97 protein-coding genes, 3 pseudogenes and 1 riboswitch are annotated in these 115,306 nt (G+C 71.0%); of the genes and pseudogenes, 31 read left to right on the top strand and 69 right to left on the bottom strand.

Annotation, left to right across the window (positions count from 1 at the left end; translation table 11 throughout):
- Positions 1-83: pseudogene (locus tag AB0L75_RS32735) on the top strand (IS5/IS1182 family transposase); the annotation flags it as partial.
- Positions 84-366: 283 nt separating this feature from the next.
- On the opposite strand, the gene AB0L75_RS32730 reads toward AB0L75_RS32735, so the two are convergent.
- The 4 genes from AB0L75_RS32730 to AB0L75_RS32715 all read right to left on the bottom strand — a co-directional run bounded on the left by AB0L75_RS32730 (position 367) and on the right by AB0L75_RS32715 (position 4,723).
- Entirely contained in the window at positions 367-759 is a 393-nt protein-coding gene (locus AB0L75_RS32730; protein WP_365188322.1) for a type II toxin-antitoxin system death-on-curing family toxin, read from the bottom strand.
- Positions 756-950 carry a ribbon-helix-helix protein, CopG family gene (locus AB0L75_RS32725; protein WP_037672007.1) on the bottom strand — a complete coding sequence of 65 codons (195 nt, stop codon included), beginning with the start codon at positions 948-950 and terminating at the stop codon, positions 756-758. The genes AB0L75_RS32730 and AB0L75_RS32725 overlap by 4 nt, the downstream gene beginning before the upstream one ends.
- A 295-nt stretch (positions 951-1,245) precedes the next feature.
- Positions 1,246-2,574 (bottom strand): TRAM domain-containing protein, encoded by a 1,329-nt coding sequence (locus AB0L75_RS32720; RefSeq protein ID WP_365188319.1) that lies wholly within the window; start codon positions 2,572-2,574, stop codon positions 1,246-1,248.
- A 97-nt stretch (positions 2,575-2,671) separates the two neighbouring features.
- Complete coding sequence (locus AB0L75_RS32715) at positions 2,672-4,723, bottom strand: APC family permease (protein WP_365188316.1); 2,052 nt, start codon at positions 4,721-4,723, stop codon at positions 2,672-2,674.
- A gap of 161 nt (positions 4,724-4,884) precedes the next feature.
- Here AB0L75_RS32715 and AB0L75_RS32710 point away from each other — a divergent pair, with 161 nt between their 5' ends.
- The 3 genes from AB0L75_RS32710 to AB0L75_RS32700 all read left to right on the top strand — a co-directional run bounded on the left by AB0L75_RS32710 (position 4,885) and on the right by AB0L75_RS32700 (position 6,568).
- Positions 4,885-5,013, top strand: a complete 129-nt coding sequence (locus tag AB0L75_RS32710; RefSeq protein ID WP_365188330.1) for a hypothetical protein — start codon at positions 4,885-4,887, stop codon at positions 5,011-5,013.
- Positions 5,014-5,225: 212 nt separating this feature from the next.
- Positions 5,226-5,897: a TrkA family potassium uptake protein gene (locus AB0L75_RS32705; RefSeq protein ID WP_053655270.1), complete on the top strand. Its 672-nt coding sequence runs from the start codon at positions 5,226-5,228 to the stop codon at positions 5,895-5,897.
- Positions 5,897-6,568 carry a TrkA family potassium uptake protein gene (locus AB0L75_RS32700; protein WP_365188313.1) on the top strand — a complete coding sequence of 224 codons (672 nt, stop codon included), beginning with the start codon at positions 5,897-5,899 and terminating at the stop codon, positions 6,566-6,568. The genes AB0L75_RS32705 and AB0L75_RS32700 overlap by 1 nt, the downstream gene beginning before the upstream one ends.
- A 170-nt stretch (positions 6,569-6,738) precedes the next feature.
- Here the strand turns inward: AB0L75_RS32700 and AB0L75_RS32695 are convergent, their stop codons facing one another.
- The 8 genes and pseudogenes from AB0L75_RS32695 to AB0L75_RS32660 form a co-directional block, all read right to left on the bottom strand.
- Entirely contained in the window at positions 6,739-7,491 is a 753-nt protein-coding gene (locus AB0L75_RS32695; RefSeq protein WP_365188310.1) for a DUF3159 domain-containing protein, read from the bottom strand.
- 3 nt (positions 7,492-7,494) lie between these two features.
- Positions 7,495-7,893: an OB-fold nucleic acid binding domain-containing protein gene (locus tag AB0L75_RS32690; RefSeq protein WP_365188308.1), complete on the bottom strand. Its 399-nt coding sequence runs from the start codon at positions 7,891-7,893 to the stop codon at positions 7,495-7,497.
- Between the two features lie 94 nt (positions 7,894-7,987).
- Positions 7,988-8,674, bottom strand: coding sequence for a response regulator (locus tag AB0L75_RS32685; RefSeq protein WP_365188306.1), 687 nt, complete (start codon positions 8,672-8,674; stop codon positions 7,988-7,990).
- Entirely contained in the window at positions 8,671-11,376 is a 2,706-nt protein-coding gene (locus AB0L75_RS32680) for an ATP-binding protein (protein ID WP_365188303.1), read from the bottom strand. Before AB0L75_RS32680 ends, AB0L75_RS32685 begins: the two co-directional genes overlap by 4 nt.
- 256 nt (positions 11,377-11,632) lie before the next feature.
- Positions 11,633-11,962, bottom strand: a pseudogene (locus AB0L75_RS32675) (hypothetical protein); the annotation flags it as partial.
- Between the two features lie 129 nt (positions 11,963-12,091).
- Positions 12,092-12,856: a DUF3710 domain-containing protein gene (locus tag AB0L75_RS32670; RefSeq protein WP_365188301.1), complete on the bottom strand. Its 765-nt coding sequence runs from the start codon at positions 12,854-12,856 to the stop codon at positions 12,092-12,094.
- Position 12,857: 1 nt separating this feature from the next.
- Positions 12,858-13,409 (bottom strand): dUTP diphosphatase, encoded by a 552-nt coding sequence (gene dut, locus AB0L75_RS32665; protein WP_365188299.1) that lies wholly within the window; start codon positions 13,407-13,409, stop codon positions 12,858-12,860.
- Positions 13,406-13,990 carry a PaaI family thioesterase gene (locus AB0L75_RS32660; protein WP_365188296.1) on the bottom strand — a complete coding sequence of 195 codons (585 nt, stop codon included), beginning with the start codon at positions 13,988-13,990 and terminating at the stop codon, positions 13,406-13,408. Before AB0L75_RS32660 ends, dut begins: the two co-directional genes overlap by 4 nt.
- A gap of 170 nt (positions 13,991-14,160) precedes the next feature.
- Here AB0L75_RS32660 and AB0L75_RS32655 point away from each other — a divergent pair, with 170 nt between their 5' ends.
- Positions 14,161-14,625 carry a DUF3093 domain-containing protein gene (locus AB0L75_RS32655; RefSeq protein WP_365188294.1) on the top strand — a complete coding sequence of 155 codons (465 nt, stop codon included), beginning with the start codon at positions 14,161-14,163 and terminating at the stop codon, positions 14,623-14,625.
- A 36-nt stretch (positions 14,626-14,661) separates the two neighbouring features.
- Here AB0L75_RS32655 and AB0L75_RS32650 read toward each other — a convergent pair whose 3' ends face one another.
- The 4 genes from AB0L75_RS32650 to AB0L75_RS32635 form a co-directional block, all read right to left on the bottom strand.
- Positions 14,662-15,576, bottom strand: a complete 915-nt coding sequence (locus AB0L75_RS32650; protein ID WP_365188292.1) for a hypothetical protein — start codon at positions 15,574-15,576, stop codon at positions 14,662-14,664.
- A gap of 13 nt (positions 15,577-15,589) precedes the next feature.
- The gene (locus AB0L75_RS32645; protein ID WP_003997302.1) at positions 15,590-15,886 is read right to left on the bottom strand and encodes a DUF4193 domain-containing protein; all 297 of its coding nucleotides are present in this window, start codon (positions 15,884-15,886) and stop codon (positions 15,590-15,592) included.
- Between the two features lie 414 nt (positions 15,887-16,300).
- Positions 16,301-17,590 carry a HAMP domain-containing sensor histidine kinase gene (locus AB0L75_RS32640; protein ID WP_365188289.1) on the bottom strand — a complete coding sequence of 430 codons (1,290 nt, stop codon included), beginning with the start codon at positions 17,588-17,590 and terminating at the stop codon, positions 16,301-16,303.
- 6 nt (positions 17,591-17,596) lie between these two features.
- Positions 17,597-18,250, bottom strand: a complete 654-nt coding sequence (locus AB0L75_RS32635) for a response regulator transcription factor (RefSeq protein ID WP_351208943.1) — start codon at positions 18,248-18,250, stop codon at positions 17,597-17,599.
- A 414-nt stretch (positions 18,251-18,664) separates the two neighbouring features.
- On the opposite strand from AB0L75_RS32635, the gene AB0L75_RS32630 reads away from it, so the two are divergent.
- Positions 18,665-18,838 (top strand): hypothetical protein, encoded by a 174-nt coding sequence (locus tag AB0L75_RS32630; protein ID WP_023546087.1) that lies wholly within the window; start codon positions 18,665-18,667, stop codon positions 18,836-18,838.
- A gap of 87 nt (positions 18,839-18,925) precedes the next feature.
- Here AB0L75_RS32630 and AB0L75_RS32625 read toward each other — a convergent pair whose 3' ends face one another.
- Positions 18,926-19,741, bottom strand: a complete 816-nt coding sequence (locus tag AB0L75_RS32625) for an inositol monophosphatase family protein (protein ID WP_365188285.1) — start codon at positions 19,739-19,741, stop codon at positions 18,926-18,928.
- An 8-nt stretch (positions 19,742-19,749) separates the two neighbouring features.
- Complete coding sequence (locus AB0L75_RS32620) at positions 19,750-20,877, bottom strand: ferrochelatase (RefSeq protein WP_365188282.1); 1,128 nt, start codon at positions 20,875-20,877, stop codon at positions 19,750-19,752.
- A 172-nt stretch (positions 20,878-21,049) separates the two neighbouring features.
- On the opposite strand from AB0L75_RS32620, the gene AB0L75_RS32615 reads away from it, so the two are divergent.
- Positions 21,050-22,288 (top strand): MFS transporter, encoded by a 1,239-nt coding sequence (locus AB0L75_RS32615; protein WP_365188280.1) that lies wholly within the window; start codon positions 21,050-21,052, stop codon positions 22,286-22,288.
- On the top strand, positions 22,248-23,567 hold the full coding sequence (locus tag AB0L75_RS32610) for a D-arabinono-1,4-lactone oxidase (protein WP_365188277.1): 1,320 nt from the start codon (positions 22,248-22,250) through the stop codon (positions 23,565-23,567). Before AB0L75_RS32615 ends, AB0L75_RS32610 begins: the two co-directional genes overlap by 41 nt.
- On the opposite strand, the gene AB0L75_RS32605 is transcribed toward AB0L75_RS32610, so the two are convergent.
- Positions 23,491-24,231, bottom strand: a complete 741-nt coding sequence (locus AB0L75_RS32605) for a hypothetical protein (protein ID WP_365188275.1) — start codon at positions 24,229-24,231, stop codon at positions 23,491-23,493. The genes AB0L75_RS32610 and AB0L75_RS32605 overlap by 77 nt on opposite strands.
- A gap of 481 nt (positions 24,232-24,712) precedes the next feature.
- Between AB0L75_RS32605 and sepH the strand changes: the two genes are divergently transcribed.
- On the top strand, positions 24,713-25,753 hold the full coding sequence (gene sepH, locus AB0L75_RS32600; RefSeq protein ID WP_365188273.1) for a septation protein SepH: 1,041 nt from the start codon (positions 24,713-24,715) through the stop codon (positions 25,751-25,753).
- Between the two features lie 88 nt (positions 25,754-25,841).
- Here sepH and AB0L75_RS32595 read toward each other — a convergent pair whose 3' ends face one another.
- A complete protein-coding gene (locus AB0L75_RS32595; protein WP_365188270.1) occupies positions 25,842-26,690 on the bottom strand; it encodes a sulfurtransferase in 849 nt (282 codons plus the stop codon).
- 321 nt (positions 26,691-27,011) lie between these two features.
- Here AB0L75_RS32595 and AB0L75_RS32590 point away from each other — a divergent pair, with 321 nt between their 5' ends.
- Positions 27,012-27,803 carry a VOC family protein gene (locus AB0L75_RS32590; protein ID WP_365188268.1) on the top strand — a complete coding sequence of 264 codons (792 nt, stop codon included), beginning with the start codon at positions 27,012-27,014 and terminating at the stop codon, positions 27,801-27,803.
- A gap of 23 nt (positions 27,804-27,826) precedes the next feature.
- Here the strand turns inward: AB0L75_RS32590 and AB0L75_RS32585 are convergent, their stop codons facing one another.
- From AB0L75_RS32585 to AB0L75_RS32565, 5 genes are read right to left on the bottom strand one after another with little or no spacing between them, the layout of a single operon-like run.
- Positions 27,827-28,477 carry a thymidine kinase gene (locus AB0L75_RS32585; RefSeq protein WP_365188266.1) on the bottom strand — a complete coding sequence of 217 codons (651 nt, stop codon included), beginning with the start codon at positions 28,475-28,477 and terminating at the stop codon, positions 27,827-27,829.
- 43 nt (positions 28,478-28,520) lie between these two features.
- Positions 28,521-29,711, bottom strand: coding sequence for a nucleotide pyrophosphatase/phosphodiesterase family protein (locus AB0L75_RS32580; RefSeq protein ID WP_365188264.1), 1,191 nt, complete (start codon positions 29,709-29,711; stop codon positions 28,521-28,523).
- On the bottom strand, positions 29,711-30,298 hold the full coding sequence (locus AB0L75_RS32575; protein ID WP_365188262.1) for a DUF5998 family protein: 588 nt from the start codon (positions 30,296-30,298) through the stop codon (positions 29,711-29,713). The genes AB0L75_RS32580 and AB0L75_RS32575 overlap by 1 nt, the downstream gene beginning before the upstream one ends.
- 10 nt (positions 30,299-30,308) lie before the next feature.
- Positions 30,309-30,560: a hypothetical protein gene (locus tag AB0L75_RS32570; protein WP_365188260.1), complete on the bottom strand. Its 252-nt coding sequence runs from the start codon at positions 30,558-30,560 to the stop codon at positions 30,309-30,311.
- A gap of 19 nt (positions 30,561-30,579) precedes the next feature.
- On the bottom strand, positions 30,580-33,483 hold the full coding sequence (locus tag AB0L75_RS32565; protein ID WP_365188257.1) for a GNAT family N-acetyltransferase: 2,904 nt from the start codon (positions 33,481-33,483) through the stop codon (positions 30,580-30,582).
- 178 nt (positions 33,484-33,661) lie between these two features.
- Between AB0L75_RS32565 and AB0L75_RS32560 the strand changes: the two genes are divergently transcribed.
- Positions 33,662-33,943, top strand: a complete 282-nt coding sequence (locus tag AB0L75_RS32560) for an HPr family phosphocarrier protein (RefSeq protein ID WP_365188255.1) — start codon at positions 33,662-33,664, stop codon at positions 33,941-33,943.
- 148 nt (positions 33,944-34,091) lie between these two features.
- Here AB0L75_RS32560 and AB0L75_RS32555 read toward each other — a convergent pair whose 3' ends face one another.
- From AB0L75_RS32555 to AB0L75_RS32540, 4 genes are all read right to left on the bottom strand, one after another.
- The gene (locus AB0L75_RS32555; protein ID WP_365188253.1) at positions 34,092-34,778 is read right to left on the bottom strand and encodes a GntR family transcriptional regulator; all 687 of its coding nucleotides are present in this window, start codon (positions 34,776-34,778) and stop codon (positions 34,092-34,094) included.
- Positions 34,779-35,013: 235 nt separating this feature from the next.
- On the bottom strand, positions 35,014-35,769 hold the full coding sequence (locus tag AB0L75_RS32550) for a M23 family metallopeptidase (protein ID WP_365188250.1): 756 nt from the start codon (positions 35,767-35,769) through the stop codon (positions 35,014-35,016).
- Between the two features lie 12 nt (positions 35,770-35,781).
- Positions 35,782-35,946, bottom strand: a riboswitch (cyclic di-AMP (ydaO/yuaA leader).
- Positions 35,947-36,172: 226 nt separating this feature from the next.
- The gene (locus AB0L75_RS32545) at positions 36,173-37,561 is read right to left on the bottom strand and encodes a pitrilysin family protein (protein ID WP_365188248.1); all 1,389 of its coding nucleotides are present in this window, start codon (positions 37,559-37,561) and stop codon (positions 36,173-36,175) included.
- On the bottom strand, positions 37,558-38,961 hold the full coding sequence (locus AB0L75_RS32540) for a pitrilysin family protein (protein ID WP_365188245.1): 1,404 nt from the start codon (positions 38,959-38,961) through the stop codon (positions 37,558-37,560). Before AB0L75_RS32540 ends, AB0L75_RS32545 begins: the two co-directional genes overlap by 4 nt.
- 256 nt (positions 38,962-39,217) lie before the next feature.
- On the opposite strand from AB0L75_RS32540, the gene AB0L75_RS32535 reads away from it, so the two are divergent.
- Positions 39,218-41,677 (top strand): DNA topoisomerase IV subunit A, encoded by a 2,460-nt coding sequence (locus AB0L75_RS32535; RefSeq protein ID WP_365188244.1) that lies wholly within the window; start codon positions 39,218-39,220, stop codon positions 41,675-41,677.
- A gap of 20 nt (positions 41,678-41,697) precedes the next feature.
- Here AB0L75_RS32535 and AB0L75_RS32530 read toward each other — a convergent pair whose 3' ends face one another.
- Together AB0L75_RS32530 and AB0L75_RS32525 are read right to left on the bottom strand one after the other, a co-directional pair.
- Positions 41,698-42,792, bottom strand: a complete 1,095-nt coding sequence (locus AB0L75_RS32530; RefSeq protein ID WP_365188241.1) for a GTP-binding protein — start codon at positions 42,790-42,792, stop codon at positions 41,698-41,700.
- A 123-nt stretch (positions 42,793-42,915) separates the two neighbouring features.
- Positions 42,916-44,082 carry a citrate synthase gene (locus AB0L75_RS32525; protein WP_365188238.1) on the bottom strand — a complete coding sequence of 389 codons (1,167 nt, stop codon included), beginning with the start codon at positions 44,080-44,082 and terminating at the stop codon, positions 42,916-42,918.
- A 113-nt stretch (positions 44,083-44,195) separates the two neighbouring features.
- On the opposite strand from AB0L75_RS32525, the gene AB0L75_RS32520 reads away from it, so the two are divergent.
- From AB0L75_RS32520 to AB0L75_RS32505, 4 genes are all read left to right on the top strand, one after another.
- Complete coding sequence (locus AB0L75_RS32520; protein ID WP_365188236.1) at positions 44,196-45,452, top strand: citrate synthase; 1,257 nt, start codon at positions 44,196-44,198, stop codon at positions 45,450-45,452.
- 155 nt (positions 45,453-45,607) lie between these two features.
- Positions 45,608-46,549, top strand: a complete 942-nt coding sequence (locus AB0L75_RS32515; RefSeq protein ID WP_365188234.1) for a sucrase ferredoxin — start codon at positions 45,608-45,610, stop codon at positions 46,547-46,549.
- Between the two features lie 104 nt (positions 46,550-46,653).
- Positions 46,654-48,333: a sensor histidine kinase gene (locus tag AB0L75_RS32510; RefSeq protein WP_365188231.1), complete on the top strand. Its 1,680-nt coding sequence runs from the start codon at positions 46,654-46,656 to the stop codon at positions 48,331-48,333.
- Complete coding sequence (locus AB0L75_RS32505) at positions 48,330-49,010, top strand: response regulator (protein ID WP_365188228.1); 681 nt, start codon at positions 48,330-48,332, stop codon at positions 49,008-49,010. Before AB0L75_RS32510 ends, AB0L75_RS32505 begins: the two co-directional genes overlap by 4 nt.
- A gap of 13 nt (positions 49,011-49,023) precedes the next feature.
- Here the strand turns inward: AB0L75_RS32505 and AB0L75_RS32500 are convergent, their stop codons facing one another.
- The 3 genes from AB0L75_RS32500 to AB0L75_RS32490 form a co-directional block, all read right to left on the bottom strand.
- The gene (locus AB0L75_RS32500) at positions 49,024-50,076 is read right to left on the bottom strand and encodes an ABC transporter substrate-binding protein (RefSeq protein ID WP_365188226.1); all 1,053 of its coding nucleotides are present in this window, start codon (positions 50,074-50,076) and stop codon (positions 49,024-49,026) included.
- Positions 50,077-50,143: 67 nt separating this feature from the next.
- Entirely contained in the window at positions 50,144-51,022 is an 879-nt protein-coding gene (locus AB0L75_RS32495; protein ID WP_365188225.1) for an ABC transporter permease, read from the bottom strand.
- Positions 51,012-51,827 (bottom strand): ABC transporter ATP-binding protein, encoded by an 816-nt coding sequence (locus AB0L75_RS32490; RefSeq protein WP_365188223.1) that lies wholly within the window; start codon positions 51,825-51,827, stop codon positions 51,012-51,014. Before AB0L75_RS32490 ends, AB0L75_RS32495 begins: the two co-directional genes overlap by 11 nt.
- 158 nt (positions 51,828-51,985) lie before the next feature.
- On the opposite strand from AB0L75_RS32490, the gene AB0L75_RS32485 reads away from it, so the two are divergent.
- The gene (locus AB0L75_RS32485; RefSeq protein WP_365188221.1) at positions 51,986-52,678 is read left to right on the top strand and encodes a response regulator; all 693 of its coding nucleotides are present in this window, start codon (positions 51,986-51,988) and stop codon (positions 52,676-52,678) included.
- 15 nt (positions 52,679-52,693) lie between these two features.
- Here AB0L75_RS32485 and AB0L75_RS32480 read toward each other — a convergent pair whose 3' ends face one another.
- The 6 genes from AB0L75_RS32480 to AB0L75_RS32455 form a co-directional block, all read right to left on the bottom strand.
- Positions 52,694-54,286: a cation acetate symporter gene (locus AB0L75_RS32480; RefSeq protein WP_365188218.1), complete on the bottom strand. Its 1,593-nt coding sequence runs from the start codon at positions 54,284-54,286 to the stop codon at positions 52,694-52,696.
- Positions 54,283-54,831, bottom strand: coding sequence for a DUF485 domain-containing protein (locus tag AB0L75_RS32475; RefSeq protein ID WP_365188215.1), 549 nt, complete (start codon positions 54,829-54,831; stop codon positions 54,283-54,285). The genes AB0L75_RS32480 and AB0L75_RS32475 overlap by 4 nt, the downstream gene beginning before the upstream one ends.
- 69 nt (positions 54,832-54,900) lie before the next feature.
- Positions 54,901-55,590, bottom strand: coding sequence for a response regulator transcription factor (locus AB0L75_RS32470; RefSeq protein WP_365188212.1), 690 nt, complete (start codon positions 55,588-55,590; stop codon positions 54,901-54,903).
- Positions 55,587-56,738 (bottom strand): histidine kinase, encoded by a 1,152-nt coding sequence (locus AB0L75_RS32465; protein WP_365188209.1) that lies wholly within the window; start codon positions 56,736-56,738, stop codon positions 55,587-55,589. Before AB0L75_RS32465 ends, AB0L75_RS32470 begins: the two co-directional genes overlap by 4 nt.
- Complete coding sequence (locus AB0L75_RS32460; RefSeq protein WP_365188207.1) at positions 56,735-57,256, bottom strand: DUF1453 domain-containing protein; 522 nt, start codon at positions 57,254-57,256, stop codon at positions 56,735-56,737. The genes AB0L75_RS32465 and AB0L75_RS32460 overlap by 4 nt, the downstream gene beginning before the upstream one ends.
- A 407-nt stretch (positions 57,257-57,663) precedes the next feature.
- Positions 57,664-59,787 (bottom strand): DNA topoisomerase IV subunit B, encoded by a 2,124-nt coding sequence (locus tag AB0L75_RS32455; protein WP_365188204.1) that lies wholly within the window; start codon positions 59,785-59,787, stop codon positions 57,664-57,666.
- Positions 59,788-60,227: 440 nt separating this feature from the next.
- On the opposite strand from AB0L75_RS32455, the gene AB0L75_RS32450 reads away from it, so the two are divergent.
- A complete protein-coding gene (locus AB0L75_RS32450; protein WP_067004125.1) occupies positions 60,228-60,458 on the top strand; it encodes a hypothetical protein in 231 nt (76 codons plus the stop codon).
- Between the two features lie 101 nt (positions 60,459-60,559).
- On the opposite strand, the gene AB0L75_RS32445 is transcribed toward AB0L75_RS32450, so the two are convergent.
- The 8 genes from AB0L75_RS32445 to AB0L75_RS32410 form a co-directional block, all read right to left on the bottom strand.
- On the bottom strand, positions 60,560-61,420 hold the full coding sequence (locus AB0L75_RS32445; RefSeq protein ID WP_365188201.1) for a serine protease: 861 nt from the start codon (positions 61,418-61,420) through the stop codon (positions 60,560-60,562).
- A 122-nt stretch (positions 61,421-61,542) separates the two neighbouring features.
- Positions 61,543-63,087, bottom strand: coding sequence for an RNA polymerase sigma factor (locus AB0L75_RS32440; protein WP_365188198.1), 1,545 nt, complete (start codon positions 63,085-63,087; stop codon positions 61,543-61,545).
- A gap of 466 nt (positions 63,088-63,553) precedes the next feature.
- Entirely contained in the window at positions 63,554-64,441 is an 888-nt protein-coding gene (locus tag AB0L75_RS32435; RefSeq protein ID WP_365188196.1) for a FadR/GntR family transcriptional regulator, read from the bottom strand.
- Positions 64,442-64,604: 163 nt separating this feature from the next.
- Complete coding sequence (locus AB0L75_RS32430) at positions 64,605-67,421, bottom strand: ATP-binding cassette domain-containing protein (protein ID WP_365188194.1); 2,817 nt, start codon at positions 67,419-67,421, stop codon at positions 64,605-64,607.
- Between the two features lie 172 nt (positions 67,422-67,593).
- Positions 67,594-68,352, bottom strand: coding sequence for an NUDIX hydrolase (locus AB0L75_RS32425; RefSeq protein ID WP_365188191.1), 759 nt, complete (start codon positions 68,350-68,352; stop codon positions 67,594-67,596).
- Positions 68,353-68,482: 130 nt separating this feature from the next.
- Complete coding sequence (locus AB0L75_RS32420; protein WP_365188325.1) at positions 68,483-70,429, bottom strand: glycogen debranching N-terminal domain-containing protein; 1,947 nt, start codon at positions 70,427-70,429, stop codon at positions 68,483-68,485.
- Positions 70,430-71,133: 704 nt separating this feature from the next.
- The gene (locus AB0L75_RS32415) at positions 71,134-72,795 is read right to left on the bottom strand and encodes a DUF4192 family protein (RefSeq protein WP_365188189.1); all 1,662 of its coding nucleotides are present in this window, start codon (positions 72,793-72,795) and stop codon (positions 71,134-71,136) included.
- A gap of 233 nt (positions 72,796-73,028) precedes the next feature.
- The gene (locus tag AB0L75_RS32410; protein WP_365188186.1) at positions 73,029-75,188 is read right to left on the bottom strand and encodes a RecQ family ATP-dependent DNA helicase; all 2,160 of its coding nucleotides are present in this window, start codon (positions 75,186-75,188) and stop codon (positions 73,029-73,031) included.
- Positions 75,189-75,946: 758 nt separating this feature from the next.
- Between AB0L75_RS32410 and AB0L75_RS32405 the strand changes: the two genes are divergently transcribed.
- Positions 75,947-76,567 carry a hypothetical protein gene (locus tag AB0L75_RS32405; protein ID WP_365188185.1) on the top strand — a complete coding sequence of 207 codons (621 nt, stop codon included), beginning with the start codon at positions 75,947-75,949 and terminating at the stop codon, positions 76,565-76,567.
- A gap of 541 nt (positions 76,568-77,108) precedes the next feature.
- On the opposite strand, the gene AB0L75_RS32400 is transcribed toward AB0L75_RS32405, so the two are convergent.
- From AB0L75_RS32400 to AB0L75_RS32380, 5 genes are all read right to left on the bottom strand, one after another.
- Positions 77,109-77,738 (bottom strand): hypothetical protein, encoded by a 630-nt coding sequence (locus tag AB0L75_RS32400; protein WP_365188183.1) that lies wholly within the window; start codon positions 77,736-77,738, stop codon positions 77,109-77,111.
- Positions 77,739-77,806: 68 nt separating this feature from the next.
- Positions 77,807-78,508, bottom strand: coding sequence for a ribonuclease HII (locus AB0L75_RS32395; RefSeq protein ID WP_365188181.1), 702 nt, complete (start codon positions 78,506-78,508; stop codon positions 77,807-77,809).
- Between the two features lie 81 nt (positions 78,509-78,589).
- Complete coding sequence (locus AB0L75_RS32390; RefSeq protein ID WP_365188178.1) at positions 78,590-79,213, bottom strand: TetR/AcrR family transcriptional regulator; 624 nt, start codon at positions 79,211-79,213, stop codon at positions 78,590-78,592.
- Positions 79,214-79,416: 203 nt separating this feature from the next.
- The gene (locus tag AB0L75_RS32385) at positions 79,417-79,875 is read right to left on the bottom strand and encodes a hypothetical protein (RefSeq protein WP_365188176.1); all 459 of its coding nucleotides are present in this window, start codon (positions 79,873-79,875) and stop codon (positions 79,417-79,419) included.
- Positions 79,872-80,051: a hypothetical protein gene (locus AB0L75_RS32380; RefSeq protein ID WP_365188173.1), complete on the bottom strand. Its 180-nt coding sequence runs from the start codon at positions 80,049-80,051 to the stop codon at positions 79,872-79,874. The genes AB0L75_RS32385 and AB0L75_RS32380 overlap by 4 nt, the downstream gene beginning before the upstream one ends.
- 509 nt (positions 80,052-80,560) lie before the next feature.
- Between AB0L75_RS32380 and AB0L75_RS32375 the strand changes: the two genes are divergently transcribed.
- A complete protein-coding gene (locus AB0L75_RS32375) occupies positions 80,561-82,033 on the top strand; it encodes an MFS transporter (protein WP_365188170.1) in 1,473 nt (490 codons plus the stop codon).
- A gap of 1,038 nt (positions 82,034-83,071) precedes the next feature.
- Positions 83,072-83,740, top strand: coding sequence for a hypothetical protein (locus tag AB0L75_RS32370; protein WP_365188168.1), 669 nt, complete (start codon positions 83,072-83,074; stop codon positions 83,738-83,740).
- A 47-nt stretch (positions 83,741-83,787) separates the two neighbouring features.
- Here AB0L75_RS32370 and AB0L75_RS32365 read toward each other — a convergent pair whose 3' ends face one another.
- A complete protein-coding gene (locus tag AB0L75_RS32365; protein WP_365188166.1) occupies positions 83,788-84,411 on the bottom strand; it encodes a hypothetical protein in 624 nt (207 codons plus the stop codon).
- 405 nt (positions 84,412-84,816) lie between these two features.
- On the opposite strand from AB0L75_RS32365, the gene AB0L75_RS32360 reads away from it, so the two are divergent.
- A complete protein-coding gene (locus AB0L75_RS32360; RefSeq protein ID WP_365188163.1) occupies positions 84,817-85,509 on the top strand; it encodes a twin-arginine translocation signal domain-containing protein in 693 nt (230 codons plus the stop codon).
- Between the two features lie 88 nt (positions 85,510-85,597).
- Here the strand turns inward: AB0L75_RS32360 and AB0L75_RS32355 are convergent, their stop codons facing one another.
- From AB0L75_RS32355 to AB0L75_RS32345, 3 genes are all read right to left on the bottom strand, one after another.
- Positions 85,598-86,914, bottom strand: coding sequence for an AarF/UbiB family protein (locus AB0L75_RS32355; RefSeq protein WP_365188161.1), 1,317 nt, complete (start codon positions 86,912-86,914; stop codon positions 85,598-85,600).
- Positions 86,915-86,992: 78 nt separating this feature from the next.
- The gene (gene tatC / locus AB0L75_RS32350) at positions 86,993-87,883 is read right to left on the bottom strand and encodes a twin-arginine translocase subunit TatC (protein WP_365188159.1); all 891 of its coding nucleotides are present in this window, start codon (positions 87,881-87,883) and stop codon (positions 86,993-86,995) included.
- A gap of 33 nt (positions 87,884-87,916) precedes the next feature.
- Positions 87,917-88,462, bottom strand: coding sequence for a hypothetical protein (locus AB0L75_RS32345; RefSeq protein WP_365188156.1), 546 nt, complete (start codon positions 88,460-88,462; stop codon positions 87,917-87,919).
- A 442-nt stretch (positions 88,463-88,904) separates the two neighbouring features.
- Between AB0L75_RS32345 and AB0L75_RS32340 the strand changes: the two genes are divergently transcribed.
- The 3 genes from AB0L75_RS32340 (at position 88,905) to AB0L75_RS32330 (ending at position 91,337) form a co-directional block, all read left to right on the top strand.
- Complete coding sequence (locus AB0L75_RS32340) at positions 88,905-89,984, top strand: cobalamin-independent methionine synthase II family protein (protein ID WP_365188154.1); 1,080 nt, start codon at positions 88,905-88,907, stop codon at positions 89,982-89,984.
- A 389-nt stretch (positions 89,985-90,373) separates the two neighbouring features.
- Positions 90,374-90,646, top strand: coding sequence for a hypothetical protein (locus tag AB0L75_RS32335; RefSeq protein WP_365188148.1), 273 nt, complete (start codon positions 90,374-90,376; stop codon positions 90,644-90,646).
- Positions 90,647-90,785: 139 nt separating this feature from the next.
- Positions 90,786-91,337 carry a peroxidase-related enzyme gene (locus AB0L75_RS32330; RefSeq protein ID WP_365188145.1) on the top strand — a complete coding sequence of 184 codons (552 nt, stop codon included), beginning with the start codon at positions 90,786-90,788 and terminating at the stop codon, positions 91,335-91,337.
- Positions 91,338-91,344: 7 nt separating this feature from the next.
- On the opposite strand, the gene AB0L75_RS32325 is transcribed toward AB0L75_RS32330, so the two are convergent.
- Genes AB0L75_RS32325 through AB0L75_RS32295 form a run of 7 tightly spaced genes read right to left on the bottom strand, consistent with a single transcriptional unit; the run spans position 91,345 to position 103,417 of the window.
- Positions 91,345-92,238, bottom strand: coding sequence for an alpha/beta fold hydrolase (locus tag AB0L75_RS32325; RefSeq protein ID WP_365188142.1), 894 nt, complete (start codon positions 92,236-92,238; stop codon positions 91,345-91,347).
- A 34-nt stretch (positions 92,239-92,272) separates the two neighbouring features.
- Positions 92,273-92,971, bottom strand: a complete 699-nt coding sequence (locus tag AB0L75_RS32320; protein ID WP_365188139.1) for an NAD(P)-binding domain-containing protein — start codon at positions 92,969-92,971, stop codon at positions 92,273-92,275.
- Positions 92,964-93,425, bottom strand: coding sequence for an acyl-CoA thioesterase (locus tag AB0L75_RS32315; protein ID WP_365188138.1), 462 nt, complete (start codon positions 93,423-93,425; stop codon positions 92,964-92,966). Before AB0L75_RS32315 ends, AB0L75_RS32320 begins: the two co-directional genes overlap by 8 nt.
- The gene (locus AB0L75_RS32310; RefSeq protein ID WP_365188136.1) at positions 93,343-99,378 is read right to left on the bottom strand and encodes an SDR family NAD(P)-dependent oxidoreductase; all 6,036 of its coding nucleotides are present in this window, start codon (positions 99,376-99,378) and stop codon (positions 93,343-93,345) included. The genes AB0L75_RS32315 and AB0L75_RS32310 overlap by 83 nt, the downstream gene beginning before the upstream one ends.
- 21 nt (positions 99,379-99,399) lie before the next feature.
- On the bottom strand, positions 99,400-100,401 hold the full coding sequence (locus AB0L75_RS32305; protein ID WP_365188133.1) for an enediyne biosynthesis protein UnbU: 1,002 nt from the start codon (positions 100,399-100,401) through the stop codon (positions 99,400-99,402).
- Positions 100,398-102,332, bottom strand: coding sequence for a CRTAC1 family protein (locus AB0L75_RS32300; RefSeq protein WP_365188131.1), 1,935 nt, complete (start codon positions 102,330-102,332; stop codon positions 100,398-100,400). Before AB0L75_RS32300 ends, AB0L75_RS32305 begins: the two co-directional genes overlap by 4 nt.
- On the bottom strand, positions 102,329-103,417 hold the full coding sequence (locus AB0L75_RS32295; protein WP_365188129.1) for a DUF1702 family protein: 1,089 nt from the start codon (positions 103,415-103,417) through the stop codon (positions 102,329-102,331). Before AB0L75_RS32295 ends, AB0L75_RS32300 begins: the two co-directional genes overlap by 4 nt.
- 224 nt (positions 103,418-103,641) lie before the next feature.
- On the opposite strand from AB0L75_RS32295, the gene tatA reads away from it, so the two are divergent.
- The 3 genes and pseudogenes from tatA to AB0L75_RS32280 form a co-directional block, all read left to right on the top strand.
- On the top strand, positions 103,642-103,914 hold the full coding sequence (tatA, locus tag AB0L75_RS32290) for a Sec-independent protein translocase subunit TatA (RefSeq protein WP_365188127.1): 273 nt from the start codon (positions 103,642-103,644) through the stop codon (positions 103,912-103,914).
- Between the two features lie 159 nt (positions 103,915-104,073).
- Positions 104,074-105,705, top strand: a complete 1,632-nt coding sequence (locus AB0L75_RS32285; RefSeq protein ID WP_365188125.1) for an MFS transporter — start codon at positions 104,074-104,076, stop codon at positions 105,703-105,705.
- 357 nt (positions 105,706-106,062) lie between these two features.
- A pseudogene (locus tag AB0L75_RS32280) lies at positions 106,063-106,688 on the top strand (MFS transporter); the annotation flags it as partial.
- Positions 106,689-107,023: 335 nt separating this feature from the next.
- Here AB0L75_RS32280 and AB0L75_RS32275 read toward each other — a convergent pair.
- The 3 genes from AB0L75_RS32275 to AB0L75_RS32265 all read right to left on the bottom strand — a co-directional run bounded on the left by AB0L75_RS32275 (position 107,024) and on the right by AB0L75_RS32265 (position 109,361).
- On the bottom strand, positions 107,024-107,929 hold the full coding sequence (locus AB0L75_RS32275) for an ADP-ribosylglycohydrolase family protein (RefSeq protein WP_365188122.1): 906 nt from the start codon (positions 107,927-107,929) through the stop codon (positions 107,024-107,026).
- 12 nt (positions 107,930-107,941) lie between these two features.
- Complete coding sequence (locus AB0L75_RS32270; RefSeq protein WP_365188120.1) at positions 107,942-108,601, bottom strand: histidine phosphatase family protein; 660 nt, start codon at positions 108,599-108,601, stop codon at positions 107,942-107,944.
- A 154-nt stretch (positions 108,602-108,755) separates the two neighbouring features.
- Positions 108,756-109,361, bottom strand: a complete 606-nt coding sequence (locus AB0L75_RS32265) for a YdbC family protein (protein ID WP_365188117.1) — start codon at positions 109,359-109,361, stop codon at positions 108,756-108,758.
- Positions 109,362-109,515: 154 nt separating this feature from the next.
- On the opposite strand from AB0L75_RS32265, the gene AB0L75_RS32260 reads away from it, so the two are divergent.
- Complete coding sequence (locus AB0L75_RS32260) at positions 109,516-110,043, top strand: TerD family protein (RefSeq protein WP_365188115.1); 528 nt, start codon at positions 109,516-109,518, stop codon at positions 110,041-110,043.
- A gap of 80 nt (positions 110,044-110,123) precedes the next feature.
- Here the strand turns inward: AB0L75_RS32260 and AB0L75_RS32255 are convergent, their stop codons facing one another.
- Positions 110,124-113,018 (bottom strand): vitamin B12-dependent ribonucleotide reductase, encoded by a 2,895-nt coding sequence (locus tag AB0L75_RS32255; RefSeq protein ID WP_365188112.1) that lies wholly within the window; start codon positions 113,016-113,018, stop codon positions 110,124-110,126.
- A gap of 164 nt (positions 113,019-113,182) precedes the next feature.
- Positions 113,183-113,734 (bottom strand): transcriptional regulator NrdR, encoded by a 552-nt coding sequence (gene nrdR / locus AB0L75_RS32250; RefSeq protein ID WP_365188109.1) that lies wholly within the window; start codon positions 113,732-113,734, stop codon positions 113,183-113,185.
- Between the two features lie 565 nt (positions 113,735-114,299).
- Here nrdR and lexA point away from each other — a divergent pair.
- Both lexA and AB0L75_RS32240 read left to right on the top strand, forming a co-directional pair.
- A complete protein-coding gene (gene lexA, locus AB0L75_RS32245) occupies positions 114,300-115,079 on the top strand; it encodes a transcriptional repressor LexA (RefSeq protein WP_365188107.1) in 780 nt (259 codons plus the stop codon).
- A 36-nt stretch (positions 115,080-115,115) separates the two neighbouring features.
- On the top strand, positions 115,116-115,306 hold a 191-nt coding region (locus AB0L75_RS32240; RefSeq protein ID WP_365188327.1), incomplete at its 3' end, for a hypothetical protein.

The following is a 115,306-nucleotide window of genomic DNA, read 5'->3' as shown; positions in this document are numbered from 1 at the left end:
GCATCTTCCGCCGATCCCGGTGCAGCCCGAATCGAATGACGTCAATCGCCGCTGCCGTCCTCACGCTGGAGCGGCAACGCTGAAAGAGCTCAGTGTTCGCACGGCACCCAGGGCCCGTTCTTCCTGTCAGGGGATCTCAGGCCGGGAGCTAGCCGAGTCGGCAGGGCGCGGTGGGTGTCGGTCAGCTCACCCTCGGGACGCCATTTCCGCGCCGAGCGGACTGCTGCTCCGTCTCGCGAAGGCATACGCATCAATCCGCTGAACGAACAGATCCCAAGAAAACGGGATCCGTCTGCCCGGCGAAATGCATGGAGCCAGCACCGCTTACGGAAACCCATTCCGTCCCCCACCGCACGACGTCGAACGTCAGGAAATGGGGAACCAGGTCGAGAGGCGCTTGGCGATGAACGGTACATCGATGTTGTCCTGCGCGACTTCCTCGACGAACGGGCCGGCAACGGAGACGGGTGGCGGGGCGGTACTGGCGCTGACGCCGTTGAACCGCAGGAAGACACGCATGGCGAGCCAAGCGGTGCGCTTGTTGCCGTCGATCAGCGCGTGATTGCGGGCGACGGAGTGCAGCAGTGCCGCAGCCTTCTCGTGCAGCGTGGGATACAACTCGGCCCCGAACACGTTCGTCCGGGCACGCTCGATCGCCGACACCAGCAGGCCCATGTCACGCACGCTGTGCTCGGTACCGTTGACCGCGCGGGCGATGGCCAGGATCTCGTCGATCTGGATATAGCGCACTACGGTCACTTCAGGTAGTCCAGAATCTCCGCATCGCTATCCATGAGTTCAGCCAAGACGTCATCGACCTTCAGCTCGGCCCGGTTCTGGGCGTCACGGATGGCCTCAATGGCAAGTTCCTGCTTGCTGCGGCCCTCCCGACGAGCCCGCTCGGTGAGCTTCGCGTCAAGGTCGTCGGGGAGGCGGAGTGTCATCGCCATGCAGAGATGATACCAGGCCGGTATCAAAGGGCGCGGTCGGGTCGCTCTCGGCTCCAGGAGCGTGAGGCCAGGATGGTCGTTCGCACCGCCGCCGCGGAGGCGCAGCAGAGGCTTCCACTTCGAGCGTCATACGAGCGTCAAGAATCTCCGAAAGAGCCTCTGAAGGCGTCGCCGATGGCAGCACCTCGCTCACGAATTTGCAGGTCAGAAGGCTCCCAAAGATCGGTCCGTCCGCTCGAACCGCTATACGGAGGGGAACAGGTCGAACCATCTACCCGGGCCGCAAAACCGCAGGTCAGGAACCCTTGACAGCGGGCTCAAGAATCGCCACGCACTCCACATGATGAGTCATCGGAAACAGATCGAACGCCCGAAGCATCCGCACCCGATACCCGCCCTCACGGAAATACGCCAGGTCCCGGGCCAGGGCGGCGGGGTCGCAGGCTACGTAGGCGATGCGGCGGGCGCCGAGGGAGGTGAGGTGGGCGACTGTGTTGCGGCCCGCGCCGGCCCTCGGCGGGTCGAGGACGATCAGGTCGACGTCCGTGATGCCCGTGCGCGGCAGGACCGACTCGACCTTGCCCTGTTCGATGCGGACCCGGGGGAAGTCGGCGAGGTTGTGCCGCGCGTCCTCCACCGCCCGCTTGCCGGACTCGATGCCGAGGACCGCGCCCTTCTCGCCGAGGCGGTCGGCCAGCGCCCCCGCGAACAGGCCCACTCCGCAGTAGAGGTCCAGGGCCATCTCGCCCTTGCGCGGGAGGAGGCCTTGCATGACCGCCGTCACCAGGGTGTCCGCCGCCTTCGGGTGGACCTGCCAGAAGCCGCCGCCCGCGACCCGGTGGGTACGGCCGTCGGCGCGCTCGCGGACGAAGGGGCGGCCATGGACGCGGTGGACGCCGCCGGACTTCTCGTCGACGCGGAGGACGGAGACCGGCTTGTCCAGTTCGACCAGGGGGAGGCGGCCGCCGGGGCGCGGGGTCAGGATCACCTGGCGGTCCTGCGAGCCCGTCGCCGCGATCGCCTCGACCGACTCCATGCCGGTCCAGTCCCGCCGCTCGATCCCCAGCTCGCTGACGCCCTCCGCCGCGATCATGCAGTGGTCGATGCGTTCCACCTCGTGCGAGCGGTGGCGGCGCAGGCCCGCGTGGCCCTCGGCGTCCACGGCGTACTGGACGCGCGTGCGCCACTGCGGGACCTGGCCGGCGGGCAGCTTGTCGCCCTCGGCCGGCATGACCGTGCCGTCCCAGCCGGCCTCCTCGGGCGTGAGGCCCGCGAGCCGCTTGAGCTGCTCGGCGATCACCTCGCCCTTGAGACGGCGCTGGGCGCCCGGCTTGGCGTGCTGCCAGTCGCAGCCGCCGCAGCGGCCGGGGCCGGCGAAGGGGCAGGGGGCCTCGACGCGGTCCTTGGAGGGGTCGAGGATCTCGACGGCGTCCGCGCGCAGGAAGCGGGCGCCCTGCTCGCCCTCGGTGACCCGGGCGACCACCCGCTCGCCCGGCAGCGCGTGCCGGACGAACAGGACCTGGCCCTCGGTCGTACGGGCAATGCAATGGCCGCCGGGGGCGACGGGGCCGATCTCGACCTCGTACTCCTCGCCCACCAGAGACTTCGTCGGTTCTGCCTGCATGGCGGGGTGACTCCAGATCCAGGAAGGGAAACGGCCGCAAACCGGTGGGCCGGACAACAGCCCACCAGTCTACGGCCTCGCCGCCCCGACTCGGTCGTCAGTCCTTGGTCGCCGACGGCTGTTTGGGCCGTTCCGCGGCCGGGCCGCGCCGGACGGCACCCGGTGCGTTCCACTCCTGCCGCTTGCGGGCGCGCAGCTTGGCCGCCTCCGAGGAGGCCAGCTGGTAGGGCACGGAGGTGACCATCACGCCGGGCGTGAACAGCAGGCGGCCCTTCAGGCGCAGGGCGCTCTGGTTGTGCAGCAGGTGCTCGTACCAGTGCCCGACCACGTACTCGGGGATGATCACCGAGACCGCGTCGCGCGGGGACTCCTTGCGCAGGCCCTTGACGTACTCGATCACCGGGCGGGTGACCTCGCGGTACGGCGAGTCCAGGACCTTCAGCGGTACGTCGATACCGCGCCGCTCCCACTCCTCACGCAGCGCCTTGGTCTCCGTCGCGTCGACGTTGACCGTGAGAGCCTCCAGGCCGTCCGAGCGCATCAGCTTGGCGTAGGCGAGGGCACGCAGGGCGGGGCGGTGGATCTTCGAGATCAGCACCACCGAGTGCACCCGCGACGGGCGGACCAGGTCGTCGTCCGGTTCCTCGGGGGCCGCGAGTTCCTCGGCGACGCCGTCGTAGTGCTTACGGATCGCGGTCATGGTCGCGTAGAAGAGACACATGCCGAGCAGCGCCACCCAGGCGCCGTGCGTGAACTTGGTGACCAGGACGACGACCAGCACCAGGCCGGTGAAGAAGGCGCCGAACGCGTTGATCGCGCGGGAGCGGATCATGTGGCTGCGCTTGGCCGGGTCCTTCTCGACCGCCAGGTGGCGGTTCCAGTGCCGGACCATGCCGGTCTGGCTGAGCGTGAAGGACACGAACACGCCGACGATGTACAGCTGGATGAGGCGGGTCGAGTCGGCGCCGTAGATGACCGTCAGCAGGGTCGCGGCGCCCGCGAGCAGCACGATGCCGTTGGAGAAGGCGAGGCGGTCACCGCGGGTGTGCAGCTGGCGCGGCAGGTAGCGGTCCTGGGCGAGGATCGAGCCGAGCAGCGGGAAGCCGTTGTACGCCGTGTTCGCCGCCAGGAACAGGACCAGGGCCGTGGCCGCGGCCAGGACGACGAACAGGAAGCTGCCCTTGCCGAAGACCGCCTCGGCGACCTGGGAGATCACCGGGTTCTGGACATAGCCGGAGCCGAGCGGGTGGCCGTTGTGGAGCAGGTCGGTGGCCGGGTTCTCGGCCATGCGGACCTTGGTCGTCATGGCGAGGACGATGATGCCGCAGAACATGGTGACGGCGAGCCCGCCCATCAGCGCGAGCGTGGTCGCCGCGTTCTTCGACTTGGGCTTGCGGAAGGCCGGGACGCCGTTGGAGATGGCCTCGACGCCGGTGAGCGCGGCGCAGCCGGAGGAGAAGGCGCGCAGCAGGAGGAAGACGAGGGCGAAGCCCGCCAGACCCTGGTGCTCGGCCTTGATCTCATAGGACGCCGTCGGTGCGTGCATGGTGTCGCCGAGGACCATGCCCCGGAACGCGCCCCACGCGATCATGATGAAGACGCCGCCGACGAACACGTACGTCGGGATCGCGAAGAGCTTGCCGGACTCCTTCACGCCGCGCAGGTTCATCAGCGTCAGCAGCACGATCACGGCGACCGCGCACAGCACCTTGTGCTCGACCACGAACGGTATCGCCGAGCCGAGGTTCTCGATGCCGGAGGCGATGGAGACGGCGACGGTGAGGACGTAGTCGACGAGCAGGGCGCTGGCCACGGTCAGGCCCGCCCTGGGGCCCAGGTTGGTGGTGGCGACCTCGTAGTCTCCGCCGCCGCTCGGGTACGCGTGGACGTTCTGGCGGTAGGAGGCGACCACGGTGAACATCAGCACGACGACCGCTACGGCGATCCAGGGGCTGAAGTGGTACGCCGACACGCCCGCGATGGACAGGACCAGCAGGACCTCACCCGGTGCGTAGGCGACGGAGGACAGCGGGTCGGAGGCGAAGACGGGGAGTGCGATGCGCTTCGGCAGGAGCGTTTCGCCCAGCCGGTCACTGCGCAGTGCGCGCCCGATCAGGATCCGTTTGGGCACGTCGGTCAGTTTGGACACGACAGAGGATCGTAAAGGCTCGAACAGGAACTGGCCCACCCGGTGTCTGAGATCTGCCTCACGAGTGAAATCACGGGCGCACTGAACTGCGGTTTCCGTGGTCCGCGCGCTCCCCGTGCCTAGATGGCAGATCCCGCCTGTCATCGCACTTCGGAGGTGCCATGCCCGCGACCGCGGAGCTGATCGGGGCCATGCTCGCCCTTCTCGCCCTCGGAATCCTGACCCTGTGCAGCGTGCGCAGTATCACGCGGCGGCGCCCGCCGCCCGTGATCGTCGACACTGACCGCTGACGCTGCCGCGCGTGATCACCTGCCGATCGCCGGCATTGCTCACGGGTGATCGCATACGGATCGCCGACGCTGGTCACGCGCATGATCGCGGACCGTGATCACGGCCAACCGGCGCACGGGGGTGCCCACCCCCCGGCGCCCGTGTGTAGCTTTGGGCGTCGGTCTGAGACCCTGATGCTGAGCTGTAACTTTTGGACACCGGAAGGACGGTCGTGCACATCGTCATCATGGGCTGCGGAAGAGTGGGTTCCGCTCTTGCCCAGACCCTGGAGCAACAGGGGCACACGGTCGCCGTGATCGACCAGGACCCCACCGCCTTCCGCCGGCTGGGCCCGGGATTCGGCGGTCGCCGGGTCACCGGTGTCGGCTTCGACCAGGACACCCTGCGCGAGGCAGGCATCGAGGAGGCCGGCGCCTTCGCCGCCGTCTCCAGCGGTGACAACTCCAACATCATCTCCGCCCGGGTGGCCCGCGAGATGTTCGGCGTGGAGAACGTGGCCGCCCGCATCTACGACCCGCGCCGCGCCGAGGTCTACCAGCGCCTGGGCATCCCCACCGTGGCGACGGTGCGCTGGACCGCCGACCAGATGCTGCGCCGGCTGCTGCCGTCGGGCGCCGAGCCCCTGTGGCGCGACCCCACCGGCGGAGTCCAGCTCGCCGAGGTGCACACCTCCGCGAAGTGGGTCGGCCACAAGATCAGCAAGCTGCAGGAGGAGACGGGGGTCCGCGTGGCCTTCCTGACCCGCCTGGGCGAGGCGATCCTGCCGACCTCCCAGACAGTGCTGCAGGAGGGCGACCTCGTGCATGTGATGATGCGGCCGGACGACGTGGACAAGGTCGAAGCGGCGTTCGCCCAGGGCCCGGAAGAGGAGGGCGGTCACTGATGAGGGTCGCCATTGCCGGAGCCGGCGCAGTCGGCCGCTCGATCGCGGGCGAGCTGCTGGAGAACGGCCACGAGGTCCTGCTCATCGACAAGGCCCCGACCGCCATCTCGGTGGAGCGGGTGCCCCAGGCGGAGTGGCTGCTGGCCGACGCCTGCGAGATCACGTCCCTGGACGAGGCGGCGCTGCAGCGCTGCAACGTCGCCATCGCCGCGACCGGCGACGACAAGGTGAACCTCGTCGTCTCGCTGCTCGCCAAGACGGAGTACGGCGTCCCGCGCGTCGTCGCCCGCGTCAACAACCCGAAGAACGAGTGGCTGTTCAACGAGGCCTGGGGCGTGGACGTGGCCGTCTCCACCCCGCGTCTGATGTCCGCCCTGGTCGAGGAGGCGGTGAGCGTCGGCGACCTGGTCCGGCTGCTGCGCTTCAGCCACGGCGACGCCAACCTCGTCGAGCTGACCCTGCCCGAGGAGTCGGCCCTGGCCGGCACCCAGGTCGGCGACGTGGAGTGGCCCGAGGACACCTCCCTGGTCACGATCATCCGCGGGACCCGTGTGCTGACCCCGTCCAAGGAGGACTCCCTGGAGGCGGGCGACGAACTCCTCTTCGTGGCGGCGCAGGCCCGGGAGGAGCAGCTGGAGGAGTTGCTGTCGGTGCGGCGCGAAGAAGGCTGACCGCACGGGAAAAGGGCGCCCTTGATGCTGAGGGCGCCCTTTCGCTTTCCGGCCTGCCGAGTCGTTCGCTTTCCGGCCTACCGAATCGTTCGCTTTCGGCCTACCGAGTCGGGTGACGGGCGGGCAAGGTCCCGGGGGTCCGGGTCCGGGTGCGGAGCCCCCGGGGACGGTCAGTCCTGCCGACGGTGCCGACCAGCCGCCTCCGCGGCCGCCGCCTTCCTCTCCTCGGCCGCCTTCTCCTCCGCCTCCATCTCCGCGAACACGTCGATCGGCGCGGGCGCCTTCGCGAGGAAGACCCAGGTGAGCCAGACCGCCAGCAGGAACGGCGGGATCTTCAGGGCGACCAGGACCCAGCCGAGCTTGGCGGTGTCGGACCACCAGTAGAGCGGGAAGAGGATCGCGCACTTGGCGAGCAGGATCAGGCCCCAGGCCCAACTCGCCTTCGCGTAGGCCTTCTTGCGGCCGGGGTTGCGGGTGCGCCAGGAGAGGTTCTCCTTGAAGACCGGGCCGAGGATGAGACCGATCAGGGGCACACCGGCGAGGGTCGTGACGATGTACGCCAGCGCCAGGCCCAGCGTGTAGAGCATGCCCGGGAGGTAGAAGTCCTTGGCGTTGCCGGTGAACATCGCGAAGACGACACCGAAGGCCACGCCGAAGACGCCGCTGAAGGCGTGCTTGACGGTGTCCTTCATGAGGAGCCGGACCACGACCAGCACCAGGGAGACGGCCAGCGCGGCGATCGCCGACACGTGCAGGTCCTTGTCGACCGTGAAGATCGCGACGAAGAGCAGGCCCGGCACGACCGTCTCGACCATGCCGCGGACACCGCCGAACGCCTCGAACAGGGCTGCCTCGGTCACCGCCCGGGCGTCGTCCGGCTGTGCCTGAGCGGCGTCTTGGGTCGGCTTGTCGAGGGACGTCACCGGCTACTCCCGTCCGAGGGGTCGCAGTTCGTATTTCGGGTTGAACAGCACCCGGCGGCCCCGGCTCATCGAGATCCGGCCCGATGCGATCAGCTTGCGCCCCGGTTCTATGCCCACGATGGAACGCCTGCCGAGCCACACCACGTCCAGCGCCGCGGAGCCGTCGAACAGCTCGGCCTCCAGGGCCGGGACTCCGGCGCGGGGACGCAAGGTGACCGTGCGCAAGGTACCAGTTACGGTCACGATCTGCCGGTCGTGGCAGTCACCGATCTTCGTGCAGCCCGCCGTCTCGGCGTCCTCGCGCAGCTCCTCGGACTCCAGGTCGTCCTGCGACGAGGAGAGCCGGTCGAGCATGCGCCGGAACCGGCCGGCCGGCTTTTCGGAACGAGGAACACCACTCATACCTGAAGCGTACCGGGGCCCGCCGACACCGCCGTGGCCCAGCTCACCGCGGAGTCCGGACCACCGCGGAGTCCGGACCACCGCGGAGTCCGGCTCACTTCTCGAACCGGTAACCCATCCCCGGCTCCGTGATGAAGTGCTTCGGGTGCGCCGGGTCCGTCTCCAGCTTGCGGCGCAGCTGGGCCATGTACACGCGCAGGTAGTTGGTCTCGGTGCCGTACGACGGCCCCCACACCTCCTGTAGCAGCTGCTTCTGGCTGACCAGCCGGCCGGTGTTGCGGACCAGCACCTCCAGCAGATGCCACTCGGTCGGGGTGAGCCGGACGTCCTTGCCGGCGCGGTTGACCTTCTTCGCGGCCAGGTCGACGGTGAAGCCCTCCGTCTCCACGGTCGTCAGGTCGTCCTCGCCGGGCCCGACCGGCTCGGCCCGGCGCACGGCGGCCCGCAGCCGGGCCAGCAGCTCGTCCATGCCGAAGGGCTTGGTGACGTAGTCGTCGGCGCCCGCGTCGAGCGCCTCCACCTTCTCGTCGGAGGAGTGCCGGGCGGACAGCACCAGGATGGGCACGCGGGTCCAGCCCCGCAGGCCCTTGATCACCTCGACGCCGTCCATGTCGGGCAGACCCAGGTCGAGCACGACCACGTCGGGGTGGCGGGAGGCGGCGAGTTCGAGGGCGGTCCTGCCGTCGGGGGCCGCGTCGACCTCGTACTTGCGCGCCTTGAGGTTGATCACGAGGGCGCGCACGATCTGCGGCTCGTCGTCGACCACGAGCACCCGGGTCATAGGGTCTGCCTTTCTGGTTCTGCGAGGTCCTCCCCGACGGAAGACTCTGCGGTGTCCTCCGCGACGGAAGGCTCTGCGATCTCCTCCCCGGCGGGAGGCGCTACGGCGTTCTCCGCTGCCGGAGGCGCTACGGTCTTCTCCGCTGCCGGAGGCGTTACTGCAGGAGGCTCTGCGGTCTTCTCCGCGGCCGCGAGCGGCTCGGGGCGCGATCCTGCCGCGCGGAGGCTGAGGACCATGGTGAGTCCGCCGCCCGGCGTGTCCTCGGCGTTGAGGGTGCCGCCCACGGCCTCCGCGAAGCCCCGGGCGACGGCGAGACCGAGCCCGACCCCGGCACCGCGCGGAGCGTCCCCGTACCGCTGGAAGGGCGCGAAGATCCGGTCCTTGGCCTCGTCCGGCACCCCCGGCCCACGGTCGACCACACGCACCTCGACCCGGTCGGCGATGGCGCTGGCGGAGACCAGCACGGGCCGCCCGCGCGGGCTGTACTTGACGGCGTTCTCCACCAGGTTGGCCACGGACCGCTCCAGCAGCCCCGGGTCGACCTGGACCATCGGCAGCGTCTCGGGCACCTCCAGCTCGACGCTGTCCTCGGGTACGCCGCCCAGGGCCATCGGGACGACCTCGTCCACGTCGATCTCGCGGATCAGCGGGGTGACCGTACCGGTCTGCAGGCGGGACATGTCGAGGAGGTTGCCCACGAGGTGATCGAGCCGGTCGGCGCCCTCCTCGATGCCCTCCAGCAGCTCCGCCTGGTCCTCCTCGGACCAGGCCACGTCGTCGGAGCGCAGCGAGGAGACGGCGGCCTTGATGCCGGCCAGGGGGGTGCGCAGATCGTGGCTGACGGCGGCCAGCAGGGCGGTGCGGATGCGGTTGCCCTCGGCGAGCGCACGGGCCTGGTCGGCCTCCTCCTGCAGGCGCCGGCGGTCCAGGGCCACGGCGGCCTGCGCGGCGAAGGCGGCGAGCACCCGGCGGTCCTCGGCGGGCAGTACCCGGCCGGTGAGCGCGAGCGCCATGTGGTCGCCGACGGGCATGTCGACGTCGGCGTCCTCGGGCCGCTCCAGCGGGCGCCCGAATCCGGCGCGCCCGGCGCAGGTCCACGGCTCGACGTCGCTCGCGCGCTCCAGCAGCGCGGCCGACTCCATCGCGAAGGTCTCCCGGACCCGCTCCAGCAGCTCCTCCAGGCTGGTCTCGCCGCGCAGCACGTTCCCGGCGAGGAAGGACAGTATCTCGGACTCGGCGCGCAGCCGGGCGGCCTGATGGGTGCGCCGGGCCGCGAGGTCCACCACCGAGGCCACGGACACGGCCACCCCGACGAAGATCGCGATGGCGACCATGTTCTTCGGGTCGGCGATGGTCAGCCGGTGCAGGGGCGGGGTGTAGAAGTAGTTCAGCAGCAGCGAGCCGAAGGCCGCCGAGGCCAGCGCGGGCAGCAGGCCGCCGAGCAGCGCGGCTGCGACGGTGACGGACAGGAACAGCAGCATGTCATTGGCGAGGCCGAGGTCGATGCTGTTCAGCAGCACCGCGAGGATCATGGGGCCCACCAGGCCGACCGCCCAGCCCCAGAGGATCCTGGCCCGCCCGAGCCGTGCACCGCGCGCCACCGGCAGTCCGCGGCCCTTGGCGACCTCGTCGTGGGTGACGATGTGGACGTCGAGGTCGGAGCCGGAGTCGCGGGCGACCGTGGCGCCGACACCGGGCCCGAAGACGTACTGCCAGGCCTTGCGGCGCGAGGAGCCGAGCACGATCTGGGTGGCGTTCACGCCCCGCGCGAAGTCCAGCAGGGCGGCCGGTATGTCGTCGCCGACCACCTGGTGGAAGGTGCCGCCGAGGTCTTCCACGAGGGTCCGCTGAAGGGCCAGTTCCTTGGGCGAGGCCGAGGTCAGGCCGTCGCTGCGGGCTATGTAGACGGCGAGCACCTCGCCGCCGGCGCCCTTCTCGGCCAGGCGGGAGGCACGCCGGATCAGGGTGCGGCCCTCGGGGCCGCCGGTGAGCCCGACCACGATCCGCTCGCGCGAGCCCCAGATCCGGGAGACCCGGTGCTCGCTGCGGTAGGCGTTCAGGTACTCGTCGACGCGGTCGGCCACCCAGAGCAGGGCCAGCTCGCGCAGTGCCGTGAGGTTTCCCGGGCGGAAGTAGTTGGACAGGGCCGCGTCGACCTTGTCCGGCTTGTAGATGTTGCCGTGCGCCATCCGGCGCCGCAGCGCCTGGGGTGACATGTCGACCAGCTCGATCTGGTCGGCACGCCGTACCACCTCGTCCGGGACGGTCTCGCGCTGCCGTACCCCGGTGATCGACTCCACGACGTCGCCGAGTGATTCCAGGTGCTGGATGTTGACGGTGGAGATCACGTCGATGCCGGCGGCGAGGAGTTCCTCGACGTCCTGCCAGCGCTTGGCGTTGCGCGAGCCGGGGACGTTGGTATGGGCGAGTTCGTCCACCAGGGCGACGGCCGGGGCACGCCGCAGGACGGCGTCCACGTCCATCTCGCCGAAGGTGGTGTCCCGGTACTCCAGCCGCCTGCGCGGCACCTGCTCCAGGCCGTGCAGCATCACCTCGGTGCGCGGCCGTTCATAGTGCTCGACGAAGGCCACGACACAGTCGGTGCCCCGCTCCACGCGGCGATGCGCCTCGGAGAGCATGGCGTAGGTCTTGCCCACGCCGGGGGCCGCACCGAGGTAGATCCGAAGCTTGCCGCGTGCCATGGCTCCATTGTCTTCCGGTCCTGCTTGCGTACGCAGCGTCGACCTTACGGCCAACAAACACGGCAAACGGGACAGGGGGACGGTCGGCGGGCAACTTTGACGCAACTCTGATGAGACGGCCGACGGTGGGCGGCACCGTGCCGGACCTGCCCGTTCAGTGCTGGACGCGTTCTCCGTCGCGGGGTTCCGCGGTTGGCGAGGGCGCGGGCGACGGCGACCCTCCCCCAGTGCCTCAAGGGCCTGGCGGTACCCCCAGCCGCCGACCGCCGGACAGCTCGCCGGGCCGCAGCGCCGCATGGCCGGGCCAGCCCGAGAAGGGACAGGAGCAGCTCGACGCGTTCCTCGCGGTCTCGCGGTCTCGCGGTCTCGCGGTCTCGCGGTCTCGCGGTCTCGCGGTCTCGCGGTCTCGCGGGGAGGCTCGGCGCAGCCGCAGTGGTACGCCGACGTTCTCGGCCGCCGTGAGGACGGGAATGAGCCCGAAGGACTGGAAGCCGAACCCGATCCGGTCCCGGCGCAGCCCCAGCAGCTCGCGCTCGCCCAGCTCCCCCAGCAACCGCCCGTCCACCTCGACCCGCCCCCGGTCAGGCATACCAAGGGGAGCGACCAACCACCCGCGGACCCGCATACGGCGACGGCAGGCTCGCTCAACGGCCCGACACCGAAAAAACGGGCCGCGCCCCTCAAAGGCACGGCCCGTGTATCGCTGCTGAAGCCGTCAGCGGACCTCGGTGATCTCCGGGCCGCGCTGGAGCTGACCCATGCCGCCGGAGAAGCGCGAGCCCTCCTCCTGCTGGACGCCCTCGGGGACCATCTGAGCGTCGTTGGGCAGCTTGAGGACGATCGGGTCGCGGGGCGCCATCGGGCCCTCGCCGCGCACCACAACCGTGTCGCGGAAGATCTGCTCCAGCAGACCGGCGGCCTGCGGCTGCACGGCGCCCTGGCCGGAGATCACACCGCGCAGGAACCAGCGCGGGCCGTCCACGCCGACGAACCGCACGACCTGGAAGCCGCCCGTGCCGTCCGGCAGCTGCACCGGAACCTGGGCGCGCAGCTCCCAGCCGAGCGAGCCCTCGACCTCGTCGACGATGCCACCCTGCTGGGTGATGCCGGACGCGATCTCCTCGCGGACCTCGCCCCAGATGCCCTCGCGCTTGGGCGCGGCGAACGCCTGGAGCTGGATGGCGCTGTCACGCAGCACGACGGTCGCGGCGACGATCGCGTCACCGGCCACCTCGACCCGCAGTTCCATGCCGTCCACGCCGGGGACGAACAGCCCGCCGAGGTCCACGCGCCCCTCGGCCGCGTCACGCACCTCATCGCTGTCCCACGGCCCATCGGGCCGGGGCTCGGGCTCCAGCCGTACGCGCTCGCGCTCGGCCTCTTCTCCCTCGTCCGCCTCGGTGTCGACGCTGTCGACGACCTGCTCGGCCTCGCCGGCCGCGTCCTCGGCGGCACCCTTCTTGTTGCGACGTCCGAACACGTCACTGTCCTTCCCGGTCGGATACAACCGAAGCGTATCGATTCCCACCCGTCGGACCGCCATCGGCGGCCCGACCGCTTGTGCCGCTCTCGTCGCCCACCGCGGCATGGCCACCGGTGGACCCGAAGCCCCCTTCGGCCCGCGCGGAGCCGGGAAGTTCCGCGACCTCCTGGAAGCGGACCCTCTCGACCTGCTGGACGACCAGTTGGGCAATCCGGTCGAAGCGCTCGAACCGCACGCTCTCGCGCGGGTCGAGATTCACCACGATCACCTTGATCTCCCCACGGTACCCGGCATCAACCGTCCCTGGGGCATTCACCAGGGCGACACCGCAGCGGGCGGCGAGGCCGGAGCGTGGATGCACGAAGGCCGCGTACCCCTCGGGCAGGGCGATCGACACCCCCGTGGGCAGGACGGCCCGCTCACCGGGCTTCAGCTCGCACGCCTCGGTGGTGCGCAGATCGGCTCCGGCGTCCCCGGGGTGCTCGTACGCCGGAAGCGGTACGTCCGGATCGACGCGCCGGAGCAGCACGTTCAGGGGGTCACGCGTCACGGGTTCACCTCGAAGGCGCGGGCGCGGCGGAGCTGGTCCGGGTCGCTCATGGCGGCCTGGATCTCCTCCTCGCGGCCGTGGTCGATGAAGTGGTCGACCTTGACCTCGATGAAGAGGGCGTCGGCGCGCACGGCGACGGGTCCGCCGGGGCCGCCGATGCGCCCGGTGGCGGTGGAGTAGATCTTCCGCCCGGCCACCGCGGTGACCTCGGCCTCCAGGTGCAGGGTGGTGCCCACCGGGACGGGCCGCACGAAGTCGGTCTCCAGCCGGCCGGTGACGGCGATGGTGCGCAGCAGCCAGTTCAGCGAGCCGAGCGTCTCGTCGAGGGCCGTGGCCAGCACTCCGCCGTGTGCGAGGCCCGGGGCGCCCTGGTGGGCGGCCTGGACGGTGAACTCGGCGGTCAGCGAGACACCTTCACCGGCCCGGGCCTCCAGGTGCAGCCCGTGCGACTGCCCGGGGCCACATCCGAAACAGTGTTCGTAGTGGGCGCCAAGAAGTTCCCCGGGCGCGGGCGCCTCGGGGTGCCGTACGGGTTTCACCGCGTCGGCGGGGGGCTGAAGACGTGCGGAACTACCACTCACAGCCGCAGACCTTACCCGCCCGCCCGTCACCCACCACCGCCCTACTCGACAGCACTCCATACGCCGAACCCCTTGACCGCCCGTCACCCACCACCGCCCTGCCCGGCGGCGCTTCGCGCTGGCTCCCCCTGATAGCGGCCGTCCACGGATCCCGTGCCAAGCTTGGCCTCATGCAGCTCGCCGCCACCCCTTACGAAGAACGCCTCACCGCCCCCCGCTCGTGGTGGCTGATCAGCTTCCTCGTGGGCGTCTCGTGCGCCCTGATCCTGCTCCCCTTCGGCACCCTGCCGCTGCTCGGCGGCCTGGTCGGCGGTACGGCCGCGGCGGCGGTGGTGGCCAGCGCGTACGGCTCGCTGCGCATCCGTGTCGTGGGTGACTCGCTGATCGCGGGCGAGGCGAAGATCCCGGTGTCGGCGCTGGGCGAGGCGGAGGTGCTGGACGCGGAGGAGGCCCGCGCCTGGCGGACGTACAAGGCCGACACCCGCGCCTTCCTGCTGCTGCGCGCCTACATCCCCACGGCGCTGAAGGTGGAGGTCACGGACCCGGAGGACCCGACGCCGTACCTGTATCTGTCGACGCGGGAGCCGGAGAGGCTGGCGGCGGCGATCGAGACGGCCCGCAAGGCGAACGCCTAGGTCTCTACGGCCTCTGCGGCGTCTCTGGGCGGACGCCTAGGCCTCTTCGGGGAAGTCGCGGACCTTGAGCGGCTCGGCCGGCATCTCCAGCGGCGGAAGCTCCTCCAGCTCGTCCCAGGGGACCTGGATCTTGCGCAGGTCGGTCCGGATGCGGGCGGCGAGCTTCTTGGTGTCCCGGCGGTTCATGACCGCACCGACCGCCGCGCCCACCATGAACGGCATGAGATTGGGCAGGTCACGCACCACGCGCTTCATGATCTGCTGACGCAGTTCGCGCTTCATGTGGCCACCGAGGGCCGTGTCGTACGTCGACGGCTTCAGCACGTCGACGCCGCGCTCCCCCGCCCAGGAGGACAGATACGCGGTGCTGCGGGCCTTCAGGTTCCCCCGCGGTCGGACGCCGTAGACCTCGTGGAGTTCGGCGACGAGCTTCAGCTCGATAGCGGCGACCCCGGTGATCTCCGCGGCCAGCTCGGTCGGCATGGCCGGCGGCACCGGCAGCATCGCCGCCGCACCGATCCCGGCTCCGACCGTAGAGGTCCCTGCCGCGGCGCCCGCCACGAGCTTGTCGGCGAGCTGTTCGGGCCCGAGGCCCGGGAAGTGCCTGCGCAGAGTCGCGAGGTCGCGTACCGGGACACGCGGGGCGATGTCGATGATGCGGTCCGCGAGGTAGGACAGGCCCGCGCGGGCGCGGCTGCCACCCCTGCGGACCCCTTCCCGGGCCATGTCCCGGGCTCTGTCACGCATCACCGCGGCCCGTCGCCGAGCGACGGGCGCGGGCTGCTGCACCGGCTCCGGGTGGTCGGCCCGGTCGGTCGCCGGTCCGAGCGGGGCCACCACTCCGGGTGAGCCCCGCTCGTCGTCACGCGCGCTGTACAGGCCGTCGGACGGCCCTTGGCCCGCTTCCCCGAGGGAGAAGCGGTGCTTCCGGGGAGGGGTCGAGCCAGTCATGGCCGACCCGACCTCAGTCGCAGTCGCGGCAGATCGGCTGGCCGTTCTTCTCACGGGCCAGCTGGCTGCGGTGATGCACCAGGAAGCAGCTCATGCAGGTGAACTCGTCCTGCTGCTTCGGCAGCACTCGGACGGCCAGCTCCTCGTTCGAGAGATCGGCGCCGGGCAGTTCGAGGCCTTCGGCGGCCTCGAACTCGTCGACGTCCACCGACGAGGTGGACTTGTCGTTCCGCCGGGCCTTCAGCTCTTCGAGACTGTCCGAGTCGACGTCGTCGTCGGTCTTGCGTGGAGTGTCGTAATCGGTTGCCATATTCGCTCTCCCCCTCTGGGTGTCTGCGGTGTCTCCAGCGCACGTAACGCGTGAGAGGCCGGACTTGTGCCCGACCTGAGGCGGAGATTTTGCCTCACATCAAGGTCTGTTACTCAATCGACACCCAACCCGACCCCTCAAGAGTGATCGACTTGGATGGCGGAGAGGACCGTACACGGTTCGAATGCCGCACCTCAAAGGCGCCTCACCGTGTACTTCCCGTGATCAAGAGCCCTGAAAACCAGGACTTTCCACGCTTTGTGCCCTGTTTCATGATCACGGAGAGTACATGGCTGAAAATCCGTCCATGTGATCGATCACACAACAGGAAGCCCATTCGGCGGCTGAAAAATTCCGCGCGAAGCGAACATACTCCGCGTGTGTCGGTCCCGATCACCGTGACCTGGTCACTGATCACAGCGGCAGGGTGACCCGGATCACCAGACCGCCTCCCTCATGGGGCCGCGCCGCGATGTGGCCGCCGTGCGCGCGGGCCACGGACCGGACGATGGACAGGCCGAGACCCACACCCTTGTCGCTGCCCGTGCGCTCCGTGCGGAGCCGCCTGAAGGGCTCGAAGAGGTTGTCGATCTCGTAGGCCGGCACCAGTGGCCCGGTGTTCGTGACGGTCAGCACCGCCTGCCCGTGCTCGACGTCGGTGGTCACCTCGACCCAGCCGCCCTCCCGTCGCCCGCCGCCGCCCTTCTGGAAAAGCGCTTCGCGCTGCACGTCCTCATGGACCACGTTGTACCGCACCGCGTTCTGCACCAGGTTCAGCGCGATCCGTTCCAGCAGCACGCCGTTGCCCTGCACCACGGCGGGCTTGCGCTCGCCGCGGATCTTCACGCCCTTGGCCTCGGCCTCGGCATGCACCTGGTCGATGGCCTGGGTGGCGACCTCGGCCAGGTCGACCGGCTTGCGCTCGACGATCTGGTTGTCGCTGCGGGCGAGCAGCAGCAGGCCCTCGACCAGCTGCTCGCTGCGTTCGTTGGTGGCCAGCAGCGTCTTGCCCAGCTGCTGCAGCTCCACCGGCGCGTTCGGGTCGGAGAGGTGCACTTCCAGCAGCGTGCGGTTGATCGCGAGCGGGGTGCGCAGTTCGTGGGAGGCGTTGCCGACGAAGCGCTGCTGGGCGGTGAAGGCCCGCTGCAGCCGCTCCAGCATGTCGTCGAAGGTGTCCGCCAGCTCCTTCAGCTCGTCGTCCGGGCCGTCCAGCTCGATCCGGCGGGACAGGTCCGAGCCGGCCACCGCGCGGGCGGTGCGGGTGATCCGGCCGAGCGGGGACAGCACCCGGCCGGCCATCGCGTAGCCGAACGCGAAGGCGATCACGGCGAGGCCCAGCAGGGCCAGCAGCGAGCGGCTGAGCAGGTCGTCCAGGGCGTGCTGGCGCTGCTGGTTGACGCATTCGTTCATCGCGCTGTTCAGCTCGGACGCCGACGGCTGGGACGGGAAGTTGCAGCTGCTGCTGCCCACCGAGCCGGAGAGGATCTTGAAGGGCAGCTCGCTGCCCACGTTCAGCGCGTGTGCGGCCAGCAGGTAGATGATCGACAGCAGCAGGATGCCGGCGATCAGGAACATGCCGCCGTACAGCAGCGTGAGCCGTATGCGGATGGTCGGGCGCAGCCACGGGAAGGGGGGCTGTGGCCTCCTGGGGTCCCAGGTGGGCTTCGGTGGCGCCGCCTGGGGCGGCGCGGGTGTCGCGGCCATGGCGGATCAGATCCGGTAGCCGGAGCCGGGGACGGTGACGATCACCGGCGGCTCGCCGAGCTTGCGCCGCAGGGTCATCACGGTGACACGCACCACGTTGGTGAACGGGTCGGTGTTCTCGTCCCAGGCCTTCTCCAGCAGCTGCTCGGCCGAGACCACGGCACCCTCGCTGCGCATGAGCACCTCCAGCACCGCGAACTCCTTGGGCGCGAGCTGGATCTCCCTGCCCTCGCGGAAGACCTCGCGGCGGTTGGGGTCGAGCTTGATCCCGGCGCGCTCCAGGACCGGCGGCAGGGGCACGCTCGTACGGCGGCCGAGGGCGCGCACTCGCGCGATCAGCTCGCTGAACGCGAAGGGCTTGGGCAGATAGTCGTCAGCGCCGATCTCCAGGCCCTCGACGCGGTCGCTGACGTCGCCGGAGGCCGTGAGCATGAGCACGCGCGTGGGCATGCCCAGCTCGACGATCTTGCGGCAGACGTCGTCGCCGTGCACGAGCGGGAGGTCGCGGTCGAGGACGACCACGTCGTAGTCGTTGACGCCGATGCGCTCCAGGGCGGCCGCACCGTCGTACACGACGTCGACGGCCATGGCCTCCCGGCGCAGTCCGGTGGCCACCGCATCGGCGAGCAGCTGCTCGTCCTCGACGACGAGTACGCGCACGTCGCTTGTCCTTCCTCATGTCCACCCGCGTAGCGCGCCGTGAGCACGTGCGGGCAGGGGTGTTCGTGGAGTGTGACCTCCATCCTGCCCTTTTCGGCCGTAAGTCGGCTGTAAGGCGGGTTGCGGGCCGCACGGATCAGCGTTCCGGAGGGGAATACGAGATTTTCTCCTCCGGTTGAGGTTTCCGGGCAGGGGAGCGGGGGGAGGACGGCTTTACACCCCGCGATCACGCTCTGCATGTGCCGCAGCACCATGCGGTACGTTGCTCTCCGCTTCGGCAGAGTGGGCGCGGGTGTCCGGCACCGTCGCCGCCCGGCAGGGCAGCGCTGGGCACCTGCGAGAGACGTGATCGCCCCTTCCCAAACGGCACACCCCCGTGCCACCGACCCACGACCCAGGACGAGGGGGCGCAGCATGGACGCTTTCACCGCAGGACTTCTGCAGCGCATAAGGGCGACCGAGTCCGACCTGTCGCGGGCTCGTGACGAGGGTGACGACTTCCTCGTCGAAGTGGAGCAGGCCGAACTCGACGACCTGCGACGCCTCGCCGCCGAACACGGTGTGGAGGTCGGCGCGTCACGCGTCTGATCGGCCCGGCAGCGCAAGAAGGGACCCCGGCGAATCCAGCGCCGGGGTCCCTTTGCGTGGTGGTGCCGAGCCCGCCTCGGCCCCCGCTCAGTCGTGCCAGGCTCCGAAGTCCTCCAGCAGCCGCTGGAGGGGCTCGAAGACCCCCGGCGACCCCGCGACGGTCAGTTCCCGCGACGGCCGCTCCCCGGGCCGCCCGCCGACCAGCGCGCCCGCCTCCCGGGCGATCAGGTCACCGGCGGCGAAGTCCCACGCGTTGAGCCCCCGCTCGTAGTACCCGTCGAGCCGGCCGCAGGCCACGTCGCACAGGTCGACCGCCGCCGACCCGCTGCGCCGGATGTCCCGCAGCAGCGGGATCAGCCGGCCGGCCACCTCGGCCTGGTGGGCGCGGACCTCTGTGACGTAGTTGAAGCCGGTGGAGACCAGCGCCTGGTCCAGCGGGGGCGCGGGACGGCAGGCGAGCGCCCGCTCGCCCTCCCATGCGCCCGTCACCCACGCACCGGCACCGCGCACGGCCTGATAGGTCTCGCCTCGCATCGGAGCCGCGACGACTGCGGCGACCGTCTCACCGTCCTGCTCGGCCGCGATGGACACCGCCCAGGTCGGCAGGCCGTAGAGGTAGTTCACGGTGCCGTCGAGCGGGTCGATCACCCAGCGGATGCCGCTGGTTCCCTCGCTGGAGGCGCCCTCCTCGCCGAGGAAGCCGTCGTCGGGCCGCCGGCCGGAGATCAGGTCGGTGATCAGCTTCTCGGCCGCGATGTCCATCTCGGTGACGACGTCGATCGGGCTGGACTTGGTCTTCGCCACGGCCAGGTCGGCCGGGCGGCCGTCCCGCAGCAGCTCTGCGGCCCGGCGGGCGGCCTCCTGGGCCAGCTCCAGCAGTTCCCGGTGCAGGGGGTCGGTCACGGGTCTCCTCACGCGTAGGGGCTGTCGGCACCGGCGGCGGCCGGGTGGGGCGCACGGGCGGGGCAGCAGCCGACCGGGCAGAGGTTGTGGCTCGCGCCCAGCGCACCCAGGGCGCACGGGGTGACCTCCTGGCCGCGCTCCACGGCGGCGCGCTCGGTGATCAGCTCGCGGACGGCGGCGGCGAACCGCGGGTCGGCGCCCACGGTGGCCGAGCGGCGCACCGGCAGGCCCAGCTCCTCGGCCTTGGCCTTGGCCTCGGTGTCGAGGTCGTAGAGGACCTCCATGTGGTCGGAGACGAAGCCGATGGGCGCCATGACGACGGCCGGGGCGCCTGCGGCGTGCCGCTCCTCCAGGTGGTCGCAGATGTCCGGCTCCAGCCACGGGATGTGCGGGGCGCCGGAGCGGGACTGATAGACGAGCCGCCAGGGATGGTCGACGCCGGTGCGCTCGCGGACGGCGTCGGCGATCAGCTGGGCCACGTCCAGATGCTGCTCGACGTAGGCGCCGCCCTCCCCATGGGTCTCGACGGGGCCGGAGGTGTCGGCGGCGGAGGTGGGGATGGAGTGCGTGGTGAAGGCGATGTGGGCGCCCGCGCGGACCTCCTCGGGGAGGTCGGAGAGGGAGCGCAGCACACCGTCGATCATGGGCTCGACGAAGCCGGGGTGGTTGAAGTAGTGCCTCAGCTTGTCGATCCGCGGCAGCTCCAGGCCCTCGGCCTCCAGCGTGGCCAGCGCGTCGGCGAGGTTCTCGCGGTACTGGCGGCAGCCCGAGTAGGAGGCGTAGGCGCTGGTGGCGAGGACCAGGATGCGGCGGCGGCCGTCGGCGACCATCTCGCGCAGGGTCTCCGTCAGATACGGCGCCCAGTTGCGGTTGCCCCAGTAGACCGGCAGGTCCAGGCCGTGGTCGGCGAAGTCCTTGCGGAGGGCGTCCAGCAGGGCGCGGTTCTGGTCGTTGATGGGGCTGACCCCGCCGAACAGGAAGTAGTGACGGCCGACTTCCTTCAGGCGTTCCTTGGGGATGCCGCGCCCCCGCGTGACGTTCTCCAGGAACGGGACCACGTCGTCCGGGCCTTCGGGGCCGCCGAAGGAGAGCAGGAGCAGGGCGTCGTACGGGGTGGCATCGAGCGCGTCTGGCATGTCTCGATCCTGCCACCCGCCCCTGACAGCCGGGGAACAGCGGGGTGACGAGTCGGGTTCCAGTTGGTTTATACCGGTTTTTTCCACGGTCATTCGGGGTGCGCTGAGGGTCGCCTAACTCGTAAGCTCTATCAGCCGCATTCGCGCCTTACCCAGCCGCTTCGGAGACCACGTGCCCAGCCCTTACAGAGCCCTGTTCGACGCGCCCGGCACCAAGGCGTTCTCCGCCGCGGGACTCCTCGGCCGGATGCCGCTGTCGATGATGGGCATCGGCGTGGTCACGATGATCTCCCAGCTGACCGGACGGTACGGGCTCGCGGGCGCGCTGTCGGCCACCATGGCGCTGTCCGCCGCGGCGATCGGCCCGCAGATATCCCGGCTGGTCGATCGGCACGGACAGCGCCGTGTGCTGCGCCCGGCGACCCTGGTGGCCCTCGCGGCGGCGGCCGGGCTGCTGCTCACCGCGCACCTGAAGGGTCCGGACTGGGTGCTGTTCGTGTGCGCGGCGGGGATCGGCTCGGTGCCGAGCCTGGGCGCGATGGTCCGGGCCCGCTGGGCGGCGCTGTACCGGGGCACCGAGAAGCTGCACACCGCCTACTCGTTCGAGTCGGTCGTCGACGAGATCTGCTTCATCTTCGGCCCGATCATCTCCATCGGGCTGTGCACGGTCTGGTTCCCGGAGGCCGGACCGCTGCTCGCCGGCTGCTTCCTTGCGGCCGGCGTCTTCTGGCTCACCGCCCAGCGCGCCACCGAGCCGGAGCCGCACCCGCGCGAGCAGCACGGCGGCGGTACGGCGCTGCGCTCGGCCGGGCTGCAAGTGCTGGTGGCCACCTTCGTGGCGACCGGCGCGATCTTCGGGTCGGTGGACGTGGTCACCGTGGCCTTCGCCGACGAGCGCGGCCACAAGGGCGCGGCCAGCTTGGTCCTGGCGCTGTACGCGGCCGGTTCCTGTGTGGCCGGAGTGGTCTTCGGGCTGCTGCGGCTGGCCGGGGCGCCGGAACGCCGCTGGCTGCTGGGCGTGGCGGCGATGGCCGTGAGTATGATCCCCCTCCTACTGGTCGGAAACCTGCCGCTTCTGGCCGTGGCGCTGTTCGTTGCGGGGCTGTCCATCGCACCGACGATGATCACGACGATGTCCCTGATCGAAGAGCACGTACCTCGCGCGCGGCTCACCGAGGGCATGACCTGGGTGAGCACCGGCCTCGCGGTCGGTGTCGCGCTCGGCTCGTCCGTGGCCGGCTCGGTGATCGACGCAGCCGGGGCGCGGGCCGGGTACGGGGTTCCGGCCGTGTCCGGGGCCGCCGCGGTCGCGGTCGGTTTCCTCGGGTACCGCCGGCTGCGCAGGCCGGCCGCGGGTCGGGGAGGCACCGTTGAGCAGCACAGCGAGCGGGAAGAACGGCACCTGGCGTAACTGGGGCGGGAACGTCTCCGCCCGGCCCGCCCGGCAGGTGGCGCCGGCGTCCGTGGAGGAGCTGGCGGAGGCGGTGCGGCGGGCCGCCGAGGACGGCCTGAAGGTGAAGGCGGTCGGGACCGGCCACTCCTTCACGTCGATAGCGGCCACCGACGGAGTGTTGATCCGCCCTCAACTGTTGACGGGCATACGCAGGATCGACCGTGAATCCATGACGGTCACGGTGGAGGCCGGCACCCCGCTCAAGAGACTCAATGCGGCTCTCGCGCGCGAGGGTCTGTCGCTCGCCAACATGGGCGACATCATGGAGCAGACCGTCTCCGGGGCGACCAGCACCGGCACGCACGGCACGGGCCGCGAGTCCGGATCGATCGCCGCCCAGATCAAAGGACTTGAGCTGGTCACGGCGGACGGCTCGGTCCTCACCTGCTCCGAGAAGGAGAACCCCGAGGTCTTCGCGGCGGCCCGCATAGGGCTCGGCGCGCTCGGCATCGTCACCGCGATCACCTTCGCCGTGGAGCCGCTGTTCCTGCTCAACGCGCGCGAGGAACCGATGCCCTTCGACCGGGTCCTCGCAGAATTCGATCAACTGTGGGCGGAGAACGAGCACTTCGAGTTCTACTGGTTCCCGCACACCGGCAACACCAACACCAAGCGGAACAACCGCAGCGCCGGACCCGAGCAGCCCGTGGGGCAGCTGGCCGGCTGGTTCGAGGACGAGTTCCTCTCCAACGGCGTCTTCCAGGTGGCCCAGTGGGTCGGCCGCGCCGCCCCCGCCGCCGTTCCCGCCATCGCGCGGATCTCCAGCAAGGCGCTGTCCGCGCGGACGTACACGGACATCCCCTACAAGGTCTTCACCTCGCCGCGCCGGGTGCGCTTCGTGGAGATGGAGTACGCCGTCCCCCGCGCGGCTCTGACTCAGACGCTGCGCGAGCTGAAGGCCATGGTCGAGCGCTCGGGGCTGCGGGTCAGCTTCCCCGTCGAGGTGCGCACCGCCCCGGCCGACGACATCACCCTGTCGACCGCCTCCGGCCGGGACAGCGCCTACATCGCCGTCCACATGTTCCGTGGCACGCCGTACCAGGCCTACTTCACCGCCGCCGAGCGGATCTTCACCGCGCACGAGGGCCGGCCGCACTGGGGCAAGGTGCACACCTGGGACGCCGAGTACTTCGCGCGTGTGTACCCGCGCTTCGGCGAGTTCACTGCGCTGAGGGACCGCCTGGATCCGGAACGGCTGTTCCAGAACGACTACTTGCGGAGGGTTCTGGGGGCGTAGGCGTCGTGGCGGACCCGCTGGGCGCGGGGGTCGGCGATCCGCTCGGGCCGCCGCTCGGTCCGTCGCCCGGCTCCGCGCTCGGGGAGCCGCCTGGCGTCGGGGTCGCGTCATGGGTCCTACCGCCGCCGGTGTCGGGCGCCGGGTGCTCCCGGGACCGCCTGCCCGAAGGGGGCGGATCCTCATCGGACTCGGAAGGCGAGCGGGATGTGGAGGAGCCCGCGCCCCGGCCGGTGACCGCGTCACTGACCGTCGTGCCCGTGCCGCCGCTGAAGCTGCTGCCGGACACCAGCTCGTACGTCGTGATCCCGGCCATGGTCACCCCGAACACGAGGGCGGCCGCGACCACCGGCCGGCGCCAGCTCTTCACACGCGCGCGATAGACGGTGCCCTGGCTGAACTCGCCCGGCACCGGCGGCATGGGTTCCCTGGGGCGGGTGGTGACCGTCGCCTCCCTCAGCTGCTCCCCGGTCCGCCTGAAGAAGTGCTGGAACAGCGTGCCCCCGCAGGTGGCGACGGTGCTGACGACTCCCGCGCCGAGGATCGTGCCGTACACCCCGAAGTACGACGCCAGTTTGGCCGCCACCACCGCGGCCAGGGCGCCGCCCGCGACCTGGGGGACGCTCAGGTCGATCCGCTTGCGACCCGAATGGGGCGTTTCACGCATACCCGGAACTTGCCTGCCTTTCCCGTACACGGTCGACATTGGTCGACCGACTGCACGAGATAGGGACGTACAGTCGAAACCATTAGTTCCGTTTCTGTGGATTGCGTGAACTACGCCACGTTCGTGATCTGCGAAACCGGTTGCCAGAGGCCAAGTCGCAGCCCTTGCCAGAAGTTGGGCGGCGCGCCCATCCACGCACATGGTCCAAATGGAGTACTGTTGCGAGCCCTGGGTCCGGTCTCCCACCAGGGTGTCCGCGGCCTTGCAGGACCGCCGGGAGGGGGGCTAGTTGCACAGGGTGACAGAGTTGGTCACTTTGCGTTGCGAACAGGTAACCGTGCCATAACGGCGGTCCAGGGCCCGTGCCCGACACGCCGGGCAACTCGGCAAGGTTGTGGCAGGCTGCACCCGGGCAGGCCACACTCGACTAGCGGAAGCAGCGACGCACGTGACGTCGGCAGGCACCACCCGGGAGGTCCCCATGCCCGAACTGCGTGTCGTGGCCGTCTCGAATGACGGCACACGGCTGGTGCTGAAGGCTGCCGACGCAACGGAGTACACGCTTCCGATCGACGAGCGCCTGCGCGCCGCCGTGCGTGGCGACCGGCCGCGCCTCGGCCAGATCGAGATCGAGGTCGAGAGCCATCTGCGCCCGCGTGACATCCAGGCGCGTATACGCGCAGGTGCCACCGCGGAAGAGGTCGCCCAGCTCGCCGGCATCCCGGTCGACCGGGTACGGCGCTTCGAGGGCCCGGTGCTGGCCGAGCGCGCCTTCATGGCCGAGCGCGCCCGCAAGACCCCGGTCCGCCGCCCCGGCGAGAACTCCGGGCCGCTGCTCGGCGAGGCCGTCCAGGAGCGGCTGCTGGTGCGCGGCGTCGAGAAGGACTCCGTGCAGTGGGACTCCTGGCGCCGCGACGACGGCACCTGGGAGGTCCTCCTTGTCTACCGGGTCGCGGGCGAACCGCACTCGGCGAGCTGGACGTACGACCCGCCCCGGCGGCTCGTCCAGGCCGTGGACGACGAGGCGCGCTCGCTCATCGGCGAGTCCGACGACCTCGCCGTGCCCGAGCCGAGCTTCCCGTTCGTGCCGCGCATCGCCCGCCTCCCGCGCGAGCGTTCGATGGACCGCGCGCTCGACCGGAGCGAGCGGGAGCGGCCGAGCCTGCCCGCGCAGCCGTCCGAGCCCGCCGAGGAGAGCACGGGCGAACGGGACTCGCTGACCAGCCTGCTGGAGGCCGTACCGAGCTTCCGGGGCGACCTGGTGGTGCCGGAGCGCCCGTCGGAGACGCCGGAGGAACCCACCGAGGAACCGGCCGCCGAGGAACCGCCGGCCCCCGCCGCCTCGGCCGGTTCGGCCTACGCGGACGTCCTCATGCCGCGCTCCGTGGGCAGCCACCGCGACCGGCTCATCGGCGCGACCGACCGCCAGGCCGAGGCCGACGGCGTCCGTCCCGGCCGCCGAGCCGCCGTGCCGAGCTGGGACGAGATCGTGTTCGGCACCCGCCGCAAGAAGCAGGAGTAACCGGCCCCGCGGAAACGGAGAAGTGGGGGCACGCGTGCGTGCCCCCACTTCGGCCTGCCGTCACTGCGGGCCCGCCGTCCGGCTGCCGTTACTGCGGGTCCGCGCCCACCGCCACCGGACGGGACGGGTCCGAGGACCACTCGGACCAGGAACCCACGTACAGGGCCGCCGGAATGCCGGCCACCGCGAGCGCGAGGACCTCATGGGCTCCGGAGACGCCCGAGCCGCAGTACACACCCACCTCCGCGTCCGCGGACACGCCCAGGGCCTTGAAGCGGTCCCTCAGCTCCGCCGCGGGCAGGAAGCGGCCGTCGGGACCCACGTTCTCCGTCGTCGGCGCCGACACCGCGCCCGGGATGTGCCCGCCGACCCGGTCGATCGGCTCCACCTCGCCGCGGTACCGCTCCCCCGCACGCGCGTCCAGCAGCACACCCGCACGGGCCAGCGCCGCGGCCCCGTCCGCGTCCAGCAGCCCCGCCGCCGGCGCCGGCCGGAAGTCGCCCTCGGCCGCCTCCGGCACCCATGTGGACAGCTCGCCCTCCCAGGACGGCAGACCGCCGTCCAGGACCCGCACATCCGGGTGACCCGTCCAGCGCAGCAGCCACCAGGCGCGCGCGGCCGCCCAGCCCTGGCCGCCGTCGTACACGACCACCGGGCGGCCCGCCGACACACCCGCACGGCGCATCGCGGCGCCGAACTCCGCGAGGTCCGGCAGCGGATGACGGCCGTGTTCCCCGGGCGCGCCGGCCAGTTCCCGGTCCAGGTCGACGAAGACCGCGCCGGGGATGTGCCCGGCCTCGTACTCGGCCCGCCCGTCGAAGGCCGGGGCGCCCGCCGCCTTGGCCAGGCTCAGCTGCCAGCGCACGTCCAGCAGCACCGGAGGGCGGTCCCCGGTCAGTTCGTGGGCGAGTTCGGTTGCGGTGATGATGGCTCTCATGGCGTCCATCCATACGCCAGGGGTGGCCGCGGCGTCCAGGTCCGGATACTCTGCTCGGCCGGACAGGCTCGATCACGAGGCGTAGGGGATCGAGCACGAGCTGTACAGCCGGCGGACACCCGCCGGCCATCGTCAGGAAGCGGCGAAAGACGGCAGATCGGGCATCCTCCCGGAGATACAGCCGGGCGGCGGCGCTCAATCGCAGGCGGCGCCAAGGAGGATGCGGGCACCGGCACGGGCGTACCCGCCGCCGGCGTGGACACCCCTTCCGGGGAGCGGAAGCGACACGGCCACCGCGAGGGGCCGGGGAGAGAGTGATCGATGACCGAGGCACGGGAGCCGGCCGGCCCGCACGCGCGGCGCGCGCCCGGCACGCCCTGCTGGGTGAGCCTGATGGCGCACGGGCTGGCCGCCACCGAGGAGTTCTACGGCGAGCTGTTCGGCTGGGAGTTCCGGCCGGGCCCGCAGCAGCTCGGCCCGTATGTGCGGGCGCTGCTCGACGGGCACGAGGTGGCGGGCATGGGCCAGCTGCCGCCGGACCGCAGGCTGCCGATCGCCTGGACGCCCTACCTCGCCTCGGACGACGTGGACCAGACGGCCGACGCGGTACGGCTGTGCGGCGGCACGGTGGCGGTCGGCCCGCTGGACGCCGCGGAGGCCGGCCGGCTCGCCATCGCCGCGGACCCTTCCGGGGCGGTGTTCGGCATCTGGCAGTGCGCCGCGCACCTCGGCACCGCGATCACCGGGGTGCCCGGGACACCGGCGTGGAACGAACTGGTGACCTTCGAGACGGAGAGCGTCTCCAAGTTCTACTCGACGGTGTTCGGCTACGAACGGGAGCCGGTGCTGTCCGCCGACTTCGACTATGTGACGCTGCACCTCGACGGCCGTCCGGTGGCCGGACTGCACGGCGTGGGCCATGGCCTGCCCCGCGACCGCGGGCCGCACTGGCAGACGTACTTCGAGGTCGCCGACGCCGATGCGACGATGCGCCAGGTGGCGGACCTCGGCGGTCGGGTCGTCCGGCAGCCGCACGACAGCCCGCACGGCCTGGTGGCGACGGTGGCGGACCCGGAGGGCGCGGAGTTCTCGGTGATCCAGAACCCGCACTGAACCCTCGGGGCCACGGTGCCGGTTCAGCCGGCCGAGACCGGCAGGACGTCCGGGGACAGGGCCGCCGCGCGGGCCGACGCGGCGGTCATCCGGCGCCGGTGGTGCCGGCGGCACAGCACCTCGTAGCCCACCTCGCCCGCCGCCTGGTCGACATCGCCCACGACCACCTGGGCGCCCTCGACCACCATCTGGCCGCCGACCGTGCGGGCGTTGTGCGTGGCACGGGCGCCGCACCAGCACAGCGCCTCCACCTGGAGCACCTCGATGCGGTCGGCCAGCTCCACGAGGCGCTGGGAGCCGGGGAAGAGCTTGGAGCGGAAGTCGGTGGTGATCCCGAAGGCGTACACGTCCAGGCCGAGATCGTCCACCACGCGCGCGAGCTGGTCGATCTGCTCGGGCCCGAGGAACTGCGCCTCGTCCGCGATCACGTAGTCGGCGCGGCGGCCCTGGGACAGGTGGTCCACGAGGTAGGCGTACAGGTCCTGGTCGTCCGCGACCTCCACCGCGTCGGTGACCAGGCCCAGCCGGGAGGACAGCTTGCCCTCGCCCGCGCGGTCGTTCCGGGTGAAGATCATGCCGACGAGGCCCCGCGCCGAACGGTTGTGCTCTATCTGCAGAGCCAGCGTCGACTTCCCGCAGTCCATCGTTCCGGAGAAGAACACCAGCTCGGGCATGAGGAGTTGAGCACCTTTCGGCGAGTAGTCACAGGGGGGAGCGTCAGGAGCGTACTTCGAGCAGCGGGACCAGCTGCTCGGCGGGCGTCATCGAACCGTGGTTGCCGACCAGCGCCGACTCCTTCGGCTCCCGCTCGGTCGCGATGATCAGGACGTCGTCGCAGGCGGCCGCGACCACGTCCCCGAGTCGGGGATACACCCGCTCGTCGATGTGCGGCCCGAACCAGCCCGCCGCGATCGCCTCGTCCCTCGACGCCACCCAGAACTGCTCGCCGAGCACCTCGCGCCAGACGGTCAGCACGTCGTTCTCGGCGCCCGGCACCGCGTACACGTGCCGCGCCCGGCCCTCGCCGCCGAGCAGGGCGACCCCGGCGCGCAGCTCCCAGTCCGTGTCGAAGTCGATGCGGTGCTCGTCGTCGAACGGGACGTCGACCATGCCGTGGTCGGCGGTGACGTAGAGCGCGCTGCGCGGCGGCAGCTGCTCGGCGAGGCGCTGGGCGAGCCGGTCGACGTACATCAGCTGGCCGCGCCAGGTGTCGGAGGCGACTCCGTAGCGGTGTCCGGCGCCGTCCAGTTCGGAGTAGTAGGTGTAGACCAGCGAGCGGTCGCCGGCGGCCAGTTGCCCGGCCGCGAGGTCCATGCGCTCCTCGCCGCTCAGCCGGCCGTGGAAGCCGCCGCCGCTGAGCGCGATCTTGGTGAGCGGGGTGTGCTGGAAGGTGGGCGAGGTCACCTGCGCGGTGTGCACTCCGGCCTCGTGGGCCAGCTGGAAGATCGTGGGGTACGGCTGCCAGGTGCGCGGATCGGTGTACGGCTGCCAGCGGAGCTGGTTCATCAGCTCGCCGGTGGCCGGGTTGCGCACGGTGTAGCCGGGCAGGCCGTGGGCGCCGGGCGGCAGGCCGGTGCCGACGGAGGCGAGGGAGGTCGCGGTGGTCGCCGGGTAGCCGGCGGTGAGCGGGCGGCCGGTGCCGCCGCGCGAGCTGCCGAGCAGCGAGTTCAGGAAGGGGGCCTCGTCGGGGTGGGCGCGCAGCTGCTCCCAGCCGAGCCCGTCGATCAGGAAGACGCAGACCCGGTCGGCCGCGGTCAGTTCCCCGATCGTGGCGGTCGGGCCCGGGACGCCCATGCTGGCGGCGACGGTGGGCAGCAGGTCGGCGAGGGAGCCGGTGCCGTACTCGGGCAGCGGCGCCGTGTCCAGGGCGAGCGGTTCCGGGTGGTCCCAGTCGGAGAGCTGGGACATCAGCGCGTGATGTCCGCGGTCGCCTCCGAGATGGCCTGTGCGAAGGCGAGCGCCTGGCGCACCGTCTCCGGGCCGTCCCCGGCCTCGCTGACGCGCAGGCTGAGGTCGTCCGCCGTGGAACTGCCCGTGTAGCCGTGGTCGGCGTCGCAGTTGGGGTCGCCGCAGGCGGCGGGCTCCAGGTCGATGCGGCTGACCGCGCCCCAGCCGATGGTCAGCACGACCTCGCGGGGCAGGGTGCCCGGCGTGTACTGCTCCGGGTTCGCGACCACGCGGCTGACCACCACCGAGGAGATCCGGCCGAGCTTCACGGACTCGGTGGAGGTGGTGGCGTACGGGGTCGGGGAGGTGCTGTCGGCGGCCTGCTCGTCGGTGTGGCTGACGATGAAGCGGTTGCCGGTGAGGACCAGCACCGTCACATGCCGGCGGACCTCGTTCTGGTCGAACGTCGTCTCCTGGTGGACCAGGTACGACCGGATGGGCTCGCCGCCCACTGCGGCCTCCACCGCCTCGGCCACGAGGGCCGGGTAGTAGCCGCTGCGCTCGATCGCCGAGCGCAGCCCCTGGGTCGTCGTACTGGTCTTGGCCATGGCGTCCATCCTAATCCGTGGGCAAGGGGGGTCCGGGCCAGTCACGGGGACCGGGTCCGGCCCCCGCACGCGCGCGTGGGGGCCGCTGGACGAGCCCCGGCAGGATGTCCAGCCCCTGAGCCGCGATCAGGCAGGAGGCGGTTTCGGGTCCGCCGGCGTCCGCCTCGAACGCGACGGCGACGGGCGGTGTTTCGCCCAGCACTCGCCGCGGCCGTGCCGCCTCCCGGCTGCCCTCGGGCAGGCGCCGGCCGGTGATCTCCATGCGGTCCCCCCTCCCCTCGTCAGTAGGCCGGCATCGTGCGCGGGCCGAGGTCGTCGCGGGCGGGCGGCGGCGCGAGCCGTACCGTGGCGCCGAGGACGCTCACCCCCTGCGGGGCGACGACGACCGGCTCCAGGGTGACGGCGACCACCTCCGGGTGATCGTCGACCAGGCGGGACACCCGCAGCAGCAGCTCCTCCAGCGCCGGGGTGTCCACGGGCGTGGAGCCGCGCCAGCCGAACAGCAGCGGTGCCGTACGGATCGAGCGCACCAGTGAGGTCGCCTCCCGGTCGGTGACCGGGACGAGCCGGTGCGCCATGTCCCCGAGCAGCTGCGAGGCGGCTCCGGCGAGCCCGAAGGACAGCACGGCCCCGGCCGCCGGGTCGATCACGGCCCGTACGACGGTGTCGACGCCGCGCGGCGCCATGCCCTGCACCACCGGCCGCAGCTCCTCCGGTTTCCCGAACAGCTCGGTCAACTCGGCGTACGCCCGGCGTAGTTGCTCCTCGTCCGCGAGGTCCAGACGGACGCCGCCGAGATCGGCGCGGTGCCTGAGGTGCGGGGCGGTGGCCTTCAGGGCCACGGGGTAGCCGAGGGTGCGGGCGGCTTCGGCGGCGGCGTCCGGGGCGGGGGCGGGCAGCGCGCGCCGCACCGGGATGCCGTACCGGCCGAGCAGCTCGCAGGTCTCCGCGTCGGAGATCGTGAGTCCTTCACCGCGCGCGAGCAGCTCGCCGATCAGCCGCGCGGCACCCTTCTCGTCGATGTCGTCGTACTCGGGCACCTTCCCCGGGTCCACGGCCTCCCGCCGCCACTGCCCGTACTTGACCGCCTCGGCGAGGGCCCGGACGGCACGCTCGGCGGCGGGGTAGGCGGGGATGAGACGGGTGCCGTCGGAAGGAGCGGCTGTCGGCGTGGGCGCGCCGGCACTCGCACCCGCTGTCGCCGTGGGCAGTCGTCCCCCAGGGGGATGGGGGTCCCCGCGCTCCAGCGAAGCCGAGAGCGGGGGAAGGTGGGCATCGGCCGCACTGCCGGGCGTCTTGTCGACGGCCTGTGGTGCGGTACTCGCCGCAGCGGACAACGCTTCCGCAAGTCCCCCGAGCTCCACATGCACCACCAGCACCGGCTTGCCGGGCACCGCAGCCGCCGCGGACCTCAACGCCTCCGCCAGCTCCGCGTCTCCCGGCGACGCCTCCCCGATGGCGGGGATCGCCGTCACGACAACGGCGTCATTCGTGGTGTCGGCCAGCGCCCGCGTCAACGCCCGATGGAAGTCCTCCGCCGTCGCCCCCGTCGTCAGATCCACCGGACGCGACGGCCGCAGCCCCTCGGCGAGAGCGCGGTCGTACGTCAGCACCCCCAGCGACTCGGAGTTCCCCAGGATCGCCACCCGCGGCCCCGCCGGCAGCGGCTGGCGCGCCAGCAGCAGCCCCGCGTCGACCAGCTCGGTGATCGTGTCGACGCGGAGCACCCCGGCCTGGCCCAGCAGCGCGGCGACGGTGGCGTGCGGCAGCCGGGTCGCCCGTACCGCGTGTCCCTGGGGCGCGGAGCCGACGCCCTGCACGACGACCAGCGGCTTGGCCGCCGCCGTCCGCCGCGCGAGGCGCGTGAACTTGCGCGGGTTGCCGATGGACTCCAGGTACATGAGGGCGACGTCGGTCTCGGGGTCGTCGTACCAGTACTGGAGGACGTCGTTGCCGGAGACGTCCGCGCGGTTGCCGGCGGACACGAAGGTGGACACGCCCGTGACCCCGGTGACCCCTCCTCCGCGCCGGTGCAGCCGGGACAGCAGGGCGATGCCGATGGCGCCGGACTGGGCGAACATCCCGATGCGGCCGGGGCGCGGCATCTCCGGGGCGAGGGAGGCGTTCAACCGGACGTCCGCCGCGGTGTTGATGACCCCGAAGGCGTTCGGGCCGATGATCCGCATCCCGTACGCGCGCGCGTGCCGCACGAGTGCGCGCTGCCGCTCGCGCCCCTCGGGCCCGCTCTCGGCGTATCCGGCGGAGAGCACGACGAGCCCCTGGACACCGTGCTCGCCGCACTCGGCGACCACGGCGGGCACGTACTCGGCGGGTACGGCGACGACGGCGAGGTCGACGGGGCCCTCGATGTCCCGCACGCATCGGTACGCCGGCACCCCGTCGACCTCCTTGAGGTCCTCGGGGAAGGCCTTGTTCACAGCGTGCAGGCGGCCGCCGTAGCCGGCGTCCCGGATGTTGTCCAGGACGCTGCGGCCGACTCCGCCGGGGGCGCGGCCGACACCGACGACCGCCACGGAGCCGGGCGCGAGCAGCCGGCGTACCGAGCGGGCCTCGGCCCGCTGCTCCCGCGCGCGCTGCACGGCGAGGGAGCGGTCGGTGGGTTCGAGGTCGAACTCCAGGCGGACGACGCCGTCCTCGAAGCTGCGGTTCTGGGTGTACCCGGCGTCCGTGAAGACCTTGATCATCTTGCTGTTGGCGGGCAGCACCTCGGCGGCGAAGCGGCGGATGCCGCGCTCGCGGGCGACGGCCGCGATGTGCTCCAGGAGGGCCGAGGCGACTCCGCGGCCCTGGTGCGCGTCCTGCACGAGGAAGGCGACCTCGGCCTCGTCCGCGGGCGCGGAGGCGGGCATGCCGTCGGCGCCGATGCGGTCATAGCGTACGGTGGCGATGAACTCGCCGCCGATGGTGGCCGCGAGTCCCACCCGGTCCACAAAGTCGTGGTGCGTGAAGCGGTGGACGTCCTTGGCGGAGAGTCGGGGGTACGGCGCGAAGAAGCGGTAGTACTTCGACTCGTCCGAGACCTGCTCGTAGAAGCTGACCAGGCGGTCGGCGTCATCAACGGTGATGGGCCGGATGCGCGCGGTACCCCCGTCGCGCAGCACCACGTCCGCCTCCCAGTGGGCGGGGTACTCGTGCCGGTCCTGCCGGTCCGCCGAGGTCTGCATGGGCCCCAGAGTACGGCTCGCGTACGACAACGGCGCGGGGCAGTCTGTGGAGGACGAAAGTCGGATCGAGGCCGCGGTCCGACGACACGACCGGGACAGGACGAAGGTCCGATCCGGGCATGCTTCACGATATGGGAAACTGGTCTAGACAACCCTGAAGACTGAAGGGCAGCAACACATGGCTGAGCGCCGCGTCAACGTCGGCTGGGCCGAGGGCCTCCACGCCCGCCCCGCTTCCATCTTCGTCCGAGCCGCCACGGCCGCAGGCGTCCCGGTGACGATCGCCAAGGCTGACGGCAACCCCGTCAACGCGGCCTCCATGCTGGCCGTACTGGGCCTGGGTGCCCAGGGTGGCGAGGAGATCGTTCTCGCCTCCGAGGCCGACGGCGCGGACATCGCCCTCGACCGTCTGGCGAGGCTGGTCTCCGAAGGCCTCGAGGAACTGCCCGAGACGGTCTGAGTACCGGCGCAACCAACGCACGGGAGCCGCGTCGTCCTTTTCGGGCGGCGCGGCTCCGCCCTTTCCGGGCCCATTGCACGCACACCGGAATTCGAGCAACGGAAATACACCGCCACCGAATTACTCTTCTTTGTATACGGCGTCCGTGTTAATGCCGGAGGCCCGACATGTTTACGGCGTGTTGCGAAGTCCTCACACGCTCGGCGGCCCCGGGAAAACGCAGCCGGTGCGCGGCCGTCGCGCGTTCGGTGTGCAGCGCCGTGACCGCCCGCGCGCGCTCGCCGTCGCCGCGCGCCACCGCGTCCACGATGGCGCCGTGTTCCACCCAGGCCTCCACCGGGCTCGGCGACGTCTCCACCGTGTACATCCAGGCGATCTTGTGACGCAGCTGGGTGAGCATCGCGGTCAGCGAGGGGCTGCAGGAGGCCTGGGCGAGCGTCTCATGGAACCAGCTGCCCAGTGAGCGCAGATCCTCGCTGTGCCCCCTTCTGGCCCGCTCCTGACCCAGCCTGACCAGGCCGCGCAGCACCTTCAGATGGGCCTCCGTGCGCCGCTGTGCGGCCCGGGCGGCGCCGAGCGGCTCCAGGAGCGTGCGCATCTCCAGCAGGTCGGCGGCCTCCTGCTCGGTCGGCTCGGCCACGCACGCGCCCGCGTGCCGGCGGGTGACCACGAAGCCCTCGGCCTCCAGGGTGCGCAGCGCCTCGCGGACGGGGACGCGCGAGACGCCGTAGCGGCGGGCCAGGACTTCCTCGGTGAGGCGGCCGCCGCGCTCGTGGACACCGGCGACGATGTCGTCCCGGATCGCCGTGCATACCGAGTGCGCCGGAATACGCATGACCGACCTCCGCCTTAATCCCCGTGAAACGTCGACGATGGACGCGTGTTCCGTGACTCTATTCCAATGGGCCGGAATTTCCGACGGCGGGTCGGAATCCATGGATATTTTTTGGTCAGCAAGTCCGGTGTCCACCGCTGTATCCCGCTGTGCACCTCATCCCGCTGCGCACCGCGCAAAACGGCGAAGGCCCCGGCTCGGTGAGCCGGGGCCCCAATACCGCACGGGCGTCGGGTCAGACGTTCACGCCGTGCCCGCGGAGGTAGGCGACGGGGTCGACGTCCGAGCCGTAGTCGGGAGTCGTACGGGCCTCGAAGTGGAGGTGCGGGCCGGTGACGTTGCCGGTCGCGCCGGACAGGCCGATCTGCTGGCCCGGGGTGACCTGCCGGCCGACCGAGACGCCTATGGACGACAGGTGGCCGTACTGGGTGTACATGCCGTCGGCCATGCGGATCACGATCTGGTTGCCGTACGCCCCGCCCCAGCCGGTGGAGACGACGGTGCCGGAGCCGACCGCGTGGACGGTCGTGCCGCTGGCCGCGTGGAAGTCGATTCCGGTGTGCGAGCCGGAGGACCACAGGGAGCTGCTGGCCTTGTAGCCCGTGGAGACATAGGAGTCGGCGATCGGGGCGACGAAGGCGTTCAGGCGCTCGCGCTCGGCCTCGCGGGCGGCGCGGGCCTGGGCCGCGCGCTCCTGCTTGGCCTTCTCCGCCGCCGCCTTGGCCGCGGCCTCCTCGGCCGCCTTCTGCTCGGCGGCCTGCTTCTGGGCGGCGGCCTGGGCGTCGATCTGCTCGGCGATGTCGTCGCCGACACTGATCACCGGGGTGAGACCGGTCTGCTCGGCGGTGTTCTCGGCGGCGAACGCCGGGGCGGTCGCGAGGGTGCCGATGACGCCGGTGGTGGTGAGGGCCGCGATACCGGCCGCCTGAGCGGTGGTGCGCTTGACCCGGCCGGGCTTGCGATGCTTCCCGGTGGCGCACATGAACGCCATGAAGTGGCTGGTCCTTTCCTTCCCTCTCGCCTACCGGGTTAGCTGACGGGTTCGGAGCAGGAAGGTCTCCTACGGGCCCCCTCGCGACACGCGCGGGCGCCCGATTCACCCCAGGGACTGCGATGGGTCCCCGGCTCCCCTGGCTCGCGCCGTACGGGGACTCGGCGATGGCTGTCCGGTGCCGCGGGTGCGGCGCACTGCCTACTGACGAACAGCCCGGACGACGCTACGAAAGCCTGCTTTCCAACCCCAAACGGATCCGGGATTTTGTAGCGCATCCCACAGGGCAGACAGGCAACCTCCGCCGCAAATCGGGCATCTGGGGAAGGGAGTGGAACAGCAGGGGCCCTGACGGCCTGTAGACCGTCAGGGCCCCACGCGCGCGTGCGGCGTCCGCCGCGTACTACTCCGCGGAGACGACCGTGACTTCGCCGATGCCGAGCGCCTCCACCGGCGCCTTGATCGCGGAGGCGTCACCGACGAGGACGGTCACCAGGCGGTCCACCGGGAACGCGTTCACGACGGCCGCCGTGGCCTCCACCGTGCCCGTCGCGGCCAGCTGCTGATACAGCGTCGCCTGGAAGTCGTCGGGCAGATGCTGCTCGACCTGGTCGGCCAGCGTGCTCGCCACGGCCGCCGCGGTCTCGTACTTCAGCGGCGCCACCCCGACGAGGTTCTGCACGGCCACGTCCCGCTCGGGGTCGGTCAGGCCGTCCGCGGCGAGGGTGCGCAGCACCTTCCACAGGTCGTCCAGCGCGGGGCCGGTGTTGGGGGTGTCCACGGAGCCGCTGATGGCGAGCATCGAGACACCGGTGCCGTCCGGGGCGGAGCGCAGGACCTGCCCGAACGCGCGCACACCGTAGGTGTAGCCCTTCTCCTCGCGCAGGACGCGGTCCAGGCGGGAGGTGAGGGTGCCGCCGAGGCAGTAGGTGCCGAGCACCTGGGCGGGCCACACGCGGTCGTGCCGGTCGGAGCCGACGCGGCCGATGAGCAGCTGCGTCTGGACGGCGCCGGGGCGGTCCACGATGACGACCCGCCCGGTGTCGTCGGCGCTCACCGACGGCACGGGCCGCGGCTCACCCGGGGTGCCGGTCCAGGCGCCCAGGGTGTCACCGAGCAGCGCGTCCAGGTCGATGCCGGTGAGGTCGCCGACCACGACCGCGGTGGCCGTGGCGGGACGGACGTACCGGTCGTAGAAGGCGCGTACGGCGGTGGCGTCGATCTTCTCGACCGTGTCCTCGGTGCCCTGGCGCGGGCGGGACATGCGCGAGGTCGCCGGGAACAGCTCCTTGGACAGTTCCTTGGCGGCCCGGCGGGACGGGTTGGCCAGCTCGTGCGGGATCTCGTCCAGGCGGTTGCGGACCAGCCGCTCGACCTCGCTCTCGGCGAACGCGGGCGCGCGCAGGGCGTCGGCGAGCAGGCCGAGGCCCTTGGCCAGGCGGGAGGCCGGGACCTCCAGGCTGAGCCGGACGCCGGGGTGGTCGGCGTGCGAGTCCAGCGTGGCGCCCGCGCGCTCCAGCTCGGCGGCGAACTCCTCGGCGGAGTGCTTGTCGGTGCCCTCGGAGAAGGCCCGCGCCATGATCGTGCCGACGCCGTCCAGGCCGGCCGGCTCGGCGTCCAGGGGCGCGTCCAGCAGCACCTCGACGGCGACGACCTGCTGGCCGGGGCGGTGGCAGCGCAGCACCGTCAGGCCGTTGCCGAGCGTGGCGCGCTCGGGGGCCGGGAACGCCCACGGCTTGGCCTCGCCGGGCTGCGGCTGGGGGTGGAAGTCCATGGTGGCGAGCTGGGTCACTTGGCCGTCTCCTCGTTCTCGTTTCCGGCCTCTACGGTCGCTTCCTGCTCCGGGTCCTCACCGCGCCCCGCCTCCTCGGTGTGCTCGGCGGAATCGGCTGACAGCGGCTCGTAGACGAGGACCGCGCGGTTGTCGGGGCGCAGGCGGGCCTTGGCGACCTCCTGGACCTCCTCGGGGGTCACCTCCAGGACGCGCTTGACGGCGGTGAGGGCGAGCTGCGGGTCGCCGAACAGGACGGCGAACCGGCACAGTTCGTCGGCGCGGCCGGCGACCGTGCCGAGCCGGTCCAGCCACTCGCGCTCCAACTGGGCCTGGGCGCGCTCCATTTCCTCGGGCGTGGGGCCCTCCTCGGCGAACCGGGCCAGCTCCTCGTCGATGGCGGTCTCGATGACCGGCACCTCGACGTCACCGGAGGTCTTCACGTCCAGCCAGCCCATCGAGGGCGCGCCGGCGAGGCGCAGCAGGCCGAAGCCGGCCGCGACGGCCGTACGATCGCGGCGCACCAGCCGGTTGTACAGGCGGGAGGACTCGCCGCCGCCGAGGACGGTCAGCGCCAGGTCGGCCGCGTCGCACGCGCGCGTGCCGTCCTCCGGGAGCCGGTAGGCGGCCATCAGGGCGCGCGCAGGGACCTCCTCGACGACGACCTCGCGCTTCTGCTCGCCGATGACCTCCGGCAGGGATCCGTCGCGCGGTTCGGGCTTGCCGTCGTGCGCGGCGATGGACCCGAAGTACTTCTCGACCCAGGCGAGCGTCTGCTCGGGGTCGATGTCGCCGACCACCGAGAGCACCGCGTTGTTCGGCGCGTAGTAGGTGCGGAAGAACTGGCGGGCGTCCTCCAGGGTGGCCGCGTCCAGGTCCGCCATCGAGCCGATCGGCGTGTGGTGGTAGGGGTGGCCCTCCGGGTACGACAAGGAGGTCAGCTTCTCGAAGGCGGTGCCGTAGGGCACGTTGTCGTAGCGCTGGCGGCGTTCGTTCTTGACGACGTCCCGCTGGTTCTCCATGGACTCGTCGTCCAGGGCGGCCAGCAGGGAGCCCATGCGGTCGGCCTCCAGCCAGAGCGCCAGCTCCAGCTGGTGTGCGGGCATGGTCTCGAAGTAGTTGGTGCGCTCGAAGCTGGTGGTGCCGTTGAGCGAGCCGCCGGCGCCCTGCACCAGCTCGAAGTGGCCGTTGCCCTCGACCTGCGCCGAGCCCTGGAACATCAAGTGCTCGAAAAGGTGAGCCAGGCCGGTACGTCCCTTGACTTCGTGGCGGGAGCCGACGTCGTACCAGAGGCAGACGGCCGCCACAGGGGTCAGGTGGTCCTCGGAGAGCACCACGCGCAGACCGTTGGCCAGCCGGTGTTCGGTCGCTGTCAGGCCCCCAGAGCCTGCCTCGGCCGTGGTCGTGTGACCCATGGGCATGTACGTCCCTTCGCGAGCGGAGGCGGTTGCGCGAACCGCGGTTTTCCTGCCGTTCCTGCCACTGTATGCAACGTGCGGGGGACCCCGGAGAAGTTCCCGCGGGACGTACGCCCACAGCGGATCCCGTAGCCTGCCCCGGACCCCCGGAGGTTCCGGGAAGCCCGCCGGGACCGGGTCGTGGCACGGGTTGTCAGTGCCGCGGTCCACAATGGTCGGCGTCAGATCCGTCAATCGCTTCAGCAAGGAGCCGGCAGCGATGGCCCGCCGCAGCACGAAGACCCCGCCGCCCGACGACTCGTACGAGGAGAAGATCCTCGACATCGACGTCGTGGACGAGATGCGTGGCTCCTACCTCGAGTACGCGTACTCGGTCATCTACTCGCGCGCCCTGCCGGACGCCCGTGACGGCCTCAAGCCGGTGCACCGCCGCATCGTCTACCAGATGAACGAGATGGGCGTGCGCCCCGACCGCGGCTATGTGAAGTGCGCGCGTGTCGTCGGCGAGGTCATGGGCAAGCTGCACCCGCACGGCGACGCCTCGATCTACGACGCCCTGGTGCGCATGGCCCAGCCCTTCTCCATGCGTGTGCCGCTGGTCGACGGCCACGGCAACTTCGGCTCGCTGGGCAACGACGACCCGCCGGCCGCCATGCGGTACACCGAGTGCCGGATGGCCGAGGCGACCAGCCTGATGACCGAGTCGATCGACGAGGACACGGTCGACTTCACGCCGAACTACGACGGCCAGGAGCGGGAGCCGGTGGCGCTGCCCGCCGCCTTCCCGAACCTGCTGGTGAACGGCTCCTCGGGCATCGCGGTCGGCATGGCGACGAACATGCCGCCGCACAACCTGCGCGAGGTCATCGCGGCCGCCCGCCACCTGATCAAGTACCCGAACGCGGACCTGGACGCGCTGATGAAGCACGTCCCGGGCCCGGACCTGCCCACCGGCGGCCGCGTCGTCGGCCTGGACGGCGTCCGGGACGCGTACGCGACCGGGCGCGGCACCTTCAAGATGCGCGCGACGGTCTCGGTGGAGACGGTCACCGCGCGCCGCAAGGGCCTCGTGGTCACCGAACTGCCCTTCACGGTCGGCCCCGAGAAGGTCATCGCGAAGATCAAGGACCTGGTCAACGCGAAGAAGATCCAGGGCATCGCCGACGTCAAGGACCTCACCGACCGCGAGCACGGACTGCGCCTGGTCATCGAGGTCAAGAACGGCTTCGTGCCGGAGGCGATCCTGGAGCAGCTGTACAAGCTGACCCCGATGGAGGAGTCCTTCGGCATCAACAACGTGGCGCTGGTGGACGGCCAGCCGCTCACGCTGGGCCTGAAGGAGCTGCTGGAGGTCTACCTCGACCATCGCTTCGACGTCGTCCGCCGGCGCAGCGAGTTCCGGCGCGGCAAGCGCCGCGACCGGCTGCACCTGGTCGAGGGTCTGCTCACCGCGCTGGTCGACATCGACGAGGTCATCCGGCTGATCCGGTCCAGCGAGAACTCCGCGCAGGCCAAGGAGCGCCTGATCGAGCGCTTCTCGCTGAGCGACGTGCAGACGCAGTACATCCTCGACACCCCGCTGCGCCGGCTCACCAAGTACGACCGCATCGAGCTGGAGGCGGAGAAGGACAGACTCACCGCGGAGATCGCGGAGCTGACCCGGATCCTGGAGTCCGACGCGGAGCTGCGCAAGCTGGTCTCGGCCGAACTGGCCGCCGTGGCCAAGAAGTTCGGCACCGACCGGCGTACGGTCCTGCTGGAGTCCGCGGGTGCCGCGGTGGCCGCGGTGCCGCTGCAGGTCGCCGACGACCCGTGCCGGGTGCTGCTGTCCTCGACGGGCCTGCTGGCCCGTACGGCGACCGACGAGCCGTTCCCGGAGCAGGCGGGCGCCAAGCGCGTCAAGCACGACGTGATCGTCTCGGCCGTGCCGGCGACCGCGCGCGGCGAGATCGGCGTGGTGACCTCGGCGGGCCGCCTGCTGCGGGTCAACGTGGTCGACCTGCCCCAGCTGCCGGAGTCCGCCTCGTCCCCGAACCTCTCGGGCGGCGCGCCGCTGGCGGAGTTCGTCTCCCTGGAGGACGACGAGACGGTGGTCTGCCTGATCACGCTGGACGAGTCGTCCCCGGGTCTCGCGCTCGGCACCGAGCAGGGTGTCGTCAAGCGCGTGGTGCCCGACTATCCGTCCAGCAAGGACGAGTTGGAGGTCATCACCCTCAAGGACGGCGACCGGATCGTCGGCGCGGTGGAGCTGCGCACCGGCGAGGAGGATCTGGTCTTCATCACCGACGACGCACAGCTGCTGCGGTTCCAGGCGTCCATCGTGCGCCCGCAGGGCCGCCCGGCGGGCGGTATGGCGGGCATCAAGCTCACCGAGGGCGCGAAGGTCATCGCCTTCACGGCCGTCGACCCGGCGGCCGAGGCGGTGGTGTTCACGGTGGCGGGCTCGCGCGGCACGCTGGACGACTCGGTACAGACCACGGCCAAGCTGACCCCGTTCGACCAGTACCCGCGCAAGGGCCGGGCCACGGGCGGCGTGCGCTGCCAGCGGTTCCTGAAGGGCGAGGACTGCCTGTCGGTGGCCTGGGCGGGCCCGGTTCCGGCCCGCGCGGCACAGAAGAACGGCACCCCGGCGGACCTGCCGGAGCTGGACCCGCGCCGGGACGGCTCGGGCACGTCGCTGCCGAAGACGGTGTCGGTGGTCGCCGGGCCGGTGCTCTAGACAGGCGGGTCGCCGGTGCTCTAGACAGGCGGGTCTTCCAGGCGCTGGGCGGGCGGATCTTCCAGGTCCGCATCGTCCGGTCCCTGTACGTAGCGCAGGACGCCCCACATGCCGTGCTCGTCGGTGTGCGGGGCGTCGTTCTTGCACGCCTCCAGTTCCTTGCCGAGGGCACCCGCGTCGATGCCGGAGCCGATCAGCACGAGCTGGGTGAGGCGGGCGTCGGCAGGGCCCCAGGGCTCCGGGTAGAAGCGCAGGAACCGGCCGACGGCATGCACGGCGTACCGGTTGAGGGGGTCGTACGGCCCGAAGTAGACGTACCCCTTGATCCTGTACAGCCCCTCGGGCCGGCTGTCCAGGAACGCCATGAGCGCGCGGGGATCCATGGCCGCGCCGGAGGTGAAGGACAGGCTGTCGTAGCCGGTGTGCAGATGACCGGTGTGGTCCTCGTGCTCGTCGTCCCCGGTGTGCTCGTGGAGGTCGTCGAAGGACAGCTGACCGATCCGCTCCTCGCCCGGCCTGCAGTCAAAGAGGAACTCCGGGTCGACACGCCCGTAGGTGGCGGGGACGACGGCGGCACGGTCCGCGAGGGACCGCACCACAGCGAGCACCCGCTCGCCGTCCGTGGCCCGGTCGAGCTTGTTGACCACCACCAGGTCGGCGAGGGCCAGATGCCGGTCGATCTCGGGATGCCGGGCCCGGGTGTCGGCGAACTCGGCGGCGTCCACGACCTCGACCAGACCCCCGTAGACGACCCTCGGGTGCTCGCTGGCCAGCACCATCCGCACGAGTTCCTGCGGTTCGGCGAGTCCGCTGGCCTCGATGACGATCACATCGATGCCGGTGCCCGGATCGGCGAGCCGGTCCAGGTAGAGGTCGAGTTCGCTCGCGTCGACGGCACAGCACAGGCAGCCGTTGCCGAGCGAGACGGTCGAGTCGCCGAGGGCGCCCGCGACGGCCATGGCGTCGATCTCGATGGCGCCGAAGTCGTTGACGATCGCCCCGATGCGGCTGCCTCCGCTGCGGTGCAGGAGGTGGTTGAGGAGCGTGGTCTTCCCGGAGCCCAGGAATCCGGCGAGCACGACGACCGGGATCTGCGGACCGCTGCTGTTCCCCAACGGGTGACCTCTCTCCTGTGGACCGGGTGGCCCTTGTGGACCCGGGGGCCCTTGTGGACCGAGTGATCCTTGTGGGCCGGCTGCCGAACCAGGATAAGAGGGCGTCGCCGTCGGCTCGGTCCGTCAGAGCGCGGCCGGTACCGGGACCGGCGGCTGCGGTCCCACATACCGTGCGACCGGTCGGATGATCTTCGAGTCTGCCGCCTGTTCCAGGATGTTGGCACTCCAGCCCACCACCCGTGCGGCGGCGAAGGTGGGAGTGAACATCTCGCGGGGCAGGCCGCAGAGTTCCATGACCACGCCGGCGTAGAACTCGACGTTGATGTGGAGTTCACGGCCGGGCTTCAGCTCGGCGAGGATCGCCTCGACCCGGCGCTCGACCTCGACCGCGAAGTCCACACGCGGACCTCCGAAGCCGAGGGCGATCTCCCGCAGCATCCGCGAACGGGGGTCCTCCGTGCGGTAGATGGCGTGTCCGAAGCCCATGATCCGGTCGCCGGCGAGCACCCGTTCCCGGATCCAGGGGTCGATCCGGTCCGGCGTGCCTATGGCGTCCAGCGTGTCCAGGGCCCGGCTGGGCGCGCCTCCGTGCAGCGGCCCCGACAGGGCGCCCACGGCTCCGGTGAGACAGGCCGCGACGTCGGCGCCGGTGGAGGCGATGACGCGGGCGGTGAAGGTTGATGGATTGAATCCATGGTCAATGGTGGAGATCAGGTATTGCTCGACCGCACGGGCCCGCCGCGGCTCGGGCTCCTCGCCGTTCAGCATGTACAGGTAGTTGGCCGCGTACGGGAGATCCTTGCGCGGCTCGACCGGGTCGAGGCCCTGCCCGAGCCGGTACAGCGCGGTGAGCAGCGTGGGTACGGCCGCGCAGACGGCCACGGCGTCGGCACGGCGCCGGTCCGTGTCGATGTCGTACACCGGTCGCAGCTCGCGCGCCGAACCCAGCAGCGACAGCGCCGTGCGCAGCCCGGACAGCGGGCCCGACAGGCGGCCGGCCGCGGCGATCGCGGGCAGTGCCGCACGGACCTCCTCGGGCAGCCGCCGCAGTGCCGCGGTCTCGGCCAGGAAGGCGGCGCGGCGCTGAGCGTCCGGGAGCGTGCCGTGGATCAGGAGATGCCAGACGTCCTCGAAGCCGCGGGTCCGCGCGAGTTCGACGGCCGAGTACTCGCGGTAGTGGTAGAAGCCCTCCCGCCCCCGGACGTCGCCGAGCTCCGTTTCGGTGACGACGACTCCGGCGAGACCGCGCGGTGCGTCGATGAGTGGGGTTGCGGTCCTGTTGATGGCCATGGTTCTCCTCCCTGGACTTGATCCGACTGTCCATGCTTGACTAATTACCTGTCAATATTGATTTGATCAACATAGTGCGATCAAGACGTACAGAGGCGGCTACGGTGACCCCCATGCGTGATCACGAACCCGCTCCCGGCCGTCCCGGACGAAGGCTGACCACCAAGGAGACCGCCGAGCTGCTCGGCGTCAAGCCGGAGACGGTGTACGCGTACGTGAGCCGCGGCCTGCTCAGCAGCAGACGCGAACCCGGCGGCCGCGCCAGCACCTTCGAGGCGAAGGAGGTCGAGGCCCTCGCCCGGCGCCACCGGCGCGAGGCGGCCGGCAGCCCCGGCTCCGGCGGGGACCTCTCCGTCCGGACCCGCATCACGCTGATCGAGCAGGACCGCTACTACTTCCGGGGCGTGGACGCCGTCGAACTGGCGCTCCAGCACTCCTACGAGGAGGTCGCGGAGTGGCTGTGGACGGGCCGGCTGACCCCGGGCATCACCTTCTTCGCGCCCGGCGCCACCGTCGAAGTCGCCCGGCGCGCGGTGAACTCCCTCTCCGAGCACGCCTCCCCCACCGACCGGCTGCGCGTGGCGGCGATCGCGGCGGCGGCCGAGGACCCGCTGCGCTTCGACCTGTCGGAGGAGGCCGTGCTGAACACCGCGCGGATCCTCATCCCCACGCTTGTCGCCGCGCTGCCGCCGGCGCGGCACGCCCACAAGGACGACGGGCCCCTCGCCCACCGGCTCTGGACCCGGCTGACCGGCCGCCCCGCCGACGAGGCGTCCCTGCGCGTCCTGGACACCGCGCTCGCCCTGCTCGCCGACCACGACCTGGCCGCCTCCACGCTCGCGGTCCGGGTCGCCGCCTCGGCCCGTGCGCACGCGTACGCGGCCGTCTCGGCCGGCCTGGGCGTCCTGGAGGGCCCGCTGCACGGTGCCGCGAGCGGGATGGCCCACCGCATGCTGCTCGACGTGCTCGACCAGGGCACGGCGGTTCCCGTGATCGCCGACGAGCTGCGCGCGGGCCGCCGTGTCCCCGGGCTCGGCCACCGGCTGTACGCCGGCGAGGATCCCCGCGCGAGCGTGCTGTTCGACCTGCTGGAGCGGGTCCCGCGCGCGGAGTCGGCGCTGTTGGCCGCCCGGGACATCGTCTCCACGACCGCCCGACACACCCCGCTGCACGCCAATGTCGACCTGGCCCTGGCGGTGTTCACCGCGTCCAGCGGCATGCCCGCGACAGCCGGCGAGACGATCTTCGCCGTCGCGCGGACGGCGGGCTGGATCGCGCACGCCCTGGAGGAGTACGGCGAACGCCCCCTGCGCATGCGCCCCGTCGGCCACTACGTAGGCGCACGGCCCCCGCAGCCACTCCCGGAGTAGATCCGAAGCGGCTCTGAAACAGCTCCGGAGAGACCGGAAGGCGACCTCTGCGGCCCTGTCCGGCGAAGGACCGCTCCAGGGCCCCGTACCCGTCCGGAGCAGACATAACGGCGGCCGGAAGTCGCCCCGGGGAGAGTCAGGTTAGGCTCACCTCTGTGAGTAGGTGTGCGACCGTCTCCCGGAGCCTCGACGAGCCCGTTTCCGGTACGGCGGCCACGGCGACGACGTGGCTGCTGCTGGAACAACCCGGCCCTTGGGGTGTGAAGGCGCTCACTTCGAGCCATCTGGACCACGCGCTGGGCCGGGCGCTGGAGACGGCCGCCGAGAGAACCGGCGTACGCATCGCGCTCATCCGGCGTCCCGGGCGCCACGCCGACCCCGGCAGGCCCGCCGTCCGGCAGGTGTACGCCGCCCACACCGTGCCCGGCCGCGGGTGGCTGCACAGCGCCACGACCCGCGATCCCGGGCGGCTGCTCGGCCTCGACTTCGCCGCTCTCGGAGCGGGCGACCACCGCTCCTTCGGTACCGCGCTCGGCGGACGGCCGTACCGCGGCGACCCGCTCGCGCTCGTGTGCACCAACGGCAAGCGCGACCGCTGCTGCGCCCTCCTGGGCCGCCCCCTCGCCACCGAACTGGCCGCCTCCGGAGTGCGCGGGGTCTGGGAGGTCACCCATCTGGGTGGACATCGCTTCGCGCCGACGGTGCTCGTCCTGCCGTACGGCTACTCCTACGGCCGCGCCGAGGCACACACCGTCAAGGAGGCCCTGCACGGCGTCCAGGAGGGCCGTGTGGTGGTCGAGGGATGCCGCGGCTGCTCGGCCTGGGAACGGCCCGGCCAGGCGGCCGAGCTGGCCGTCCGCTCGGCCGCGGGTGAGTACCGGGCGGGAGTGCTGAGCGTCGTACGGACCGAGGGCGCGGCCCCGCGCTGGGAGGTCACCGTCGGACACGCCGACGGCCGTCGCTGGCGGGTGACCGTGGCGCAGGGCGCTTCGCTGCCGCCGCGCCCGGAGAGCTGCGGCGCGGCGGTACTGGGCACGCCCGCGCGGATGGACGTGGTGGCCGTACGGGAGCTGCGGCCGACGGCGCTGGCGAGCTGAGCGGCCGCGTCTTTCGAGAACGACCGCCTCTTCCAAGAACTGGTCAAGAGATCCCCACCACACCCCCTGGGGCGCTCCGGGGCTTCCCACGTACCGTCGTGCCTATGAGCCCCACTGCCCCCGCGCGCCGTCCGCGTCTCGGTCTGCCACGGCGGGTGTTCTCACAGGTGCTGCTGATGCAGGTGGCGATCGCCGCGGGGGTCGCGGTGCTCGCGACCGGGCTGTTCCTCGCACCGCTGAGCAAGCAGCTGGACCAGGAGGCGATGCGGCGGGCACTGGCCATCGCGCAGACCACGGCGCAGGACCCGCAGATCGCCGAGGGCGTGCTGACCACCCCGCCGACCAGCGACGGCCCGGTGCAGAAGGAGGCCGAGCGGATCCGGAAGGCCACGCACGCCGAGTACATCGTGGTGCTGGACCGGCACTGGCTGCGCTGGTCGCATCCCACCACCTCGAACATCGGTCAGAAGGTCTCCACCAACCCCGAGGACGCCCTGAAGGGCAAGGAGGTGATGGAGATCGACGAGGGCACCCTGGGCCGCTCGGCGCGCGGAAAGGTGCCGCTGTACGACGCCCGTCACCGCATCATCGGGGCGGTCTCGGTCGGTATCGCCTACGACAGCGTGCGGGCGCGGCTGATCAGCGCGATCCCGGGCCTGTTCGCCTACGCCGGCGGCGCTCTCGCGGTGGGTGCGCTGGCGGCCTGGCTGATCTCCCGCCGGGTCCAGCGGCAGACCCGGGACCTGGCCTTCTCCGACATCTCGGCGCTGCTCTCGGAGCGCGAGGCGATGCTGCACGGCATCCGGGAGGGCGTGGTCGCGCTCGACCGGGGCGGCCGTATCCGCCTGCTCAACGACGAGGCACGACGGCTGCTGGGCATCGGCGACGAGGCCGTCGGACGCACCCCCGGCGAGGCGCTGGGCGCGGGCCGTACGACGGACGTCCTGGCCGGCCGGGTGACCGGCACCGATCTGCTCACCGTGCGCGGCCAGCGGGTACTGGTCGCCAACCGGATGCCCACCGACGACGGCGGCGCCGTGGCCACCCTGCGCGACCGCACCGAACTGGAGCAACTGGGGCGTGAACTCGACTCCACGCGCGGGCTGATCGACGCCCTGCGCGCCCAGGACCACGAGCACGCCAACCGCATGCACACCCTGCTCGGACTGCTGGAACTGGACATGTACGACGACGCCGTGGAGTTCGTCGGCGAGGTGGTCGGCGACCACCGGGTCACCGCCGAGCAGGTCACCGAGAAGATCCAGGATCCGCTGCTGGCCGCGCTGCTGGTCGGCAAGGCGACCGTCGCGGCCGAGCGCGGGGTCGCGCTGTGGGTGTCGGAACACACCCGGCTGCCGGACCGGCTGATCGATCCGCGCGGTCTGGTCACGGTCGTCGGCAACCTGGTGGACAACGCCCTCGACGCCGTCGCCGGCACGTTGCACGCGCGCGTGGAGGTCGAGTTGCGCACCGAGGGCCGCACGGTCGTCCTCCGGGTGCGCGACACGGGCTCCGGAATCCCGGCCGACCAGCGGGAGTTGATCTTCACCGAGGGCTGGTCCACCAAGAAGCCGCCCGCGCACGGCAAACGGGGACTCGGGCTCTCGCTGGTGCGGCGGCTCGCCCAACGGCAGGGCGGAAGCGCGACGGTGGACGCGGCGGACGGCGGCGGCGCGGAGTTCACCGTTGTCCTGCCGGAGGCGCTGAACGAGCCGGAGCTGGAGCCCGCGGTGCCGGAGAAGTCCCCCGAGCCCGCTGCGGTCGCCGAGGAGGAGGCGCGATGATCGAGGTCCTGGTCGTGGACGACGACACGCGCGTCGCCCGGGTCAACGCCGCGTACGTGGAGAAGGTGCCGGGATTCCATGTGGCCGGCGAGGCGCACAGCGCGGCGGACGCGCTGCGCCAGGTGGAGACGCTGCCACGGCTGGACCTGGTTCTCATGGACCACTATCTGCCCGACGACACCGGTCTCGCGGTCGTCCGGGAGATGCGCCGGCGCGGCCACCAGGCCGACGTGATCATGGTGACGGCGGCACGGGACGTGTCGACCGTCCAGGCCGCGATGCGGCAGGGGGCGCTGCAGTACCTGGTGAAACCGTTCGCCTTCGCCGGCCTGCGCGCCAAACTGGAGGCGTACGCCAGGCTGCGGCGCACCCTGGACGGCGGCGGCGAGGCCGAACAGGCGGAGGTGGACCGCATCTTCGGCGCCCTGTCCGCACCGTCGGAGCCCGCGCTGCCCAAGGGGCACTCCCCCACGACGGCCGAGCTGGTGCGCCAGGCGCTGCTGAGCGCGGAAGGACCGCTGTCCGCCCAGGAGGTCGCCGAGCGGACGGGGGTGAGCCGGCAGACGGCCCAGCGGTATCTGAAGCTCCTGGAGCGCACCGGACGGGCGCGGCTGACCCTCAAGTACGGCGACGCGGGCCGCCCGGAACACCGTTACGTGTGGACGACCCGCGGCTGAGCGCGTCAACGCTTCACTTGACCGCCTTGACGAACTCGGTGGTGTACGTCTTGCTCAAGTCGACCTTGGCGTTCTTGATGTTGGGGTTGAACGACTTGAGGACCTTCTCGACGGTCTCCGGGCCGCCCTGGGGCATCACGCCGTCGTCGGTGAACATCGGCAGGGTGCTCTTGATGGCCTGCGCGTAGAGCGCCTTGTCGCCCTGCGAGTAGTCGGCGGGCATCTTGGCGGCGATCTCGTCGGCGCTGTGGGTGGACATCCACTTGAGCGTCTTGACGAATGCGTTGACCAACTTCTGGACGGTGTCCTTGTGTTCGTTCACCCAGTCCGTCTTCATGTACAGACTTGACGACGGGTACGGCCCACCGAGCGCCGCCTGCGAACCCTCGGGGGTGCGCATGTCGAGGAGGACCTTGCCCGCCTTCTTGTCCAGGAGGGTGGCAACGGTCGGGTCGGTGGTCATACCGCCGTCGATCGCGCCCTTCTGCAGGGCTGCGATGAAGGTCGGCCCGGCGCCGACCGAGACCGGCGTGAACTCGCTGACGTCGACGCCGTTCTTGACCGCCAGGTACTTGGTGAGGAAGTCGGTGGAAGAACCGAGGTTGGTCACGCCCAGCTTGCGGCCCTTGAAGTCCTTGGGCGAAGTGAGGCTGCCCGCCGCCTTGTCGGAGACGACCTCGACCTCGCCGGGCGCGTGCGAGAACTGCACGACCGACTCCACCGACTTGCCCTTCACCTGGAGGTCGAGGGTGTGGTCGTAGAAGCCGACCGTTCCCTGCACCTGGCCGGCGACGAGCGCCGTCTCGGCCTGGACTCCGGCGGGCTCGCTGAGGAGTTGGACGTTCAGCCCCTCCGCCTGGAAGTAGCCGAGGCGCTGGGTGAGCATCGCGGGCAGGTAGATGACCTTGTCCAGGCCGCCGACCATGATCTTGACGGTCTCGCCCTTGCCTCCGCCGCTGCCGGTGTCGGCGGTGGAGCCGGCCGCGTCGTTGGCGCAGGCGGTGAGCGAGGAGAGCGCGAGGAGGCCGGCGGCGGCCAGGGCGGCGTATCTGGGGGTGTTGCGCATGCGGTTCACGTCCTTGTGAGAGGGCGGTGCGGGGAAGGCGTGGGGGGCTGGTCCGCGGTGGGGCCGGTCAGTGGTCGGAACCGGCGGGCTTCCAGCGGAAGATGCGGCGTTCGGCGAAGGTCAGCAGCCCCTCGGCGGCGAGGGCGACGACCGCGAGGATCACCATCGCGGCGTAGACGCCGGCCGCGTTGAAGGTGTTCTGCGACTGGGAGACGAGCAGGCCGATGCCCTTGGTCGCGCCGATGTACTCGCCGACGATGGCGCCGATGAGCGCGAAACCGAAGCTGACGTGGAGGCTGGTGAAGATCCAGGAGGTGGCCGACGGGATGACCACCTGAAGGGTCACCCTGCGGTCGCTGGCGCCCAGGATGCGGGCGTTGGCCACCAGGTTGCGGTCCACCTCCCGGGCGCCCTGGAAGGCGTTGAAGAACACCGGGAAGAAGACCAGGACGACGGCGGAGGCGACCTTGGAGGACGGCCCGAGCCCGAACCAGATCAGGAAGATCGGCGCGAGCACGATCCTGGGGATCGAGTTGAGCACCTTGATGTATGGACCAAGGACTTCGGCGAGCAATCTGATCCGCCCGAGTGCGATACCGAGGAGCACACCGCCGATCACACCGATGACCCAGCCGAGCAGTGCCTCGTAGAGCGTGTACCAGATCTGTTCGCCCAGTGAGCCGAGCGCGGTGCCGTGCATCACCCACGTCCAGATCTGGTCCCAGATCTTCGACGGCATCGAGAAGTTGAACGGGTCGATGATCTTCGCCCGGGACAGTCCCTCCCACAGCCCGAGGACGGCCACGAGCAGCAGCATGCGTGCGGCGAGGACGAAGGCCTTGCGGCGGCGGGCGGCCCGGGCGCGGGTCTGCGCGCGGTTCGTCTTGTCCGCGGGCTCGGTCATGGTCAGCGCGACCTGGGCCTCGGGCATGACATCAGGCGACATGGGCGGCACCCCTCTCGCGGGTGATGCGGACCTCTTCGCCGAGGGACTCCCAGATCTCGCGGTAGATCTCGATGAACCGCGGCTCCAGGCGCACCGACTCGACCTTGCGCGGCCGCGGCAGGTCGATCTCGAAGACCTGCTTCACGGTCGCGGGTCCGGCGGTCATCACGACGACCTTGTCGGCGAGCGCGATGGACTCCTCCAGGTCGTGGGTGACGAAGACGACGGAGGCGCCCGTGCCCTCCCACAGCTCCAGCAACTCGTCCGACATCAGTGCCCGGGTCTGCACGTCCAGCGCCGAGAACGGCTCGTCCATGAGCAGGATCTCGGGGTCGTTGACGAAGGTGGCGGCGAGGGCGACGCGCTTGCGCTGACCGCCGGAGAGCTGGTGCGGATAGCGGTCCTCGAAGGCGGCGAGTCCGACGCGGGCCAGCCACTCCCGGGCCTTCTGCTTGGCCTCGGCCTTCGGCACGCCCCGGAAGCGCGGGCCGGCCATGACGTTGGACAGGACTGTGCGCCAGGGGAACGTGGCGTCCTGCTGGAAGACGAAGCCGACCTTGTCACCGACGCCGCTGACGGGCTCGCCGGCCACCAGCGCCTCGCCCTCGGTGGGCTCCTCCAGGCCGCTGACCAGCGTCAGCGTGGTGGACTTGCCGCAGCCGGTCGGGCCTACGACGGCCACGAACTCGCCGCGCTCGACGGTGAGGTCCAGACCGCGCACGGCCGTGTGCAGTCCCCCGGACGGGGTTCTGAAGGTCTTGCTCGCGCCCCGCAGCTCGATGGCGGGGCTGGTGTGTGCGCTCATGGGCCGGGACGGTAGGTGCGGCCCCGGTCATGGCAGGAGTCTTGTGAGCACAAGCCGTTCTTTTGCTCGCAGGAGCCTGTTGTGCTCTTTTTGCTCGCGCTAAAACTGCGGAGCCGAAACACGGGCTTAACGCTCGCCGGCCTTGAAGGAGAGGCCTGATGATTGACGTCCTGGTCGTGGACGACGACTTCCGCGTCGCTGAGATAAACGCCAAGTACGTGGGGAAGGTTCCCGGCTTCCGGGTGACCGCCCGTGCGCACAGCGCCGCCCAGGCCTTGGCCGTGGTCGAACGCGGCACCATCGATCTGGTCCTGCTCGACCACTATCTGCCGGACGAGACCGGGCTCGACCTCGTCCACCGCATGCGGGAACAGGGCCATGGCACGGACGTCATCATGATCACGGCGGCCAGTGACGTGACGACCGTCCAGCAGGCGATGCGCCTCGGCGCCCTGCACTATCTGGTCAAGCCCTTCACCTTCGCCGCCCTGCGCGCCCGCCTCGACGCCTACGCCGCCCTGCGCCGCACGGTCGACCGGGTCGGCGGCCGGGGCCTGGCGGGGCAGGAGCAGGTCGACCGGATCTTCGGAGCGCTGCGAACGGCTCCCGCACCGTCCGCGCCCGGTCTACCGAGCGGCCAATCGGCGCCCACGACCGATCTGATCTGCGGTGTCCTGCACCGCGCCGACCAGCCGCTGTCGGCCCACGAGGTGGCCGCCAGGACCGGCCTGAGCCGCTCCACCGCCCAGCGCTACCTCCGCCACCTGGAACAGGCCGGCCGCCTCCGGCTCTCGCTGAAGTACGGCGACACCGGCAGGCCGGAGCACCGGTACGCATGGGTGGCGCCCTAGCGATCGTACGGCGCGCTACACAGCTCCCGCGCCGGTCAGCGACCGTACCTCCGTCTCGGCGTACTTGGCCTCGTCGGCGACCTCGTCCGAGGTGATCGTGCCGAGCCAGCCGGCGAGGAAGCCGAGCGGGATGGAGACGATGCCCGGATTCTGCAGCGGGAAGTACTGGAAGTCGACATCCGGGAAGAGCGAGGTGGGGCTGCCGGACACCACCGGGGACAGCAGCACCAGTCCGAGCGCCGGAATCAGTCCCCCGTACACGGCCCACACCGCACCGCGGGTGGTGAAGCCGCGCCAGAACAGCGAATACAGCAGCACCGGGAGGTTCGCCGACGCGGCGACGGCGAAGGCGAGGCCGACGAGGAAGGCGACGTTGAGGTCACGGGCCAGCAGACCGAGCGCGATCGCCGCGGCGCCGATGCCGACCGCCGCCCAGCGCGCCACGGCCACCTCGCTGTGCGCCTTGCGCCTCGACCGCCGCAGCGACGCGTAGAGATCGTGCGCCACCGAGGCCGACGACGCGAGCGTGATGCCGGCGACCACGGCGAGAATCGTGGCGAACGCGACGGCGGCGACGATCGCGAACAGGACCGTGCCTCCGGTGGAGCCGGCGCCGCCGCCCAGGTCGAGGGCGAGCAGCGGCACCGCCGTGTTCCCGGCCGCGTTCGAACCGCGCACCGCCTCCGTCCCCACCACCGCGGCCGCCCCGAAGCCTAGGACGATCGTCATCAGGTAGAAACCGCCGATCAGGCCGATGGACCACACCGCGGAACGGCGGGCGGCCCGCGCGGTGGGCACGGTGTAGAAGCGGGAGAGGATGTGCGGCAGACCCGCCGTGCCCAGCACCAGGGCGAGCCCCAGACTGATGAAGTCGAGGCGGGCGGTCCAGCTCCCGCCGTACTTCAGGCCCGGCGCCAGGTACGCCCTTCCGTGACCGCTGCGGTCGGCGGCAGTGACCAGCAGCCGGTCGATGTCTCCGTAGAAGCGCAGCAGGAGCAGCACGGTCAGCGCGATCGTGCCGCTCAGCAGCAGCACCGCCTTCACGATCTGGATCCAGGTGGTGGCCCGCATCCCTCCCAACGACACATAGATCACCATGAGCGCGCCGACCCCGATGACCGCCCAGGCCTGGTCCGCCCCGCTCGTCCGCCCCAGCAGCAGCGCCACCAGACTGCCCGCGCCGACCATTTGCGCCACCAGATAGAGAACGGACACCGTGACCGAGGAAGTTCCCGCGGCGATCCGCACCGGCCGCTCGTCCATCCGCGCCGCCACCACGTCGGCCAAGGTGAACCGCCCGCAGTTTCGGACCAGTTCGGCCGCCAGGAACAACACGACCAGCCAGGCCACGAGGAAGCCCACGACGTACAGCATCCCGTCGTACCCATACAGCGCGATGAGCCCGGTGACCCCGAGGAAGGAGGCGGCCGACATGTAGTCACCCGCGATGGCAAAACCATTCTCCATGGGAGAGAACAGACGTCCTCCCGCGTAGAACTCCTCCGCCGAACCCTGCCGGCGACGGCTCACCCACGTCGTGATCCCGAGGGTGACGGCCACGAAACCGCTGAACAGCAGCAACGCCAGCGCCTGATGGTGACGGGTCACGAGGCATCCCCCCGTACTTCGCGGGTCAGCTCCTGGGTGTCCCAGCGCAGCTCCAGCGCCGCCCGGTCCCGGCGCAGCCGTGCGTGCCGGGCGTAGGCCCAGGTGAGCAGGAACGTGGTGAGAAACTGTCCGAGTCCGGCCAGCATGCCCACGTTCACCGCTCCCGCCACGGACCGGGCCATGAGGCCGGGAGCGGTCGTGGCGGTGACCAGATAGCCCACGTACCAGGCGAGGAAGACGGCGACACCTGGCACGACGAACCGCCGGTACCTGCTTCGCACTTCCTGGAAGGCCACACTCCGCTGCACCTCGACGTACACATCACGGGCGCGGACCTGCGCACCGCTCCGCTCCCCGCGAGCGGGCGGCACCGCAAGCACCGATGCCCCGGTGCCGTCCACCTCGCCCCAGCCGGAGGCCAGCGCGTCGTACCAGGGGTCCTCGTACGTCATGTCGCGGGAGGGTGCGCCGTGGTCTTGCCGGTTCTCGGCCGAACCCTCAAAACCGTCCCCGGCGCCGCAGGCACGACCGTTGCTTGACTGCATGCCCAAGGATGGACAGATCGGGAAGATCCCTGACTCTTCTTCCTCCGGCTCTTCACCCCATCAGGTGATTCACTGCGTGGGCGGCCGCACCAGCCCCTTGCTGTAGGCGTAACGCACCGCCTGCGCCCGGTCCTTGAGACCCGTCTTGGAGAAGAGGTTGTTGATGTGTGTCTTCACGGTCGCGGTCGACACATGCAGCTTGCGGGCGATCTCCTGATTGCTGAGCCCGTCGGCGATCAGCAGGAGGACCTCGGTCTCCCGCGCGGTCAGTCCGTCGGGTGGCGCGTCGGCGGTCGCCTGCGGGCTGGGCTCGGGCTGCGACAGCCGCTCCAGCAACCGGCGCTGGACGCTCGGCGACAGCCCCGCATCTCCCGACAGCACGCTCTCCACAGCACGTACGATCTCGTCCCCGCCCGCGTCCTTGGTCAGATAACCCCGGGCGCCGGCGCGCAGCGCGGGGAACAGCGACTCGTCGTCCGCGTACGTGGTGAGCACCACGACCTGGGTGGCCGGGTACTGCGCCCGGATCCGCCGGGTGGCCTCCACGCCGTCGCAGCGGGGCATCCGGAGATCCATCAGGACGACGTCGGGGGCCAGTTCCCCGACCAGCTGCACCGCCTCCTCGCCGTCTCCCGCGGCACCCACGACCTCCACCCCGGGCAGCAGGCCGAGCAGCATCACGATGCCCTCCCGCACCACGGTCTGGTCGTCGGCGACCACCACCCGTGCGGGCTTCTTCTCCCCTTCCGTCTCGGTCATACAGGCACCTTCAGCCTCACCACGAACCCCTCCTCGTCCGGCCCCGCGTCCAGTGAACCGCCCAGCAGCTCGGCGCGCTCGCGCATCCCCAGCAGACCGTACCCGCCTCCGGCACCTGTGAGTTCGCCCGGCCGTCCGCCCGAGTCCCGTACGTCCAGCGTCACTTCTTGCTCGCCGTAGTCGAGTCGCAGGTGCACCTTGGCTCCCTTGGCGTGCTTGCGGACGTTGGTCAGGGCCTCCTGGGCGACCCTGCGCACTGCCTGCGAGGCCTCGGCCGACAGAGGTCTGCGCTCACCGGTGACGGTGACCTCGGCTCCGTCGGCCGCGCTGACGAGTTCGCTCAGGAAGTCCTCCAGCGGGGTCAGCTCGCCTCGCAGTGCCGACAGGGCCTGCCGGGTCTCGGCCAGTCCGTCGCGGGCCATGCCCCGGGCGGCCACCACCCGCTCCAGGATCCGCTCGCGGTCCGCGCCGTTCTCGATCAGCAGCCGGGCCGCCTCCAGATGCACCAGCTGCGCCGAGAGGCTGTGGGCGAGCACATCGTGGATCTCCCGCGCGATGCGGGCCCGCTCGGCCAGCGCCGCGGACTCTGCCTCGGCCGCCCGGGCAGCACGCTCCTGGGCGAGCAGCCGCTGCGCGCTGCCGCGGGCCTCCGCGTCCAGCCGTAGGACGTACCCGGCAAGGGCCATGCCCACCACCGTCGCGGCCGTGGTCAGCCAGACGTCCTTGTTGAACGCGGAGAACGAGGCCAGCGCCACGGATGTCACGGGTATGGCCGCGCCGAGCGGGAGCCGCTCCAGGGCGCTGATCCCGCAACCGCACCAGAGCACGAGGGCCGGTCCTCTGAACCCCGTCGCCTCGGCGACGACGGCGAGGGCGAGAAGCACGGCGATGAGTGCGAGGGACGGCATCAGCCGGTGCTGGTAGGTGGTCCGGAAGAAGGCCCAGGCGACGACACCGGCGAGCAGGACCCCCGCCGCCGCCACAAGCCCTCCCGCGATACCGACGTGCTTATGGCTGAACGCACTCCACAGGAGCAAGGCGAGCACGAGCAGCCTCACGGCCCAGGCGAGCATGCGCCGGGGCCGACTGATTCCCGCGCGGCTGAGCGCCTCCCGCGACGGCCAGCGTGTCCAGGCGTTCTCCGTCACGCGTGCTCCCTCCTGACCGATCGCATGCCGTCACCGTACGCCGGGGCGGGGCCGTTCGCGGTGCCGAGGGACTGCGCCCGCCAGACCAGGAACCCGCCGCGGACCAGCAGGGTGGCGGCGAGGCCGAGCATCAGGGCGGAACTGTCCTGGTGCACGCCGAACGCGCGGCCGACGGCGAAGAGAGCGATCCGCAGGCCGATGCCCACGCCCCATACGGCGACGCTCGCCTTGGTGCTCCTGGTCCACGCGACGCCGTCCGGTTCCGTCCAGACGCGGGTCGTCCAGGCCCATCCGGCGCCGGTGGCGAGACCGACGAGCAGCTCCACCACGAGCAGAGCGGCGGATTCCGTACGGTGGTGAGCGTCGAGGATGCCGGGCTCGCGCAGCGCGACCACGGCGAGGATCACGGGGAGCAGCCACCAGCGCCGGTCGGTGTTGATCGCACGGGCGCGGAACTGCCGCGCGATCACTATGGCGGCGACGGCCACGATCACCAGCGCGTTGACGAGCCCGGACATCAGAGCCTCCGTGAGCGAGAGCGTGGTGCCGGGAGCGGGCGCTGCCGACACCTACGAAGCTACGGAAAAGCGCAGGTCGGGAGATCGGAGCCGGGGTGGATCACGGGTGGAAACCTGGAACGGCTGGTCTCCACCCACGGGTGTAGATCCCCCGGGTGCGGACACCTGAGTGGCCCGCGCGACCGCTGGCGGCAGGCAGCGGAAGGGGAGGTGGAGGCCGGCCCGGGCAGGGAGCCGGCGGGGATCGAGTGACAGGCCCGCGAAGGACGACCGGCCGTCGTCCTCCACAGGCCGACCACCAGGCTCCGTCCCCCTTCGCCCCCATCACGTCCCGCCGGCCGCGCCCCGGCCGACGCCGCAGGCCCGGCCTCGGGTCAATCGCCGTCGGCCGAAGCCCGGCTCAGCGGCTACGCGTCGATGCGCGACCGGTCCAGCGTCGCCGCCGAGCTGGAGATGAACTCCTTGCGGGGCGCGACGTCGTTGCCCATCAACAGGTCGAAGACCTGCTCGGCGGCCTCGAGGTCGGACAGGTTGATCCGGCGCAGGGTGCGGTGACGCGGATCCATCGTGGTCTCGGCCAGCTGGTCGGCGTCCATCTCGCCGAGACCCTTGTAGCGCTGGATGGAGTCCTTGTACCGGATGCCCTTGCTCTGGAACTCCATGAGCTTGTCGCGCAGTTCGCGGTCCGAGTACGTGTAGACGTACTTGTCCTGGCCCTTCTTGGGCTGGATGACCTCGATGCGGTGCAGCGGCGGCACCGCCGCGAAGACCCGGCCGGCCTCGACCATCGGCCGCATATATCGCTGGAACAGCGTGAGCAGCAGGCAGCGGATGTGGGAGCCGTCCACATCGGCGTCGGTCATCATGATGATCTTGCCGTAGCGGGCCTGGTCGATGTCGAACGTGCGGCCCGAGCCCGCTCCTATGACCTGGATGATCGCGCCGCACTCGGCGTTCTTGAGCATGTCGGTCACCGACGACCGCTGCACGTTGAGGATCTTGCCGCGGATCGGCAGCAGGGCCTGGAACTCGGAGTTGCGTGCCAGCTTGGCCGTACCGAGCGCGGAGTCGCCCTCGACGATGAACAGCTCGCTGCGGTCCACGTCGTCGCTGCGGCAGTCGGCGAGCTTGGCCGGCAGGGACGAGGACTCCAGGGCGGTCTTGCGACGCTGGGCGTCCTTGTGCTGGCGGGCCGCGACGCGCGTACGGGCGGCGGCGACCACCTTTTCCATGACGACCCTGGCCTGAGCGGCGGCGTCCCGCTTCGTGCTGGTCAGGAACGCCTTCAGTTCCTTGGTCACCACGTTGTTCACGATGCGGCGCGCCGCCGAGGTGCCCAGGACCTCCTTGGTCTGGCCCTCGAACTGCGGCTCGGCCAGGCGCACGGTCACGACGGCGGTGAGTCCCTCGAGGGCGTCGTCCTTGACGATGTTGTCCTCGGCCACCCTCAGCATCTTCTTGGCGCGCAGTACATCGTTGAACACGCCCGTCACGGACTGTTCGAAGCCCGATACGTGGGTGCCGCCCTTGGGGGTGGCGATGATGTTGACGAAGGAGCGGACGGTGGTGTCGTACCCGGTGCCCCAGCGCAGGGCGATGTCCACGCCCAGTTCACGGGTGACCTCGGTGGGGGTCATCTGCCCGTGCTCGTCCAGGACGGGGACGGTCTCCTTGAAGGTGCCCTTGCCCGAGAAGCGGTAGACATCGCAGACCGGCTTGTCGCCTGCCAGATACTCGCAGAACTCGCTGATGCCGCCGTCGAAACGGAAGGACTCCTCGCCCTTGCTGCCGCCCTCGCCGAGGCCGAACTCGTCGCGCACGACGATGGTCAGGCCCGGCACCAGGAAGGCGGTCTGCCGGGCGCGCTGGTGCAGGGTCTCCAGGGAGAGCTTGGCGTCCTTGAGGAAGATCTGCCGGTCGGCCCAGTACCGCACGCGCGTGCCGGCGCGGGCCTTGGGGATCTTCTTGGTCTTGCGCAGGCCGCTCTTGGCCTCGAACTTCGCCTCGGGGCCGACGGCGGCGAAGGCGCCGGGGACGCCGCGCCGGAAGCTGATGGAGTGGGTGTGGCCGTCGCGGTCCACCTCGACGTCGAGACGGGCGGAGAGGGCGTTGACCACAGAGGCGCCGACGCCGTGCAGACCGCCGGAGGCGGCGTACGAGCCACCGCCGAACTTGCCGCCCGCGTGGAGCTTGGTCATGACGACCTCGACGCCGGACAGGCCGGTCCTGGGCTCGACGTCCACGGGGATACCCCGGCCGTTGTCGCGCACCTCGACGGAGCCGTCGTCGTGGAGGATCACCTCGATGCGGTCGCAGACACCCGCGAGGGCCTCGTCCACGGAGTTGTCGATGATCTCCCACAGGCAGTGCATCAGACCACGGCTGTCGGTCGAGCCGATGTACATGCCCGGGCGCTTGCGCACGGCCTCGAGGCCCTCGAGGACGAGCAGGTGCCGCGCGGTGTAGTTGGAACCGTCCCGGTCTGCTCCTGCCAGCAGCGCTGTGGACGGCACGGACGTATCGGCGGTCACGCGGTTCGCTCCTCGCTGAATTTCACTTGGCCCCTTACTGGGTAAGGGGACGGCTTCGGTCGCCGCTCAGAGGGTACCGAGGCCTGGTAGAGCCGGTGTAACGCCACCCTCGTCGAGAACTCAGACTAGTCCAGACTCGCATGTCTGTTCGATCCCTCGATGGAGTGAAGTACATATCACGTTCCCTTGGAGGCATGAACCATTTAGGCTCCGGGCACGTCCTCATGAACAACAGGCAACCCGGCCTGGAGGACCGAGACACAACACTGCGCGAAACCGTAAGCACCACAAGAGACGCACTACGGCACATTCGCCGCCAACCGGCAGCAAACAGCCGCCCCGGAAGAATTTTTCGAGGAAAAGCCACGAGCGGGAACGTTTTCGGGCTGGTTGGATGTTGACCCTGGTACGACAGCTCGTCGAGCTAGAGAAGAGGCGACGTGACTACTGTTCTGACCCCCGCGAGCCCGCTGACGGCCGCCGATCGCTGCGACCGCTGCGGCGCCCAGGCATACCTGCGCGTCGTCTTGCTGAGCGGCGGAGAACTGCTCTTCTGCGCCCACCACGGTCGCAAGTTCGAGCCGGAACTCAAGAAGATCGCCGCTGAGATACAGGACGAGACGGAGCGGCTGACGTCCGTTCCGGGCATCGCTTCCGAAGAAGAGCGCTGAATCTCGCACACACGACGAGCCAGCCCCGGCCCAGGCCGGTGAACGGGCGGCCGCTCCTCTCCAGGAGCGGCCGCCCGTGCTCATGCCTCCATGAGGGCGCCTCAGGAGCCCCTGTGGGGCCGCTTGTGACCCCGTGGGGGCGCACCCAGGCCACGCACGACCTCGGAGACGCGCGTGTACACGCCAGGGCTGCCGGCCTTGCCACAGCCGCTCCCCCAGGACACGAGCCCGATCAACCGCCCTGCCGCCACCAGCGGTCCACCGCTGTCTCCCTGGCAGGCGTCCGGACCGCCACCGGCCTCTCCGGCACAGAGCATGCTGCCGGACCGGTAGGTGCCGTCGGGACCGCCCGGATAGGCGCGGGTGCAGAGATCGTCGGACAGCACACGCAGATGTGCGGCGTACAACCTGCGCGGGTAAGCACCCTTGCCGGTCGTGTCCCCCCATCCGGAGACCAGGGCCTGCGTGCCCGGCGTGTAGGCCGGGTCGCCCGGGCCCGCCATGGGGACGACCGCACTCTGCGGCAGCGGCTTGGCCAGAGTGAGTACGGCGAAGTCGCCGACGTTGGTCGCGCTGTCGTACCCGGGGTTGATCCGGGCGCGGCGTACGGCGATCTCCTGGCCCTCACTCGACATCAGATCGGTGCGGCCCGCTATGACTTTCAGGTCGCGCGCGCGGTTCGGTGGTGCCCCGAGGACGCCCTCGGCCAGGCAGTGGGCCGCGGTGAGCACCGTCGTGCGTGCGACCGCCACGCCACCGCAGAACTGGCCCGCACGCGTACCCCCGAACCGGTCACGGCTGGACAGCGCGACCGTCCACGGGGCCTGGGAGATGTCGATCGGAAAGCCGCCGACCACCACGCTGCCGGCGGCCATGGGGGCCGCGCTCACCAGAGGTATGCCGGTCAGGATGGCCGCCAGGGCGAGCGGCCGGATCAGTGCCCGGGCAACGGAACGACGCATGCAGGCTCCTCACTCTCGGGTGGTACCGGAACACCCAGGGTGATCCACTCCGCGCCCGCGCGCAGCACGAAGGCCCGGCTCCCTCGAGGGGAACCGGGCCTTCGCCGTCGTACGGACGCGACCTAGTCGAGGTAGTCGCGCAGCACCTGGGAGCGCGACGGGTGGCGCAGCTTCGACATGGTCTTGGACTCGATCTGGCGGATGCGCTCACGCGTCACGCCGTACACCTTGCCGATCTCGTCGAGGGTCTTCGGCTGACCGTCGGTGAGACCGAACCGCATGGAGACGACGCCGGCCTCGCGCTCGGACAGGGTGTCCAGAACGGAGTGCAGCTGCTCCTGCAGAAGCGTGAAGCTGACGGCGTCGGCGGGGACGACGGCCTCGGAGTCCTCGATGAGGTCGCCGAACTCGCTGTCGCCGTCCTCACCCAGCGGGGTGTGCAGCGAGATGGGCTCGCGGCCGTACTTCTGGACCTCGATGACCTTCTCCGGGGTCATGTCCAGCTCCTTGGCCAGCTCCTCCGGAGTGGGCTCGCGGCCCAGGTCCTGGAGCATCTGGCGCTGCACGCGCGCGAGCTTGTTGATGACCTCGACCATGTGCACCGGGATACGGATGGTGCGCGCCTGGTCGGCCATGGCGCGGGTGATGGCCTGACGGATCCACCAGGTGGCGTACGTGGAGAACTTGTAGCCCTTGGTGTAGTCGAACTTCTCGACCGCGCGGATCAGACCGAGGTTGCCTTCCTGGATGAGGTCCAGGAAGAGCATGCCGCGGCCGGTGTAGCGCTTGGCCAGGGAGACCACCAGACGGAGGTTGGCCTCCAGCAGGTGGTTCTTGGCGCGGCGGCCGTCCTCGGCGATGATCTCCAGCTCGCGCTTCAGCTTCGGCGCCAGCTTGTCGGCGTTGGCCAGCTTGTCCTCGGCGAACAGGCCCGCCTCGATGCGCTTGGCCAGCTCGACCTCCTGCTCGGCGTTGAGCAGGGGGACCTTGCCGATCTGCTTCAGGTAGTCCTTGACCGGGTCGGCCGTGGCGCCGGCCGCGGCGACCTGCTGCGCGGGCGCGTCGTCCTCGTCCTCGTCGGACAGGACGAAGCCCGCGTTCTCGGCGCCCTCGGGCTCATCGGCGGCCTTGGTGTCCTCGAGGACCTCGTCCTCGAGAAGCTCGACGTCGTCCTTCTTGGCCGTGGTCTTCTTGGCGGCCGTCTTCTTGGCGACGGTCTTCTTGGCGACCGCCTTCTTGGCGGTCGTCTTCTTGGCGGCGGCGGCCTTCTTGGCGGGTTCGGCTTCCTCGGCGGAATCGGCTGCGGCCTGAGCAGCGGACGCCACGGGGGCGGCCGTGGTGGCGGTGGCCTTCCTGGTCGTCACCGTCTTCGCCGCGACCGTCTTGGTGGCGGTGCGCTTCACCGGGCTCTTCGCTGCGACGCTCTTGCGGGTGCGCTTGGGCTCTGCGGCACTGACCATCAGCGTCACACCCTCTTCCTCAAGAATCTGGTTGAGGCTGCGCAGTACGTTCTTCCACTGAGTGGCCGGAATCTGGTCAGCTTCGAAGGCCCGACGCACATCGTCGCCGGCGATCTGCCCCTCAGCCTTTCCCCGCTCAATGAGCGCCATGACAGAGACGGACTCGGCGATCTCCGGCGGGAGCGTACGGGATGTGCTGGCCGACACGAACAACCTCTCGGAACGTTGGAAAACGGCTTCCGGCACCGTCCACTGCGGACAGGAGCCGACCACCGGCCTGGGGATGGGCCGACGGAGCGGGCGGGGGCCGGGAAGATGCACAGCGCCTGTCATGGCGTCTGTATTCCCTCCGCGGCTGTCACCTCTTAGGTCATCGCGCTGTTTCCGCAAGCGTTACGCCCAATCTGCGTGGCCCGAGTCACACCCCGTAAGCGGTCAAAAGCAGTCAGACGTGGACAGAGAAGATCATCGACGCCGTCAGGCCCGGTCACACCCATGGCCCGCGGCGGCCCGGTGCCGCCCAGGGCGGCACCGGAACCCCGCCGGACCGCTGGACCCCGCCGGACCACAGAGGGTCCGGCGGGGTCCGGCGACGGCCGGCAAGGAGCCCGGTGCCGCCACGAGCACCACGAGGACGCCGCACACCGGCGACCGCACCGCTGTGGCCGCGAGGTCAGTGCTCGCGCGGGGCGGGCACCACGCGCTCGACCTCGGGATGGACCGTGAGCAGTTGACGCATGGCCGCCTCGGCCGCCGCGCCGTCGCCGGTGCCGAGCGCGTCGACGATCCGCGCGTGCTGCGCGAGCGACGTCTCGTTCGCCCGGTCACAACCCGTGACGGGGCCGCCGGAGACCTGGAGGGCCGCCGAGACGATCCCTGAGAGGTGCTCCAGCATGCGGTTGCCGGCGGTCTGGATGAGCAGTGCGTGGAACTCGTTGTCGGCGCGCGAGTAGGTCAGCGCGTCGCCCTGGGCCATGGCATGGCTCATGATCTCGACCATGTCGCAGAGGCGCTGCTGCACCTCCTCACGTCCGTGCCCGGCGGCGAGGCGGGCGGCGAGCGGCTCGATCGTCCAGCGCAGCTCGCTCAGCTCGCGGCGCTGGTCGTCGCGCTGGGGCCCGAAGGCCCGCCACTCGATGATGTCCGGATCGAGCAGGTTCCAGTCGCTGACGGGACGCACGCGCGTGCCGACGTTCGGGCGGGCACTGACCAGGCCCTTGGCCTCGAGGACGCGGAGGGACTCGCGGACGACGGTGCGGGAGACCTCGAAGCGCTGGCCGATCTCCTCCGGCACCAGCGGGCGGTCCGCGCCCAGGTCGCCGGAGACGATCATCTGTCCCAGCTGCTGAACGAGTTGGCCGTGCAGTCCACGTCCGCGGCTGCCCGCGGCACGCCGGCCCACGCGGCCCAGTTCGGGGTCTGCGCCTTCCCAGGAGGGCGCTCCGACGCGATCGGCCACCTGGGGCTCTGCGTAGGGGTAGCGGTCGAGTTCGCCCGGGCCGGCCAGACCGGAGTCGGTGGAGCGGGCGGCGGTCATCATGGTGTGCGCAAGGGTACTCACGGATCCTTTGTCGGCGCCGCCTCCAACTCCCTTGAGGTCTTTGGTGAAAAGCACACGAAAGGGTGATCGCTCACCCCGTCGCAATTGACGCCTTATCGGAAAGAAATGGGCTTTCCAGCGGGGAGTTGTGCACATGGCGGGATCGGAAGTGCACGCATGCCGGTCACCAGAACCGGGTGCGAAGCGTCGTGCACACATAGGCGCACAGCAGCCCCGACAGCGACAACGCCAGTGCTCCGCCCACAGGTTGGGCGAGCACCCGTGCAACTCCGAGCAGATAGCGCTCGCCTCCGAAGGGCCACTGTGACAGGAGCACTTCCCGCATCCGCACCGGGAACCCGGCGGCCATGCGCAGGGCGGGGCCCCGCATCACCTCGTGCACGAGGGGCATGACGACAACGGGTACGGCGAGTACGGCGGCCAGGCCACCCGAGGTGGACCGGAACACACCGGCCGCCAGCACACCGGCCCAGGCGCAGCCGACGACGAGGCCGAACCAACTCGCGGTCAGCGAAAGCCAGTCCGCGGGAACTTGTGTCAGCTCCCGTCCGTAGACGATGTAGAGCGCTTCGGCGTCGCAGCCCATGGTGGAGAAGGCCAGCAACACCGCGGTGACTCCGGAGACGAGCAGTTTCGCGGTGAGCAGGCCCAGTCGACGGGGCACGGTGCCCCGGTCCGCCGCGAGGGCGGGGTGGCGGAACTCGTCCCCGAAGGCCAACGCGCCGAGCAGCCCCGCCGCGAGCGCCGCGGGCGGCAGCGGCAGCTCCCGCGGCCACGCGGCGAACAGCCGTGCCTGCTGGGTGTGGCCGATCCGGGCGAGCAGTACGGCGGTGAGCGCGGACACCACCAGCACGGCACCGCAGGTGAGGAAGCCGGCACCGATTCCGGTGGCGCGCCGGATCTCGTAGCGCAGGGGGCGGAGGGGGCTGGGGGCGGGGCGGACGGAGATGGGGGGCGGGAGAGGGGGCAGGGCGTCGAGGGAGCGGACGCCGTCGGGTCGCGCGACACGGGCGGCCTGCGACTGACGGGTGCCGGGGTTCCTGGCGCCGGGGAGGCGGGCGCGGAGAGCGGAGATGGCCGCGGCCGGGGTGTTCGTGCCGCCGCCGGTCCGCGGTTCGTGTGCGGCCGGGACCGCGTCATGCCCGGCGCTCGTCATGGCCGCCGCACCGGCGGCCCGACCGCTGCCGGCTGCTGCGAGCGGCTCTGCGGGAGCCGCTTCGACGCCTCGGCCGGGCGCGTCCTCGCGGCCCGGCTCAAGGCCGCCGTCGGCTTCGGTGAGCGCCCCTGCGGGAACCGCTTCCGCGCTGTCACCGGGCACGTCGTCGTGGCCAGGTTCAGCACCGCTGTTGCCGCCACTGTCTCCGCTGTGGGCCGTCGCGCCCCTTCCCGCGAGCGCGTCGGCGTGCGACGAGCGCTCGGACGGCAGGTGAGGGACGGTCTCCCTGTCGTCCGTCTCCGGCCGGGGGGCGGTGGCCTCCCCGAGCGGCGGCTCGTCACCGCTGCCAGAAGGCACCCGGTCCCCCGGCAGCAGTTCTTCGTTCGTGGGCATGCTGGACGCGGCCCGCTGCGGCGCCGAGGTGTCCTCAGCGGCGTTCTCGCGCTTCTCCGCCGAGAAGCCGAACGGCATGGCACGCCGTTCTCTCGCCGAGGGAACCGACGCCGAGCCGCCCGGCTCTCCTGACGGGCGGGCGGATGCCGCAGCCTCCTGCTCCGGCGCGGGCGTGTCGGGCACGGAGGCGTCGGTCCCCGCCGCCGCGCCGACCACCGAGGTGCCTGTCGCCAAAGCCGCCACACCGAGCCCCGGGGCACCCGGCTCCACCGTCGGCAATCCGCGCACGGTCGGCTCCGGTTCCCCCGCAGGCAGACCCCGCGCCGGCGCCTCTGACTCCACCACCGACAGACCGCGCCCCGTCGCCTCCGGCTCTCCCTCCTGCAAGCCACGCAGGGTGGTCTCCGGGTCCACCGCCGGCGCGTCGTGCTCGGTCGTCTCCGGGTCCGCCGGTGGCCGGCCCGGCGCCGTAGCTGCCCGCTCTGCCGATGGCACGTTCCCCGCCTCTGCGCCCGGCTCCCCCGACCCGAGACCGTCGGGACCGACACCGGCTCCCGGCCCCATGTCGCCGGTCTCGTCCGCGAGTTGGTGGACGAGGATGCCGTGCCGGAACGCGGTCTCGCCGACGTCGGCTGTCGTGGAGCCGTACACCGAGAGGCGGTTGCCGCCCTCCCGTACGACCTCGACGGAGCGGCGCGCGATACGGGCCTCTTTGGTGAGCAGGGCCGCGAGCCGCGCCGCGTGCGGGCTGCGGACGGCCACCCGCGGGCGCAGCCGGGTCCGGGCGAACTCCCGTCCCTCCTGGTCGGCCACGCGTCTGCCGCCGTCGAGGGTGACGACCCGGTCGGCGGTGCGTGCGGCCTCCTTGGGGTCGGCGGTGGTGAAGACCACCGTGCCACCCTGGTCGGCGTGGGCCCGCAGCATGCCGTGGAGCCATTGCGCCTCTCGGGTGGAGAGGCCGCCTGCGGGCTCGTCCAGGACGAGTGTGTGCGGGTCGGGCAGCAGGGCGCAGGCCAGGCCGAGTCTGCGGTCCATGCCGCGCGAGAGCGTGCCGAGGCGCTCCTCACGGAGGCTGACGAGGCCGACCGCTTCGAGGACCTCGTCGGCCCGGCGCGCGGGAACTCCCGAGGCCGCGCACAGCATCCGCAGATGCCCGCGGACCGAGCGGGACGGATGTCCGGGCACGTCCCCGAGGAGTACACCGACCTCTCGCGACGGATGAGCGATCCGGTGCAGGGGTCGCCCTCTGAAGTAGGTGATGCCACGCCCCTGTTGAAGTTCGAGCATCAGCCTGAGCACCGTCGTCTTGCCCGCGCCGACGCCTCCGAGGAGCACGGTGACATGTCCCGCGCGCGCTTCGAACGAAACATCGTCGACGGCGGGCGGGTGCGCCTTGCGGGAATTGCTGGTCAGTCCGAAGGCCTGGATCACCTGCAGCAAGATAGCGTGCAATGTCCAGTTTTTCTGGTATATCCCGATCTATAGCCGTGTGTAATGCGGGGGATGCGGGCGACGCGATGCGCGTTGCGCGGTTCGGCAGAGCCCGGTTGGGCACATCCGGTCGTCCCGCCCGACGGTCCGGGCGCCCGGCCGTCCGCGCGTCTCAGACCTCGGGACGCAGCATCGGGGGGTTGAGCAGAGTGGCTCCGCCGGCCCGGAAGAGCTGCGCCGGCCGGCCGCCCTGCCGCGTGGTCGTCCCTCCGGTGGGGACCAGGAATCCGGGAGTCCCGGTGACCTTGCGGTGGAAGTTCCGCGGGTCGAGGGCCACTCCCCACACTGCCTCGTACACCCGGCGCAGCTCTCCCACGGTGAACTCGCTCGGGCAGAACGCGGTGGCGAGCGAGGAGTACTCGATCTTGGAGCGGGCCCGCTCCACGCCGTCGGAGAGGATCCGGGCGTGGTCGAAGGCGAGCGGTGCCACGGGCTCGCCGTCGCGGCCGTAACCGCCCTGCTGGAGCAGTTCCTCGACCGGCGCCCAGCGCGCGTTGCTGGCGTCGCCTCCCGCACGCGGGGCGGGCAGGTCGGGCGCGAGCGCGAGGTGCGCGACGCTCACCACTCGCATACGCGGGTCCCGCTCGGGGTCCCCGTACGTGGCGAGCTGCTCGAGATGGGCTCCGTTGTCCTGGGCCGGAGCCGAGGGGTCATGTGCGCACAGCCCGGTCTCCTCGATCAGTTCACGCGCCGCCGCCTGGGAGAGATCCTCATCGGCCCGTACGAAACCGCCGGGCAGCGCCCAGCGCCCTTGGAACGGGGGCTCGCCCCTGCGGATCGCCAGCGCACACAGGGCGTGGCGGCGCACGGTCAGCACGACCAGATCCACGGTGACGGCGAAGGGCGGAAAGGCTGACGGGTCGTAGGGCATGCGGCGATCATAGTCGTCTGCCTGACGATAAACACTCCCTTCGCCGGCCGCATCGATGGTCGTTCCGCTTCGTTCGGGTATGGGGCGCAGGATCTGCTCCTGTTCTTCGTTTCCGTGACGTCGTACGAGGTCAGACTCCCAGTTGCAGGCCGTCCGCCGCCTCTTCGACCATGGCGAGGCCCAGTCGGCTGACGCGCACGGCGAACGGGGCACCGGCGACCCGCAGCCCGGTCAGACCGAGTTCGCCGAGCGGCGCGCTCCGCACGGGACGCAGGGTGACCGTACCGGCCGGGATGTCGGGGCGGATGCCCACGAGTGAGACGAGCATCATGATCGCGGATGCCGCCGCCGTGGCTGCCGGCCGGCAGGCCGCGGGGTGCGCGAGGGGAGCGCTCTCGCTGAATCGCTGCTCGCCGGCGAACATGTCCGGCAGCCGGTGGCCGAAGTGTTCCGCCGCGTCCAGCAGTCCTCTGAGCAGGCCGCTCGCTTCCTTCTCGTAGCCGGCGGCAGCCAGTCCGGCGACGGCGAGTGCGGTGTCATGGACCCGGACGGCTCCGGTCCGGTGACCGAACGGGTTGTATCCCGTCTCCTTCGCGCCCAGCCCCCGCAGTCCCCAGCCCGCGTCCATGGCGGGCGTGCCGAGCAGCCTGGCGAGGTGTTCGGTCTGTACGGGATCGAGCAGGCCCGGGGCGAGCCGACCGGACCCGAGCAGTCCGGTGTCGAGAAGGTGGACGGCGGTGGAGCCCAGGTGCGGCACGGGGCGGCCGTCCGGTGCCAGAGCCGCGGCCGGACGGCCGCCGCCGCGGTCCTCGACCCAGAAATCGGCTCGGAACGCGGCCTGCAGGGCCTGGGCCCGCTGGCGTGACTCGATGACGCCGGGCCGGTCGAAGGCTTCGAGGAGATCGGCGCCGAGCACGGCCGCGCGATACGCGTGGGCCTGCGTGTCGCAGCGGGCCGGGCCCCCTGGCTGGGGGTCGGGGAGGTAGGGACCGTCACCGACGGTGTTCTGCAACCAGGTGAGGCAGCGTTCCGCCGCGGGCAGCAGCTCCCTGGTCTCCTGCTCGGGGAGTCCCCAGCGGCGAGCCTCGGCGAGCAGGACGGGGAAGAGCAGGGTGGCCTCCGTGCCCGTGCAGCCCGGCGGGAGGAGCGGGCCGGCGTCGCGTCGTGGTCCGGGGATCAGGCCGGCCTGTGGACTTCTGTCCGGGAGCTGGGTGCGGGCCAGGGTGCGCAGGGTGCCCAGGGCGAGCCGGGTGCCGAGCGGCAGGGTCATGCGGGCCGCGGCCAGGGCCTCGGCGGGGGCCAGTCCGCAGCGCCAGGGCGCGCCCGCGGCGAGGTGGGTGTCGGAGGGATGGGCGAGGTCGCGCAGGAGCAGGGCCTGGAGGTCGGCGATCGCAGTGTGCAGCAGCGGGGCCACCCGGGGGTCGTCACCGGTCGCCCGGGCTGGGGCGAGCGGGCTGGTGGTGGCATGTCCCGCCGGCCGCAGCGGCCCGGCGCCGTCGAGCCGCACCCGGAGTTCGACGGCTGTCATGGCGCCCGGCGGCAGCCCCAGCTCCCATCGAAGCAGTCCTGCTGACGCGAGGGCGTCGGAGGGCGGCGGGTCGGCGATGACGGAGGCGGCGGCACCGGTGGTGGCCCAGCGCAGGCCAGAGTCGTGGACGGTGGCGGGGAGTTCGGGGCCGGCCCTGCCGGAGGCGATGACGGCGAGTTCGGCGAGGTCCGTACCGAGGGCCACCTCGACGGGCAGCTTCAGCGGTCGCACACCGGCGTTGCGCAGGGTGATCCGTTCGGTTCCGTCGGCACGGCGGGTTCGCTCGACCACGACATCCGGATCGGGGCCCGTCGACAGGGAAACACGCAGTGTCCCCACGAAACGGGCGCTGTCGGCGCTCGTCATCCTGGCCTGCACGGCCAGCGGTTCACGGCCGGCCACGCGGACCTGACACCGTGAGAGCAGGCGCCTGCCACCTCGGTAGAACCCGTCCAGTCCCCGGCCGGTCAGCTGTGCCTCACCGGAGATGGCGAGGCCCGGCAGCGCGACACAGATCAAGGCTGCGTGCGTGGGCGGGAGTTCGGGCACGGGACGGCTGCCCTGCGGGGTACGCACCGGCGAGGCGGCGCTGGGCCGGCGGCCGCGGCCCGGTGTCGGCGCCGACGGCCGGCCGAGGCCGGCCGAGGAGTTCGGCCCGGGAACCTTGGCAGCGGGCTGAATGCCGATGGTCTGCCGCGCGGTGATGGTGTCACCGCCCGGTGGGAACCACTCGCGCCTGTCCCAGGGCGGACGTTCGCCATCGGCGGTGGTGGACGAAGTCGGCTGCTGGTGCATGGGGTGGCTTCCTCCGCGCTCGGTGCGCCTCGGACCTGCTGGACGACCGGGCGGTCGCCCTGGAGGACAAGGGTCGTACGGCGGCTGGGCCCGGCCAGGCGTTCCGCCACTCAGGTGAACGGGGCGGGACTCGTCCGGGTCACGGTTCGTCCCGGGGAAGCCGACAGGGCAGTGGCGGGACGGGAGGGCAGTACCGCCGCTCGGGGCGCCGACGAGCCGGTGCCACCAGCGCAGGCGTGGAGGGCCGGGGTGTCGCCCCGGAGTGGTCGGACAGGCCCGCTGGGCCAGACGGCCCAGAAGGGTGCCGCCGCGGCAGCCGGACCGGCGCGCACGCGGCCGGTTCCCGGGCAGCCTCCCGGGGCGTGCGCCGGATCCCACGTTTTCCTCTGCTGCGCCACGTGTGTTCCGTTCGCGAACCTGCGCGACCGGGTACGTGCCGACACTCCCGAGACCGCTGCTCACCGGTCCGCCTCGGGCTTTCGGTCGTCGCTCCCCGACGGAGCCTGACTGCTCGTGGTGTCGCATGCCTCGACCGCGCGCGTGCGCAGGCCGCCCGGGCCGCGGCTGCCGGGGCGGGAGGGTTCGGCTGTTGACGGGCCGGGGCGGGAGCCGGCCGGCCTGCGCCGTCCGCCCGTGGTCCGAGCCGTGCGAGGGGCGTCGCTTCCGTCCGCCGAGTGCGGTCGGCGCCGCCGGCGTGTGCCCGTCCCGCGGCACGCTTCGGCGCCCTGGTCGTCCGCCCGCCCACTCGCTCCCGGCGGAGTCGCGTCCTCGGTGGGGGGAAGCCCGGCCCGAGACGTTGTCTCCTCCGCGGACAGCTGCGCGCTGTTCTCCGTCGGCACATGCCTTGCGCGGTCCGCACCGCCCTCGCCTTCCACACCGTGCGCGCCTTCCGCGCCGTCTGAGCCTTCCGCGCCGTCTGAGCGGTCTGAGCCTTCCGAGCCTTCCGCGCGGATCGCCCGCAGACAGCGGCGGATCGATTCCGGGTCCAGGCCGTCGTTGCAGGCCTGGTGCAGCAGCCGGGCGAAGAGATAGTCGGAGTCCGCGCCCAGCGCCATGGCCAGTGCCTCGCGGGCCTCCAGCTCGTCACCTGTCGACCAGGCGACCCAGCCGGCCAGGGTCAGCGGGGCCGCGGCGTGTTCGCCGTAGGGTCCGACACAGCGGCGGGCCAGGGCGCGCCAGAGCCGGAGGGCCGGACCGGCTTCGTCGCCCTCCATCCAGGTGGCCGCGCGGTCGCGGGTCGTGCGGTCCTGGAGTCCGAGGATCAGCGTCGCAGCCTCGTCATGCGCGAGCAGGTCGTCGTCGCGCAGGTCCGCCGGATGCGCGCCGGACACCGGTGCCGCGGCGGCGAAGCGGCGGATGATCCGTTCGGCAAGGCCCAGGGTCTCCTGCGCCACTTCCGTGCGGGAGGCCTCGTCGAGCATGCGGGGCACCAGGGTCATACCGGCCGCGTCCAGGGCGATCTCCTGCTCAAGGGCCGCAGTCGTCTCCCAGGGCTGCAGCCTGGCGCGCAACTCCCGGAGTGTGCCGCGCACTTGGATGCCGGCGTAGGCGGCCGCGGCGGCCAGGACGGACGTGCCGGGAAGGCCCATCGGAGAGCCGTCCTCGGGGCAGCAGCCCTCGGCCGGGCAGCAGTACGACCAGAAGCGGCCGTCGGAGATGCACAGCGCCTCGATGACCGGCACGTCGAGTTCGCCGCACTGGGTGCGCAGCAGGTGGGCCAGCCGCTCGAGCCGTCGTTTGACATCGCGGCCGGACTCTCCCGGGGCCGGCTCCTGACAGACGTAGGCCACCATCTGCTCGGGCCTGCCGCCGCGTCGTTTGCTGCCGGTCACCAGTCCTTGGGCGAGCTGGCGTGCGGCCGCCTCCCAGTCCTCCTCGTGCGCGGGGATGCCGAGCCGGGCCCGGCCGCCGAACCTGCCCCGGCCTTCGCGGTCGTGCAGGGCCACCAGCACCATGCTGTCCTCCGGGCGGTAGCCGAGGAGGTAGGGCAGGGCATCGGCCAGCTCGGCGGGGGTGCGCAGCGTGACCTGCGTGTCGTGCGCGGACGGGCCGGTGAACGGCTCCTGTCCCGAGATGTCGCTGTTTTCGAACGGGCCAATGGCTTCGCTGTGATTCGTCATGCGCAGACGGTCTCGCGGATCTTGGCATTCCGCTTGGCCCTGTGGACAAGTCGAATCAGGGACACGACAAGCGCCGTCCAGGCTTTCCACAGCCGCCGCCGGGCGAGCCCTCAAGCCGGGGGCGCCGGACCTCGACGGCCGCTTTCGAGGCGCCGCGCCGGAGTCCACCAGCCGGACTTGGCCACTGCGCCCCCTGTCAACGTTTTCCCAGGTCAGGCGCTGGATCGCCGGGCTCAGCCCGCCGCGGCGAGCACCAGCGGGAGTACCCTTCCGCTGCCCGCCCGGCGGAGCAGGCGGGCCGCGACCGCGAGGGTCCAGCCGGAATCGGTGTAGTCGTCCACGAGCAGGACGGGGCCGGGAGATGCGGCCAGGGCACCGGCGAGGTCCTCCGGGACGGTGAAGGTGCCCGACAGGGCCCTGAGGCGTTGGGCGGAGTTGCTGCGGTGTGCCGCGTGCGCACCGTGCGGCCCCGTGTACGTCAGGGTGCCGAGGTAAGGAAGGCGGCCGATGGACGCGATGCCCTGGGCGAGGGAACCGACCAGGTGGGGGCGGGTCAGGGACGGTACCGAAACGATTCCGACCGGCCGGGCGGAGGCGTCCGGGACATTCGGCGCCCAGCCTCCCGCGGAGCGCGCCCAGTCGGCGAGGACGGCCACCGCGGCCTGCAGCACATCGTCGGGGACCGGACCGTCGGGCGCGCCCTCCGCCAGCAGGGGCCGCAGCCGGTTGCCCCACCCGATGTCCGAGAGCCGGCCCAGGGCGCGCCCGGCGGAGCACTGCTCCCCGGCCGGAATGCGGCCCTTGAGGTCGATGCCCAGGGCGGGCATCCCCGTCGGCCACATCCGGCGCGGCTCGATCTCCACGCCGGGGCGGTCCAGTTCCTCCGTTGCCCCCTTCAGCGCCTCGACCGACACCGCGGAGTCGATCCACGAGCCGGCGCAGTTGTCGCACCGGCCACACGGGGCCGCCCCCTCGTCGTCCAGTTGCCGACGCAGGAACTCCATCCGGCACCGGGACGAGTGCACGTACTCGCGCATGGCCTGCTGCTCGGCCGCCCGCTGCCGCGCCACCCAGGCGTACCGCTCGGTGTCGTACACCCAGGGCTGCCCGGTGCTCTCCCAGCCGCCCTTCACGCGCTTGACCGCCCCGTCCACATCGAGGACCTTCAGCATGGTCTCGAGCCGGGTTCGCCTCAGGTCGACCGCCGCCTCCAGGGCCGGCACGGACAGCGGCCGTCCCGCGTCGGCGAGGGCCGCGAGGGTCTGGCGGACCTGTGCCTCGGGCGGGAACGCGGTGTCGGCGAAGTAGCGCCAGATCGCCTCGTCCTCCTTGCCCGGCAGCATCAGCACATCGGCGTTCGCCACCCCGCGCCCGGCACGGCCCACCTGCTGGTAGTAGGCGATCGGCGAGGACGGCGAGCCGAGATGGACGACGAAGCCCAGGTCCGGCTTGTCGAAGCCCATGCCCAGCGCGGACGTCGCGACCAGCGCCTTGACCCGGTTCTCCAGCAGGTCGGCCTCGGCCTGCAGCCGGTCGGCGTTCTCCGTGCGGCCCGTGTAGGAAGCCACCTCGAAGCCGCGCTGCCGCAGGTAGGCGGTGGCCTCCTCGGCGGCGGCCACGGTCAGCGTGTAGACGATCCCGGAGCCCGGCAGATCGTCGAGGTGCTCGGCGAGCCAGGCCAGGCGATGTGCGGCGTCCGGAAGTTGGACCACTCCCAGCCGCAGGCTCTCCCGGTCCAGCGGGCCGCGCAGCACCAGGGCCTCACCGGCGCCGGTGCCCAACTGCTCGGCCACATCCGCAGTGACGCGCGCGTTCGCGGTCGCGGTGGTGGCCAGCACCGGCACGCCGGGAGCGAGGTCGGCCAGCATGGCGCGCAGCCTGCGGTAGTCGGGGCGGAAGTCATGGCCCCAGTCGGAGATGCAGTGCGCCTCGTCCACCACCAGCAGACCGGTCGTCGCCGCGAGCCTCGGCAGCATCTGCTCACGGAAATCCACGGAATTGAGGCGCTCCGGGCTGACGAGGAGAACGTCGGTCTCGCCCCGCTCGACCTCCCCGTGGATCGTGTCCCACTCCTCCGGATTGGCCGAGTTGATCGTCCGCGCCCGGATACCGGCCCGTGCCGCCGACTCGACCTGGTTGCGCATCAGCGCCAGCAGCGGCGAGACGATCACCGTGGGGCCCGCTCCGCGGCGCCGCAGCAGCGCGGTGGCGACGAAGTACACCGCCGACTTGCCCCAGCCCGTGCGCTGCACCACCAGCGCACGCCGGCGTTCCTCCACCAGAGCCGCCACCGCCCGCCACTGATCCTCCCGCAACCGTGCCGAGCCCTCCGGGGCACCGACCAGCTCGGCAAGGACGGCATCGGCTTCAGCGCGCAGCTCCAGGGTGTCCATGCCCCCATGCAACCCGATTCCGAGGACCCTCGGCCAATCCACTCACCGTGTGGGCGACCGGCGATCGTGCGTCTGCCAGGTGTCGATCGAGTACGTCCGTGGGGCAGCGCTCGGCCACAATGCCTCCCGGGTCGACGCATCGACGCGTTTATGCAGGTCAGGTCCCACCCCCCTGCATCTCCGGCCGGAATCCAACCCGTCGTCCCGACCGACGACGGGCCGCGCACCGGGCCCAGCGACAGGTGCCCGAGGGGCCTACCGCCCATCGGTATCTCGTCGAAATCTCGTCGACGTCTCGTCGGCATCTCGTCGGCATCTCGTCGACATCTCGTCGACATCTCGTCGACATCTCGTCGAAGGAGGCATTCCGGCCGGTGAACGGGCTTCGTCGGGGCGGGCTTCGGGTCTACTGTCGGACATCGACCGGGGCAACCGGCCGCGTACGCTGCTCGCAGCCCGGCGCCTGCTGATCCACTCCTTGGGCGCTCGGATCTCCCGCGCCCCCCCGGCAGCCGTACGGGGCACGAACCGTCGCCTCAGGCGTCAGCGGTCCAACCTTTGGGTAGGGATATAAGCCACGCACCGCCTGATAACCGTCGGTGGCCCCAATTGCTCGTTGCCGCATCCAAGTTCGACAGGAAGAATTGAGGTCCGCTCCCCGCACGGCTCGTCCGTGATCAGGTTGGGCTCTGCTGCGGTGCGCGGTCCCTCGAATCCGACCTCGCCCGCAGTGTGGGCGCGTAGCCGAAGGGAGGAACGTGACCTTCGGATTCGCCTCGTCCTCGGCAGCCTCGTTGTCGACGTCCGCGTCCGCCGCTTCCGCCAGTCGCCTGCTCGAGCCGGCCGAATGGGCCGACGCCGGAATCCCTCTGCTGCGCAACCCTCGTGAGGTCGTCAGCGGGCTGCATGCCCGCCATCGGCCGGGAATCTCCACGGCGATCGTGGCAGTGCTCGATCCGGACGAGCGACTGTGCGCCAGCGCGTCGTTCACGGGTCGTCCGGCCCCGGCCGACGGCTGGATGTTCCGCAACGCGTTGCTCGCGCAGCTGCGCCGGGTCATTCCCCATGACCTACGGCGCCGGACCCCGGTGCGCACGGCCATTCTGGTCTACTGCCGTGAGGGCGACGCGCGTTGGACGGAGGAGGACGGCGCCTGGATGTGGGGCCTGCGGGACGCCTGCACGCTGCACGGACTGCGGTGCGGGGCGTACATCACGCTGACTCACGATGGCTGGCACGTGCTGGGCGAGGGGCGCAGTGGACGCCGTCCCAGCGCCGACTCCGAGCCGGAGCCCTTCGCTCTGTCGGAGGCCCCGCCGCTCACGCCGCGCACCGGCGGGCCGGTCTCCGAGGTCCTGCGCCGCGCGGCGGCTCGCTGAAGGGCACGGCGGCCTCAGGCCCCGGCCACCGCCAGGACAGCCACCGTCGGCACGTCGTCCCGCCCTGCGCCCGGCCCTCGTTCACCGAGACGCCGAGCGAGGCCGGTGCCGTGGACGTGGCCGTGGGCCAGGCGGGAAGGGTGGATGGCCGCGCCTAGGGGGAAGGGTGGGTGGCCGTGTCGAGGACCAGACCAACGCCTGAGCCGCCCCAGCGGCCGGACGCGCCGTGACAATCCGTGACTGATCGCGATGAGCCGTGACGAGCCGTGACGAGCACTATGAGCCATCCGAGCGGGATGCGATCCCCTGCTCGGCTGCCCTCGGCACGGCTGCCCGAGTGTCATTCACAGGCCGGCCTCGGCGGACACCGCAGCGCCAGCCGACGGCCGGTCCGGACTCGGGACTCCGTTCGGCGACCGTTGCTCCGCATCGGCGCCATGGCGAGGTGCCGGGACGCCACCGAGGAGTGGAACGGCCGCCGGTTGTCCGGGCACGCCGAGGACCACGCCGTGCCCCGCGGCGCCGAGGCGCCGGACGCGGTTCAGACGCCGGTGCCCAGCACCCCGTTGATCTGCTGCGGATCGCCGCAGACGATCAGCAGAGCACCGGCCCGGGCATGGGCCAGCGGAAGGGCCGCGGCAGCAGCGGAAGCGGGGCCTCCGTTGACGGCCATGACGACCACGGGGCGGGTCGCGGCGCGGGATACGACGGCGGCGTCCATGTAGAACACGTCGTCACCGGCGTCGTGCTGCGCCCAGTAGGAGGTTTCGCCGAAGGACAGCTCGTGTTCCGCCCACGGGTGCTGGGCACCGGTGGTGATCACGAGTACGTCGCCCGGGGCACGACCCGAGTCCAGGAGCAGATCCACCGCCTCGTCGGCGGCGTCGAGCGCACCGCCGACCGAGGCCGGGATCAGCTGGATCTGCGGGGCGGCCGCCGTGGCGGCGGGAGCGGCCGGGCCTGAGGGGACCGGCTTGGCCGGAGCCACGTCACGCTGGGTGCGCTGCACCGGCGGAGCCGGCCGCTGAGGGCCGGGACGACCGGGGCGGGACGCCGCGGGACGGGGGCCGGGTACGGGGCGAGGGGTCGGCGCGGTACGGCCGCTGGCCGGAGTGGCGCGGGGACCCTGGGCACTCTCGTGAATCTGAGGCTCCTCGGGAATGAGAGGCATGAGCTGATATCTATCAAACATTGGTGCGGCGCGGGTGACCGGGTGGCACATCAGTGCGATCGGAACTGTCAGAAATCGAAGCCGAGCTGGCCCTCGATCACAGGAACGCTTCCGTCCGCCCAGCTGCGGACCTTCTTGAGGTGCCGCCACTGAGGCAACGCATCAAGATACGCCCACGACAAGCGGTGGTGCGGGGTGGGCCCCCACTCCTCCAGTGCGGCCTTGTGCACGGGCGACGGGTACCCGGCGTTGTCCGCAAACCCGAAGTGTGCATGGTCGACACCCAGTTCGGCCATCAATTTGTCGCGCTGAACCTTGGCTATCACCGACGCGGCCGCCACGGCCACACACGACTGATCGCCCTTGATCACCGTGCGCACCTTCCAGGGGGCGCCGAGGTAGTCGTGCTTCCCGTCGAGGATCACTGCCTCGGGGCGGACCGGCAGGGCTTCCAGTGCACGGATCGCGGCGAGCCGCAGCGCTGCCGTCATCCCCAGGTCGTCGATTTCCTCGGGGGAAGCATGCCCCAGCGCATAGGCCGTCACCCATGCTCGCAGGACCTCGGCCAGTTCTGTGCGCCGCTTGATCGTCAGCAACTTGGAATCGGTCAGGCCCTGGGGCGGGCGGCGAAGTCCGGTGATCGCGGCGCAGACGGTGACAGGTCCGGCCCAGGCGCCGCGTCCCACCTCGTCGACACCGGCAATGACCTTCGCTCCGGTCGTGGCGCGCAGGGAGCGCTCGACAGTGTGGGTAGGCGGTTCGTACGGCATGGCGCCCTTAGCGTACGCCGCCGGGATCGTCGCCCGACACCCCGGTCGCCCGAGCACCGCGCGGGCCGCCGGCGCCTGGGATCAGCCTCCGTGGGGCCGTAGCAGCGGGAGCATCAGCTGGTCGATCATCTCCACGAGATCCTCGTCCCTCCATTCGCTGGCGCACATCTTCGAGCGGTACATCATCATGGCCGGTACGGCATCGAGGACATAGCTGTTGGCGGCGTCCCGGCGAACCTCTCCACGCTCTATTCCACGGGTGATGACCTCACCGAGGAGCTTGACCGTCGGCTCCACCACACCTCCGACGATCACCTCCTGGAAGCGATCCGCCTGGACCCGATCGCACTCGTGAATGACCGAGCGCAGCGCCACACCGAGCGGCGAGTACATGATCTCCCGCACCTGCCGGCACAGGGCGAGGAGATCCTCGCGCACGCTGCCGAGGTCCGGAGCCTTGTCCACCCGGGACAGTCCGGCCGCCAGCGCGTCCGCGACGAGGTCCTCCTTGGAGGGCCAGCGGCGATACACCGCGGCTTTGCCGGTCTGGGCGCCGGCCGCGACTCCTTCCATGGTCAGCCCCTTCCAGCCGACCTCGCCGAGCTGCTCCAGCGCGGCGTCGAGGATCGCGCGCTCCAGCACCACTCCGCGCCGACGAGGGGAAGCCGCCCGAGCGGGAGCGGCCGTCCAGCGCGAGGTAACCATCGATGTCTCTCCAACATGCAGGGGAAGCGGGGATTCCGGGGGGATGCGCCGCGCCGCGGCAGCAGGGGGACGCGAGGCGGGGCGCAGGATTAAGTGAACGTTTGCGTTCACCGTTGGGGACTCACTACCGCGGGTGCGACAGTGAACGCAATCGTTCACTAACGCCTTTGTGGGGGGCCCATAGTGACGACCTCTCAGCTGCTTCAGAAACCGAATCCGGGCGTGGCCCGCCGGGAGGGGCACCCCGGCATCGCACTCACCGTCATCGCGGCTTGCCAACTCATGGTGGTACTCGACGCGACCGTTCCAACGCGCGTTTCACCGTCTCCGTCTTCGTCGTCGTCCGTGGGGAACAAGTGGGGTTCGACCACGCCCTCGACCAGCATGTCAGGCAACGGCGGCTCTTTCGATGCCTCGGGAACCGGAACGACCGGAATTGTCCGGAACCCCGCGAGCACCTCCACCACTCGCGTCACCTCGACGTCGATGAGATCGATGACGTCCGCCCGGCCCTCGTCGCTCATCAAGGGCATCTGGGCACGGGCCCGCTCGACAAGGGCGTAAAGATCCCTGACCCGGCGCTCCGCGACCTCGGTCTCACGCTGCCATACGACGGCCTCCTCCTCGCGGAGTTTGCGCAGCTGAGTGAGTTCGGCGTTCATGGGTCGGCGGCCTGGGGCACCAGCTGGATCGCGGCGTCTTGATCCAGCCCTTGCTGCGCGGCTTGGACCGCTGTCACGGACATCACCGTGGTGATGACCTTCTCCACCATCAGCTCCAGCTCCAGCTCCAGCTCCAGCTCCAGCTCCGACACCGTAGAACCTGGCTCCCTACTCACGGCGCCCCACCTCCCTGGCCTGTAGCCAACTGGCCGCCCTTGGGCCGCAGACCACAGCCGGCCTTCTGCGCCGGCGCGGAGGCGGTCCCGGAGACACCGGTAGGTGTCGATCCACTCGCGCGGCACATTCGGCGCCTCGGCATCCGCCTCCACCTGCTCGCGCAGGGCGGCGGTACGCAGGGGCGGAGCGGTGAACGTGACCGCCAGCGGTATCGGCTCGGGCAACGCCTGGACCGCGGGGACGCTCGGGTCCTCTTCGTCCAGGGCCGCTGCCTGGGCAACTGGCCCGCCGACCTTCTCAACCCACGGCGCCCCTGCAAGGTCAACCCCTTTAGAGAACGCTTGTGTTCACGAAGGCCGACTCGATATCGTCCGAAGTAGTGAACGCACACGTTCACTACTTCGTCTCTGGGGGACATTCTGTGACGCACGATCAGGTACAGACGCAGTCACCCGTGCACACGCCACCGGGTCCGGCCTCACGCCCTTCACACCCGGGCATCGCGCTCATGGTCATCGCCGCGTGCCAGCTGATGGTGGTGCTCGACTCCACGATCGTCAACATTGCCCTGCCCCACATCCAGACCGCGCTGAACTTCTCCACGACCAACCTGACGTGGGTGGTCAGCGCCTACACCCTCACCTTCGGCGGCCTGCTGCTGCTGGGCGGGCGAGTCGGGGACATCCTCGGGCGCCGCAGGGTCTTCATCGCCGGCATCCTGCTGTTCACCTTCGCCTCGCTGCTCGGCGGACTCGCTCAGGAACCCTGGCAGCTGCTGGCCGCACGAGTCCTGCAGGGAATGGGCGGCGCCATCGCATCACCCACCTCGCTCGCGCTCATCACCACGACGTTTCCCGAAGGCCCCGAGCGCAACCGGGCGTTCGGCATCTTCGCGGCCGTCTCCGCGGGAGGCGGCGCCATCGGACTCCTGGCCGGCGGACTGCTCACCGACTGGCTCGACTGGCGCTGGGTGCTCTTCGTCAACGTACCCATCGGCATCCTCATCGCGGCACTCGCACCGCGCTACATCAACGAGTCGGAGCGCCACCCCGGCCGCTTCGACCTGACCGGCGCGCTCACCTCTACGCTCGGCATGGTCGCGCTGGTCTACGGGTTCATCAGGGCGGCATCCGACGGCTGGCGGGACTCGCTGACGCTCGGCGCGTTCGGCGCGGCCGTGGTACTGCTCGCCGCGTTCATGTTCGTCGAAAGCCGCGCCAAGGAACCGATCACCCCCCTGCGGATGTTCGCCAACCGCAACCGCTCGGGCACGTACGTGATCATGATCAGCCTCGCGGCGGCGATGTTCGGCATGTTCTTCTACATCGTGCTCTTCGTGCAGAACGTGCTCGGCTACTCCCCCACCCGCGCCGGCCTGGCCTTCCTGCCCGTCACCGTGGTCATCGCGGTGGGCGCGGGGATATCGCAGCGGCTGCTGCCGGTGTTCGGCCCCAAGCCGTTCCTGATGACCGGAACCGCCCTCGTCGCCATCGGCCTGGCCTGGCAGTCTTTGGTCGACTCGGGCAGCTCGTACGTCGGCGGGGTGCTGGGCCCGATGCTGGTCTTCGGCTTCGGGATGGGGCTCAACTTCGTCACCGTCACCGTGACCGCCGTATCCGGCGTCGCCCCGCGCGAGGCGGGCGCGGCCTCCGCTCTTCTCAACGCGACACAGCAGGTGGGCGGTTCACTCGGTCTGTCCATCCTCACCACTGTCTTCGGCTCGGCCAGCCGCGACGAGGCGACCAAGCAAGCCTCGTCGTTCATGGGCCGGGCCACGCCGGAGCAGAAGGACGCGTTCGCCAAGTCCCACCAGCTGCCGGCCCCGTGGAGTCACGAAGTCCTCGCCCATGGGATCTCCACTGCCTTCATCCCGGCCGCCGCCATGGCCGTCCTCGCGTTCGTCGTCGCTGCGGTCGTCATACGCGTCCGCAAGAGCGACTTGGAAGCCCTCAGCGGTGCGGGCGGCGCCCCGGTCGTGTGACCCCGCGCGTCCCCCGATCACGGCGTCCGTAACCGATCGCCCCGCCCGCCACGGGTGCGTCGGCCTACGGGCGCCGTGCGGCGCCCTCTGGCCAGGAGGCTCCCGCCGACACGCCGCGGCCCGAATTCGAAACTTGGTCACGCCCGTTGGAACGCGGGCCGTACTAGCAGGCCGGTACGGGCCGTACGCGGGAGCCGGTCGAGTGCCTGCAGGCAGTACGGCACGTTGGGGCCGGCCGCCGTGACGGGGATCCGGCGGCGAGCGAGGAGTTGTGCCGCGGCCTCCGTCACAGCCCACGCTGCGCTGCTTGTTCGGACCGACACCCGCACGACCTGGGCAGCACGGCAGGGCGGTGACGTGGGCGGTGTCTCCAGACGGTTGCCCGTGCTCTCCCGACCACCTTCCCATCGAGGCGAAGAGGCAAGCGGGCCACCGCGTCACACCGCGTGTGAGCTGCTGAAGGTCTCCCGTGCCGCCTTCTATGTTCACCGCACCAGCGCCCCGGGCCCCCGCGCGCTGCGCGACGCGGAGCTGACCGAGCGGATCAGCGCGGTCCACGAGCAGTCCCACGGGCATCCGGCTGCTGGTCGGCCGGACCGGCCAGAGCTGGGACAACGGGATGGCCGAGTCGTTCTTCGCCACAAGCCACCGCAGTCCTGCCGACTACGAGGCCCTTTGGCGGCCTGACCACCACACCGATGGTGTCCGTCAAAGCGGAACAGGCTCAGGCGGCCTGCGGGTATGCAGGACAGGGACAGCTTCGATGCGCACAGCGCGCACGGTCGGCCGCAGTCGGCCAAGTCGCTGTGTCCGGTGGGCGGGCGGCAGGCACCGTCGCACACGACCACCTCCTCCCGACGTCGCAGTGGGCTTGTGCGGGAGCCCGGCGTGCGTGGCGATCAGGTGAGCCTTCGGCATGTCGGCGCGCGGGACGGCGGGGAGCCGCTGAGGAAGGGATGAGTATCCGATCCGACGGGGGCGCTGTGCGCGCCGCCGCCTCGGAGATCGACACCCGCCAGAAGCGAGAGAGAGACACAGATGACGACCGATCTGCGACGGTCGGCCATGACGCCGGCGCGTCCCGGCACCGGCGCCGAACGCCGTCCGTCCGTCCGCCGGGGCACGCATGGACGCGCGGGGACATGGTGCGCCGCCGTCCTTGCGGCGGGCGCCGCGCTCGCCCTGGGCGGTGGGCCCGCCCCGGCCACTGCCGCACCAGGGGCGGGCGCCCCACCGCCGTACTGGGGGACCGACAGCCCCCAGAGTCCAGCCACCCTCATCAAGCCGGGGGCGTCCGGCCCAGTGACGTTCGGGATCAAGAGGACGACGGGCCTGCCCTCCCGCGTCAGCAGCTTGACCTTGACGGTGTACTCACCGGAACTCATGCGGCTGGCCGACACCACGGTGACGCCGGTCGACCGTGCGCCAGGAGGGTGGTCCTGCCGGATGTTCCACGGGATGACCCCCGTGACGCACGACGGCACCCACATGGTCTGCACATCCGGTTACAGCGGGCCGCCGCCTGCCAAGGAATGGCACTGGAAGGTGAACATCGCGGCTCCCGCGGAGCTGCCGGCCGGCACCAGGAGCGCCAACGGCTGGGCGTCCTTGCGGCTGCACCCCGCCGGCCGCAGCTCCGGCACCTGGTGGGACTCACACGCGATGACCCTGGAAGCCCGTACGCCGGTCGCCTCGCCGGCATCCTGACGGCACCCGCCCCGGCACCTCCGTGCCGGGGTGCGGCCGCGTCCCGGTCAGCGATGCCGTCTGTTCCGGGGGTTCTGGTGAGACTTGCCGGGAGTCCTGACCTTCAGGGACATGGTCGTCCAGACGGACCGCCCGCGGTAGCTGAAGTGGAACGCGGCTCCCTGGTTGTAGGGAGTGGTGGCCAGTGTGGTTCCGGCCCGTGTGCCGCGTACGACCTTCATCCTCAGCTGCCAGGCCGCCGTTCCGCCGGCGCGGGCGACCCGCCCGTGACGGTCGGAGAAGCAGCGCAGGATCGTGCTCTCGTACGGAACGCCCTTCCGGTACGCGTCGCCCTTGCAGGCCCAGCCGCCCGGCGCACCGTGGAGCGGGGTCAGCTTGGTGTCCGTGAAGCGGGTGCCGTAGGGGGCCCAGATCTCCATGTACATGCGCCCGTCGTTGCGCATGCTCTTCCTGCCGGTGTTGCGGAGCCGGATGCGCGCCAGGCCCGCGCGCCCGGGCGCGATGAAGACGGGCCGTTTCTGCGGGGCGTCGACCAGCACGGGATGCGGTTTCCCGGCGGCCGCCGCCGGGTGCACGCCCATGACCGCCGCCGAGCCCGCCAGTACGGCCGCGGCGCACCACGTTCCGACCAGGCGGGCCGCGCCTCGACGCCCCGAACCGGCAGCTCTCATGGTCCCGGTGGCCGGTCCCTGTCCATCCGTCATGACGAACGGCCTTTCCGTTGCCCTCGGTGGGCCATGGCGGCAGCTCCGCCACCATTCGACCCGACTGGATATGCGGTATCCAACCTCTTGAAGGCCGAAATAGGCAGGAAAAGCGGACATGACGGCAGCGCCACTAACCCGTTCGGCCCCGTTCAAGGACTCTTCACACACCGCCCACCAGTGCGGAACCCGAGCAAATGGGCCTCTAATTGAAGGAAATGCAATGTTTATGACGATTCGTCACTTTTGTTGCGGTATACGTGAGTCGTTGCTGCCGTAGGACCCAGCCGTGAGCGACACGGGGTGGCGGCAGCCTTCCAGGACGGCCCAAGTGCTGCCCACCCTCACCTTGGAGAAAGGAAAAACAGTCGCATGACTGAGTCTGCTGAGATCACCGGAAGCGGGAGCGACCGCCGCGGGTTCATGAAGGGAGCGGCGGTCACCGCCGCAGCGGTCGGCGCCGGAGCTCTGGCACCAGGTGCCGCCCAGGCCGCGGAGGCGGAGCGGATCGCCGCTCTGCAGCCCGCGTTCCCGTTCGCGCTGCCCCCCGTCGGCGTGGACATCCCGTGCAGCTGCTACGCCTCCAACGTGCCACTGCAGATCAACACCGGGGTCGTCAACCTCGACTTCAAGGGCGGCATCGACATCTGCGTCCGTACGAGCAACGAGACGGGTCTCGTCCTGGAGGTCATCGGCCACAAGGTGGTCGCGGACACCCCCACCCAGACGGTCACCATCGAGCAGTCGGACACCACGATCACACCGCTGAGCCTGCTGCAGATGAACCCCGGCAACCCGACCGGGGTCCCGCCGACCCCGCCCTTCCCGGAGATGATCATCAAGCTGCTCTTCAAGCTCACGGTCGCCCCGAAGGACGGCAGCCCGCCGCTGGTCCTGTCCACCGACCCGAACCACCCGGCCACGCTCAGCTCGGGCCTGCTCAAGGCGTTCCCGCCCGCCAACCAGGGCTACACGCTCGGCGGCAACGTGCCGCTCCTCGACCAGAACGGCAACCAGGCCGGCCAGCTGCAGGGCTTCCCGGTCACGGTCAACCAGAGCGCCTGAGAGACGTCGGACGCCGAACCGCGCCCCGCCACCTGCCAGGTGGCGGGGCGCGGCGCGCTGGTACGACGCCCCGGACGAAGGCCCCGCCTCAGGCCGCAGGCTGGAAGGCCTCGCCGAACACGGCCTTCATCAGATAGGGACCGGCCTCATTCTGGAAGTCCACCTGCGGGGCGAAGACCCGTACGGTTCCCTCCAGCACCAGCAGGGACAGCAGGGGGAACACGAACTCCGGTGCGGCGTACAGGTCGTGGCGGCGCTGGATGTCGAACAGCGAGGCGCCGAACGTCACCAGGTCGAAGTCGGCCGCGGACACCCCGCTGTTCGCCCGTACCAGCGCGGTGAGTTCGCGGGTGAAGCCGTCCGTGTCGGCCTGCGGCCCGGCGGTCGCCGTGGACAGGACGATCTGGGCGCAGGCCTCCCCGTCCCCGACCGACATCTGCAGGAAGAACCAGGCGAACTTGACGCGTGTCCACTCGTTCAGGCGCACGGTGAAGCCGGCGTCCACCAGTACCACGTCGCCGTCCGGCAGGAAGTAGAGGTTGCCGGGGTGCAGGTCGCAGTGGACCAGCCCGTCGATGAAGAGCATCCGGTAGATCCCGCGCAGCGTCGACAGCACCGCCCGCTCGCGGACGCCGTCCGGGAACTCGTCGGGCTCACGGCGCCGCAGGCCCTCCATGAACTCCATGACAAGGACGCTGTCGTGGCTCAGTTCCCGGTGTACGGCGGGCACCCGGAGACCGGATTCCTGCGCCATGTTCTCCTTGAACTCCTCCAGGAAGCGCGCCTCCCTGAGGAAGTCCAGTTGGCCGTGGACCGCCTGCGCCATCTGGTCGACGACGGCGACGGCCGGGAGACCGCGCATCTGCGGCAGCCGGGCCACCAGCCGGGTGCCCCTGCGCATGAGTTCCAGGTCCACCGCCAGCTGTCGGGCGACTCCGGGGCGTCGCAGCTTCACCGCGACCCTGCGGCCGTCGGAGGTGGTCGCACGGTAGACGCAGGCGATGCTGCCGGCGGCGACCGGGCGGGCGGTCCCGTCGGTCCCCCGGTCCAGTACGAGGCCCCTGTCCCGCAGTTCGCCGGACACAGTCGTCAGCGGCACGGGCCGAACGCCGTCATGCAGGCGGCCGAGTACGGCGCACACGCGTGGCGGCAGCACGTCCGCCCGGGTGGCCAGCAGCTGGGCGGCCTTGATGAAGGCGGGTCCGAGCCGGGTGACCAGATCGATCAGCCAGCGGTCCCGGCGGGTACGAAGGTCGCGGCGCAGGACCCCGATCGCCGTCTGCCCGGCGAATACCACGGCGCTACGCAGAAGGACCAGCAGGAGGACCGCCGCGCGCCCCGCGAGCGCTCGGCGCGGAACGGTGGCGACCGGGTCCGCGTGCGGCAGGACGGTGTCGGCATTCATCGATGACTCCGAGGGCTACGGGGGCTACGGGGGCTACGAGAGGACTTCGAGATGGCTCCTGGGCGGGGCGGCCGGGTGTCAGTCCCCGCTTCCCGCCGGGACCTTGATCTGTGACGGCGTCAGGTCCAGCGACGACGCCTCGTCGGGCGAGAGCGCCGCCGACCCCGCCCTGCGCGTGCGCACCCGGTCGCGCCAGACGATCACGGCCAGCGACAGGGCGAACAGGACGGTCATCGGCATCGCGAGGACCATCATGGTGAGCGGGTCGCCCGTGGGGGTGGCGAGGGCTGAGAACACGAAGATCAGCAGGACGAGGGTCCGCCAGCGGGCCAGCAGGCTTCCGGCGCTCACCACACCCGCGAAGTTGAGCAGCACCAGCAGCAGCGGCATCTCGAAGGAGAGGCCGAACACGAGGATCATCCTGATGAAGAACTCCAGGAACTGATCGCCCTGGAGAAAGTTACTGAAGGAACCCGGCGTGAAACCGAGCAGGATCCGCAGGGCCTGCGGGAACACCCAGTAGGCCAGCCCGGCCCCGGACAGGAACAGCGGCACGGCGCCTGCGACGAAACCGAGCGTGTAGCGTTTCTCGTGGCGGTGCAGCCCCGGCGCCGCGAAAGCCCACAGCTGGTATGACCACAACGGGCTGGAGATCACCACTCCCGCGGCCAGGGCCACCTTGAATGTGAAGGTCAGTGGGGCCATCACGCCCTGCAGCACCATCAGCCCGTTGGGGCAGGCGGGTGTCGCGGGGGCGATCCCGTGCAATCCGGGGATGTGGCAGCTGGGACCGGTGAGTTCGGTGATCAGCCAGGGGTGCAGATACCAGCCGGCCACCGTGCCGAGGAACACGAAGAGCAGGGCCTTCGCCAAGCGGTTGCGCAGCTCGCGCAGATGCTCGCGAAAGGGCATCCGGCGGCCGCCCGGGAAGGCCGGGGTCCGGGGGTTGTCGAGTCGGGTCGTGTCCACGGGGACGGAACTCCTCATGCGTGAGCGAAGAGATCAGCGGTCGTGCGTCCGTACACCCTCGCCGTTCTCCGGCGCGGAGCCTTCCGCAGCGGACATCCGCGACGCCGGCACCCCCGCCGCGGCCGCCGGTGACGCTTGCGTGACGGGCCCCTGTGGCGCCGCAGCCGATGTGTCCCGTGCCGGCGGCGAGGTCCGCTCATACGGGATGGGCGCGCTGAACGGGTCCGCCCCCTCGTCCATGCCCATCTCGGCGGCCGAGGGGAACGGCACGTGCTCCGGCCAGCCCTCGGGCTTGGGACCCGGCTGCCACTGCGGCTTCGGCGGGTCCCAGGGCCTGTCGTCCTCCAGCAGGTGCTTCGCGACGAACGCCCGCGGGTTGAGGTCGCGCAGGCGCAGATCCCGGTACTCGGGACCCAGCTCCTGCCGTACCCCGTCGGTGGCACCGCGCAGCACCGTACGCAGCCTGCGCAGGCCACGGGCCGCTTCCCCGACGGCCTTGGGCAGCCTGTCGGGGCCGTAGAGGAACAGCGCGATCAGAGCGAGAGCGACCAGGGTGAACGGGCTCAGGTTGAACACCATCACTCCAAGAGGAACATCGAGGTCGCTGGATTCCGTCGCACACCCATCATGACGACAATTGCATGCCACATATCACCACATATCGCCATAAACGCGCGCCATACGGCTGGGATTCACTCGTTGAGGCCCTTGCCCTCGCTGCGCATCCACCGGTCGCGGACCGAACCCGACTCTTGTGAAGTCGTCACCCAAGGCGTTACCGGGTCAACTCGACGCCTGGACGGGCATCCCGATCCGGTGAACTCGCAGAGGTCTCCATGCCGGCCGCAGGTCTGCCGATCCCTGATGAACGTCGGCTTCCCGTCTGGCCAGGGCTCTTGGTGACCTGCGGCGATACGGATCCGGCCGTAGGTCCGTCCGTGCTTCCTGCCGGGGGCGCAGCCTTGGTGGCGTGCTCGTGCCTCCTTGTCGGGACGCAGGGGGGGTTCCTATGGTCCGGCGCATGAGCATCCCCACTGAGCCGATCGGCAGCATCCCCCGCCCTCGCGCCCTGCAACAGGCTCTCGGTGAGCACGCCCAAGGCTGGCTGGACGACAAAGAACTGACAGTGCTTCAGGAGCAGGCGGCGGCGGACACGCTCGCCCGCCTCGAGGCGCTGGACTGCCCCGTCCTGGTCGACGGCGAGCAGGCCAAGCCCAGCTTCGCCACCTACCCGATCGCCGGCCTGGCCACCCTCGCACCGCATGGCGCCGTCATCCCGTTCGCCGACGGCCACGTCCGGCAGCTGCCACACCTGACCGAGGGGCCGTTCCGCTACCAGGTCCACGCGGAGTCGTATCTGCGCGGCGCCCGGCGGCACACCGACCGCCCCCTCAAGCAGGCGGTCATCGCGCCCTCGGCGCTCAGCCTGCTCTACCCGGCCGAGCCCCTCGCGGGGTACTCCCGCGAGGAGTTCCTGCGCGACCTGGCCGACGAGGCGGAGGCCGACATCCGCGGCTGCCTGGACGCGGGCGCGCACGTCGTCCAGCTCGACTTCACGGAGGGCCGCCTCTCACTCAAGCTCGACCCGAGTGGCGCGCTCCTCGACGACTTCATCGCCCTCAACAACGAGGTGCTCGGCCGGTTCGGCGAGGCGGAGCGGGCCCGCCTCGGTGTGCACACCTGCCCCGGCGGCGACCACGACTCCACCCACAGCCTGGACGTCGACTACGCCGGACTGCTGCCCAAGCTCTTCCAGCTGCAGGTGGGCAACTTCTACGTCCAGCTGGCCAGCGAGGCGGATCCCGAGCGGGTCCTGAGTACCATCGCCGACCAACTGCGCCCCGGCATGCGGGTGTTCGTCGGTGTGACCGACCCCATCGATCCCAGGGTGGAAACCCCGGAGGAGGTGAGCGACCGGGTGCTGCTCGCGGCCCGCCACATCCCGGTGGACCAACTGGGCACCTGCGACGACTGCGGCTTCTCGCCGTTCGCCGACGACACGTCCACCTCGCGCGACCTGGCCTTCGCCAAGATCGAGGCACGCGTACGGGGAACCGCCCTGGCCTCCCAGGCGCTGGGCGCTCCGCTGGACGTGCGGTAGGCCGACTGCGGGGCGGGCGGTGCGGGCGGCAGTCCCGTCGCGATTCGTCCGGTCGGGCGGAATGATCGCCGCACCGGAGCCGGTACGGGGAGTCGCCGTATGCCCGCCCCTTAGATTCCGGGGCATGAGATCAGCAGATCACGCATCTGCGGGCCGTCGCGACTTCCTCAACTCCGCCGGGGCTGCCGCGCGCCGGACAGGAAATCCGAACAGGAAATCCGGTGCAACAGCACGGCGCGCGGGGTGGTGCCGCGCACCCTCGCCGGATCGGGCACCGTCGACATCGACTGCTCGATCCGGCTGCGCGTCGAGGCCGACCCGGGCGACCGCGCCGGCAGGTCGTGGCGGCTGCGGGTGCTGGAGCACCGGATGCAGGGCGACAGCGCCCGGTGCACCTCACCGTCCAGGTGGAACACGTGCTGCCGGGCCTGCTGGACCGGATCGGCCCCCGCCTCCTGGACCTGGGCTCCACAGGGCCGGTCACCCTCACCACCACCGAACCCCTGGTCCTGGAGGACGACAACCTCACCAGCTGGAAGCTGAACCGCCATACCCTTGCCTCGCGGCAGCCGGTGGGCCTGGAACTCGCCGGCATGCCAGGGGTGACCGTCGCCACCATCGAGCCGTTCACCGTACTGGCCGAGCACTCCGCGCAGTCCTGACGCGAGCGCCCCAGGGGGGCGCGCCACTGTGGAGAGCGGTTTCGGCCATGCCACGAGGAGCAGGATGACGGTGCGTCAGAACCGCCTCGGCGCGTCAGAACCGCCTCGGCTTCTGCTCGTCCGACTGAAGGAGCCCTGTATGCCGCACATCGACGTCGGCAACGACCTGCCCGGGATCGTGTCGCTCTTCGCCTTCCGGCCCGAGACGGCCGCTCCGCTGAGCGAGCTGGCCGAGGTCCTGCTGCGCGGCCCCAACTCCCTGAGCCGGGGCGAGCGGGAGCTGATCGCCGCACGGGTCTCCCACCTCAACAGCTGCTCCTTCTGCACCAACTCCCATGCCGCGTTCGCCGCCGCCCAACTGGACCAGGGCATGCCCCTGGTCGACCAGGTCCGCACCGACCCGGCCACGGCGCCCGTCTCCGACAAGCTCAAGGCCCTGCTCGCCGTCGCCGACGCGGTCCAGGAAGGAGGGCGCGCGGTCACCCGCGAGCACGTCAAGACCGCGCGTGCCGCCGGGGCAACGGACACGGAGATCCACGACACCGTCCTGATCGCGGCAGCGTTCTGCATGTACAACCGCTATGTCGACGCCCTCGCCACCACCGTCCCCGACCAGCACGCCGTGTACACCGAGATGGCGGATCACATCACCACCCACGGCTACCGCGACGTCGTGCCCCTCCAGCCCTGACGGCCCCCTATTTCTGCCACATTTCTGCCACGCCCTCCTCGGCCCAGAACCCGTTCAGAGCCGCGGCGAGGGCATCGGGGTTGTCGTGGTGCGGCAGATGTCCGGCCCCGGGGACGACACTGTGGCGCGCACCGAGTTGCCGGGCCAGTTCCCGGGTGCGGTCCGCCGGAACCAGCGGGTCCTGCGCACCGCCCACCACCAGGATCCGAATGCCCTCGGCGCGCAGCCCGGCGACGAGATCCGGTGCGGCGGCGGCCGACGCCAGGTGCCTCAGGCTCATCGGGTGGCTGCGTGCCAGCCGCTGCCGGATCACGGCACGGCGCTCGTCGGTCATGGTGCCGCCGCGGTGCTGCCGCGCCACCAGCCGCTCCCAGTCGGCGGACTGGGCGTCACCGGCCGTCATGGGCCCGTCCCAGCAGGGGGCGACGAGGGTGAGGCTGCGACACGTCGACGGTGCGAACCTCTTCCGGGAGCCGGCCTGGACCACGGCGGTGGCCGCCACCACGGCGCCGGCACCGTGACCGACCAGGTGGACGGGCTTACGGGCACACGCCGCCGTCATCGCGACGGCCATGTCGGTGGCCAGCGCGTCGATACCGTACGCGGCAGGGTCGTCGAGGCCAGGGGTCTCGTTCTGGCCGCGCAGGTCCACGGCGAAGAGCCGGTGTCCCGCTTCGGCCAGGCGATGCATCAGCGGCAGGAAGTCCTCCTTGGCGCCCCCTGCTCCGGACACCAGCGCCGCTCTGCTGCCGTTCCAGTGAGGGCCGGACGGACCCGGACGGCGGATCTCGACGCCTGCGAGCGGACCGTGCGGAGCGGGCATCAGCAGGGGGATGACCGTCCGGGCGTCCGCCTCCCGGCCGGCGGACTGCTTGCCATCAGGATCAGGTGTACCGCGCATAGGTGCCCTCCTTCGGGTTCATGACGGTGTGGGTTCAGGGGCGCAGGATCCGGCATCCCACCAGCCCCGTCCGCCCCGACTGCTCGTCGATGTGGCACAGAAGTTGGGCCAGGTGCTCCAGCCAGCGGGCATGTGTGAGGGGTCCCGCCGGCACCGCCTCGAAGCCCAGCGCCTCCACCCAGGCGCACACCAGTCGCTGTGCCGACGGATCGTCCACGGCGACGGGTACGCTCGGTCGGCGCCACTCCCCCAAGGGCGCGGGCCCAAGTCGTCCGAGGGCCTTGGCCGAGACCGTGTTGAGCGCCTTCGCCACACGCGTCCGGGGAAGGCGCCGGGCCAGCAGCTCCGCCTCGCTCGGCCCCCAGGGCCCGCGCGGTGCCGGCATGGCCCGCCGGGTCATCTCAGGGTTGGACAGCTCCAGTACCACCTTGCCGGCCAGCGCTGGTTCCAACTGCTCCGCCACCTGCCGCAGCGGCTCGCCCGGCGGCACCGCGAGCACCACCAGCTCGGCTGCCGCCGCGGCTTCCCCGGGCGCCAGCTGCACCACTTCCGGCGGCACACCAGGCCGTCTGCGGCGATGCTCGCGCACCCCGGCCAGGACCTGAAGGCCCTGCCGGCGCGCGGCGTGCAGCAGAGCGGACCCCATGCGTCCGCAGCCCACCACGGCGGTCCGAGCGGGCAGCGGCGAGGCCGCGGAGGTGTCGCGACGGGGGCGGGAGTCCGGTTCAGACACTCCGGTCCACCGCCAGGGCGGGTTCCCGCTCGTAGGGGCGCAGCGCCTCGGCGAGTTCCCCGGGTACGTCGATCGGCTCCATCCCCTCGGCGGTACGCCGCATACAGCCGATGGTCTGCTCTCCCCGGGCCACCAGCTGAGCCGTCCTGTCCTGCAGCCGGTAGTAGTCGAAGAGCATGGTGACCTTGTTCGACTCGCGTGCGCCGAGCGACATCCGTACCTCCACCTCCTCGGCGGCGTACAGCTCGGCCAGGAAGTCGCAGCGGCTGGACAGGGTGACCATGGCGAAGTCCTCGCGCAGAGCCCTGAACACTCCCGGTGCCCGCTCGGCCAGGAAGCGCTCGCGGCAATGCCCCTGCCACAGGAAGTAGTTACTGAAGTACACGTTCCCGACGAGGTTCGTCTCTTCCAGCATCACCAGATGCCGGTGGTTGTACGTCGTGCGCTGCCACATGTGTGCCTCCCGATCCTGCCATCACGGCCACGGCGATCACCGGGCCCGGTCCGTCGCCGGTGCCCGACTCCGGCTCCTGAGCGCCCTCGGGCGCCAGATGGCCCGGGACCACCGTGGTCGCGATGAGCGAGCGCCCGCTGCGGAAACGGACCCAGCCGTCCTCGAAGACCCCGTCCACGGTCACCGGCGCGGTGGGGCCGCACCCCGCCTTGCTGCCGCACTCGGCCACCGCCCACAGCCGTGCCGCGAGGGCGTGGTCCGGTTCGTCCAGCGCCAGGCGCAGCTGCGTCCACAGGCTCTCGTTCGAGGCGCCCAGCGCCGAGCGCACCCCGTCCGCCTCGCCGGGCTCGATCCGCTGCCAGTCCACGGCGACACCGGCCGGGCCCGTGGCGGTCAGGGTCAGCCGACCGCAGTGGCTGCGCGAAGTCCCGTGCGGTGGCCGCACCGGAGGGACGGTACGTTCCCGCGGTGCGCCCGACTCGATGCCGAGCGTCAGGGCGGGTTCCAGGCCGAGCGCCAGCGCGCCCCGTTCCAGGTGCACCGCGAACAACGGCCGGGTCCAGCGCTCACGGCGCGGCAGCCGGCCCACGTCCAGCAGCCGCAGCCGGCGCCAGCGGACCAGGACCCGTCCGCCCTCGTCCACGGCCTCGACGTCCCATTCGTACGCGCCCCCCTCGGACCAGCGCTCACGGGCGTGCACGGTGACGTCACCGTCCGCCAGGCCCTGTCCGGCGACCTGGAACTCCTCGCAGCCCACGGGCAGCACCCGCCGGCCCGGGACACAGGCCTGCAACGCGTGGATGGTCACGTCATTGCGCCCGGGGCTGCCGAGGAGCAGGCCCTGGGCCAGCCCTCCGGCGAACCAGCCCCCCTCGACGGCCGGGACCAGCCGGGCCCTGACCTGCCGGGCCCGCAGGCCGTGGAGCCGGTCGACCCGCTGGAAGCGGCCGGTGTGGAAGTAGAGCGGCCCATAGAGGTCCGAGGCCGGGACCTCGGGGTCGTCGCCGGTCACCGGCGGCAGGGACGGCGCCTCGCCCGCCGGCTCCGCATCGCCGTCGCCGTCCGGCAGCGGGAACACGGCGCGGAAGTGGTCCGCCCGGAACGCCGTCTCTTCGCTGCGCAGGGCCACGGTGACGGCGCCGTCCCCGGCGAGCGCGCACAGGCGCAGGGTGCGGGTGCCACCGGCCGCCGACGTGACGGGACGGTCGAACGTCACTTCACGACAGCGGCGCAGCGGCCGGCCGGCCAGTACGGAGGCTGCCTGGGCCATCGCCTCCAGGCCTACGACGGCGGGCAGCACCGGCAGCCCGTCGACGCGGTGGTCGCGCAGATACGGGTCGGTGTCCTCGGTCATCGCGTTGTCCACGACGAGTTCCACGCCCGGGTAGTGGATGCGCGGACGCGTCAGGAACCGGGCGGCGGCGCCGAACGCGTCCGCGGGCAGCGGGCGCGGCGGCAGTCCCATGCGCCCGTGCACGGTCACCGCCGTGGGCAGGCCCGGAGCGGCGGCCAGCCGCAACAACAGGTCCAGGCCCTGCTCGACGGGGATCGGCGTGACGTCGTTGCGGGCCAACTGGTCCAGCACGCTGAGCCGTTCGCCCATGCCCACGTCGGCCCACACCGACCAATCGATCACCAGGGTGCGGCATCCGGGCAGGTCACAAGCCTCGTCCTGGAGCATCTCGCGCAGCCGGCCGTTGGCGAGCGCGTAGTGGCACTCGCCGGCCAGCCCGTAGCGGCCGATCACCGAGCCGAATCCGATGAGCAGGCGCAGCCGGTCACGGTTCACCGCGGCCAGCAGATGGGCCAGCCCCGTCGTCTTCGGTGCCAGGTGCGCCCGTACGTCGGTTTCGGTGAGGTCGTCGAAGCGCCGCGGCTGGTTGATCCCGGCGGCGTGCAGCACAGCGGTGACCGGGCCCAGTTCGCGCTCCGCCTCGGCGACCGCGTGCGCGGTGGCGCGCGGGTCGGTGATGTCCGCCTGCTGATAGCGAGCCGTGGCGCCGAGTTCGGCGAGCCGTTCCAGGTTCCGCCGCAGCTCGGCATCCCGGGCCGGATCACCGCGGCCGAGCAGGGCGAGCGAGACACCCGTCGTACGGGCGAACGCGGCGGCGGCCTCGAAGCCCAGGCCCTTGCCGCCGCCGCTGACCAGGAGTACGTCCCCCGGGCCGAGCACGGGTTCGGCGACGGCGTCCGGTTCGGGGAGGGGCATGGCGACCGGCTCGGCACAGGTGCCGTCCTCGCGCACCACCAGTTCCCGCAGGATCCCGGGCTCGGCGCCCGCGACGGCAGCGGCAGCCGCCAGGCCCTTCTCGGTCGGCTGGACCCGGAGCACGGTGATGCCGAGCCGCGGGTGTTCCTGGTGCAGGCTGCCCGCGAAGCCGGACAGGCCCGAACCATGGGTGACCAGGACCAGCCGGCCGCCACCGGCGATGGCCGAGCGGGTGGCGCCAAGGAGCCCGACGAGCCCTTCCGGCGCCTCCGCGTCAGGGACGTACAGCAGTTCGGCCTGGCCCGTCGGCTCGCCGCCCGGCAGCCAAAGGGTGTCGGCGCCGGGCGCCGCTCCGTCCGGTGCCGCGACGGTGACCCGGCCCGGGCGGTCGGCGGGGTCCGGGGCGGGCGGTGCGACGGGACGCAGTTCCTCGGCGAAGCAGCGGATCCAGGGCGCGACCCCCGGGACGATCGCGTCGGGCCCGTCGCCGCTGCCGGCTCCGGGGAGCGCGAGCACCACCTCGGCGATCTCGGCGAGCGTCGCATCCGCCATGGTCAGCGGCGCGGCCGGGGGCTCACGACCCGCCGCCTGGGCGGCCTCGGCGACCAGCTGTGTGACCTTCAACGACGACAGGTGGAGGTCGCTGAGCAGCCGCTGATCCGACGTGAGCGCCGCCGCGTCGAATTCCGTGGCCCGGGCGACGACGCGCAGGACGATGTCGGCGATGTCCTGCCCGGACAGGTGGACGACGGACTCGTCAGGGCCGGCGGGCGCGAACGGCTCGGTGGGGACAGCCCGTTCGACATGTACGGAGGTGGACGGCTGGGCCGGTACGGGCGGTTCGCCGGGTACGGCCGGTTCGACAGCAGGCCCGACCGGCGCGGCATGCTCGGCAGGTACGGACGCGAACGGCTGGGCGGACGCGAACGGCTGGGCGGGTACGGTCCGCTCGCCGAGTGCAGCTGAGGCGGCCGGCGTGGTGCCGGGACCGGGTGTGGGCCGGGCGCAGGGGTTGCTGATGAACACCCGCTCCCGCCATGGGTCCACGGGGCGGCTCTCACGGCCCTCGAAAAGCCCCTCGGCCGAGGCGAGCGCACCGCAGGCGAAGAGTGCGGCCGCCGTCTGCGCACGCGGCCCTGCCCCCGGCGCCCCGACGTCCAGGGACACCGTGGGCACGCCGCTGGGGGCGGCGAGCGCCGCGAGGGCTCGGCCGGGGCCGGTCTCGCAGAACAGATCCGTCCGGTCGGCGGCCGCGCGGACCGCCTCCCAGAACCGCACCGGTGCTGTCATCTGCGCACACAGCAAATCCTGCAGCTCCGTTCCCCCGGCACGGCAGACGCCGCCGGTCACGCCGGAGAGCAGCGTGCCGCGGGGCACCGCGCATCCGGTGGCGCGGACCAGGGGAGCGAACTTCTGAGCCGCGGCCGCGACGGCGGGCGAGTGGAAGGCGTGCGCCACTGGCAGCGGCTGCGCGTCGATGCCGCGCTCGGCCGCGCGCCGGGCCAGCGTGGCCAGTTCGTCAGCCGGCCCGGCGACCACGTGGGCGAGTGGCCCGTTGTACGCGGCGACCACGAGCGAGGTGCCCCGGCACAGCTCCTCGGCAGCAGCGGCGTCGACGGTGAGCGCCAGCATCCCCGTACCGGGAGCACACAGCTCGGCCATCGTCCGGCCGCGCCGGTCCACCAGTTCCAGGCTCTCGTGCGCGCTCAGACAGCCCGCCCAGACGAGCGCGGCGTACTCGCCCAGGCTGTGCCCGAGCGCCGCCTCGGCCCGTACGCCCAGCTTCTGAAGCCACCGCAGGCCCGTCAGCGAGGCCCGGTGGACGACCGACTGAGCGGCGGCCGTGTCGGCGACCGGGCGGGGTCCGTGGGCGAGGGGAAGCATGCTCGCCCCGTCCTCGGCCAGGTCGGCGCCGATCGCACCCGGGCCGACGGGCAGCGGGGCTCCCTGGCCCGGGAACAGCAGGGTGACCCGGCCCGGGCAGCCGTTCCCCGCCCATGCACCGAGGCGCCGGGCCAGTGTGCCCGGCGCTGCCTCGGCGAGGGCGGCCGCGGCGGCCTCGGCGCGCCGGGCGAGCTGCTCGGGGGAGTCGGCGATCAGGGCGGCGCGGACCGGGCCGGGGTGGGGTGCGCGGCCCCAGGCACAGGCGAGGTCGTGGAGTTCGGCGTCACACAGCCGCGGGGCCAGCCGTGCCAGGCGTCTCAGCCGGTCCGACAGTTCCTCGGGGCTGTCGGAGCTGAACAGGATCAGCTCCTGCTCCGGGTCGGCCCGGCGGGGGCGGGGCGGAGCGGAGCGGACGGTGGCGCGCGCCCGCGGCCCCGGGTGCCGGGGCTCGCTGAGCACCACGTGGGTGTTGATGCCGCCGAACCCGAAGGCACTCACCCCGGCGACGCGCGGCCCGTGCTGCCACTCGGTCGCGTCGGCGAGGATCCGCAGCACCGCGCCCTCGCCGACGAGTTCGTCCCGCGGGCTGTCGCATCCCGTGGTCGGCGGCAGCACGCCACCGTGAACGCCCAAGCACGCCTTGATCAGCCCGGCCAGCCCGGCCGCGGCCTTGGTGTGGCCGATGTTGGCCTTGATCGATCCGAGCGCGGCCGGCCGCGGCGACCCGGCACGCAGAGCGCACAACGCCTGCAGCTCGATCGCGTCGCCCACCGCCGTACCGGTTCCGTGGCCCTCCAGCAGCCCCGTCGCGGCCGGGTCGACACCCGCGTGCGCGTAGGCCCGGCGCAGCGCCAGGAGTTGGCCCCGTCGGTCGGGGCGGGTGATGCCGCCCGCGCCGTCCGAGGAGATCCCCCACCCCCGGATCTCCGCGTAGGCGGGCATCCCCGCGGCGGCCGCGTCCCGGCTGCGCATCAGGGCGACGACCCCGCATCCTTCGCCGGGCAGGAACCCGGTGGCCTCCTTGTCGTAGATCCTCATGCGGTCCTCGGCCAGCGCGCCGAGCCGTGCGAACCCGACGAGTTCGAACGGGTCGAGGCTGATGTCCACGCCTCCGGCCAGCACCAGGTCGGCGCTGCCCTCGCGCAGCCGCCCGCAGGCCGTGGTCACGGCGAGCAGCGAGGAGGCGCAGGCACCGTCCACGGTGAATCCGCCGCCGTGGAAGTCGAACTGGTTGCAGATCCGGCCCGCGATGGTGTTGGCGAGGCCGCCGGCCAGGAACTCGTCGTCGGGTACGGGGAACGGCTCCAGGTAGCGCTGCGCGGTCCGGGCCAGCACCTTCTCACGCTGGCTCCCGGTGAGTCCTTCCTCCGACAGGACGGCGTCGAACACGGCCCGCACGTACGGCCAGCGCAACCGCATGGCGCGGGCGCGCGTGACCTCGCCGGTGAGTGTGTTGCCGATGACCACCGCGACACGGGCCCGGTCGAGGCCTGCGCCGCCGGGGACCCCGGCGTCCTCCAGCGCGCGAGCCGCGGTCTCCAGCGCGAGCCAGTGGGCGGGGTCCGTGGCACGGTACACCGCGCCGGGGACGCGGAAGGCACCCCGGTCGAAGTGCCAGCCCTCCAGCAGGGCGGCCCTGGTCCCGTAGATGCTGTCCGGGTCGCGGCGCGTGGGGTCGGCATAGTCCTCGACGGCGAGGCGTTCCGCGGGCAGGCGGCGGAACGCGCGACGCCGGCGCAGGACCAGGTCCCACAGCTGCGCGGGGTCGTCGGCATCGGGGTAGCGGCAGGCCATCCCCACGACGGCGATGCCGTCGCGGGAAGCCGTTCCGGCCTTCTCGGCCTTCTCGTGCGGGGACAACGGCAACTCTCCTCAAGCCACTCAGGACGCGTCGGCGACTGCGGCACCGGCGCCGGAAGCGGCTGTGGCACGGGCGTCCTGGGCGTCGGCCTGTCCGGTCTCCTGGCGCGGGGCCGGGATACTGCTGCCGCCGCGCGCCGAGAGGAAGGCCAGCAGTGCCGCGCGCAGCACGCAGGCGATGACCAGTGCGAAGAACAGGCCGAAGACGATGTGCAGTTGCACGAGCACGCCGTACGCCGTGGCGATGGTCGCGCCGAAGACGACCTGGTTGCGTCGACGCCACGGCGAGGTGCCCGGATCGGTGATCATGTAGTTGGTGAACAGCACGAAGGCCGTGCCGGTCATGGGCAGCAGGGCGCTGACGGTGGCGATGTCGGTGAACGCGCCCCGGAGCAGTGCCTGTGCCGCGAAGCCGCCCGCCCATCCGAGGATCAGCGGGAGTTTTCCGGTCAGCTTGCCGTTCAGCAGGGTGCCGAGAACCAGCACCACCGACGGCGGAACCGCACCCCACCAGCCGTTCAGCCACTCGGTGAACTCGTACGGCGGTGCGATGCCCACCCACGGGAACAGCAGCAGGACCGTGACGATGCCGAAGTTGCTGGGGTTGAGGACGTGCCGGGCCTTGCCCATCACCCGTACCCGGATCAGGTACTTGCTGGACACACCGACGACCGCGGCCAGCAGCGTCGGCCAGATGCGGCTGTTGGCGTACAGCAGCATCGCGCAGGCCAGGCCCCCGATGTATGCGGGCAGCAGGAAGTCGACGGCTTCGCCGAGCGGCCGCCGGTACCGGGCCGGGCGCCGTAGGCCCCATGCCTCGACCGTTTCCAGGAGCAGTTCGGTGAGCACCGCGGCCAGGACGGAGAACAGCGGGGTGGCATAGGCCTGTTCGAAGCCGAGGACGGTGTGGCCGAGCACGGTGGCGGCCGTGATGGACATCGCGAAGCGGCGCAACGCCTTGCTGCGCCGGCACGGAGCGCAGGGCTTGCCGGCGTCGACGGCGCAGGTGTGGTCAGTCGTCATGCGGGAACCTCCGCGATGGTTCCGTCAGCTGCCAGCACGAGGGTGTGCCAGCCCGGTGGGAGGGTTGCGGTGCGCTCATGCCGTACTCCGTGGAGGTCCCGCCAGGAGAGGTCCACGCGCAGGGGGCGGTCCGTCTTCTCTCCGCCCAGGCCGAAGTGCAGATCCGGGGCGGCGACTCCGCCGTGTCCGTTGGCGGGGTAGAGCTGTTGCTCGGTCACCTTTCCGTCGGGCAGGTGCAGCCGGGCGACGGCCCCGATGGCCGGGGTGGTGGCGTGCGGTGAGCCGGTGGGCAGCCGCAGGTGCAGCCCGAGGAAGGGGGCCGCCTCGGAGTGGTTCCGGTAGAACACCGACTGTCCCCACTGATTGGCCGCGACGAAGTCGAGCCGCCCGTCACCGGTGACGTCACCGACGGCGAATCCCCGGGTGACCGCGGTGGACGCGACCCCGGCTTCCTTGGCCAGGTTCACATAGCGGCCCTGGGGTGTCCGGACGAAGAAGGTGTTCGGGTCGTGGCCGGAGAGATCGTCCCCCGGTTCGACGTTGGGCCAGAGTTCGGGGTGTCGCAGGATCAGGTCGTTGGACATCGCCGCTTCCTGCAGCTGCGCCCAGCGAGCGGTCCTGCCCGCCAGGAATCCGGTGGCGTGCATCACCTGGGGATAGCCCGAGTTGTCGAAGTCGGCCGCGACGAGGTCCCAGGTCCAGCCGGAGCGGGAGAGCCCCATGCCCTCGCTGTGGTCGTCGTAGGGAGCCTCCCCCCCGTGCAGCAGGGGGCCCAGCCGGTCGCGGGGCACCGTGGGCCGGAAGACGAAGTTGCTCTCCAGGAGTGCATAGGGCTCGGTGATGTTACCCACCAGGATGGCCTGGGTTCCGCTGCGGTCCAGGTCGGCGAAGGCGACGCCCATGCCCTTGAACGAGCCGTTGCCCAGCTGCTTGGACTTCGGGGTGGTGAAGTGGCGGGTTCCCGTGGCCAGGCGGAACCTGGGGGCGCCGGGCCTGGACTCGTTGATCAGCAGCCGGCCGCGGCCGAAGTCGTTCGCCTGGTACAGGTCCGGCAGTCCGTCGCCGTCCAGGTCCTGGGCGCCGAGAGCCAGCGTCCAGCCGTACGGGGGCTTCGGTCCGAAGGCGTCGGGGACCTCGGCGAAGCGGGCCTCGGGATTCCGGCCCGAACGGCCGCCGGTGAACCGGAAGTAGCGCAGTGTGCCGCCGTTCAGCGCGTGGGACATCGACGACGGCATCTGGAGTTCGGATTGCCTGGCGGTGGGGTCCAGTACCCGGGCCCCGTCCTTGAAGTAGTTACCCACGACGAGGTCGAGGTGCCCGTTGCCCTCGAAGTCGCCCAGGGTCATCGCGTTGGTGTTCCACACCGGGTGGCCGGGAACCAGTTCCCGCGGCACGAAGGCAGTCCGGGAGGGGGCACCGCCGGACCTGCGCAGGAAGAGCACGGGCGAGCGGCCCCAGTAGTAGACCACCAGGTCCTGCCGGCCGTCCTGGTTCAGGTCCGCCGGCATACAGCCCATCGGGGCCGCGTACGACGGCATGTACAGGCCCTTCGCCTCAAGGGTGAAGGGGCGGTACCGCTTCCCGGTACCGGGTGCCGGCTCGACGGTGACCGTGTCGGTGCGCGGGTCGACCAGGCACACGTCGTGCGAGACCGTACCGCCGTCCGCGGCGAACAGCCCGGCGCCGGCTCCGACCGAGGAGATCCACGACCGGATGTGGTGGAAGGCCGGCGCCACCGGCCGCACCCGGCGCTCGCCCGGTCGGTCGGAGGCGTTCAGCGCGTGTGCGGTGAAGTGGAAAGGCGCCGCCGCCGCTGCCCGGTCGGCCGCGGACACCGTGTCCGGCAGAGCCAGCGAGAAGGCGGTGAGACAGCAGCAGAGCGCCGCGGCCTTGGCGGCATGCGCCCTCAGAAAACGGGCGGGGGAGTTCATCGGCTCCTCCGGGAGCGGGGCGCGGCCTCAGCGGCCTCGGTGGACCCGGAACCCTGAGCGGGCTGCTGCGCGGGGGCGCCAGCCGGGTCAAAGCCGTGGTGGGCCGCCCACAGCCGCCTGATCCCGGCCCGCCATTCCTCGTAGTGCTGTGGCGTACGAGGGTGGGGGCCCAGGTCCGCGTGTGCGATGTCGGTCCAGTCGGCCGCGGTCTGCGCCGGCACCCCGGCGAGGACCAGGGCCCCATGGCCGCAGTGCTCGGGCAGGGGCGTACGGGCGCGCAGCCGGGCCCCGCAGGCGAAGGCGGCTCCCTGGGCGAGGTGGGCCCGGTAGCCGTCCGCCGCCTCGACCAGTGCGCGCAGTTCACCCTGGTCCGCGCCCCCTGCGTACACGGCCGCGAGGCCGATTCCGCTCCACAGGTCCGCTCGCCGCCACCGGGGGAACTCGGCCACCCGCAGGCCCAGTGCCTCGGGGTCGGCGCATTCGTGGAACCACAGGCACCGCCCTAGCCCCTGGTCCCGTACGGCACGCTGCCACGGGTCGAGACCTCGCTCGATCCGCTGCTTGGCCACGACCCGGTCCGAGTCGAAGAACGCCTGGTAGAAGCCGAATCCGTCCCAGGCGAGCCAGCGCAGCAGGGGATCGCCGGCACGCAGTGCGCGCCAGGGGCTCAGTCGCAGTTTGCCGAACGCCCAGCCGGCACCCACATGGATCAGATGCGGATAGTCGGTACCGGCTCCCTCAATGAGTTGCCGCAGTCTGCGTCCACGGGAAAGCGTGAGCACATCGAGCAGCGCACAGCCCATGCCCGCGCCTTCGAAGGCAAACCCTCGGAATTCTTCGGGGACACCACCGAGTACCGTGCCGAGCGCATCCGCGTTTCGGGCGTCCACCGAGTGATTGAATCCCTCGAGAAAAGCCCTTCCGGAATCCTCCAACCGCTGCCGGGCCGGACCCGGACGGAGCCTGAATCGGCGTGCTCCGAAATCGACTTGCCGCATGTCCTGCTGCAGCAACCGGGCAGCACGTGAACGCAGACCCCCGCAGTCGACTGCCGATGTTCCGGCGCCTCGAACCAAGAACGGCACTATTGCTTCCCCTCCAGCGCGTCATCTATATGCGACTAATACCCTCGGGGCAACTCGGCGTTTTCTTGATCCACCGAAAGAGTGCATCTGACCGGCCCTGCATCCAACAGGTGAACCCCATTCAGCAGTCGCCGGTCAACCGGGTAGAACCCCGGAAAAGGTGACGGCGGCCATGCCGTCACGCCGCGAGAACGATTCACCCGCACCAGCCGAAGAAGGTCGTGATGCTGGAAAACCGTCTGCTCGAAATCATTATCATCGCCTTGGTCGTCATGGTTCTGTTCGGAGCGAAGCGGCTGCCGGACAGCGCGCGCTCGCTCGGAAAGTCGCTGCGCATCCTCAAGGCCGAGGCCCGCGCCGGCCGCGAAGAGGCGACACAGGAGGCATCGTCCACGACGACCGATCCCCCCGTGCTCACGAAGGCGGAGGTGTCCGCGCAACCGCGCAACGTCGTCGCGGAGGTCACCGGGAAGGAGCGAGAAGCGCTCTACGACTGACCGTCGTCGCGCAGGTGGTGCACCGGGTGCCGTACATCACGCAGCCAGTGCCCGATGCACCTCTCTCGCAAGGCCGATCGCACCCGGTTTCGCGCCATTGACGTGCTGTAGTCGCCTTGTCACAGTGCTTCCTGGCACCGTTCCGAGAGGCGGGAATCCGTGGGACAGCGCATCGACTTCGCTCGACCGGGATGGTTCTGGTGCGGCGCCCTGCTGTGCCTCGCAGGCGTACTGTGCCATCTGCCGATGTATGTGCACCTCACCCACCCGCCGGGGCATCAGGCCACCATGGCGGGCAGTGCCTCGGACCCGCTCATGATGATCGGCATGACGCTCGTCCTCGTCGGGGTGGCGGCGTGCGTCTACGGAACTGTCGGCCCCCGTCGGGAACACGGCGACGACGGGCCGGGACCGCTTCGGGCGGGTTTCGCTGACGACGTACCGCTGACGCGAGCACACTGGGCGTTGATCCTGGTGATGGTGTTCGCCGTGGCCATCGACGTCATGAAGCCCATGACGTTGAGTTTCGTCGTGCCGGGCGTGGCCCGGGAATACGGGTTGCGTTCAGCGGTCCATCCGCACGGCAGCCTGCCCGTGGCGCTGTTGCCGCTCTCCGGAATCGGCGGAACCGTCATCGGCTCCTTCCTGTGGGGCAGATTCGGCGACCGTATGGGACGCCGCCCCGCCATCCTCCTGGCCGGTGTCGTCTTTCTCGCGACCTCCGTCTGCGGAGCCATGCCGCTGTTCTGGATGAACGTCCTCATGTGCTTCCTGATGGGGATGGGCGCGGGCGGCATGCTTCCGCTCGCCTTCACCCTGCTGACGGAGACCACGCCGACGCGTCAGCGCGGCTGGGTCGTCGTCCTCATCGGCGGCGTCGGAACCGCCGGCGGCTATGTGCTGACCAGTTGGGCGGCCTCACTGCTCGTGCCACACTTCGGCTGGCGCGTTCTGTGGCTGCTCGGACTGCCCACGGGCGTCGTCCTGCTGCTGCTCAACCGCTGGATCCCGGAGTCCGCGCGCTTTCTCACGGCCCGTGGGCGCCTCGCCGACGCCGAGGCCGTGCTGGCACGCTACGGCGCCCGGCTGCTCCCCTCCCCACCGCGGCCCGCGGCCGCCCCCGCGGACTCGGCCCGCGACGGCTATCTGCGGCTGCTGCTGACGCCCTACACCAGAGTCAGCCTCCCCCTGGTGGTGCTCGCCCTCGGGGTCGGACTGGTGACCTACGGCTTCCAGTTGTGGATCCCGTCCGACCTGCAGCGCCTGGGCTTCACCGAACTGACCACCGACACCATCCTGCGGGACGCGGCTCTGCTGGGGCTGCCGTTCAACCTCGCGATCGCCTGGCTGTACGGACGGTGGAGCAGCAAGGGCACACTCGTCCTCCTGGGCGCCTGCACCGCAGCCTCCATGGTGGCACTGGCAGCTGTGGGCGACCGGATCGCCGGGCATCCGCTGACGCTGCACCTGCTGCTCGCCGTACCCATCTGGTCGGCCGGTTCGGCCATCGCCGTTCTCAGCGCGTATACGGCGGAGGTGTATCCGACGGAGGTTCGCTCGCAGGCCTCCGGGCTCACGGCCGCGGTCACCAAGGTCGGCGGCGTGTTGATGATCGCTGTGGTCGTGGCGGCGGTGGCTCCGCCGTCTCTTCACACCACCGCGCTGCTCGGTGCGGTGCCGCTCATCGTCGCCACCGTCGCGATGTTCGTTTCGGGAGTGGAGACCCGTGCGCGATCCCTGGAGGAGATCTCCGCCACGGACCTGAAAGGCAACGCGTCCGCCTCGGCGTGACGGGGTCCGTAGCAGCCACGCGTATGGCCTCGATCAAGCCCAGTCTCCTCGAAGCCTGAGCCATCCTGCTCGGGGCCGACGAACTCGCCCTGCTCAGCCGATCGCGTCTCTGGTCATCACCTCGCGGGCCGCGGTCGTCGACCAGGACCCGCTGCCCGCCGACCACCCGATGCGCACCGCGCCGCTCCTGGGTCATGTGTCCCAACCCCGTCCCACTCGTTTCCCGTACGGTCGAGACCACCACTGTGAGCGCGTCCCGCCGCATGATGAAATTCGCACCCGCCGGCGCCGGTGTGTCTCAGCGGCGCGGGTGGTACCCGGCCGTGTAATCCGCGCACGTCTCCCGACCACGGCTATGGTGTCGCTCAGGAACCCTGGCAACTGCTGGCCGCACGGGCCCTGCAGGGCGTCGGCGGCGCGATCGCCTCGCCCACTCGCTGGCTCTGATCACCACCACGTTCCCCAAAGGGCCGGAACGCAACCGGGCTCTCGGCGTGTTCGCCGCCGCGTCCGCGGGCGGTGGCGCCATCGGCCTGCCGGCGGGCGGCATACTCACCGACTGGCCCGACTGGCGGTGGGTGCTGTCCGCCAATGTGCCGATCGGCGTGCTGATCGCGTCGCTCGCACCGCTGTACATCAGCGAGTCCGAGCGGCATCCGGGGCCCTTCGACATCACGGGCGCGCTGACCTCGACGGCGGGCATGGCCTCGCTCGTCCACGTGTTCATCCGGGCCTCGGAGAACGGCTGGCGGGACGGCCTCACCCTCGGCTCGTTCGGCGCGGTCCTGGTGCTGCTGCTCGCCTTCGTCTTCTACATCGTGCTGTTCGTGCAGGACGTGCTCGGCTACAGCGCCATCAAGGTTTCCGGGCTCCTCAACGCCGTGCAGCAGGTGGGCGGTTCGCTCGGACTGTCCATCCTGACGACCGTGTTCGGCTCGGCGGCCAAGGACGAGGCGAAGAAGCAATTGCCGAAGTTCCTCGCCCACGGCATCTCCCCCCTTCGACCGCTCGACCGTCGCTCTCCGACTTCTCATGCGCTCCTGCCGCCGAAGGCCACGACCCACGGCAGATATGGGAAGAACGGGCAGTGGTCACGGAGAGTTCCCGCCGGGCACGGAGAGTTTTACCGCCGTCAGCCCAGCGCTCAGCTCAAGAGCCCAGGCAGAAGGAGACGTGGCTCGGACGGGAGGGCATCACGGCCTGGGCAATAGGAAACATGGCACGGGCGGCCGGAAGCACGGCACGGGCAGCGGGAAACACCGCTTGGGCGGCGGCAGGCACCGCCGGAATCCCGCTCCGGCCTCGGTCTTCGGACCCGTCAGAGCCCCGTCGGCGTCCACTCAGGCAGCGCCTCGGCGCGCTCTGCCCACTCGGCGGGCGGGGCCCCGGCCTTGCCCGAGGCCAGCACCCCACCCACGATCGCGCAGGTCGTGTCCATGTCGCCGCCCACACCGGCCGTCGTCCAGAAGGCCCTCTCGTAGTCACCGAGGCTCCGGGCGGCGGACCAGAGGGCGAAGGGAACGGTGTCGTGGGCGGTCGTACGCCGCCCGCATCCCAGCACCGCCGCGACGGTGCCGGCGTCGCCGTAGTCGAGCATGTCCCGGGCGCGCCGAAGTCCCTGGCCGACCGCACTCTTGGGCACCAGGGCGATGACGCCGTCGAGGAGTGCCTCGGGGCCGGGCGGGCCGTCCGGGGAGCCGACCAGCGCCGCCGCGGCGGCCACGGCCATGGCGCCGACGACGGCCTCACGGTGCTGATGCGTGGGGTAGGCCGAGATCTCGGCCTGGTGCGTCGCCTGCTCGGGGTCGTCGACGTACCAGGCGCCCAGGGGCGCGATCCGCATCGCCGCTCCGTTGCCCCATGACCCCCGTCCGTTGAACAGCCCGGCGGCCAGCTCACGCCAGTCCTCGCCCTCCCGGACGAGTCTCAGCAGGCGGTTGACCGCGGGGCCGTAGCCCCGGTCGAAGTCGTGGTGCTCGGCGAAGGAGCGGGCCAGCGCGTCCTGGTCGATGCGGTGGTGGGCGGCGAGGACGGCGACCACGGAGCAGGCCATCTCGGTGTCGTCCGTCCACTGCCAGGGCCCGGCGGGCACCTCGCGTCGCTTCAGCAGGGGGTAGTTCGCCGGAACGAAGAACTGGGAGCCCAGGGCGTCCCCCACGGCCAGTCCGCGCAGGCTCGCCAGAGCGCGCTCCAGGCGCCCGGAGGAAGAGGAGTCAGCGGTCATCGCACTGCCACTCTATCCGTTCACCCAGTACGGGACCGGCTCACGCCAGCGTTCGAAAGGCCGGTCGAGCGTGTACTTGCCGTCCTCCCCGAGAACGAGCATCCGCATCTCGGCGTTCCCGGGGTTCGACAGCGACTCGAATTCCGCGACCGTCCAGTGGAACCAGCGCATGCAGAACAGCCGCATCGCGAGCCCGTGTGTCACCAGGAGGACGTTCGGCGGATGGTCCGGTGCCTCGAAGCTGCGGAACAGGCTCTCCAGGAAGCCGCCGACCCGGTCGTACACATCGGCTCCGGACTCGCCCTGCGGGAACCGGAAGAAGAAGTGGCCGTACGCGTCGCGATAGGCCTTCTGCAGGCGCACGTCGTCGCAGTCCTGCCAGTTGCCCCAGTCCTGTTCGCGCAGGCGGGGCTCCTCCCGCACGCGTATGAGATCCGGGTCGAGGTGGAAGGCGTGGAGCGTCTCGTGCGTCCGGCGGTACGGGGAGACGTACACGCTGACGCGTTCCCGGCCGAAGACTTCCCGGAGCCGCTCTCCGGTCTCCTCCGCCTGCCGCCGGCCGCGCTCGGTGAGAGCCAGAGCGTGGTCGGGCTCGCGTTCGTACACGGAGTCGTCGACGTTGCCCGTTGACTCGCCGTGCCGGACAAGAACGATGCGCCGTGGTCGTGCCATGCCAAAACCCTAGATCGAACGAGGGAAAGTCGAGGGGTCGTACGGGCCCCATACGGCGTAGGTCACACGATTCCCGTGTCTCGATCCGTTCCCGGACACCCTTTGCAGCACCCCATAGGGGGTCAGTCTTGTATTCAAACGCACCTGGGCGGGCTCAGACCGTCCAGGACGGCTCCAGCTCCACGATGTCACCGGAGAGCGAAGCGACGTCGGCCTCGGTCTGGGCGCGCAGCGCGAGCCGTTCCACGCGCTCGGTGCGGTACTTGCCGTGCTCGGCCGCGGACCGCCACATCGACAGGACCAGGAACTCCTGCTCGGGCGCCTCGGCGAACATGCCGCGGATCATGCCGGGCGAGCCGGCCATCGCGGGGTTCCACACCTTCTCCTGCATGAGAGTGAAGTGCTCGACGCGCTCCTCATGGATCCGGCACAGGGCCACGCGGATCAGATCGGCGTCGGTGAACCGCGGCTCGAAGCCCGTCTTCACATCGAAGCGGTACTCGAAGAGCTTGACCTGCGCGTCCTTGAACGTGCCGGACTGGGCGGACGCCAGGCGGTCGTGCGAGCGGGCCATGAAGGAGTCGTAGAAGGCGCGGCTCTCCCAGAAGGCGAAGATATGCGCCACGCCCGAACGCTGCCGGCTCCAGCCCCCACCCTGTCCCCGAAACCCCGGCTCCCCCAGAAGCCCCGCCCATTTTCGCTGCCCCCGCTCGAAGCCGCGGCGGTCCACCACGGTGCAGCGAATCCACTTGACCAGCACCGCGCCATCGTAAGGCCACCAGGCGTGGCGTCGGTCACGCTCCGGCGGAGATCACCCGCGCATGCGCCCCCGCACACGTGGCACGATGGACAAGAAACCTCGGCTTCAGGGGAGTTGGGGGGCGGGGCAACCACCAGGGGGAAGGGGAAGCCTGTTGACCGGCTTCAGCAAGGGAATCCTCAAGGTCGAGGTCGGGCTCAAGTGGGACCCCAGTCCGGCGGGTCAGCCGCCCACCGATCTCGACCTCGTCGCCGCGACCTTCGTCACGGGCGACACGTACGGGGCGCCGGACTATGTGGTGCACTTCGACAGCCGCTCACCGGACGGCACGATCTTCCTCAACCGGGACAGCACGAACGGCAGGGGCTTCGGCTGGGACGAGGTCATGACGCTGGATCTGGACCGGCTCGACGCCCGGTACGCGCGCGTGGTGATCGGTGTCGTCATCCAACAGCTGCCCGGACACAAGACGTTCGTCAACGTGCTGAATCCGGCCATGCGCGTCCGGGAGGGTTACACCGTGCTCGCCGAGGACGACTTCGGTTCGGTGCTCGGGGCGACGGCGGCCACGATCGCCGAGTTCGTGCGTGGAGACTCCGGTCAGTGGACCTTCCGTCCCGGCGTGCACGGCTTCGAGGAGGACCCGACGGCCTTCCTCCAGGTCATGGGCAGGGCCCGGTAGGAGTGAGGAAGGCACGGCAAAAGTAAGGGGCGCCGACCATGGGCCGGCGCCCCTTACCTCATCTCAGCAACCGCGTGTCATCAGCTGCAGCCGCTGGTCGAGCCGCAGCCCTCGCAGATGTAGCAGGAACCGGCCCGCTGCATCTTCGTACCGCAGGAGAAGCACAGCGGGGCGTCGGCCTGGATGCCCAGCTGCATCTCCACCAGCTCGGCGCTGGTGTGGGCCTGCTTCGGGAGGGGCTTGGCCGCCTCGGACTCGGACTTCGGCGTGACGACGGCCTTCAGCTCCTGGGCGCGCGGCGCCGACTGGGCCAGGCCCTCGACGTCGACCTCGTCCTCGGCCGGCTCGTAGGAGCCGGTCTCCAGGTGCCGCTGACGCTCCTCGGCGGAGTGGATGCCGAGCGCGGAGCGGGTCTCGAAGGGCAGGAAGTCCAGCGCCAGGCGGCGGAAGATGTAGTCGACGATCGACTGCGCCATCCGCACGTCCGGGTCGTCCGTCATACCGGCCGGCTCGAAGCGCATGTTGGTGAACTTCGAGACGTACGTCTCCAGCGGCACGCCGTACTGGAGGCCGACGGAGACCGCGATGGAGAAGGCGTCCATCATGCCCGCGAGAGTCGAGCCCTGCTTGGACATCTTCAGGAAGACCTCACCAAGACCGTCGTCCGGGTAGGAGTTGGCGGTCATGTAGCCCTCGGCACCGCCGACCGTGAAGGACGTGGTGATCCCCGGGCGGCCCTTCGGGAGGCGCTTGCGGACCGGGCGGTACTCGACGACCTTCTCGACCGTCTCGCGGATGGTCGCCTCGGCCTTCTCCGTGACCTCGGCCTTCTCCTTCTCCTTGGTCTTGGCGGAGAGGGGCTGGCCGACCTTGCAGTTGTCACGGTAGATCGCGAGCGCCTTGACGCCGAGCTTCCAGGCCTCGAAGTAGATCTCCTCGACCTCCTCGACGGTCGCCGTCTCCGGCATGTTGACCGTCTTGGAGATGGCACCGGAGATCCACGGCTGGATCGCGGCCATCATGCGGACGTGGCCCATCGGGGAGATGGCGCGCTCGCCCATGGCGCAGTCGAACACCTCGTAGTGTTCGTGCTTGAGGCCGGGGGCGTCGATCACATTGCCGTGGTCGGCGATGTGGGCGACGATCGCCTCGATCTGCTCCTCCTGGTAGCCCAGGCGGCGCAGGGCCTGCGGGACGGTGCCGTTGACGATCTGCATCGAGCCGCCGCCGACCAGCTTCTTGAACTTCACCAGGGCCAGGTCGGGCTCGACACCGGTGGTGTCGCAGGACATCGCGAGACCGATGGTGCCGGTCGGGGCGAGGACGGACGCCTGGGAGTTACGGAAACCGTTCTTCTCACCGAGGCGGACGACGTCCTGCCAGGCCTCCGTGGCGGCGGCCCACACCGGGGTGTCCAGGTCGTCCATGCGGACGGCCTTGCCGTTGGCGTCGGCGTGCTGCTTCATGACGCGGTTGTGGGCGTCGGCGTTGCGGGCGTAGCCGTCGTACGTGCCGACGACCGAGGCCAGCTCGGCGGAACGGCGGTAGGCCGTGCCCGTCATCAGGGAGGTGATGGCGCCGGCGAGAGCGCGGCCGCCGTCGGAGTCGTAGGCGTGGCCGGTGGCCATCAGCAGGGCGCCGAGGTTGGCGTAGCCGATGCCGAGCTGGCGGAACGCGCGCGTGTTCTCGCCGATCTTCTGGGTCGGGAAGTCCGCGAAGCAGATCGAGATGTCCATCGCGGTGATGACCAGCTCGACGACCTTCTGGAAGCGCTCGGCCTCGAAGGACTGGCTGCCCTTGCCGTCGTCCTGCAGGAACTTCATCAGGTTCAGCGAGGCCAGGTTGCAGGACGTGTTGTCCAGGTGCATGTACTCGCTGCACGGGTTCGACGCGGTGATCCGGCCGGACTCGGGGCAGGTGTGCCAGTTGTTGATGGTGTCGTCGTACTGGATGCCCGGGTCGGCGCAGGCCCACGCGGCCTCGGCGATCTTGCGGAAGAGCGCCTTGGCGTCGACCTCCTCCAGGACCTCACCGGTCATACGGGCGCGCAGGCCGAACTGGCCGCCGTCCTCGACCGCCTTCATGAACTCGTCGTTCACCCGGACCGAGTTGTTGGCGTTCTGGTACTGGACGGAGGTGATGTCGTCGCCGCCCAGGTCCATGTCGAAGCCCGCGTCGCGCAGGACGCGGATCTTCTCCTCCTCCTTGACCTTGGTCTCGATGAAGTCCTCGATGTCGGGGTGGTCGACGTCGAGCACGACCATCTTGGCGGCGCGGCGGGTGGCACCGCCGGACTTGATGGTGCCGGCGGACGCGTCGGCGCCGCGCATGAAGGAGACCGGACCGGAGGCGTTGCCTCCGGAGGAGAGCAGCTCCTTGGAGGAGCGGATACGGGAGAGGTTCAGGCCGGCACCGGAGCCGCCCTTGAAGATCATGCCCTCTTCCTTGTACCAGTCGAGGATCGACTCCATGGAGTCGTCGACGGACAGGATGAAGCAGGCGGAGACCTGCTGGGGCTGCGCGGTGCCCACGTTGAACCACACGGGGCTGTTGAAGCTGAAGATCTGGTGCAGGAGGGCGTACGCCAGCTCGTGCTCGAAGATCTCGGCGTCGGCGGGCGAGGCGAAGTACTTGTGGTCCTCGCCGGCCTTCCGGTACGTCTTCACGATGCGGTCGATCAGCTGCTTGAGGCTGACCTCGCGCTGCGGGGTGCCGACGGCACCACGGAAGTACTTGCTGGTGACGATGTTGACCGCGTTCACCGACCAGAAGTCGGGGAACTCGACGCCACGCTGCTCGAAGTTGACCGAGCCGTCGCGCCAGTTGGTCATGACGACGTCACGGCGCTCCCACGACACCTCGTCGTACGGGTGTACGCCGGGGGTCGTGTGGATGCGCTCGATACGCAGCCCCTTGGTGGCCTTGGCGCCCTTGGCTCGGGAACCTCGTGCCGGACCGCTCGCCGTCTCTGTCATGCCGCCTCCCTGTACGGGCAAAAACGCCCTGAAGTGCCCCGTTTGTTCCCGTGGCACGGTGTTCTGTCTTGTGTTGCGGGCACCCTCAGCTGCCACCCGCAACAGGTCTTGGTCGCCGCCTTCCGGCCGGAACCCGGGCCTCCTCCCGGTTTCCGGCCCGCCGATCAGTCGGCGGCGTGGGCGGGCTCGGGAACCTGAGTGGTCCCGCCGGGCCCGCGTTCGTCTTCCTGGCTCCCCGCTCCCGCGTCTTCCTCGTCCGCGGCGGGGCCTCGCGTCGTCTCCCTCAGCTCCGCGATGGCAGCCTCGAAGTCCTCAAGCGAATCGAACGCCCGGTAGACGGAGGCGAATCGCAGAAAGGCGACGAGGTCGAGCTCCTGCAACGGGCCGAGTATGGCCAGCCCCACGTCGTGGGTGGACAGCTCGGCGCTTCCGGTGGCCCGCAGCGCCTCCTCGACCCGCTGGCCGAGCTGGGCGAGTGCGTCCTCGGTGACAGGCCGCCCCTGGCATGCCTTGCGCACGCCGTTGATGACCTTGGTACGACTGAAAGGTTCGGTGACCCCGGACCGCTTGATCACCATGAGCGAGCACGTCTCCACGGTCGTGAAACGACGGGAGCAGTCGGGGCACTGGCGGCGCCTGCGGATCGATGTGCCGTCGTCGGTCGTACGACTGTCGACCACGCGGCTGTCGGGGTGCCTGCAGAAGGGGCAGTGCATGATCTCCAACCCTCCTCACAGCAGACTCAACAGCCTCACCGGACCCATGGGCCCCGCGAAGCAGCCCTAAGCATAGGCGATCGCGAAGCCGCTTCAGACCCGGGGGACCACAACTTGTGGGCTGCTGTAGCCATCCAACCACTAGATGTGGGGATTGGCTCATACACCCAGGCAGTCACGCGTGTCGCACGGAAGGGCGGCGGACACCCGACACGCGGGTGACCGCACAAGGACACGCGGGCGCAGAGCCGTACCCCTGTGGCACTTACGGAGATACCGTGGGCGCCGCACGGAGGACGCGTGGGACTCCGGCACAGAAGGGACCCGGAGCCCGGATGAGCGGATTCCGGATGGCAGACTGGGGTGACGACCCACGAGGTCGGCAACCCCGGCGGTGAAGGGTACAACAATGGGCGCTTTTGCCCGCCAGGTGGGGCGTTAGCCATACACCCAGACACATGATCGCGTCAGGTGAATCGCACTTTTTCACTCGAACGTGTGTTTGGCGCAACCTTTCGAAAGCAACTACCGTTGTCCAGCAGGGAGACCATCGAGAGGGGCCGACGTGACCACCACCGCAGACAGTGCCACCATCACCGCCCAGGACCGCTCCCAGGGCCGAGTCGAGCCGGTACACGTGATGAACGAAGCCACGAATCCCGAGGGACACAAGCGATCCCTGCCGGGCCGACCTCCAGGAATCCGGGCGGACAGCTCCGGACTGACCGACCGGCAGCGCCGAGTGATCGAAGTCATCCGTGACTCCGTTCAGCGACGCGGCTACCCGCCGTCGATGCGGGAGATCGGCCAGGCCGTCGGCCTCTCGAGCACCTCCTCGGTCGCGCATCAGCTGATGGCGCTGGAGCGCAAGGGCTTCCTGCGCCGCGATCCGCACCGCCCGCGCGCGTACGAGGTGCGCGGCTCGGACCAGGCCATGAGCGTGCAGCCCACGGACACGGCCGGCAAGCCCGCCGCGTCGTACGTCCCGCTGGTCGGCCGCATCGCCGCCGGTGGCCCCATCCTCGCGGAGGAGTCCGTCGAGGACGTCTTCCCTCTCCCCCGCCAGCTCGTCGGCGACGGTGAGCTGTTCGTCCTCAAGGTCGTCGGCGACTCCATGATCGAGGCCGCGATCTGCGACGGCGACTGGGTGACCGTGCGCCGTCAGCCCGTCGCCGAGAACGGCGACATCGTGGCGGCCATGCTCGACGGCGAAGCCACCGTCAAGCGCTTCAAGCGCGAGGACGGCCACGTCTGGCTCCTCCCGCACAACGCGGCCTACGAACCGATCCCCGGCGACGACGCGACCATTCTGGGCAAGGTCGTCGCGGTGCTGCGTCGCGTGTGACGCCTGCGCCGAGCGGGCCGTACGGCTGCTCGCTCCTTGACCGGGCCCCGGAACCCCTGCGCCGGTTCCGGGGTCCTGCTGTGTCCGGGCGACGGGGCCCTGTTGTGTCCCGGGTGGTCCCTGGCGCCCACGGCGAACAGCTCCCGTACGCGGGAGGCGCCCACGCCCACGATCATCTCGATGAACTCGGACGCCGAGGCCGAGAAGAAGGGCACGCCCGCCTCGCC

Source organism: Streptomyces sp. NPDC052101 (assembly GCF_040680235.1).
Lineage (GTDB): Bacteria > Actinomycetota > Actinomycetes > Streptomycetales > Streptomycetaceae > Streptomyces.
The sequence above is the reverse complement of the archived record's forward strand: the minus strand, read 5'-3'. Positions and strand labels throughout refer to the sequence as shown.

Bases quoted from the DNA above. Each gene is read 5' to 3' on its own strand.
- AB0L75_RS32725 (WP_037672007.1), bottom strand. From the start codon at position 950: ATGGCGATGACACTCCGCCTCCCCGACGACCTTGACGCGAAGCTCACC.
- AB0L75_RS32720 (WP_365188319.1), bottom strand. From the start codon at position 2,574: ATGCAGGCAGAACCGACGAAGTCTCTGGTGGGCGAGGAGTACGAGGTC.
- AB0L75_RS32710 (WP_365188330.1), top strand. From the start codon at position 4,885: ATGCCCGCGACCGCGGAGCTGATCGGGGCCATGCTCGCCCTTCTCGCC.
- AB0L75_RS32700 (WP_365188313.1), top strand. From the start codon at position 5,897: ATGAGGGTCGCCATTGCCGGAGCCGGCGCAGTCGGCCGCTCGATCGCG.
- AB0L75_RS32690 (WP_365188308.1), bottom strand. From the start codon at position 7,893: ATGAGTGGTGTTCCTCGTTCCGAAAAGCCGGCCGGCCGGTTCCGGCGC.
- AB0L75_RS32685 (WP_365188306.1), bottom strand. From the start codon at position 8,674: ATGACCCGGGTGCTCGTGGTCGACGACGAGCCGCAGATCGTGCGCGCC.
- AB0L75_RS32680 (WP_365188303.1), bottom strand. From the start codon at position 11,376: ATGGCACGCGGCAAGCTTCGGATCTACCTCGGTGCGGCCCCCGGCGTG.
- AB0L75_RS32655 (WP_365188294.1), top strand. From the start codon at position 14,161: ATGCAGCTCGCCGCCACCCCTTACGAAGAACGCCTCACCGCCCCCCGC.
- AB0L75_RS32650 (WP_365188292.1), bottom strand. From the start codon at position 15,576: ATGACTGGCTCGACCCCTCCCCGGAAGCACCGCTTCTCCCTCGGGGAA.
- AB0L75_RS32645 (WP_003997302.1), bottom strand. From the start codon at position 15,886: ATGGCAACCGATTACGACACTCCACGCAAGACCGACGACGACGTCGAC.
- AB0L75_RS32640 (WP_365188289.1), bottom strand. From the start codon at position 17,590: ATGGCCGCGACACCCGCGCCGCCCCAGGCGGCGCCACCGAAGCCCACC.
- AB0L75_RS32630 (WP_023546087.1), top strand. From the start codon at position 18,665: ATGGACGCTTTCACCGCAGGACTTCTGCAGCGCATAAGGGCGACCGAG.
- AB0L75_RS32620 (WP_365188282.1), bottom strand. From the start codon at position 20,877: ATGCCAGACGCGCTCGATGCCACCCCGTACGACGCCCTGCTCCTGCTC.
- AB0L75_RS32605 (WP_365188275.1), bottom strand. From the start codon at position 24,231: ATGCGTGAAACGCCCCATTCGGGTCGCAAGCGGATCGACCTGAGCGTC.
- sepH (WP_365188273.1), top strand. From the start codon at position 24,713: ATGCCCGAACTGCGTGTCGTGGCCGTCTCGAATGACGGCACACGGCTG.
- AB0L75_RS32595 (WP_365188270.1), bottom strand. From the start codon at position 26,690: ATGAGAGCCATCATCACCGCAACCGAACTCGCCCACGAACTGACCGGG.
- AB0L75_RS32590 (WP_365188268.1), top strand. From the start codon at position 27,012: ATGACCGAGGCACGGGAGCCGGCCGGCCCGCACGCGCGGCGCGCGCCC.
- AB0L75_RS32585 (WP_365188266.1), bottom strand. From the start codon at position 28,477: ATGCCCGAGCTGGTGTTCTTCTCCGGAACGATGGACTGCGGGAAGTCG.
- AB0L75_RS32580 (WP_365188264.1), bottom strand. From the start codon at position 29,711: ATGTCCCAGCTCTCCGACTGGGACCACCCGGAACCGCTCGCCCTGGAC.
- AB0L75_RS32575 (WP_365188262.1), bottom strand. From the start codon at position 30,298: ATGGCCAAGACCAGTACGACGACCCAGGGGCTGCGCTCGGCGATCGAG.
- AB0L75_RS32570 (WP_365188260.1), bottom strand. From the start codon at position 30,560: ATGGAGATCACCGGCCGGCGCCTGCCCGAGGGCAGCCGGGAGGCGGCA.
- AB0L75_RS32565 (WP_365188257.1), bottom strand. From the start codon at position 33,483: ATGCAGACCTCGGCGGACCGGCAGGACCGGCACGAGTACCCCGCCCAC.
- AB0L75_RS32560 (WP_365188255.1), top strand. From the start codon at position 33,662: ATGGCTGAGCGCCGCGTCAACGTCGGCTGGGCCGAGGGCCTCCACGCC.
- AB0L75_RS32555 (WP_365188253.1), bottom strand. From the start codon at position 34,778: ATGCGTATTCCGGCGCACTCGGTATGCACGGCGATCCGGGACGACATC.
- AB0L75_RS32550 (WP_365188250.1), bottom strand. From the start codon at position 35,769: ATGGCGTTCATGTGCGCCACCGGGAAGCATCGCAAGCCCGGCCGGGTC.
- AB0L75_RS32540 (WP_365188245.1), bottom strand. From the start codon at position 38,961: ATGCCCATGGGTCACACGACCACGGCCGAGGCAGGCTCTGGGGGCCTG.
- AB0L75_RS32535 (WP_365188244.1), top strand. From the start codon at position 39,218: ATGGCCCGCCGCAGCACGAAGACCCCGCCGCCCGACGACTCGTACGAG.
- AB0L75_RS32525 (WP_365188238.1), bottom strand. From the start codon at position 44,082: ATGGCCATCAACAGGACCGCAACCCCACTCATCGACGCACCGCGCGGT.
- AB0L75_RS32520 (WP_365188236.1), top strand. From the start codon at position 44,196: ATGCGTGATCACGAACCCGCTCCCGGCCGTCCCGGACGAAGGCTGACC.
- AB0L75_RS32510 (WP_365188231.1), top strand. From the start codon at position 46,654: ATGAGCCCCACTGCCCCCGCGCGCCGTCCGCGTCTCGGTCTGCCACGG.
- AB0L75_RS32505 (WP_365188228.1), top strand. From the start codon at position 48,330: ATGATCGAGGTCCTGGTCGTGGACGACGACACGCGCGTCGCCCGGGTC.
- AB0L75_RS32500 (WP_365188226.1), bottom strand. From the start codon at position 50,076: ATGCGCAACACCCCCAGATACGCCGCCCTGGCCGCCGCCGGCCTCCTC.
- AB0L75_RS32495 (WP_365188225.1), bottom strand. From the start codon at position 51,022: ATGTCGCCTGATGTCATGCCCGAGGCCCAGGTCGCGCTGACCATGACC.
- AB0L75_RS32490 (WP_365188223.1), bottom strand. From the start codon at position 51,827: ATGAGCGCACACACCAGCCCCGCCATCGAGCTGCGGGGCGCGAGCAAG.
- AB0L75_RS32485 (WP_365188221.1), top strand. From the start codon at position 51,986: ATGATTGACGTCCTGGTCGTGGACGACGACTTCCGCGTCGCTGAGATA.
- AB0L75_RS32475 (WP_365188215.1), bottom strand. From the start codon at position 54,831: ATGCAGTCAAGCAACGGTCGTGCCTGCGGCGCCGGGGACGGTTTTGAG.
- AB0L75_RS32470 (WP_365188212.1), bottom strand. From the start codon at position 55,590: ATGACCGAGACGGAAGGGGAGAAGAAGCCCGCACGGGTGGTGGTCGCC.
- AB0L75_RS32460 (WP_365188207.1), bottom strand. From the start codon at position 57,256: ATGTCCGGGCTCGTCAACGCGCTGGTGATCGTGGCCGTCGCCGCCATA.
- AB0L75_RS32445 (WP_365188201.1), bottom strand. From the start codon at position 61,420: ATGCGTCGTTCCGTTGCCCGGGCACTGATCCGGCCGCTCGCCCTGGCG.
- AB0L75_RS32425 (WP_365188191.1), bottom strand. From the start codon at position 68,352: ATGCCCTACGACCCGTCAGCCTTTCCGCCCTTCGCCGTCACCGTGGAT.
- AB0L75_RS32415 (WP_365188189.1), bottom strand. From the start codon at position 72,795: ATGACGAATCACAGCGAAGCCATTGGCCCGTTCGAAAACAGCGACATC.
- AB0L75_RS32410 (WP_365188186.1), bottom strand. From the start codon at position 75,188: ATGGACACCCTGGAGCTGCGCGCTGAAGCCGATGCCGTCCTTGCCGAG.
- AB0L75_RS32400 (WP_365188183.1), bottom strand. From the start codon at position 77,738: ATGCCTCTCATTCCCGAGGAGCCTCAGATTCACGAGAGTGCCCAGGGT.
- AB0L75_RS32395 (WP_365188181.1), bottom strand. From the start codon at position 78,508: ATGCCGTACGAACCGCCTACCCACACTGTCGAGCGCTCCCTGCGCGCC.
- AB0L75_RS32390 (WP_365188178.1), bottom strand. From the start codon at position 79,213: ATGGTTACCTCGCGCTGGACGGCCGCTCCCGCTCGGGCGGCTTCCCCT.
- AB0L75_RS32385 (WP_365188176.1), bottom strand. From the start codon at position 79,875: ATGAACGCCGAACTCACTCAGCTGCGCAAACTCCGCGAGGAGGAGGCC.
- AB0L75_RS32375 (WP_365188170.1), top strand. From the start codon at position 80,561: ATGGTCATCGCCGCGTGCCAGCTGATGGTGGTGCTCGACTCCACGATC.
- AB0L75_RS32370 (WP_365188168.1), top strand. From the start codon at position 83,072: ATGACGACCGATCTGCGACGGTCGGCCATGACGCCGGCGCGTCCCGGC.
- AB0L75_RS32365 (WP_365188166.1), bottom strand. From the start codon at position 84,411: ATGAGAGCTGCCGGTTCGGGGCGTCGAGGCGCGGCCCGCCTGGTCGGA.
- AB0L75_RS32360 (WP_365188163.1), top strand. From the start codon at position 84,817: ATGACTGAGTCTGCTGAGATCACCGGAAGCGGGAGCGACCGCCGCGGG.
- AB0L75_RS32355 (WP_365188161.1), bottom strand. From the start codon at position 86,914: ATGAATGCCGACACCGTCCTGCCGCACGCGGACCCGGTCGCCACCGTT.
- AB0L75_RS32345 (WP_365188156.1), bottom strand. From the start codon at position 88,462: ATGGTGTTCAACCTGAGCCCGTTCACCCTGGTCGCTCTCGCTCTGATC.
- AB0L75_RS32340 (WP_365188154.1), top strand. From the start codon at position 88,905: ATGAGCATCCCCACTGAGCCGATCGGCAGCATCCCCCGCCCTCGCGCC.
- AB0L75_RS32330 (WP_365188145.1), top strand. From the start codon at position 90,786: ATGCCGCACATCGACGTCGGCAACGACCTGCCCGGGATCGTGTCGCTC.
- AB0L75_RS32325 (WP_365188142.1), bottom strand. From the start codon at position 92,238: ATGCGCGGTACACCTGATCCTGATGGCAAGCAGTCCGCCGGCCGGGAG.
- AB0L75_RS32315 (WP_365188138.1), bottom strand. From the start codon at position 93,425: ATGTGGCAGCGCACGACGTACAACCACCGGCATCTGGTGATGCTGGAA.
- AB0L75_RS32305 (WP_365188133.1), bottom strand. From the start codon at position 100,401: ATGACGACTGACCACACCTGCGCCGTCGACGCCGGCAAGCCCTGCGCT.
- AB0L75_RS32300 (WP_365188131.1), bottom strand. From the start codon at position 102,332: ATGAACTCCCCCGCCCGTTTTCTGAGGGCGCATGCCGCCAAGGCCGCG.
- tatA (WP_365188127.1), top strand. From the start codon at position 103,642: ATGCTGGAAAACCGTCTGCTCGAAATCATTATCATCGCCTTGGTCGTC.
- AB0L75_RS32275 (WP_365188122.1), bottom strand. From the start codon at position 107,929: ATGACCGCTGACTCCTCTTCCTCCGGGCGCCTGGAGCGCGCTCTGGCG.
- AB0L75_RS32270 (WP_365188120.1), bottom strand. From the start codon at position 108,601: ATGGCACGACCACGGCGCATCGTTCTTGTCCGGCACGGCGAGTCAACG.
- AB0L75_RS32255 (WP_365188112.1), bottom strand. From the start codon at position 113,018: ATGACAGAGACGGCGAGCGGTCCGGCACGAGGTTCCCGAGCCAAGGGC.
- nrdR (WP_365188109.1), bottom strand. From the start codon at position 113,734: ATGCACTGCCCCTTCTGCAGGCACCCCGACAGCCGCGTGGTCGACAGT.